The 114,478-nt window shown below is 62.2% G+C and carries 101 protein-coding genes, 1 tRNA gene, 6 rRNA genes and 1 pseudogene (2 of these 109 running past the window's edge); 38 read left to right on the top strand and 71 right to left on the bottom strand.

From position 1 onward, the window contains the following. Window positions 1-654: the 3' portion of a lactonase family protein gene (locus tag ACZ5J0_RS01120; RefSeq protein ID WP_464093972.1), read on the top strand. 390 nt of this gene lie to the left of the window's left edge; the window shows 654 of its 1,044 coding nt (coding positions 391-1,044); the start codon falls outside the window, past its left edge; it ends in the stop codon at window positions 652-654. 74 nt (window positions 655-728) lie between these two features. On the opposite strand, the gene ACZ5J0_RS01115 is transcribed toward ACZ5J0_RS01120, so the two are convergent. Both ACZ5J0_RS01115 and ACZ5J0_RS01110 read right to left on the bottom strand, forming a co-directional pair. Beyond that, window positions 729-959 carry a hypothetical protein gene (locus ACZ5J0_RS01115; protein ID WP_142937095.1) on the bottom strand — a complete coding sequence of 77 codons (231 nt, stop codon included), beginning with the start codon at window positions 957-959 and terminating at the stop codon, window positions 729-731. Further along, window positions 956-1,153 (bottom strand): hypothetical protein, encoded by a 198-nt coding sequence (locus ACZ5J0_RS01110; protein ID WP_142937096.1) that lies wholly within the window; start codon window positions 1,151-1,153, stop codon window positions 956-958. The genes ACZ5J0_RS01115 and ACZ5J0_RS01110 overlap by 4 nt, the downstream gene beginning before the upstream one ends. Before the next feature lie 319 nt (window positions 1,154-1,472). Between ACZ5J0_RS01110 and ACZ5J0_RS01105 the strand changes: the two genes are divergently transcribed. Next, entirely contained in the window at window positions 1,473-4,262 is a 2,790-nt protein-coding gene (locus ACZ5J0_RS01105) for an alpha-amylase family glycosyl hydrolase (RefSeq protein ID WP_464093971.1), read from the top strand. Between the two features lie 82 nt (window positions 4,263-4,344). Here the strand turns inward: ACZ5J0_RS01105 and ACZ5J0_RS01100 are convergent, their stop codons facing one another. Together ACZ5J0_RS01100 and ACZ5J0_RS01095 are read right to left on the bottom strand one after the other, a co-directional pair. Continuing rightward, window positions 4,345-5,385, bottom strand: a complete 1,041-nt coding sequence (locus tag ACZ5J0_RS01100; protein ID WP_464093970.1) for a hypothetical protein — start codon at window positions 5,383-5,385, stop codon at window positions 4,345-4,347. A 5-nt stretch (window positions 5,386-5,390) separates the two neighbouring features. Then, window positions 5,391-5,900, bottom strand: a complete 510-nt coding sequence (locus ACZ5J0_RS01095) for an RNA polymerase sigma factor (RefSeq protein WP_142937099.1) — start codon at window positions 5,898-5,900, stop codon at window positions 5,391-5,393. A gap of 155 nt (window positions 5,901-6,055) precedes the next feature. On the opposite strand from ACZ5J0_RS01095, the gene ACZ5J0_RS01090 reads away from it, so the two are divergent. After that, complete coding sequence (locus tag ACZ5J0_RS01090; RefSeq protein WP_464093969.1) at window positions 6,056-7,033, top strand: serine hydrolase domain-containing protein; 978 nt, start codon at window positions 6,056-6,058, stop codon at window positions 7,031-7,033. On the opposite strand, the gene ACZ5J0_RS01085 is transcribed toward ACZ5J0_RS01090, so the two are convergent. From ACZ5J0_RS01085 to ACZ5J0_RS01050, 8 genes are all read right to left on the bottom strand, one after another. Next, on the bottom strand, window positions 7,011-8,078 hold the full coding sequence (locus tag ACZ5J0_RS01085) for a HoxN/HupN/NixA family nickel/cobalt transporter (protein WP_464093968.1): 1,068 nt from the start codon (window positions 8,076-8,078) through the stop codon (window positions 7,011-7,013). The two genes, ACZ5J0_RS01090 and ACZ5J0_RS01085, sit on opposite strands and share 23 nt — an antisense overlap. Then, complete coding sequence (locus tag ACZ5J0_RS01080) at window positions 8,078-8,998, bottom strand: urease accessory protein UreD (protein WP_464093967.1); 921 nt, start codon at window positions 8,996-8,998, stop codon at window positions 8,078-8,080. The genes ACZ5J0_RS01085 and ACZ5J0_RS01080 overlap by 1 nt, the downstream gene beginning before the upstream one ends. Before the next feature lie 205 nt (window positions 8,999-9,203). After that, window positions 9,204-9,821, bottom strand: a complete 618-nt coding sequence (gene ureG / locus ACZ5J0_RS01075) for an urease accessory protein UreG (RefSeq protein ID WP_464093966.1) — start codon at window positions 9,819-9,821, stop codon at window positions 9,204-9,206. A gap of 21 nt (window positions 9,822-9,842) precedes the next feature. Further along, the gene (locus ACZ5J0_RS01070) at window positions 9,843-10,514 is read right to left on the bottom strand and encodes an urease accessory protein UreF (protein WP_464093965.1); all 672 of its coding nucleotides are present in this window, start codon (window positions 10,512-10,514) and stop codon (window positions 9,843-9,845) included. A gap of 198 nt (window positions 10,515-10,712) precedes the next feature. Further along, window positions 10,713-11,186, bottom strand: coding sequence for an urease accessory protein UreE (ureE, locus tag ACZ5J0_RS01065; protein WP_223941449.1), 474 nt, complete (start codon window positions 11,184-11,186; stop codon window positions 10,713-10,715). A gap of 8 nt (window positions 11,187-11,194) precedes the next feature. After that, window positions 11,195-12,925 (bottom strand): urease subunit alpha, encoded by a 1,731-nt coding sequence (gene ureC / locus ACZ5J0_RS01060; RefSeq protein ID WP_464093964.1) that lies wholly within the window; start codon window positions 12,923-12,925, stop codon window positions 11,195-11,197. Continuing rightward, window positions 12,922-13,290: an urease subunit beta gene (locus ACZ5J0_RS01055; protein WP_142937135.1), complete on the bottom strand. Its 369-nt coding sequence runs from the start codon at window positions 13,288-13,290 to the stop codon at window positions 12,922-12,924. The genes ureC and ACZ5J0_RS01055 overlap by 4 nt, the downstream gene beginning before the upstream one ends. Before the next feature lie 8 nt (window positions 13,291-13,298). Further along, window positions 13,299-13,601, bottom strand: a complete 303-nt coding sequence (locus tag ACZ5J0_RS01050) for an urease subunit gamma (protein ID WP_142937136.1) — start codon at window positions 13,599-13,601, stop codon at window positions 13,299-13,301. 194 nt (window positions 13,602-13,795) lie between these two features. Here ACZ5J0_RS01050 and ACZ5J0_RS01045 point away from each other — a divergent pair, with 194 nt between their 5' ends. Further along, a complete protein-coding gene (locus ACZ5J0_RS01045) occupies window positions 13,796-14,317 on the top strand; it encodes a flavin reductase family protein (protein WP_250820699.1) in 522 nt (173 codons plus the stop codon). 45 nt (window positions 14,318-14,362) lie between these two features. Here ACZ5J0_RS01045 and ACZ5J0_RS01040 read toward each other — a convergent pair whose 3' ends face one another. From ACZ5J0_RS01040 to ACZ5J0_RS01030, 3 genes are all read right to left on the bottom strand, one after another. After that, window positions 14,363-16,183: a glycoside hydrolase family 2 protein gene (locus ACZ5J0_RS01040; RefSeq protein WP_223942569.1), complete on the bottom strand. Its 1,821-nt coding sequence runs from the start codon at window positions 16,181-16,183 to the stop codon at window positions 14,363-14,365. A gap of 132 nt (window positions 16,184-16,315) precedes the next feature. Beyond that, entirely contained in the window at window positions 16,316-17,416 is a 1,101-nt protein-coding gene (locus tag ACZ5J0_RS01035) for a D-TA family PLP-dependent enzyme (protein ID WP_464093963.1), read from the bottom strand. A gap of 33 nt (window positions 17,417-17,449) precedes the next feature. After that, window positions 17,450-18,454 carry a LacI family DNA-binding transcriptional regulator gene (locus ACZ5J0_RS01030; protein ID WP_464093962.1) on the bottom strand — a complete coding sequence of 335 codons (1,005 nt, stop codon included), beginning with the start codon at window positions 18,452-18,454 and terminating at the stop codon, window positions 17,450-17,452. A 173-nt stretch (window positions 18,455-18,627) separates the two neighbouring features. Between ACZ5J0_RS01030 and ACZ5J0_RS01025 the strand changes: the two genes are divergently transcribed. Further along, on the top strand, window positions 18,628-19,005 hold the full coding sequence (locus ACZ5J0_RS01025; RefSeq protein ID WP_464093961.1) for a hypothetical protein: 378 nt from the start codon (window positions 18,628-18,630) through the stop codon (window positions 19,003-19,005). On the opposite strand, the gene arfA is transcribed toward ACZ5J0_RS01025, so the two are convergent. Next, window positions 19,002-20,528: an arabinosylfuranosidase ArfA gene (gene arfA / locus ACZ5J0_RS01020; protein WP_464093960.1), complete on the bottom strand. Its 1,527-nt coding sequence runs from the start codon at window positions 20,526-20,528 to the stop codon at window positions 19,002-19,004. The two genes, ACZ5J0_RS01025 and arfA, sit on opposite strands and share 4 nt — an antisense overlap. 233 nt (window positions 20,529-20,761) lie before the next feature. Beyond that, a tRNA-Lys gene (locus ACZ5J0_RS01015) sits at window positions 20,762-20,834 on the bottom strand. A gap of 230 nt (window positions 20,835-21,064) precedes the next feature. Here ACZ5J0_RS01015 and ACZ5J0_RS01010 point away from each other — a divergent pair. Next, window positions 21,065-21,724, top strand: coding sequence for a hypothetical protein (locus tag ACZ5J0_RS01010; RefSeq protein WP_142937142.1), 660 nt, complete (start codon window positions 21,065-21,067; stop codon window positions 21,722-21,724). A 234-nt stretch (window positions 21,725-21,958) separates the two neighbouring features. Here the strand turns inward: ACZ5J0_RS01010 and ACZ5J0_RS01005 are convergent, their stop codons facing one another. After that, window positions 21,959-22,687: a hypothetical protein gene (locus ACZ5J0_RS01005; RefSeq protein WP_142937143.1), complete on the bottom strand. Its 729-nt coding sequence runs from the start codon at window positions 22,685-22,687 to the stop codon at window positions 21,959-21,961. Window positions 22,688-22,881: 194 nt separating this feature from the next. Between ACZ5J0_RS01005 and ACZ5J0_RS01000 the strand changes: the two genes are divergently transcribed. Beyond that, window positions 22,882-23,499: a DUF47 domain-containing protein gene (locus tag ACZ5J0_RS01000; protein ID WP_043469600.1), complete on the top strand. Its 618-nt coding sequence runs from the start codon at window positions 22,882-22,884 to the stop codon at window positions 23,497-23,499. Between the two features lies 1 nt (window position 23,500). Further along, on the top strand, window positions 23,501-24,517 hold the full coding sequence (locus ACZ5J0_RS00995; protein WP_464093959.1) for an anion permease: 1,017 nt from the start codon (window positions 23,501-23,503) through the stop codon (window positions 24,515-24,517). A 112-nt stretch (window positions 24,518-24,629) separates the two neighbouring features. Here ACZ5J0_RS00995 and pstB read toward each other — a convergent pair whose 3' ends face one another. From pstB to pstS, 4 genes are all read right to left on the bottom strand, one after another. Beyond that, window positions 24,630-25,409 (bottom strand): phosphate ABC transporter ATP-binding protein PstB, encoded by a 780-nt coding sequence (gene pstB, locus ACZ5J0_RS00990; protein WP_017197024.1) that lies wholly within the window; start codon window positions 25,407-25,409, stop codon window positions 24,630-24,632. Window positions 25,410-25,476: 67 nt separating this feature from the next. Beyond that, on the bottom strand, window positions 25,477-26,580 hold the full coding sequence (gene pstA / locus ACZ5J0_RS00985) for a phosphate ABC transporter permease PstA (RefSeq protein WP_166840987.1): 1,104 nt from the start codon (window positions 26,578-26,580) through the stop codon (window positions 25,477-25,479). Next, window positions 26,581-27,513 carry a phosphate ABC transporter permease subunit PstC gene (pstC, locus tag ACZ5J0_RS00980; protein WP_024819033.1) on the bottom strand — a complete coding sequence of 311 codons (933 nt, stop codon included), beginning with the start codon at window positions 27,511-27,513 and terminating at the stop codon, window positions 26,581-26,583. Window positions 27,514-27,651: 138 nt separating this feature from the next. Next, on the bottom strand, window positions 27,652-28,773 hold the full coding sequence (gene pstS, locus ACZ5J0_RS00975) for a phosphate ABC transporter substrate-binding protein PstS (protein ID WP_250820706.1): 1,122 nt from the start codon (window positions 28,771-28,773) through the stop codon (window positions 27,652-27,654). Between the two features lie 249 nt (window positions 28,774-29,022). On the opposite strand from pstS, the gene ACZ5J0_RS00970 reads away from it, so the two are divergent. The 5 genes from ACZ5J0_RS00970 to ACZ5J0_RS00950 all read left to right on the top strand — a co-directional run bounded on the left by ACZ5J0_RS00970 (window position 29,023) and on the right by ACZ5J0_RS00950 (window position 33,748). Next, on the top strand, window positions 29,023-30,150 hold the full coding sequence (locus tag ACZ5J0_RS00970) for an FUSC family protein (protein WP_142937147.1): 1,128 nt from the start codon (window positions 29,023-29,025) through the stop codon (window positions 30,148-30,150). Between the two features lie 51 nt (window positions 30,151-30,201). Continuing rightward, window positions 30,202-31,575: a DNA repair protein RadA gene (gene radA, locus ACZ5J0_RS00965; RefSeq protein ID WP_166840984.1), complete on the top strand. Its 1,374-nt coding sequence runs from the start codon at window positions 30,202-30,204 to the stop codon at window positions 31,573-31,575. A gap of 56 nt (window positions 31,576-31,631) precedes the next feature. Beyond that, window positions 31,632-32,255: a Pr6Pr family membrane protein gene (locus ACZ5J0_RS00960; protein WP_142937149.1), complete on the top strand. Its 624-nt coding sequence runs from the start codon at window positions 31,632-31,634 to the stop codon at window positions 32,253-32,255. 133 nt (window positions 32,256-32,388) lie between these two features. After that, window positions 32,389-32,916, top strand: coding sequence for a hypothetical protein (locus ACZ5J0_RS00955; protein WP_142937150.1), 528 nt, complete (start codon window positions 32,389-32,391; stop codon window positions 32,914-32,916). After that, a complete protein-coding gene (locus ACZ5J0_RS00950; RefSeq protein ID WP_464093958.1) occupies window positions 32,840-33,748 on the top strand; it encodes a zeta toxin family protein in 909 nt (302 codons plus the stop codon). The genes ACZ5J0_RS00955 and ACZ5J0_RS00950 overlap by 77 nt, the downstream gene beginning before the upstream one ends. Here the strand turns inward: ACZ5J0_RS00950 and ACZ5J0_RS00945 are convergent. Beyond that, a complete protein-coding gene (locus tag ACZ5J0_RS00945; RefSeq protein ID WP_464093957.1) occupies window positions 33,745-34,446 on the bottom strand; it encodes a TetR/AcrR family transcriptional regulator in 702 nt (233 codons plus the stop codon). The two genes, ACZ5J0_RS00950 and ACZ5J0_RS00945, sit on opposite strands and share 4 nt — an antisense overlap. A gap of 227 nt (window positions 34,447-34,673) precedes the next feature. Between ACZ5J0_RS00945 and ACZ5J0_RS00940 the strand changes: the two genes are divergently transcribed. From ACZ5J0_RS00940 to disA, 6 genes are all read left to right on the top strand, one after another. Beyond that, complete coding sequence (locus ACZ5J0_RS00940) at window positions 34,674-36,215, top strand: amino acid permease (RefSeq protein ID WP_464093956.1); 1,542 nt, start codon at window positions 34,674-34,676, stop codon at window positions 36,213-36,215. Between the two features lie 54 nt (window positions 36,216-36,269). Continuing rightward, a complete protein-coding gene (locus ACZ5J0_RS00935) occupies window positions 36,270-37,163 on the top strand; it encodes an urea amidolyase associated protein UAAP1 (protein ID WP_464093955.1) in 894 nt (297 codons plus the stop codon). Continuing rightward, window positions 37,160-37,816 carry an urea amidolyase associated protein UAAP2 gene (locus ACZ5J0_RS00930; protein ID WP_464093954.1) on the top strand — a complete coding sequence of 219 codons (657 nt, stop codon included), beginning with the start codon at window positions 37,160-37,162 and terminating at the stop codon, window positions 37,814-37,816. The genes ACZ5J0_RS00935 and ACZ5J0_RS00930 overlap by 4 nt, the downstream gene beginning before the upstream one ends. After that, complete coding sequence (uca, locus tag ACZ5J0_RS00925) at window positions 37,813-41,487, top strand: urea carboxylase (RefSeq protein WP_464093953.1); 3,675 nt, start codon at window positions 37,813-37,815, stop codon at window positions 41,485-41,487. Before ACZ5J0_RS00930 ends, uca begins: the two co-directional genes overlap by 4 nt. Further along, a complete protein-coding gene (gene atzF / locus ACZ5J0_RS00920; RefSeq protein WP_464093952.1) occupies window positions 41,484-43,328 on the top strand; it encodes an allophanate hydrolase in 1,845 nt (614 codons plus the stop codon). Before uca ends, atzF begins: the two co-directional genes overlap by 4 nt. A gap of 234 nt (window positions 43,329-43,562) precedes the next feature. After that, a complete protein-coding gene (gene disA, locus ACZ5J0_RS00915; protein ID WP_011772955.1) occupies window positions 43,563-44,639 on the top strand; it encodes a DNA integrity scanning diadenylate cyclase DisA in 1,077 nt (358 codons plus the stop codon). 38 nt (window positions 44,640-44,677) lie between these two features. On the opposite strand, the gene ACZ5J0_RS00910 is transcribed toward disA, so the two are convergent. Continuing rightward, window positions 44,678-45,361 (bottom strand): hypothetical protein, encoded by a 684-nt coding sequence (locus tag ACZ5J0_RS00910; RefSeq protein ID WP_223941431.1) that lies wholly within the window; start codon window positions 45,359-45,361, stop codon window positions 44,678-44,680. 135 nt (window positions 45,362-45,496) lie between these two features. Here ACZ5J0_RS00910 and ACZ5J0_RS00905 point away from each other — a divergent pair, with 135 nt between their 5' ends. Both ACZ5J0_RS00905 and ACZ5J0_RS00900 read left to right on the top strand, forming a co-directional pair. Beyond that, window positions 45,497-46,447 (top strand): HhH-GPD family protein, encoded by a 951-nt coding sequence (locus tag ACZ5J0_RS00905; RefSeq protein ID WP_464093951.1) that lies wholly within the window; start codon window positions 45,497-45,499, stop codon window positions 46,445-46,447. Window positions 46,448-46,570: 123 nt separating this feature from the next. Further along, window positions 46,571-47,053, top strand: coding sequence for a hypothetical protein (locus tag ACZ5J0_RS00900; RefSeq protein WP_464093950.1), 483 nt, complete (start codon window positions 46,571-46,573; stop codon window positions 47,051-47,053). A 139-nt stretch (window positions 47,054-47,192) separates the two neighbouring features. On the opposite strand, the gene ACZ5J0_RS00895 is transcribed toward ACZ5J0_RS00900, so the two are convergent. Next, window positions 47,193-48,005 (bottom strand): AraC family transcriptional regulator, encoded by an 813-nt coding sequence (locus tag ACZ5J0_RS00895; protein WP_166840971.1) that lies wholly within the window; start codon window positions 48,003-48,005, stop codon window positions 47,193-47,195. Window positions 48,006-48,083: 78 nt separating this feature from the next. Between ACZ5J0_RS00895 and ACZ5J0_RS00890 the strand changes: the two genes are divergently transcribed. Beyond that, entirely contained in the window at window positions 48,084-48,596 is a 513-nt protein-coding gene (locus ACZ5J0_RS00890; protein WP_142937162.1) for a VOC family protein, read from the top strand. Between the two features lie 32 nt (window positions 48,597-48,628). Here ACZ5J0_RS00890 and ACZ5J0_RS00885 read toward each other — a convergent pair. The 8 genes and pseudogenes from ACZ5J0_RS00885 to ACZ5J0_RS00850 all read right to left on the bottom strand — a co-directional run. After that, window positions 48,629-48,985 (bottom strand): annotated as a pseudogene (locus ACZ5J0_RS00885) (VOC family protein); the annotation flags it as partial. Between the two features lie 3 nt (window positions 48,986-48,988). Then, window positions 48,989-49,249 carry a DUF4235 domain-containing protein gene (locus tag ACZ5J0_RS00880; RefSeq protein ID WP_142937164.1) on the bottom strand — a complete coding sequence of 87 codons (261 nt, stop codon included), beginning with the start codon at window positions 49,247-49,249 and terminating at the stop codon, window positions 48,989-48,991. 105 nt (window positions 49,250-49,354) lie between these two features. Then, complete coding sequence (locus ACZ5J0_RS00875; RefSeq protein ID WP_035760998.1) at window positions 49,355-49,531, bottom strand: CsbD family protein; 177 nt, start codon at window positions 49,529-49,531, stop codon at window positions 49,355-49,357. Between the two features lie 90 nt (window positions 49,532-49,621). Beyond that, window positions 49,622-50,314, bottom strand: a complete 693-nt coding sequence (dhaM, locus tag ACZ5J0_RS00870; protein WP_166840968.1) for a dihydroxyacetone kinase phosphoryl donor subunit DhaM — start codon at window positions 50,312-50,314, stop codon at window positions 49,622-49,624. Next, the gene (gene dhaL, locus ACZ5J0_RS00865; RefSeq protein ID WP_166840966.1) at window positions 50,311-50,973 is read right to left on the bottom strand and encodes a dihydroxyacetone kinase subunit DhaL; all 663 of its coding nucleotides are present in this window, start codon (window positions 50,971-50,973) and stop codon (window positions 50,311-50,313) included. The genes dhaM and dhaL overlap by 4 nt, the downstream gene beginning before the upstream one ends. A 2-nt stretch (window positions 50,974-50,975) precedes the next feature. Continuing rightward, window positions 50,976-51,977 (bottom strand): dihydroxyacetone kinase subunit DhaK, encoded by a 1,002-nt coding sequence (dhaK, locus tag ACZ5J0_RS00860; RefSeq protein WP_142937167.1) that lies wholly within the window; start codon window positions 51,975-51,977, stop codon window positions 50,976-50,978. A 376-nt stretch (window positions 51,978-52,353) separates the two neighbouring features. After that, window positions 52,354-53,802 carry an FAD-binding oxidoreductase gene (locus tag ACZ5J0_RS00855; protein WP_464093949.1) on the bottom strand — a complete coding sequence of 483 codons (1,449 nt, stop codon included), beginning with the start codon at window positions 53,800-53,802 and terminating at the stop codon, window positions 52,354-52,356. Between the two features lie 169 nt (window positions 53,803-53,971). After that, window positions 53,972-54,481: an amino-acid N-acetyltransferase gene (locus tag ACZ5J0_RS00850; RefSeq protein WP_223941426.1), complete on the bottom strand. Its 510-nt coding sequence runs from the start codon at window positions 54,479-54,481 to the stop codon at window positions 53,972-53,974. 147 nt (window positions 54,482-54,628) lie between these two features. On the opposite strand from ACZ5J0_RS00850, the gene ACZ5J0_RS00845 reads away from it, so the two are divergent. Then, complete coding sequence (locus ACZ5J0_RS00845; protein WP_464093948.1) at window positions 54,629-55,495, top strand: hypothetical protein; 867 nt, start codon at window positions 54,629-54,631, stop codon at window positions 55,493-55,495. Window positions 55,496-55,546: 51 nt separating this feature from the next. Here the strand turns inward: ACZ5J0_RS00845 and ACZ5J0_RS00840 are convergent, their stop codons facing one another. The 6 genes from ACZ5J0_RS00840 to lysS all read right to left on the bottom strand — a co-directional run bounded on the left by ACZ5J0_RS00840 (window position 55,547) and on the right by lysS (window position 64,168). Then, window positions 55,547-57,649 carry a S9 family peptidase gene (locus ACZ5J0_RS00840; RefSeq protein ID WP_464093947.1) on the bottom strand — a complete coding sequence of 701 codons (2,103 nt, stop codon included), beginning with the start codon at window positions 57,647-57,649 and terminating at the stop codon, window positions 55,547-55,549. Between the two features lie 129 nt (window positions 57,650-57,778). Further along, the gene (locus ACZ5J0_RS00835; RefSeq protein WP_464093946.1) at window positions 57,779-58,996 is read right to left on the bottom strand and encodes a glycosyltransferase; all 1,218 of its coding nucleotides are present in this window, start codon (window positions 58,994-58,996) and stop codon (window positions 57,779-57,781) included. A gap of 155 nt (window positions 58,997-59,151) precedes the next feature. After that, complete coding sequence (locus ACZ5J0_RS00830; RefSeq protein WP_026541632.1) at window positions 59,152-61,644, bottom strand: ATP-dependent Clp protease ATP-binding subunit; 2,493 nt, start codon at window positions 61,642-61,644, stop codon at window positions 59,152-59,154. Window positions 61,645-62,007: 363 nt separating this feature from the next. Beyond that, window positions 62,008-62,334, bottom strand: coding sequence for a histone-like nucleoid-structuring protein Lsr2 (locus tag ACZ5J0_RS00825; RefSeq protein ID WP_014920382.1), 327 nt, complete (start codon window positions 62,332-62,334; stop codon window positions 62,008-62,010). 128 nt (window positions 62,335-62,462) lie between these two features. Beyond that, window positions 62,463-62,636: a hypothetical protein gene (locus tag ACZ5J0_RS00820; RefSeq protein WP_011772935.1), complete on the bottom strand. Its 174-nt coding sequence runs from the start codon at window positions 62,634-62,636 to the stop codon at window positions 62,463-62,465. A gap of 2 nt (window positions 62,637-62,638) precedes the next feature. Further along, window positions 62,639-64,168, bottom strand: a complete 1,530-nt coding sequence (lysS, locus tag ACZ5J0_RS00815; RefSeq protein ID WP_464093945.1) for a lysine--tRNA ligase — start codon at window positions 64,166-64,168, stop codon at window positions 62,639-62,641. A gap of 75 nt (window positions 64,169-64,243) precedes the next feature. On the opposite strand from lysS, the gene ACZ5J0_RS00810 reads away from it, so the two are divergent. The 4 genes from ACZ5J0_RS00810 (at window position 64,244) to ACZ5J0_RS00795 (ending at window position 67,996) form a co-directional block, all read left to right on the top strand. After that, window positions 64,244-65,155, top strand: a complete 912-nt coding sequence (locus tag ACZ5J0_RS00810; protein ID WP_464093944.1) for an alpha/beta fold hydrolase — start codon at window positions 64,244-64,246, stop codon at window positions 65,153-65,155. 9 nt (window positions 65,156-65,164) lie between these two features. After that, window positions 65,165-66,019, top strand: a complete 855-nt coding sequence (locus ACZ5J0_RS00805; protein WP_142937176.1) for an alpha/beta fold hydrolase — start codon at window positions 65,165-65,167, stop codon at window positions 66,017-66,019. 71 nt (window positions 66,020-66,090) lie between these two features. After that, window positions 66,091-66,924, top strand: coding sequence for an alpha/beta fold hydrolase (locus ACZ5J0_RS00800; RefSeq protein ID WP_142937177.1), 834 nt, complete (start codon window positions 66,091-66,093; stop codon window positions 66,922-66,924). A 178-nt stretch (window positions 66,925-67,102) separates the two neighbouring features. Beyond that, window positions 67,103-67,996 (top strand): glucose 1-dehydrogenase, encoded by an 894-nt coding sequence (locus ACZ5J0_RS00795; RefSeq protein WP_142937178.1) that lies wholly within the window; start codon window positions 67,103-67,105, stop codon window positions 67,994-67,996. Between the two features lie 163 nt (window positions 67,997-68,159). On the opposite strand, the gene rrf (ACZ5J0_RS00790) is transcribed toward ACZ5J0_RS00795, so the two are convergent. The 3 genes from rrf (ACZ5J0_RS00790) to ACZ5J0_RS00780 form a co-directional block, all read right to left on the bottom strand. Beyond that, window positions 68,160-68,276, bottom strand: a 5S ribosomal RNA gene (gene rrf, locus ACZ5J0_RS00790). 160 nt (window positions 68,277-68,436) lie between these two features. Further along, window positions 68,437-71,577 (bottom strand): 23S ribosomal RNA (locus tag ACZ5J0_RS00785). Window positions 71,578-72,120: 543 nt separating this feature from the next. Beyond that, window positions 72,121-73,641: ribosomal RNA gene (locus ACZ5J0_RS00780) — 16S ribosomal RNA — on the bottom strand. A 510-nt stretch (window positions 73,642-74,151) separates the two neighbouring features. On the opposite strand from ACZ5J0_RS00780, the gene ACZ5J0_RS00775 reads away from it, so the two are divergent. Further along, window positions 74,152-74,745 (top strand): HhH-GPD-type base excision DNA repair protein, encoded by a 594-nt coding sequence (locus tag ACZ5J0_RS00775; RefSeq protein WP_464093943.1) that lies wholly within the window; start codon window positions 74,152-74,154, stop codon window positions 74,743-74,745. 201 nt (window positions 74,746-74,946) lie between these two features. Here ACZ5J0_RS00775 and rrf (ACZ5J0_RS00770) read toward each other — a convergent pair. The 16 genes from rrf (ACZ5J0_RS00770) to ACZ5J0_RS00695 all read right to left on the bottom strand — a co-directional run bounded on the left by rrf (ACZ5J0_RS00770) (window position 74,947) and on the right by ACZ5J0_RS00695 (window position 93,716). Beyond that, window positions 74,947-75,063, bottom strand: a 5S ribosomal RNA gene (gene rrf / locus ACZ5J0_RS00770). A 160-nt stretch (window positions 75,064-75,223) separates the two neighbouring features. Next, window positions 75,224-78,364: ribosomal RNA gene (locus ACZ5J0_RS00765) — 23S ribosomal RNA — on the bottom strand. Window positions 78,365-78,927: 563 nt separating this feature from the next. Then, window positions 78,928-80,448 (bottom strand): 16S ribosomal RNA (locus tag ACZ5J0_RS00760). The 16S, 23S and 5S rRNA genes sit together here, the layout of an rRNA operon. A gap of 928 nt (window positions 80,449-81,376) precedes the next feature. Continuing rightward, window positions 81,377-82,897, bottom strand: coding sequence for a DHA2 family efflux MFS transporter permease subunit (locus tag ACZ5J0_RS00755; protein ID WP_464093942.1), 1,521 nt, complete (start codon window positions 82,895-82,897; stop codon window positions 81,377-81,379). Between the two features lie 106 nt (window positions 82,898-83,003). Then, entirely contained in the window at window positions 83,004-83,906 is a 903-nt protein-coding gene (gene panC, locus ACZ5J0_RS00750) for a pantoate--beta-alanine ligase (RefSeq protein WP_166842700.1), read from the bottom strand. Between the two features lie 5 nt (window positions 83,907-83,911). Continuing rightward, the gene (locus tag ACZ5J0_RS00745; protein ID WP_223941415.1) at window positions 83,912-84,820 is read right to left on the bottom strand and encodes a Rossmann-like and DUF2520 domain-containing protein; all 909 of its coding nucleotides are present in this window, start codon (window positions 84,818-84,820) and stop codon (window positions 83,912-83,914) included. Continuing rightward, window positions 84,813-86,381: a PH domain-containing protein gene (locus ACZ5J0_RS00740; protein WP_464093941.1), complete on the bottom strand. Its 1,569-nt coding sequence runs from the start codon at window positions 86,379-86,381 to the stop codon at window positions 84,813-84,815. Before ACZ5J0_RS00740 ends, ACZ5J0_RS00745 begins: the two co-directional genes overlap by 8 nt. After that, window positions 86,378-86,890 carry a PH domain-containing protein gene (locus ACZ5J0_RS00735; RefSeq protein WP_464093940.1) on the bottom strand — a complete coding sequence of 171 codons (513 nt, stop codon included), beginning with the start codon at window positions 86,888-86,890 and terminating at the stop codon, window positions 86,378-86,380. The genes ACZ5J0_RS00740 and ACZ5J0_RS00735 overlap by 4 nt, the downstream gene beginning before the upstream one ends. Next, the gene (locus ACZ5J0_RS00730) at window positions 86,871-87,392 is read right to left on the bottom strand and encodes a DUF3180 domain-containing protein (protein WP_142937185.1); all 522 of its coding nucleotides are present in this window, start codon (window positions 87,390-87,392) and stop codon (window positions 86,871-86,873) included. Before ACZ5J0_RS00730 ends, ACZ5J0_RS00735 begins: the two co-directional genes overlap by 20 nt. Beyond that, entirely contained in the window at window positions 87,389-87,934 is a 546-nt protein-coding gene (gene folK, locus ACZ5J0_RS00725; protein ID WP_142937186.1) for a 2-amino-4-hydroxy-6-hydroxymethyldihydropteridine diphosphokinase, read from the bottom strand. The genes ACZ5J0_RS00730 and folK overlap by 4 nt, the downstream gene beginning before the upstream one ends. Next, on the bottom strand, window positions 87,931-88,290 hold the full coding sequence (folB, locus tag ACZ5J0_RS00720) for a dihydroneopterin aldolase (RefSeq protein ID WP_142937187.1): 360 nt from the start codon (window positions 88,288-88,290) through the stop codon (window positions 87,931-87,933). Before folB ends, folK begins: the two co-directional genes overlap by 4 nt. Before the next feature lie 12 nt (window positions 88,291-88,302). Continuing rightward, complete coding sequence (gene folP / locus ACZ5J0_RS00715) at window positions 88,303-89,208, bottom strand: dihydropteroate synthase (RefSeq protein ID WP_464093939.1); 906 nt, start codon at window positions 89,206-89,208, stop codon at window positions 88,303-88,305. 6 nt (window positions 89,209-89,214) lie between these two features. Further along, window positions 89,215-89,850 carry a GTP cyclohydrolase I FolE gene (gene folE, locus ACZ5J0_RS00710; protein ID WP_026005412.1) on the bottom strand — a complete coding sequence of 212 codons (636 nt, stop codon included), beginning with the start codon at window positions 89,848-89,850 and terminating at the stop codon, window positions 89,215-89,217. Window positions 89,851-89,859: 9 nt separating this feature from the next. Further along, entirely contained in the window at window positions 89,860-91,929 is a 2,070-nt protein-coding gene (gene ftsH / locus ACZ5J0_RS00705) for an ATP-dependent zinc metalloprotease FtsH (RefSeq protein ID WP_062072454.1), read from the bottom strand. Between the two features lie 321 nt (window positions 91,930-92,250). Further along, window positions 92,251-93,252, bottom strand: a complete 1,002-nt coding sequence (locus ACZ5J0_RS00700; protein ID WP_464093937.1) for an IS3 family transposase — start codon at window positions 93,250-93,252, stop codon at window positions 92,251-92,253. Next, window positions 93,252-93,716, bottom strand: coding sequence for a transposase (locus ACZ5J0_RS00695; RefSeq protein ID WP_464093936.1), 465 nt, complete (start codon window positions 93,714-93,716; stop codon window positions 93,252-93,254). Before ACZ5J0_RS00695 ends, ACZ5J0_RS00700 begins: the two co-directional genes overlap by 1 nt. Window positions 93,717-94,021: 305 nt before the next feature. Here ACZ5J0_RS00695 and ACZ5J0_RS00690 point away from each other — a divergent pair, with 305 nt between their 5' ends. Next, window positions 94,022-94,846, top strand: coding sequence for a hypothetical protein (locus ACZ5J0_RS00690; RefSeq protein WP_464093938.1), 825 nt, complete (start codon window positions 94,022-94,024; stop codon window positions 94,844-94,846). 13 nt (window positions 94,847-94,859) lie between these two features. Here the strand turns inward: ACZ5J0_RS00690 and ACZ5J0_RS00685 are convergent, their stop codons facing one another. The 7 genes from ACZ5J0_RS00685 to dacB all read right to left on the bottom strand — a co-directional run bounded on the left by ACZ5J0_RS00685 (window position 94,860) and on the right by dacB (window position 101,838). Further along, entirely contained in the window at window positions 94,860-95,687 is an 828-nt protein-coding gene (locus tag ACZ5J0_RS00685) for a hypothetical protein (RefSeq protein WP_250820434.1), read from the bottom strand. A 137-nt stretch (window positions 95,688-95,824) separates the two neighbouring features. Then, window positions 95,825-96,826: an IS3 family transposase gene (locus ACZ5J0_RS00680; RefSeq protein WP_464093937.1), complete on the bottom strand. Its 1,002-nt coding sequence runs from the start codon at window positions 96,824-96,826 to the stop codon at window positions 95,825-95,827. After that, window positions 96,826-97,290, bottom strand: a complete 465-nt coding sequence (locus ACZ5J0_RS00675; RefSeq protein ID WP_464093936.1) for a transposase — start codon at window positions 97,288-97,290, stop codon at window positions 96,826-96,828. Before ACZ5J0_RS00675 ends, ACZ5J0_RS00680 begins: the two co-directional genes overlap by 1 nt. A 153-nt stretch (window positions 97,291-97,443) precedes the next feature. Continuing rightward, window positions 97,444-97,995, bottom strand: a complete 552-nt coding sequence (gene hpt, locus ACZ5J0_RS00670; RefSeq protein ID WP_011772910.1) for a hypoxanthine phosphoribosyltransferase — start codon at window positions 97,993-97,995, stop codon at window positions 97,444-97,446. 31 nt (window positions 97,996-98,026) lie between these two features. Continuing rightward, a complete protein-coding gene (tilS, locus tag ACZ5J0_RS00665; RefSeq protein ID WP_308196360.1) occupies window positions 98,027-99,097 on the bottom strand; it encodes a tRNA lysidine(34) synthetase TilS in 1,071 nt (356 codons plus the stop codon). Between the two features lie 113 nt (window positions 99,098-99,210). Further along, window positions 99,211-100,332 carry a zinc-dependent metalloprotease gene (locus ACZ5J0_RS00660; RefSeq protein WP_142937192.1) on the bottom strand — a complete coding sequence of 374 codons (1,122 nt, stop codon included), beginning with the start codon at window positions 100,330-100,332 and terminating at the stop codon, window positions 99,211-99,213. Between the two features lie 60 nt (window positions 100,333-100,392). Next, a complete protein-coding gene (dacB, locus tag ACZ5J0_RS00655) occupies window positions 100,393-101,838 on the bottom strand; it encodes a D-alanyl-D-alanine carboxypeptidase/D-alanyl-D-alanine endopeptidase (RefSeq protein WP_464094758.1) in 1,446 nt (481 codons plus the stop codon). 147 nt (window positions 101,839-101,985) lie between these two features. Here dacB and ACZ5J0_RS00650 point away from each other — a divergent pair, with 147 nt between their 5' ends. From ACZ5J0_RS00650 to ACZ5J0_RS00620, 7 genes are all read left to right on the top strand, one after another. Further along, window positions 101,986-102,477, top strand: coding sequence for an inorganic diphosphatase (locus tag ACZ5J0_RS00650; RefSeq protein WP_039239147.1), 492 nt, complete (start codon window positions 101,986-101,988; stop codon window positions 102,475-102,477). 223 nt (window positions 102,478-102,700) lie between these two features. Continuing rightward, a complete protein-coding gene (locus tag ACZ5J0_RS00645; protein ID WP_166842693.1) occupies window positions 102,701-103,681 on the top strand; it encodes a hypothetical protein in 981 nt (326 codons plus the stop codon). Continuing rightward, window positions 103,678-104,484, top strand: a complete 807-nt coding sequence (locus ACZ5J0_RS00640; protein WP_223941409.1) for a hypothetical protein — start codon at window positions 103,678-103,680, stop codon at window positions 104,482-104,484. The genes ACZ5J0_RS00645 and ACZ5J0_RS00640 overlap by 4 nt, the downstream gene beginning before the upstream one ends. Before the next feature lie 74 nt (window positions 104,485-104,558). Then, window positions 104,559-105,194: an RDD family protein gene (locus ACZ5J0_RS00635; RefSeq protein ID WP_142937195.1), complete on the top strand. Its 636-nt coding sequence runs from the start codon at window positions 104,559-104,561 to the stop codon at window positions 105,192-105,194. After that, entirely contained in the window at window positions 105,181-105,816 is a 636-nt protein-coding gene (locus ACZ5J0_RS00630) for a hypothetical protein (protein WP_464093935.1), read from the top strand. The genes ACZ5J0_RS00635 and ACZ5J0_RS00630 overlap by 14 nt, the downstream gene beginning before the upstream one ends. Window positions 105,817-105,887: 71 nt before the next feature. Next, complete coding sequence (locus ACZ5J0_RS00625; RefSeq protein WP_142937197.1) at window positions 105,888-106,487, top strand: hypothetical protein; 600 nt, start codon at window positions 105,888-105,890, stop codon at window positions 106,485-106,487. Between the two features lie 16 nt (window positions 106,488-106,503). Continuing rightward, the gene (locus ACZ5J0_RS00620) at window positions 106,504-106,980 is read left to right on the top strand and encodes a phage tail protein (protein ID WP_250820431.1); all 477 of its coding nucleotides are present in this window, start codon (window positions 106,504-106,506) and stop codon (window positions 106,978-106,980) included. 79 nt (window positions 106,981-107,059) lie between these two features. Here the strand turns inward: ACZ5J0_RS00620 and ACZ5J0_RS00615 are convergent, their stop codons facing one another. Genes ACZ5J0_RS00615 through ACZ5J0_RS00605 form a run of 3 tightly spaced genes read right to left on the bottom strand, consistent with a single transcriptional unit; the run spans window position 107,060 to window position 109,022 of the window. Beyond that, window positions 107,060-107,656 (bottom strand): DUF3618 domain-containing protein, encoded by a 597-nt coding sequence (locus ACZ5J0_RS00615; protein ID WP_142937199.1) that lies wholly within the window; start codon window positions 107,654-107,656, stop codon window positions 107,060-107,062. Continuing rightward, a complete protein-coding gene (locus tag ACZ5J0_RS00610; RefSeq protein ID WP_142937200.1) occupies window positions 107,653-108,084 on the bottom strand; it encodes a phage holin family protein in 432 nt (143 codons plus the stop codon). Before ACZ5J0_RS00610 ends, ACZ5J0_RS00615 begins: the two co-directional genes overlap by 4 nt. Next, the gene (locus tag ACZ5J0_RS00605; RefSeq protein ID WP_464093934.1) at window positions 108,081-109,022 is read right to left on the bottom strand and encodes a hypothetical protein; all 942 of its coding nucleotides are present in this window, start codon (window positions 109,020-109,022) and stop codon (window positions 108,081-108,083) included. The genes ACZ5J0_RS00610 and ACZ5J0_RS00605 overlap by 4 nt, the downstream gene beginning before the upstream one ends. Before the next feature lie 183 nt (window positions 109,023-109,205). Here ACZ5J0_RS00605 and ACZ5J0_RS00600 point away from each other — a divergent pair, with 183 nt between their 5' ends. Then, window positions 109,206-110,288, top strand: coding sequence for an FUSC family protein (locus ACZ5J0_RS00600; protein WP_223941405.1), 1,083 nt, complete (start codon window positions 109,206-109,208; stop codon window positions 110,286-110,288). Between the two features lie 2 nt (window positions 110,289-110,290). Here ACZ5J0_RS00600 and ACZ5J0_RS00595 read toward each other — a convergent pair whose 3' ends face one another. Next, window positions 110,291-111,325, bottom strand: a complete 1,035-nt coding sequence (locus tag ACZ5J0_RS00595) for an NAD-dependent epimerase/dehydratase family protein (protein ID WP_464093933.1) — start codon at window positions 111,323-111,325, stop codon at window positions 110,291-110,293. 13 nt (window positions 111,326-111,338) lie between these two features. Continuing rightward, window positions 111,339-112,916, bottom strand: a complete 1,578-nt coding sequence (gene rfaE2, locus ACZ5J0_RS00590) for a D-glycero-beta-D-manno-heptose 1-phosphate adenylyltransferase (RefSeq protein WP_464093932.1) — start codon at window positions 112,914-112,916, stop codon at window positions 111,339-111,341. A 159-nt stretch (window positions 112,917-113,075) separates the two neighbouring features. Between rfaE2 and ACZ5J0_RS00585 the strand changes: the two genes are divergently transcribed. Further along, on the top strand, window positions 113,076-114,251 hold the full coding sequence (locus ACZ5J0_RS00585) for a glycosyltransferase family 9 protein (RefSeq protein ID WP_464093931.1): 1,176 nt from the start codon (window positions 113,076-113,078) through the stop codon (window positions 114,249-114,251). On the opposite strand, the gene ACZ5J0_RS00580 is transcribed toward ACZ5J0_RS00585, so the two are convergent. After that, on the bottom strand, window positions 114,217-114,478 hold the 3' end of the coding sequence (locus tag ACZ5J0_RS00580) for an SDR family oxidoreductase (protein WP_464093930.1). 434 nt of this gene lie beyond the right edge of the window; the window shows 262 of its 696 coding nt (coding positions 435-696); the start codon falls outside the window, past its right edge; its stop codon occupies window positions 114,217-114,219. The two genes, ACZ5J0_RS00585 and ACZ5J0_RS00580, sit on opposite strands and share 35 nt — an antisense overlap.

Below are 114,478 nucleotides of genomic sequence, written 5' to 3'. Positions count from 1 at the left end.
AACGCGGCAGCCGCCGTCGATCCCCACTCTGCAACGACTCCGGACGGGGAGCGACCCAGCCGCGCGCACTCAAGCCTGATGCTGCCGGATGGCCGTGTGATGACCACGGACCTGGGACATGACCTGGCGAGGGTGTGGCGGTACGCGCCGGGCGAAGGCCTGCAGTTGGATCATCAGGTGATCCTGCCCAAGGGTTCCGGGCCACGGCACATGGCCCGCCATCACAGCGGAACCGTTGTGGTGGACACCGAATATTCAGTGGAAGTGGCAGCACTTCAGATGGAACCGGACGGTACTTACAGGCTGGCAACCATAGTTACGGCGAGCGCCACGGGTGCCAAAGAAGGCGACGCCGGAGCGGAGATCGCGTTGTCTCCCGACGGCCGTTTCGCGTATGTGGGCGTTCGCGGGTCCAACTCCATTTGCGTGGTGAAGGTATCCAACGGCGGGGCTGAACTGGAGCCCGTCGGGGAGGTACCGTGCGGCGGTGAGTGGCCGCGCCACCACTTGGTCCGCGAAGGCTGGCTGTACGTCGCCAACGAAGGCTCGGACGACGTCGTGAGCTTCAGGCTGGACCCGGCAACCGGACTGCCGGACGGTCCCGTGAGCCGTGTGGAGACGGGCTCTCCCAGCGTTCTGGTCCCCGCCGGTTAACTGACGCCGAGATGGCACTTGATGACAATCATCCGCTCAGACATTGTCATGTTGTGCCATCTCGGCGGGTCTTTTCAGGCTGTCCAGACCTCGACGTCGTCCGTTCCACAGATGAGCCTGCGGCCGGTCGGTTCGAGGATGACCCAGAGCAGTTCCTGGTGCTTGGAAACATCGTCCACGCGGCCGGTCCCGGCGCCCCACGCGACGTCGTAGATCCATACGGGATCGCCCGCGGCGAGCTCAGTCCACTCGGCCGCCGGCACGTGGCGGTAGTCGGCGGGCCTGTTCAGGATGGTGCTGGTCATGCCGACGCTTCAGCGGCGGTGCGGCGCCGCCAGACGGTGGGTACACCCTGGTGGGCCGGGAGGATGTGGCCTTCCGCGAAAACCTGGACGGCATCCGGATCGGAGTCCGGGCTCCAGAGACCCGACGCCGGGCAGTGGGAACCGGTAGGCATGACGCGGGTGGCTCGTTCGCGCAGGAGGGCGATGCTCTTCATCGTTGAAACTCATCCTTGGGGATAGATCGGGGGTGTTTTGTGAAGCAGATCTCTTCAACCCTATGCAAGTCACACGGGCTTGGTTATGGACGGATGCATAGCGTTTTGGAATGTGGCCATGCAAAGGCACAGTGAAAATCCCGCACAATTTCGGGTAGAGCGTATGCAAACGCTTCCAGAAAGAGAGTTCTGGCGAGATCCTTCACAATTCGAAATACCCGAAACTCGTGGATTAAGCATACGGAAGCGCTTACAGTTGTGACTTGTCCCACAACACCTATATGCCACAGCACTGTCGCTTAGCGGAAGGTTTCATCACTTGCTATCTCGCAGCTATAGATCCAACGACTGCCCCCAGCGCCCACCACTGAACCGGATCGCCGCCGTCCTCATGACGACGGCGGTACTCACCGCCTCGGCCGTCCTCCCCGCAGGCGCCGCTCCCGTCCCCACGCCCGATCCCGCCGCCCAGCACTCCATCCGCGGCGGTATCAGCGATCAGAACTTCTACTTCGTCATGGCCGACCGCTTCAACAACGGTACAGCCGCCAACGACGACGGCGGGCTGGGTTCCGATCCGATGGTGTCCGGCTTCGATCCCAGCCGTAAGGGGTTCTTCAACGGCGGGGACTTGAAGGGTCTCCAAGACCAGTTGGACTACATCCAGGGGCTGGGCACCAACTCCCTCTGGCTCACACCAAGCTTCAAGAACAAGGCGGTCCAAGGCGACGGCACCCTGGCAAACAGTTCAGCCGGTTACCACGGGTACTGGGTCACGGACTTCACGCAGATCGACCCCCACCTTGGCACCAATGCCGAGCTGAAGACGCTCATTGACGCCGCCCACGCCCGTGGCATGAAGGTGTACTTCGACATCATCACCAACCACACCGCGGACGTCATCCAGTACCAGGAAACCGCCTCGGCGCCCTACATCTCCAAAGAAACCGAGCCCTACCGAACCGCTGCGGGCGAGGTCTTCGATGACCGCGACTACGCGGGAACGCAAGACTTCCCGGCCCTGGATGCCGCAACGTCCTTCCCGTACACACCTGTGGTCCCGGACGCGGAGAAAGAGGTCAAGGTTCCGGCCTGGCTGAACGACCCCACGCTCTATCACAACCGCGGCAACACCAACTTTGCCGGCGAGGACTCCCTTTATGGCGACTTCTTCGGCCTGGACGACCTCTTCACCGAGAACCCCAAAGTGGTCAACGGAATGATGGACGTCTACAAAACCTGGATCCGCGACTTCGGGATCGACGGATTCCGCATCGACACCATGAAGCACGTCAATGACGAGTTCTGGCAGCAGTTCGGACCCCAGGTTCTCAGCTACGCCAAGGAACAGGGCAAGGACGAGTTCTTCATGTTCGGCGAGGTCTTCGATACCTCCAAGAGCATCACATCCAAATTCACCACCAGGAACCAGATGCAGGCCGTGCTGGATTTCGGGTTCCAAGGCGCAGCCCGCAGCTTCGCGTCCCAGAGCAGCAAAGCCACCGGCTTGGCGGACTTCTTCAACGGGGATGACTGGTACACGGACGCCGACTCCAACGTCTACCAACTGCCCACCTTCCTGGGTAACCACGACATGGGCCGCATCGGCACCTTCATCGCCCAAGACAACCCGGGCGCGTCCGACGCCGAACTGGTGGAACGCGACGAGCTCGCCCATGAGCTGATGTACTTCTCGCGCGGCAACCCCGTGATCTACTACGGCGACGAGCAAGGCTTCACCGGGGCCGGCGGAGACCAGGACTCGCGGCAGACCATGTTCGCCAGCAAGGTCCAGGAGTATCTGGATGATGATCTCCTGGGGACCAGCTCCACGCACGCCACTGACAACTTCGACACCCAGCACCCGCTGTACAAGAAAATCAGTGAACTCGCGGCCCTCGCAGCTGAACACCCCACGCTCCGAAGCGGTGCCCAGCAAAACCGCTACGCAGCCGACGGCGCCGGCATCTACGCGTTCTCACGCATTGATGCCAAAGAGCAGCGCGAGTACATCGTGGCAGTGAACAACAGCGAGACAGCCCAGACCGCGGCGATCCCCACATATGAAGCGAAACAGCCGTTCAAACTGGTTTATGGTGACGCCGCCAAGAACGCCAAAACCGGACAGGACGCCACACTGACCGTCACCGTACCGCCGCTTTCCACTGTGGTGTATGAAGCAGCGGGGCGACTGGCCAAGTCCAAGGCGGCGCCCGGCGTCGTGCTTAAGAAGCCGGTCACCGCAGCTGGTGACGCCAGCCGCCTGAAGGTAACGGCCGACGTCGACGGTAACTCGTTCTATGAGGTCACGTTCCAAGCGCGCACGGCTGGTGGCGAGTGGACGGCGATCGGCACGGATGACAACGCCCCCTATCAGGTGTTCCATGACGTGTCGTCCCTGGAGCCGGGGGCCTCGGTGGAGTACCGCGCGGTGGTGTTGGACAACCGCGGGCAGACGTCGGCGAGTGAGCCGAAGAGCGGAGTGGTGGGTGAGCCCACCCAGCCCGAAACCGTCACCGTGGCCGGCAGCCTCAACACCGAGTTGGGCTGTACCGAGGACTGGCAGCCCAGTTGCGAACAGGGACTCATGAGCTACGAGCCGACGCATCGGCTGTGGCAGCTGAGCGTGCCCAACCTTCCCGCGGGAACGTACGAGTTCAAGGCTGCGCTCAACGGCACCTGGGACGAAAACTACGGCGCAGGCGGTGAGCTCGACGGCCCCAACGTGGCGTTCACGCACACAGGCGGCGCCGTCACGTTCCTGTACGACCACGCCACCAATCTCATCAGCGCAGTCACCGCGGGCCAGCAGCCTGCAGCCGTTTCCGTGCCGGGAAGCCTGAACTCCGAGCTCGGTTGCGCTGGCGATTGGATGCCCGATTGCGCCCAGGCCCAGTTGTCCTTGGACGCCGCTGACGGACTCTGGAAGCTCTCCGTGCCCAACCTGGCCGCCGGCAGCTACGAGTTCAAGGCCGCCATCAACGGCTCCTGGGCTGAGAACTACGGCCTGGCCGGAGCCCCCAACGGCAGCAACATCGCGTTGAAGCACGACGGCGGCCCGGTCACCCTCCGGTACGACCCCGCCAGCCACCTGGTGACTGTCCGCTAACCCACCTGTCCGCTAACCCACGTAAGTAGCAGTTGAGGCCGTTTTGAACGCTCAAAACGGCCTCAACTGCTATTCAGATGGGCTACTTGTAGCTCAGGCTCAGGAACATCGCCTTCAGCTGGGCATACTGCGCCGTATTCATCCAGGCCTTGGCCGCCTCCGGGGTTGCGAAGGCTGGCTGCTTGGCGGGATCGAACACCGCGTAAGCACTCATGATGCCGTTTGGTACGCGGACCTGGTTGGTCCCGGAGGAACTTACTCCGGCCTTGAGCTCGGAGGACACCCGTACATCCATGATGTACGTCGGAGGTCCATCGGCAGGTCCCGTTCGGGGTGAGGGCATTCCCTCGTAGGGGGGCCCTTCGTAGGGAATGTACTGTGACTGGTTAGAGGAGAAACCGAACTCCACCAGCTCACCCGAGTTGTCGCGAACGCCCGGCACTACAGCCCGGTCCAGAATGGTTCGGTCCACCAAACCAGCAGTCCCATCCGCGTAGTTTCCATTGAACACACGGGCTACCTCAGCCCCAGCGGCATCAAAGACAGTCACAATGCGCGAGGCTTCCGCAGTCCCAGGAGGATCGAATGGTCCTTGGTCCGCCCGGATACTCCAGCCGACCGGATAGGTGAAGGACAAATGCCCATCCGGGAAGGTATAGGTCTGGCTGGTGGGTGCCTGCACGGGTGGCACCACTGGCGCCGAGGCCACTGCTGGCGGTGTGGTGGGTGCGGGCGGGGTGGTCACCGGCGCGGCCACCGTGGGCGTCGCTGACGGCGTCGCTGAAGGTGTCGCAGTGGGCGTGGGCGTCGGGGTTACGGTAGGCGTGGGCGTGGAGCTTTGGAGTGTCACAGCGGGCAAGGGATTGGAACTGACTGTCTCGAAGCTTGAGGCAACCAGCACCCCCGCAGTCACGGCAGCAGCGCCGAGCAATAGCCCGCCCGCAATCTGGGCTTTGCGGCGCCTGCGCTGTTCCAGGGACGTCACTGCCGCGAGTGGGCTGTTGTCGCTGAACACGGTGGTGCCGGAAAGGATTTTGTGCAGCGCTTCTTCGCCGTTGGGTTCCGCCACGGGATCGATAGTGAGCGGGTCAATCGCTGATATCTGGTTCTTGATCGGATCCATTGTCTTCAGACCCCCATCTTCTGTGTAGTCGAGTTGGCCCCTGCAGGCAGATGTTTCCGGAACGCAGTGCGGGCCCGGTGAAGGCGGACTTTTGCCGCCGATTCGCTGCACTGCAGCACTTTCGCGATGTCGGCAATCCCCAGGTCGTCCCAGTAGGCCATCTGCAAAATGTCGCGGTCCTTTTCCCGCAGTGCTTCCATTGCGTCCTGGACAGCAACATTCTCGGAGTCGCCACCAAAGCGCTGGACCGCCGTCGTCCGCAGCTTTTCCTGCAACGCCAGGCGCCTGTCGCGGCTCCTGTACGCATTTCCCACAAGGTTCCTTGCAACCGTCAGGAGGTACGGAAGGTCCGGGTGTGAGTCATCGCTCCACTTCTGCCATACGACGCGGAAAACGTCGGCCGCGATTTCCTCAGCTACGTCCGCGGATTCAACACGTCGGCAGACGAACTTGAACACGGATGGGTAGCTGTCTTTGTGAATGGCGATGAACGCCAATTCGCGCTCTGAAAGCACGATTGTTCCCCCTGGTAATTAGAGCCCTGAACTGCAGGATACTTGTATAGTTTCCGGCCGGGCTGCCAAGGTTACATGGGTGGAAAGTTTCTTCCGGCGTCCACGATAGATTCGATGCAGCAACCCCGGACCCCGAACGAAGGCGTGAACAGGCAATGGTGGAAATAGGACCCGCAGCGGACTGGGCCCGCAAGCAGGTAGAGCTCAAACGCGTACCAGTGGGGGTGCTGGGCATTGCCTCAAGCCAAGGCATTGAGGACATTGTGGCGTTCGGTTCCGACGACGGCCGGCATGCTGCAGTCGATGATCACTTTGCGCTGTTCTCGGTCACCAAACCGATCACGGCCCTGACGGTCATGCGGCAAGTTGAGTTGGGGAAACTCTCGCTTGGCGCCTCGCTGGGTGACGCCCTGCCGGGCTTTGGCACCGGCCGCACGGATACCGTGACGCTTGAGCAGCTACTCAGCCACCGATCCGGAATTTCAGACCCGGCGCTCGACGGCGCCACTCCCCTCCGCGAAGCCCTCACCGCCGCGGATCAAGCCTTTTACGCCGGATCTCTGGTGCAATACTGCAACATCGCCTTTGAAGGTGCAGCGGCGATGGCCGAGTGGGCTGGCGGGTCACCGTTCGAGGATCAGCTTCTGGCCTTGGCAGCTGACACCGGAGCCCACGGCCTCACCTTCGACACAGAGTCCAACCCGCACACCGTCCACGGCACGGACGCAGCGGGCCTGGACGTCCAGGAGATGTACAAGCACAGGCATCCCGGGGCAGGGCTCTTCGGCACGGCCGCAGATTTGCTCAGTCTTGGTTCCGAGCTCTTACGGGGTTCCGGGAAAGCCGTCCGTCCCGCAACTCTTGCCGCCATGCGCCGCCCCCGGACCACTGAGGTTTCGCACATCACCACCCGCCCCAAGCCCATCCGCCACACCGGGCTGGGCTTCCAGATGCCCGCCAATGAGTCCGAGCTGTTCGCGCAGGGGATTTACGGGCATCCGGGCTGGTCAGGCACTGAGTGGTGGATGCTCCCCGAGCAGGACCGCTGCGTGGTGTTCCTGACCAACGTGCTGGACACCCCGGACCTTGGTGTGGACACCAACGAGCTTTTCAACGCAGTGGCGGTCTCCTAGCCCAACTAGGTCGCACGCTCCGGCCACGCCACGCTGATACGGCCCAGACGATCACGAACAGTCCCACCAGGATCAGGCCCGCGTCGCCAAGGTCAATGCTGCCGAGCCACGTGGTCAGCGGATCTTCGAGTTCAAAGGCGGCGTTGATGAAGCCACCCAGTGTGATCACGGAGATGAAGAGCGCAGAAACAGCAGAGATGCCGGTGATCAGGGCGTTGAAGCCGAGCTTGCGCCGCGGGTTGTGAATGGCTGATTTGTACATCTTCATCATGGCCACGCCGTTGGCGGAATCGCACAGGGTCATGGCGGCGGTGAACGCGAGCGGGAGGGCCATCAGGGCGAGGGGCGAGACACCGGCGAGTGACGCCGTCGTGGTCATGACCAGCAGTCCGATGGTGGTGGCGGTATCGAACCCCAGGCCGAACAGGAAACCGATCACGTAGATGTTCCGCGGCCGCTCCACTTTGGACAGCGGTTTGGCGAGCAGCCGGGCAACAAAGCCTTTCGCTTCAAGGTCTTCGGGCCGCACATCACCTCCCCGCTGTACCTGACGGTACACGCTGGTCGCCCGCACAAACGCGGAGCCGTTGAACAATCCCATCGCCAGCAGGAACAAACCCGAGACCCCACTGCCGATCAGGCCCAGCACCTTGTTACCGGTGGTGCCGTCCTCCATGAACTGCCCGATCAAGGTGGCACCCGCCACCACCAACAGCCCGGCGAGGATCACCACGGAGCTGTGACCCAGGCTGAATGCAAAACCCACACTCACGGGGTCTCTGTGCTGCGCCACGAATTTGCGCGTGGAGTTATCTATGGCGGCGATGTGGTCCCAGTCGTAACTGTGCTTGATACCGGCAACGTACGCGGTGATCACCAGCCCGAGCGCCAGCGGCTGCGCGCCACCTACGGTGCCAACAAGCAACAGCACGACGGCGGCAAGATGCAAAGCGGCTACGGCACCGAAAGTGAACAGCAGCCGGGTCCGCAGGGACAACGTCTCCCGCTCCCGGTACATGGTGGCGAACTCGGTCAGCGCAGTCATCAGTACTTCCTCAGGTTCAAGGGCGCCTGCCCATACCAACGTTCCCGCAGGACGCCGGTGCACGCACCCAGCAATTTGTTGAGTTCCTCAGTGCTGTTGGACAACGATCGCAGCACAAGCCCCGCACTTCCGGCAATAGCCGCCGTTAAGGACACCCCGGTATAAGCGTCAAAGTCACGGGCTATCCGGTCCAGTTCATCGGCAAGCCCTTGATCAACCCGCGGATCCACCACCACTAACGAGCCCAGATGGCTGAAGCCCTCCATGAACCCCATCCCGGTCACGTCGTTGAGAGGTGGCCTGATCAGGAGGTTGTCCAGCGCCAACAGCTTCGCACCGTTCTCCCCCTCTACCCAGATCTCGTTGCGCAGCCGCACCTCCTCATACTTGAAGGACGCGCCGTCCGGCGACCACCCCGGCGTGATGACCTCAGCCATGACGAGGCTCGACGTCGGGTGGAGACTGATGCGCGAATTCTGCCGATAGCTCGCCTCCCGGTACGCGATTAACTGATCCGGCATCAACTCCAGCCGCGAGCCCTCCCCCATTTTGATGGTCATCCGCTGCTCAGCGAACGACCCCGGAGTCCTGTACACCTTGGTTGCCGACTGCGTGGTCAGCAACAGCTCAGCCCCCGCCTCAACCTCCACATCAATAACAAACAGATCAGCCCCAAGATACGCACCCCCGGGGTTGACCATGACATAACAAACCTGCCCGGACCCATCCAAGTAATGCGGCCTGAGCACCCTCAAAGCCCCCTCATGAAACTGCCGCGAAGCAACGGACCTCCCCCCACGCACAGAAACCCCAAGCTCCAACCGCCCCCGAACCCCCCGCTCCCCAGAGGCCAACGTGGATTCGGGCCCCAGGTTCCCCACAACATCTGAGCCGAATTCGACCTGCGTCGTCGTGTTCATAGGCGCATCTCGCGTGGTGACGTAACCCCCGAGGCGGCGAAGCCGGATATGAGGGGCCGCGGCGTGGCGGGCCTCGTGGGGGGCCCACTGCCGCGAGGGGCCCGACTCGAGCTTGCGAGAGTTGCGAGCGGCTGGGGACGGGCACGGCCCCTCATATCCGGCGAAGCCGCCGGACTCGATGAGGTCACCGCCGCAGCCCCGCCGATCACGACGCCAAGTCGAGCATCAGGACGTCGCGGCGGATCCAGTTGAGGACCTCGTCCAGGCCTTCGTCCGTTTTGAGGTTGGTAAAGCAGAACGGCTTGTTGCCGCGGAACTCTTTGGAGTCCCTCTCCATGACGGCGAGGTCTGCCCCTACGTGGGGTGCCAGGTCTGTTTTGTTGATGATGAAGAGGTCGGATTTGATCATGCCTTGGCCGGCTTTGCGGGGGATTTTTTCGCCTTGGGCTACGTCGATGATGTAGATGGAGAAGTCGACGAGTTCTGGGCTGAAGGTGGCGGAGAGGTTGTCGCCTCCGGATTCGACGAAGATGACTTGCAGGTCAGCATGCCGGGTTTTGAGTTCTTCGATGGCCGCGGTGTTCATGGAGGTGTCTTCGCGGATGGCGGTGTGGGGGCAGCCGCCGGTTTCGACGCCGATGATCCGGTCTTCGGGGAGGATGCCGTTGGCGGCGAGGATTTTGGCGTCTTCGATGGTGTAGATGTCGTTGGTGATGGCGGCCATGGAGATGTCGCGGCTCATGTGCCGGGTGATGCGTTCAACGAGCTGGGTTTTGCCTGCTCCGACGGGTCCGCCGACGCCGATTTTGATGGGTTCTGTCATGTTGTCTGTCCTTTGCACTTGCTAGCTCATGAACATGCGGGCACGTTGCCGTTCGTGCCGCATTTGTGAAATTTCGAGGCCGGGGCTGACGGCCCCAAAGTCGTCCCAGCACAGCTGTGCTACATCGTGGATGGCGGCAGCAACGGCGTCGTGCGCGTCGCGAAGTACCCGCTGCCCGGCGTTCTGCCCGAGCGGTATGGCACGCACGGCGTTTTGCGTCAGCGAGGTAACGGTGGCAAACAGATAGGCAGACAACGCCGCCTCAAAGGGAACCCCCAAAGACCGCGCAATGACGCCAAAAACCAGAGGTTGATGCCCCGAGGCCAACCCCGCCCGAACGAGCCCCCGATACTCTTCCAACTCAGCCGACGGGAACACCTCCCCGCCAATTTCCAACAACCGCCCACCCATTTTGAGCGAAGCCTCCCGCACTTCCCGAGCCAACAACTGCGAAGACAACACCCCATCCAGCAAGCCGACATCCACCCCCTCATAAAGAAAGCGAACGGCCAACCCCTCGGAAAAGACCAACTGCTGCCCCACAAAAGCACCCAACCACTTCCCAAAAGTGATCTCATCACGAACCAACTCACGGTGGATGTAGCTCTCAAACCCCAAAGAATGAGCAAACGCCCCCGTAGGCAAAGCTGAGTCAGTCAACTGTTGAAGAGCAAGCTGATATGTCGGGCTCAAGCCGCACCGCCGCCGGTGCGGTCTGTGCGCTGGAGCGGAGCTGGGAAGGGGGCCGCGGTGTGGAGGGCCCCGCGGGGGGCCCACTGCCGCGAGGGCCCCGACCTGAGCTTGCGAAGGTTGGGAGCGGCTGGGGACGGGCACGGCCCCCTTCCCAGTGGAGCGCAAGCGCGCGCACCCAACCTGATGCGACGCATGACTCTAGTGCGAATGCTCTGCATGGCGGAATGGCACCGGCATGACCCGCTCTTGCCTGTCGTAGGGGACGCCGACGCTCTTCAAATAGTCTTCGACCGTGTGGTCGTACTGGCACACCATGACTTCGGCCCCGTATTCAGACGCAGCGTCGAAGAATTGTGCCTGCAAATGCCGGTTGCCGAGCGAATGTGCCACGACGCCCATTTCGTGGATGCTCCGTGGCCCGATCACCAGGACGTCGGTGGGCAGTACTGAGATGACGATGAGGTTGGTGTCAGTGACGGCAAGGATGTCGCCGTCTCGGAGGTCCCCGGTGCCGCTGGGGAGCCGGATGCCGAGTTCTTTGCCGTGATCGGTGGTGACGCGTTGGATGCGTTTGACGAGGAGGGCGCTGGGCAGCACTACTTTTTCTTTGTGGTGGCCTGCGTAGTCAGCGGGTTGTTCGTGGAGGTTGCCCAGGATTTTTTCGATGATCATGGTGGCTCCTAGAAGAGGAAGTAGCGCTGGGCCATGGGCAGCACGTCGGAGGGCTGGGAGGTGACTTCGACGCCGTCGACGGTTACCTTGTAGGTTTCGGGGTCGACGGCGATGTCCGGGGTTTCGCCGTTGTATTTGAGGTCCGCTTTGCTGAGGCTGCGGATGCCGGTGACTGGTTTGATGATGCGTTCCAGGCCGAGCTCGGCTGGCGCTCCGGCGTCGATGGCGGCTTGGGACAGGAACGTGATGGATGTTTGTTGGAGGGCTTTTCCGTACGTGGCGAACATGGGCCGCATGGTGCGCGGTTGCGGTGTGGGGATGGAGGCGTTGGAGTCTCCCATGAGTGCGTAGGCGATTTGGCCGCCTTTGATGACGAGTTCGGGTTTCACACCGAAGAACGCGGGGTCCCAGAGGACCAGGTCTGCGAACTTGCCTTCTTCCACGGATCCGATGACGTCTGCCATGCCTTGGGCGATGGCGGGGTTGATGGTGTATTTGGCCACGTAGCGCTTGAGCCGGAAGTTGTCGGATTCGGCGGATCCGTGGGTGGTTCCGGATGGATCCTTCAGTACGCCGCGCTGGCGCTTCATGGCATCGGCCACCTGCCAGGTACGCGTGACCACCTCGCCGACGCGGCCCATGGCCTGGGAGTCGGAGGATGTGATGGCGAAGATGCCGAGGTCGTGGAGGACGTCTTCGGCGGCGATGGTTTCGGCGCGGATGCGGGAGTCGGCGAAGGCCACGTCTTCGGGGATGTCCGGGTTGAGGTGGTGGCAGACCATGAGCATGTCCAGGTGCTCTTCGATGGTGTTTTTGGTGTAGGGCAGCGTGGGGTTGGTGGACGCGGGGAGCACGTTGGGCAGCCCGGCGATTTTGATGATGTCCGGGGCGTGGCCTCCGCCTGCGCCTTCGGTGTGGAACGTGTGGATGACCCGTCCATCGATCGCGCGAATGGTGTCTTCCACGAAGCCGCATTCGTTGAGGGTGTCCGTGTGGATGGCTACTTGGACGTCGTATTCGTCGGCAACGCGCAGGGACATGTCAATAGAGGACGTGGTGGAGCCCCAGTCCTCGTGGACTTTGAGCCCCACTGCACCGGCGCGGATCTGTTCTGCGAGGGGCTCGACGGCGGATGCGTGGCCCTTCCCGAACAGGCCGATGTTGACGGGGAGCCCTTCGGCGGCTTGCAGCATGCGCGAGATGTGCCAGGCGCCGGGGGTGATGGTGGTGGCTTTGGTTCCTTCGGCGGGGCCGGTGCCGCCGCCCACCATGGTGGTGATTCCGTTGCACAGGGCTGCGGGGACCTGCTCCGGGGAGATGAAGTGGATGTGGGTGTCGATGCCGCCGGCTGTGAGGATCTTCCGTTCGCCCGCGATGATTTCCGTGCTGGCACCGACCACGATGTCCACGCCGTCGGCGATCTGTGGGTTGCCGGCCTTGCCGATTCTGAAGATGTGGCCGTCTTTGAGGGCGACGTCGGCTTTGTAGATACCCGTGTAGTCCAGGACGATCACGTTGGTGATCACGGTGTCCGGGATGTCTTCAGCCCGCGTGAGTTGGCCGTTCTGACCCATTCCGTCGCGAATCACTTTGCCGCCGCCGAACACCACTTCTTCGCCGTAAGCCGTGTAGTCCTTCTCAATCTCCAGGAACAGCTCGGTGTCGGCAAGACGGATGGCGTCGCCGGTGGTGGGGCCATACAGTTCGGCGTACTGCTTGCGGGGAATCTCGAAGCTCACTGGTGGTCCCTCTCCGCTGCGACGCCCGGGCGGGGTTCCCCGGTTACTGAAGTTCCGCCGTCGAGCTTTCCGTTAACTGCGTTGCTGAGGCCGTGCACCTCGCGCGTCCCTGCGAGTTCGATCAGGTGGACCGTTTTCCTGTCCCCCGGCTCGAACCGTGCGGCAGTACCTGCGGGGATGTCCAGCCGACGGCCGTAGGCGGCTTCTCGGTCGAATTCCAGGGCCCTGTTGGCCTCGGCAAAGTGATAGTGCGAACCGACCTGCACGGGGCGGTCACCGCGGTTCACAACCTCGACGGCGATCGCCTGGCGGCCGCTGTTACACACGACGGGACCGGGCTGGAGCCTGTATTCACCGGGGATCATGGGGGCTCCTAACGGATGGGGTTGTGGACGGTGACCAGCTTGGTGCCGTCGGGAAAAGTGGCTTCGATCTGGACGTCGTGGATCATCTCAGGCACGCCTTCCATCACGTCTTCGCGGCGCAACAGGGTGCTTCCGTAGCTCATGAGTTGGGCGACTGACTTGCCGTCGCGGGCGCCTTCGATGAGCTCGTAGCTGATGATCGCCACAGCTTCGGGGTAGTTCAGTTTGAGCCCCCTCCCTTGGCGACGCCGTGCGAGGTCGGCGGCCACCACGATCATGAGTTTCTCCTGCTCACGGGGCAAAAGATGCATGGTTACTCCTGGGACGCCGGGCACTTGGACATTGTGTTCAGCGTAGGGAGCGGAAGTTTCGGCTACGTTTCCACGGCGTCACGGGCGGGGGTCGATTTCTCAGGAATTGACCTCAACCATTGTTGAGGTTCTAGCATCAATGAGGTGTGCGTCTGAGAGGCCGCCATCCCCACCAGCCCCATGAAAGTGCGTTAATGACCCATCCCAAGCCCGTGCCATCCGAACCAGTCGGCGAACTTTTCAGGGCCGCGTTCCGCGCCCATCCGGCAGGAGTCTCGATTGTCACAGCAACGGGTCCAGAGGGAGCAGTGGGGCTGACGGCATCATCGGTGGCATCTGTGGCCGTGGATCCGGCGATACTCGCTTTCTCTGTGACCGGCGGGCGATCAGCTTCCGTCATCGCAGCCGCGCAAACAATCGTGGTCCATCTGGTGGGCGCCGATCAGCTGGAGCTCGTCCGCGCCTTCGCGGACCCATCCGCCCCGCGATTCACGGACACCATGGAATGGGAGGTCCTGCCCACAGGAGAGCCCCTGCTCAAGGAGGCCGTCTGGGCATTACGGTGCGAAATTATCCATCGGGCGCCGCTGGGGGGCTCAGTGCTGCTGGCAGCGAAAGTTGTGGACATCCGGGCTAACCCGTCCGGTTCAGCTCCACTGGTTTATCACAACCGGGAGTTCCACACGCTGCTCGCGAGTGTTCCAGCCGGGGCTTAGCTGCGGCTTAACTGCGAGGTTAGGTCTTCATGAGTGCCACGTAGCCTACGCCCACCGGGTTTCGATCGCGGCAGGCCGCAGCTGGCTGGCGCGGATCCTCTCCAGATCGAACTTGTTGCTGCGGTCGAAGTTGAAGATGCCGTTCTTCTCCTGGAACACATCCGTCAGCTGCGTGTAGCAGTAACCGAACATATCCTCGTTCTCCAGCAATACGGCACAGAGTCCATCGAAGCGGGTGTAGAACTCTTCCTCACTGCTGACGCGCTGGCCGTAGCCCCATGAAGAGGCGACGTCGCTTCCGTCCACGGCCTGGCGGGCCTCAAGTTCGTTCCACCAGATCCCGCCGAATTCGGAGACGAAGTAGGGCTGGCCTGCATAAGGCACTGAATACTCCTGGCCGTCCGCCGTGCGGTTGATGTACGGCTTTCCGTCCGCAAGGCCCTGTTGTTCCATGCGGAACCGGTCCGGATCCTGTTCATACGAGTGCGAGTCGTAAATGTCGGTCTCCCGAATGCGATGTGAGTAACCGGAGGCATCGATGACCGGACGCGTAGGATCAGCGAGCTTGGTGGCAAGGAACATGGCTTCCGTGACGTCATCAAGTATCGTGGGGCGATCGTGCATCACTTGGTGGGTCTCGTTGAGAGGGCACCAACCAATGATGGAGGGGTGGTTGAAATCGCGCTTGAGCACCTCCAGCCATTGCGCCACGAAGCTCGCTGTGGGCTTTTGATTGTGACCCACCGTTCCGCCACCGGAGACACCCCAGTCGCCGAACTCACCCCACACCAGGTAACCCAGGCGATCGGCGTGATAGAGGAAGCGTTCCTCAAAGACCTTCTGGTGCAGCCGGGCACCATTGAAGCCTGCGGCCATGGACAATTCAATGTCCTTGACGAGGGCAGCATCGTCCGGCGACGTCATCAAGGACTCCGGCCAGTAGCCCTGATCCAGGATCAGCCGTTGGAAGACTGCTTTGCCGTTGATGCGGACCACTTTGCCGTCCAAGGCAACCGATCGAACCGCTGCGTAGCTGCTGACCTGATCAATCACATTGCCGGAGGAGTCGCGGACACTGACCTCCAGGTCATAGAGGAAAGGATCTTCGATGGACCAAGGGCGCAGTGATTCTGCAGGGATTTCCAGTCGAAGGGAGGGCGTGAGATCCAGGTCGGCTTTGGCCGTGGCTTCTACACGCAGCTCGCTGTCATCGCTGAGGACGGCGGTGACAGAATGTCCACTTCGGTTCTGGCTGACCGGCACCTCCAGGGTGATGCTGGAATCGGCAAGGTTGGGCGTCATGCGGAGGCGTTTGATGTGAATCTCAGGCACCGCTTCCATCCAGACGGTCTGCCAAATTCCGGTGGTCCGCGTGTATTGGCAGTGGGTGTTGTTGTACCAGGTGGCTTGCTTGCCCCGGGCCTGCATCTCGTGCCGTGAGTCTCTGGCTCGAACCACAACCACAGCGTCCGTACCGGGCTCTGCCGCTCCCCCGAGGTCTGCCGTGAAAGGCGTGAACCCGCCACGGTGACGGGCTACTTCCACGCCGTTTACCCACACCGTGGCGTCGTGATCCACCGCGCCAAAATGCAAAAGGACGTTCTGTCCGGCCCACTCCTGAGGGATGGACACGGTGCGCCGGTACCAGACGGCTTCCATGAAATCTACGTGCTCAATCCCCGAAAGGGCGGACTCCGGTGCGAACGGAACCAGGATCCGGCTGTTGAGTTCACGCGTGGTGAGTCCGCGCTCCAAACCGGAGTCACCGGCGTCGATCTCAAATTCCCAGGTGCCGTTGAGGTTCAGCCATTTGTCACGGACCAGCTGTGGACGGGGATGCTCGGGCTTGGGGAGGGAGGGAATCACATCAGAGTACGTCAAGGCCTGTCCTTCAAAAGCGGGATGGAGGAGTCATTCCAGTGAAGCGCATGCCATGGAAATTTGCACTGGCACCGGGAATCGTGCCATTCCTCCACCTCGTCCTGGTCAAGAATCGGCCTAGTTGTTTCGGCCCCGAGCCGCAACGGTCCACTGCTCCACCACAGCCCCGCCGCGCACCACAGTGACCTCGTCCACCAGGTTCATAGTGAGGCACACATGGTTGGGGATGACTCGAAGCCGCGCGCCCAAGGGCGGCAGTTCCGAGGAGTCCGGCCACACAACCGTGGCGTGGTGCTCGGACAACGCCGTGACGCGAGCCTCAGGGAATTCGGGGAGCCGCCCGTACCCGGTAGCCCAGTCCGGGCGGTCACTGCCCAGGATCTTGCTGCCGGCGTCCACCACAACCCGGCGCACGTTCCCGCCACGGGCTTCGTGCCTGCTGACCACTGTGGCCGCGACCGTCAGAGCGATGTCATCCCAGCCGCAGCGCTCCAGTTCCAGTTGCTGGGCGTCGCCGAACACGTAAACTCCGGGACGCAGTTCCGTGGCTGCGGATTCGCCGGTGATCAGGGCCGTGGGCGTGGACCCACCGCTGATGGTCCTCACGTGGAAACCAGCGGAAGTCAGCGCCGTTGCCGCAAGACCCAGCGCTTCATTCTCGTTACCCGCAGCACCTGTGGGCATTCCGGGCTTGTAGCTATGCCCCGGGAAGGTGAAAACACCGGCCACGGCCAAACCCGCCGCCGTGGCTGCCCGGGCAACATCCACCACCTCGTCCGGCAGGACTCCGCTTCGGTGGTGCCCGCTGTCCACTTCGATCAGCACCTCAATACTGCCGGCATCCGCGCCAAGTTGGCCGCCCATCGCCGTCGCGCTTTCCGCCGAATCCACGCCGACGGCGAGGCGGCACGTGGCCGTCAACGCGCGAAGACGTTCCGCATGCGGCGCTTCAACCCAGAGGGGGTAAGCGATGAAGATGTCCTTCACGCCGTCCGCAGCGAAGACCTCGGCCTCCCCGATCGTGGCCACAGTGATGCCAACGGCTCCCGCGGCGAGCTGCTTTCGCGCAATCTCCAGCGTTTTGTGCGTCTTCACGTGCGGACGGAGTCCCAGCCCGCGCCCGCGCATGCTCGCCGCCATCCGTTCGATGTTCCGGTCCAGGACATCGGGGTCGATCATGACGGCAGGGGTGATGAGGGCGGCAGGAATAGCGTTCATTCATAAAACCCTAGCGGCCGAGACAATGACGCCCTACGGAGCGGACTGCCTGACCCGCATTTCGAACGCCGCCGCCGGCTGCTGGACGGCACGCAGCGCATCTTTGCTTTCGATCCGCTGGATGAGGAGTTCGACGGCGCGCTCCGCAATTTCCGTCCGCCCCGGCGCCACAGTAGTCAACGACGGCGACGCGAACCGCGACTCGTCAATGTCATCGAAGCCAGCCACGGCAATCTCCTCCGGGACTTTCCGGCCACGGAGCAGGAGTTCGTGCATCGCCCCTAAAGCGAGGGCATCGTTGAGCCCGAAAACGGCGTCGAATTCCACGCCGCTGTCCAGCAACCGCGCGGTGGCGTCAGCACCGCCGTCGCGCCTCCAATCGCAGGGGACCACCAGCGCCGGGTCATGCTCCACCCCGGCGTCAGCGAGCGCAGCCCGGTAACCGCGAAGGCGGAGGCCGTTGCTGCCGGCTTCGTCGCCGTCGTGCGCGCCCAGGACGGCTATACGACGGCGGCCGCCCGCCAGCAGGTGCGTGGTGACGGCGGCGGCAGCCTCCTGGTTTTGGATGAGGACCATGTCCAGCCGGGGGTCCTGCACGAATTCGCCCAGGAGGACCAACGGTTTCTTGCCGGCGGAGGCGATGATCTGCTCGGCTTGCAAGGCCAGTGGGATGAAAAGGAGGCCGTCGGTGAGGCTGCGGAACTGGCCCTGAAGCGCAGCTTTCTCGTGCTCTGCCTCGTTGCCGGATTGCTCCACCAAAACCCGGTAGCCGCGGGCCCAAGCGGCCTTCATGATGTCCGAGGCCAGCTCGGCATAGTACGGGATGGAGAGGTCGGCCAGCACCAGCCCGAGCATGTTGGTCTTTCCGGAGCGGAGGCTTCGGGCCGTCAGGTTTGTTTGGTACCCGAGCTCATCAATAGCATCAAGGACCCGCTGCTTGGTGGCGGGCCGGATGAACTCGTAGTTATTGATGACATTGGAGACCGTCTTCAAGGACACTCCTGCCGCGCGTGCGACGTCGTTCATGGTCACGGCCATGCAGGGCTCCTTCTGGTTCATTTCCGGCTCGGTATACATCGTTGCAGATGTAGTGAGGTGTCCGCGCCTGCGCCCCGCCACCTGTCACATTCCGCTCATCCCCGTGCAACGCGCCTGCAACATAGATGCGCAATGCTGGGGGCAACGGACGGATACAGCTGAGGGGAGCAGACATGAGCATTGCAAACAGGGATCTATTTCAGGCACTGAAAACGCAGGCCAGCCTGGCGCAGGCATTCGGCACCATGCCGGGTAGCCAGGACGAGCCACACGCACTGAAGCCGGGTGAATACGTTGAGGCTTGGCACAACGGCCGCCTCTATCACCGGGGCACGGTAGTCAAGACTGTGGCGGGTACCGACCTCTTTTGGCTTCAGGACGAAACCGGCAGCCGGCGCCTGTTGGATTTGGAATCAATGGAAATTGTCAGCGGAGAGGTGGAGCCAGCTCCGGCACCCGCAACACAGGCACCGGAGCCAACCTTGTCAGCCTCTGTCACACCAATTTCTGCGTACCCCATGTTCCACGACGGTTCGCAGGCAATCGCCTAGGAATTCAGTTCAAGGCGGATCATGCTCCAGCTCACGGCCGGAAGTCCGGCGGTGAGCCGACCGCCGTCGAGCTTTGCACTGACGTTTTCGGACGGCAGGACTGACGTCGAGTCGTCAGCCGTTGCCTGCCAGTACGGGTCCTTGTTCGTGTAGGTCACGGCCTCGATGACTTTGCTTGCGTTGAGGCTTCCGACGGCGGCATCCAGTGTCAGCACGTCCGTCGCCGAGCGGTTCACAGCGAACACCACGGCCTCTTTGGCTTCGGAGTCATAGGTCGCGACAGCTGACAGTGACGTGAACCCGGACGTCTTTTTACTGTCCAGCAGCGGGGACTCGACGGCCAGGTTCAGCACCGTACCCGAGGCGTGCTGGGATGTGAGCGCGAACGGGTGGAACGTGGTCTGCTTCCAGGCTCGGCCACCCGGCTCGGTCATGATCGGCGCGATCACGTTGACCAACTGGGCCAGGCTGGCAGAATGCACCCGGTCCGTGTTCCGCAGCAGCGTAATGAGGAGATCGCCCACCACCACGGCGTCCGCCACGGTGTAGCGGTCCTCGAGCAGCACCGGTGCCACAGGCCAGTCATTCCCTGTGGGTGCCTTGGATTCGTCGCGCGACATGTGCCAGACGTTCCACTCGTCAAAGGAAATATTGACCTGCTTTTCGGACTTGGTGGACGACTTCACATGATCGATGTGTGAAACCAGGTCCTTGATGAAGGCCTCCATCCGGTGCCCGGCAGACAGGTGTTCCTGCAGGTCCCCGAAGTCCTCGAAGTACTGGTGCGCGGAAATCAGATCCACCAGCTCGTACGTCTCATTGAGGACCACACGCTCCCATTCGCCGAACGTGGGCATGGTGGGCGCCGAGCTCCCGCAGGCAACCAGCTCCAGGTCCGGGTTGACCATTCGCATGGCCCGGGCAGTCTCCGCCGCGACCCGCGCGTACTCGCCGGCCTTTTTGTGGCCGATCTGCCAGAAGCCGTCCATCTCATTCCCGAGGCACCACATGGTGATGTTGTGAGGCTCGACGGCGCCATTCGCTTTGCGCTGTTCGGACAGGGCCGTCCCACCCTTGATGTTGGAGTATTCCAACAGATCCAATGCTTCCTGCGTGCCCCTGGTGCCCAGATTCACGGCCATCATGGGTTCGACTCCGGCCTTCGCTGACCATTTGGCGAACTCGTCCACACCCACCAAATTGGGGTCGCTGGAGTGCCATGCGAGGTCGAGGCGCGTGGGGCGGTCCTCCTTGGGCCCTACCCCGTCTTCCCAGCGGTAGCCCGAGACGAAGTTGCCGCCCGGATAGCGGACCGTGGAGACGCCGAGTTCCTTGGTGAGTTCCAGGACGTCGGTGCGGAAACCGTCGTCGTCGGCTTTGGGGTGCCCGGGTTCGAAGATGCCCGTGTACACACACCGGCCCAGGTGCTCCACGAAAGCGCCAAACGTCTTCCTCCTGACAGGGCCCACGACGAACGCGGGGTCGATGGTGATTTTGGCCGTGGGGTTTTCTGGGTTTCCCAAAGGGTGGGTCCTTGTCTGCTGGTTATTTCGGGTTTCTACAACGTTATAGAAACCATGCTGGCGTTACGCAGGGGTGGGAGTCAAGAGATTTTTTCGGGAAACCCCGCCCAACGGACAATTCACCCTGGCACGCGGCGGTGATTTGTCCGTTGACGGGGGTCAGAGCGCCCGCGCGTCCGGGCGGAGACAAAGCACAGGCCGGAGACTCAAGGTCCCCGGCCTGTCTAGGAGGGTGGGCCCTGTGGGGATCGAACCCACGACCCACGGATTAAAAGTCCGATGCTCTACCAACTGAGCTAAAGGCCCCTCCAGCTGTTGAAACAGCCATGAATACTGTACCCCAAGGTCAAGGCCAGCGAGGAACTGAAGGTGATGTGCGCCGTAGAGACCCACTCTGAACCGCGGACGACGACGGCGGGAGCCTGGGGCGGCGTGTCGAACCCTATGCGGCGCCAAAGTAGGTGGTGGCGGCACCGGGCGCCGACTGGCCAGGGTCCTCACTCGACCCCACCAGAGCACAGGAGTACGGTGAACTCATGAGCGAACAGCCAGGATCACGTGCGTACGGCGGAGCGAACAGGCACCACAAGCCCAAGCCCTTCGCGCCCATCGATTTCGAACCGTTCGCAGGTGGTGCCGACCCCGCGCGGGTCTCGGAAGCAGCCCACCTCGCCGCCCAAGCCCTAGTCAGACGCGGCCGCGACAGCGACGATCCCACGGTCACAAGCCGGCTGGTGAAGCTGGCTGACGAGCAGGGCCTCGAAGCCATCGCCGAGATGTGGGCCGAAAGTCCCGCGCGCTCGTTGCCCGGCGCGCTCTGGAGGCTCTATGCCCTCCGCGCCGCCACCATTCAGAATCCTGAGAGGATCTCCGTTTACTTCAGGGCCGGTCGCGACACCGCGCAGGTGTCCAATGTGGTGGCAGGTGCCGCTGAGCCGCCGGGAGCCGAGGAAATGAAGACCATGGCTGACGCCATCTTGTCCGGCGCTTTCGACGGCGAGTTCGACGTCGCGCTGGAACGTTCCGCCGCTTTCTGCCGCGTAGTGGCGCTGGGCCAGGCGACTCTTGCCGACGGCGCGGAGCACAGCAACGAGGGCCATGCCAGCAAGCTAACCCGCAATTCACACCAGCTGGTGAAGACCGCCGAAGACCTTGAGCACGCGGCCAATGCGTGGCGCCTGGGTGAGCTGGACTAGCCGGAAAAAGGGGCCAAACCTACCCACGTCGGGCCCGGCCTGTCAATGTTGACTTAGCCCGCCTGACGGTGAAAACTAAAGCTGGTGTCGAACCGCGAAACCCCCGGGCTTCAACATATAGCCGCTTCGAGCGGCCTACCGCCGAGAGGCGTATCCGGTTCGGCACCTTTTTTATGCCCAAACGCCGAAGGCCCGGACTGGCAGTGATGCCGGCCCGGGCCTTCGCGGTATTAACTACTTCAGCGTGACCGTGGTCTCAGCTGTTTCCTTCTTGTCATGATCAAGGTCGCCGGCAGCATCCTGCGGCGTCATGGTCACCTTGATTTCGGTTTCCTTACCGGCCGTGTAGGCAAAGTTCTCCGCGATGTTGAAGGACTCACCCGGCTTCAGCACGAACGGGTCCTTCTCCTTCAGCTTCACGCCGGAGCTGGAAAGTCCGTGCTTCTTGTACCCATCACTGCTGGAGTCCGAAGGCATTCCGCCGAGGTACTTCCAGTCCGTGTACTTTGCGTTGGGAGTGATCAGCGAGTGGCTCAGGGGGATATCAGCTGAAGAGGTGTTGGTCACCACGTAGTTCAGGTACACCACGGGGTCGCCCTTCTTGAGCAGGTTTTCCTTGGTTTCCTTGTCCACGAACATGCTGTCCTTGGATGCAACGTCAGTGGCAACCTGGTAGACGTCCACACTGAAGCTGTCGCCCTTGATGGTGCCCAGTTTGTCCCCGGCCTCGGAGATGGGCAGCGCCCAGGCGGCTACCTTGTACGAGCCGGAGGAAGTGCCGGCGCCCTCGGACGAGGTGGAGGCCAGCGGGGACGCAGACGCGGACGGTGAAGCCGCGGCGGAGGAGGACGACGACGGTTCGGAACCCGTCGTGGAGCCTGCTGTGGTGCCACCACAAGCCGTCAGGGCCAACAGGCCGGCCGCGGCGATACCGGAAATCTTCATGACATAGTTCAAGCGCATGCTTCCCCCATTGAGTGGATTAATTGGTACTTGACCAAGTGTCGCATGGTTGCGGAGGCGCAGCGATGGGGAGAAGTACCCGCAACGCTGCGTGAACTTCGCAGACCCCGCGGCAGTGCCGGTAAAGTTGGGACCGAAACGGGCGGCGTCAAGTCAAACTGCCCGTGCCCACCCGTCCCCAGCCCGGAAGCGACATGAAGCTGCGCCTTTTTCCCCAGGAACCTGCCGGGCTCGTACTGCTCGCGCAGATGGCCGGCGTCATTGTTGCCGCGACTGGAACGCTCTCGGAAATACTCGGCGCGCCGGCCAGTGAGCACCAGCGCCTCGCCGAAGAGCTGCACGAGCACGAATCCAAATCCTTGGACCTCCATTTCGCGCTGCTGACGCACATGCGGACCAGCTTCGTGAACCCGCTCCCCCGCGAGGACATGTACACCCTCTCCCGCCACCTCAACGAGGCCATGGAGAAGCTCGACGCAGCCGGGGACCTCGTAGCGCTCTACAAACTGGACCGACTGCCCAAACGTGCTGCGGACCAGCTGGAGATCATCAGCCGGCAGGCCGAGCTCACCGTGGATGCGATGCGAAAGCTCGAGGACCTGGACGAGCTTGAGGACTACTGGATCGAAATCCTGAGGCTCGCCAAGCGTGCAGAACGCTCCCACCGGATCTGGGTGGCCGAGATGCTCAAGGACATGAAGTCCACGCAGTACGCCCGGCATCGCGACATCGCCAACCAATTGGTGGAAGTTACCAAGGACATGCGGAAGGTCGCCACCCAGGTGGGCAGCATCATCGTCAAGGAATCATGACGTGACCATCGCCTTCCTGGTCCTCGTCGTTGCTTTGGCCTCCGGGTTCGCGTTCCTCAACGGTTTCCGCGACGTCTCCAACGCCGTCGCGCTTTCCACCCGGACCCGCGCCCTCACGCCGTCGATTGCCGTGTTGCTCGCCGCCATCTTCAATTTTGTGGGTGCCATGCTCAGCGGCACCTTCATTCTCGCCTTCACGCAGTCGTGGATCACCCTGCCCAGTGGGACCAGCGGCCTCACCATGCTGGCCTCCGCGCTCACCGCCGCTATCTTGTGGGGCGTTTACGCGTGGTGGCGCGGCATTCCCTTGTCTTCGACGAACTCGCTGGTTGGCGGCCTGATTGGTGCCGGCGCCGCGAGCATTCTTGTGGGCGGGAACGCGGTGGGCGGCATGGACAACGTGCTGCTGGCCCAAGTTGCCCTGCCCCTGCTGCTCTCGCCCGTGATCGCGTTCGTGGCTGCGTACCTGCTGGTTTGGCCAGTGACGTGGGCTGCACGCTACACGCAACCGAACGTGGTGAACCGGCGGTTCCGCCGGGCGCAGGCCGTCTCCACCGCAGCTGTGGCCTTCGGCCATGGCCTCCAGGACGGTCAGCGAACGGCTGCCGTCATGGTGTTGGCCGTGGTGGCGGCCGGATTGTCCGGCGGCGGCGACGTGCCGCTCTGGATCCTGCTGCTCACAGCCATCATGCTCACCGCCGGCACCATGTTCGGCGGCTGGCGGATCTCCCACACCCTTGGACACAAACTGATTCGGGTTGATCCACTGCGAGGTTTCGTGGCACAAACCTTGACGTCCGTGATGCTGTTCGTGGGCGCCATCGGTCTTCACCTGCCACTCTCCACGACGCACACGCTGACCGCGTCCGTGCTGGGCGCCGGCGTGAACCAGCGGTTCCACGCTGTGAATAGGCGCCTGGTCCGGAGAATCCTGTTGTTCTGGGTGGCAACGCCGTTGATCACGGCCGCAGCGGCCTTCATCCTGGAGCTGGCGTTCTCGCCCCTGGCGGACCTCTGACCTTCACGGGCGAACCCATCTAGAAAAAACGACGGCGGCCGTACCCCCAAGGCGACGGCCGCCGTCGTTCTGTGCCGACTCCCCCCATAGAAGCCGGAATCTGCAGGACCCCTTATCCGAAGCGGCCGGAGACGTAGTCTTCCGTGGCCTTCTGTGCGGGGTTGTTGAAGATGCTGGTGGTGTCAGCGAACTCGATGAGCTTGCCGGGCTTGCCGGTGCCGGCGATGTTGAAGAACGCGGTCTTGTCGGACACGCGCGCGGCCTGCTGCATGTTGTGGGTAACGATCACCACGGTGTACTGGTCCTTGAGCTCGTTGATGAGGTCCTCAACAGCCAGCGTGGAGATGGGGTCCAGGGCGGAGCAGGGCTCGTCCATGAGGATCACCTGGGGCTCAACGGCGATGGCGCGGGCGATGCACAGGCGCTGCTGCTGACCACCGGAAAGGCCCGAGCCAGGCTTGTCCAGACGGTCCTTGACCTCGTTCCACAGGTTGGCGCCCACCAGGGACTTCTCCACCAGGGCATCGGCTGCACCCTTGGAGATCTTCTTGTTGTTCAGCTTCACGCCGGCCAACACGTTGTCGCGGATCGACATGGTGGGGAACGGGTTGGGCCGCTGGAAGACCATACCCACCTGGGTGCGGACCGTTACGGGGTCCACGCCGGGGCCGTAGAGGTTGTCGCCATCCAGGAGGACCTCGCCCTCGACGCGTGCGCCGGGGAGGACCTCGTGCATGCGGTTCAGCGTGCGGAGGAAGGTGGACTTGCCGCAGCCGGACGGGCCGATGAAGGCCGTAACGGACTTGGCCTGAATGTTGATGTTGACGTCCTCGACGGCCAGGAAGTTGCCGTAGTAGACATTGAGGTCTTTGACGTCGATGCGCTTGGACATGGTGTTCCTTTGTTCCTTGGGGGTTTGGAAGTGTGAAGGGGCCGCCGTCAAACGGCGGCCGGCCCGGCTAGCGGCCCGTTTTGGGCGCGAACAGACGGGCGATGAGGCGGGCTCCGAGGTTCAGGAGCATCACCAGGATGATCAGCACCAGCGCCGCGCCCCAGGCCCGCTGATCCGACGGCTCAGGGTTGGACGGCGACGTCGGGTTGAGGATCTGCGTATAAATGAACGTGGGCAGCGAGGCCATCCAGCCGCTGAAGACGTTGTTGTTGATGGTGGTGGCGAAGCCGGCGGTCACCAGGATGGGCGCGGTTTCACCGATCACGCGGGCGATCGCCAGGGTGACGCCGGACGCGATGCCGGAGATCGCCGTCGGGATAACCACTTTGGTGATGGTGCGCCATTTCCGGACGCCCAGGGCGTAGGAGGCTTCGCGGAGCTCGTTGGGGACGATCTTGAGCATTTCCTCGCTGGAGCGGACAACAACAGGGATCATCAGGACTGAAAGCGCGACGGCGGCTACCGCACCGGTCTTGGTGCCTGGGCCCACGATGGCAAAGAAGAACGCTGCCGCGAAGAGGCCGGCCACGATCGAGGGAATGCCGGTCATGACATCCACGAAGAACGTAATGGCGCGGGCCAACGGACGGCCGTTGCCGTATTCCACCAGGTAGATGGAGGTGAGAAGACCCACGGGTACGGAGATGACCGTGGCAAGGAGCGTGATCTGGATGGTGCCCAGCAGTGCGTGGTAGATACCGCCCAGGACCGGGGCGCCTTCCTCCACTGCCTTGTTGTCATACGCGCCGGTGACACCGTTCATGGACGTGCCCAGGAAGCCGGGAGTGATGAGGCCGGGAATGCCGTTGACCAGCACGGTGAAGATCACCGAGATCAGGGGCAGGAGTGCAATCAGGAACGAGCCCACCACAAGGCATGTGGCGAGCTTGTCCTTGGCCTTCCTGGAACCTTCAACGGCCCCGCTCCAGGAAACCAGGACCACGGCAAACAGGATGGCGGAGACGATGCCCCAGCCGAAGGCGTTGAAGCCGATGAGCGCCATGATGGCCGCGCCCACAATGAGTGCGACGGCCAGGACAATGTAGGGCGCGAACTTGGGCAACTGGCCCTTGGTGAGCGCTGAGCGCTTGCGGACTACTGTGGCGGACATTTAGTTGGCTCCCGAGAATTCTTTGTGCCGGGTGATGATCCAGCGGGCGATCATGTTCACGCCCAGGGTGATGACGAACAGCACCAGGCCGGCGGCGATCAACGTGTTGACCTTGATACCGCTGGCTTCCGGGAAGTTCAGTGCGATTTCCGCGGCGATGGTCTGGTTGCCGGACTGGATGAGACTGGCAGTGAGGACACCGGAGGAGAGCACCAGGGCAACGGCCATGGTCTCGCCAAGTGCCCGGCCCAAGCCCAGCATGATGGCGCTGATGATGCCCGGACGGCCGAAGGGCAGCACGGCCATCTTGATCATTTCCCAGCGGGTGGCTCCGAGTGCCAGCGCGGCTTCCTCGTGCAGCTTGGGGGTCTGCAGGAAGATTTCGCGGGACAGGGAGGTGATGATGGGCAGGACCATAACGGAAAGGACGATGCCGGCGGTCAGGATGGTCTTGCCGGTGGCGGACGCCGGTCCTTCGAAGATGGGGATCCAGCCGAGGTAAGTGGCCAGCCAGTCATAGGCCGGGGAGATCTCCTTGGCCAGGAAAGCCGCACCCCAGGCGCCGTAGACAACGGAAGGGATGGCTGCGAGCAGGTCCACCACGTAGCCCAGACCGGCAGCGAGCCGGCGCGGAGCGTAGTGGGAGATGAACAGTGCCACGCCGATTGCCACGGGGGTGGCGATGACGAGGGCGATCACGGCGGCAATCAGTGTGCCCACCACGATCGGGGCGATGTAGGCGAAGAAGCCGTTGCCGCCCTGGATGTCCTCAGCCGGAGCGGTCAGGGCAGGGATTGCCTGCACCACAAGGAACAAGGCGACTCCGAAGAGGACCGCGAGAATCAGGCACCCTGCGGCCATGGCGGCCCCGGAGAAAACCTTGTCCCCGGCGCGTCCTGCGCCTTGGGAGGTTGTCAGGGAGTTGGTGGTCACTTCACGTTCCTTCAGTCTGGAGTGAACTGGTCTTACATGGCTAAGTTCCCTGCCCCGCGCCGGTGCCGCGGTGGCCACCGGAGAGCGGGACAGGGAACTTCAGTGTTCAGCCGGGTTCAGCAAACCCGCCGGGAAACCTTAGGCCTTGGCCTTGATGGTTTCGATAGCGGCCTTTGCCTTGTCCTGCAGCGCCTTGGAGAGCGGTGCGGACTTCGCGGCGTCAGCTGCGGTCTTCTGTCCTTCGTCAGAAACGACGTAGCTTTCGAAGCCCTTGACCAGGTCAGCAACTTCCTTGGTCTCGTAGGTGGTGCAGACAACGTGGTACGAGACCAGGACTACGGGGTAGGCGCCCGATGCGGTGGTCTTGCGGTCCAGCTTGATGGCAACATCGTTGGCGGCGCGGCCGTCAACGGGCTTGCCGGCTTCAACGGCCTTGGCAGCGGCTTCAGCGGAGATCTTGACGAATTCGTCGCCCACCTTGATGGAGGCGGTGCCCAGCTTGCCGGAAACGGCGGAGTCATCAGCGTAGGTTACGGCGCCCGGGGTGTCGGTGACGGTCTTGACCACACCGGAGGTGCCCTTGGCGTTCTCGCCTGCCAGGGTTGCGGGCCAGATGCCGGCAGCCTTGTCCGTCCAAACCTCGGGAGCAGCAGCTGCGAGGTAGTCGGTGAAGTTGGTGGTGGTGCCGGAGTCGTCAGAGCGGTTCACGGGGGTGACCTTGAGGTCCGGCAGGGTGACGCCTTCGTTGAGGGCGGCGATTGCGGGATCGTTCCACTTGGCGATTTCGCCGCGGAAGATCTTGGCGACGGTCGCGGCGTCGAGCTTGAGGTCCGTGACGCCGGGGACGTTGAAGGCAACAGCGATCGGGGAGATGTACACCGGGATGTTGATGGCGCCGTCGGGGCCGCACTTGGCCTTGGAGCTCTCAAGCTCTTCGTCCTTCAGGTAGGCATCGGAGCCGGCGAACTGTGCCGAGCCGTCGATGATGGCCTTGCGGCCTGCGCCGGAACCGTCCGGGGAGTACTGAACAGTCGCGCCGGAGTTTGCGGCGGAGAAGCCGGCCTTCCAAGCATCCATTGCTGCGCCGGTGGAGGACGCGCCGATGCCGGTCAGGGTGCCGGTGACCTTGGGGCCGGTAGCTGCCGACTGGGTGCCCCCAGTGGTGCCGGTTGCGTTGTCTGAACCGCAAGCAGTGAGCGCGAGAGCGCCGGCTGCGATGACCGCGATTGCCGCGTTGCGGCCGAAGTGAGTTGCCTTCACTTGGATGTGCCCCTTCCAGGGATTCTTCGATGCGGGCCGAACGGAGATTTCGGCGTGCGCGAGCTGTGGACCAATGTGTTCCTTTACTGAAGGTAAGGAGCGCAGGTAACGGGATCTGCGGTGCAAGGTGAACGGAAGATGAACGACGGCGGACCATTGGGTTATGTGGCGCGTGCCACCTTGAGGGGTGCCTGGCTTGAGGTAGTTGCTCTTCGTGGGAACGCCGGCCGGGCAAATAGACTGGAACGCATGGCTGCCGCAAAGGGATTTACTGCAAGCAAGAGGTTCCTGCGCGCAAGAGTCAGGACCGGATTGGTTCGCAGCCGGAATTCGTTGACGCCGGCCATTCAGATGACGGTGTGCGCCGTGGGTGCCTACGCTTTCGCTGAGTACGTGCTGGGCCACCAGGGTCCTTTGTTTGCCGCTACTTCATCCTTGATTGCCCTCGGATTCTCCCGGGATCCCCGGTTGCGCCGGGTGATCGAGGTGGGTCTTGGCTGCACGCTGGGCATTGTGGTTGGCGACCTGCTGCTTCACTGGCTGGGCGCTGGGATCTGGCAGGCCGCCGTCGTGCTTCTTTTTTCCATCCTGCTGGCCAGGTTCCTGGACAGCGGCACCATCTTCACTACCCAGCTGGGCTTGCAGTCGTTGCTGGTGGTGCTGCTGCCGGCGCCGGCAGGTGGGCCGTTTACCCGAAGCCTGGATGCCGTGGTGGGTGGCGTTTTTGCGCTGCTGGTGACATTCCTGGTGCCGAAGGACCCGCGCCGGGAGCCCCGTAAGGATGTCCAGAAGATCCTGCATGAGCTTTCGGAGGTGCTGCGTGAGTGTGCCAAGGCCATGATCGACAGCGATTCCACCCAGGCCTGGCATGCCCTGATCCGTGGCCGGAACTGCCAGCCTTTGGTGGATCGGATGCGGCAGACTCTGCGGGCTTCCGGCGAGGTCGCCACACTGGCACCGGCACATCGGAGGCACCGCGATGAGCTTGCCGACTTGGAGCACTCCCTGGAGTACATTGACCTGGCGTTGCGTAACAGCCGGGTGTTTGCCCGGCGTCTCACCAGTGCAATCAACCATGCCGCGTTGTCCGACGAAGCGATCGAGAGCATCTCCGAAGTCCTTCAGGAAACCGCCGCGGCGATTGACGAGATGACCATTGGGTTGTCGGAGCAGAGTGAGGGCACACGGCGGGTGCATCTGCGCCGGGCCCGGAACGAACTTTCAGACATTGCGGCGCGCCTGCATCCCAAGATGCTGGACGTGCAAAGGCTCGAGGGAGAAACCGTGGTCATGCTGTTCCGGCCACTCATGGTTGATCTGCTGGAGGCGAGCGGCATGGAACCGGACGAGGCCCGGGCGGTGCTCCCGGCGCTGTAGCGTCCACCCGGGTGGCTAATACTGTCAGTCCCCGCCACTACGCTGGAACGCATGGCTTCGAAGACCTCCCGCGCATCCAAGACACCCGCTTACAAATGCGCCGAATGCGGCTGGACCGCCATCAAGTGGGTGGGCCGCTGCGGTGAGTGCCAGGCCTGGGGAACCGTAGAGGAGTACGGCGCCACGGTAGCGCGTACGACGGCGGCCGCAACAGTTTTGGAGCCGGCCCGCCGGATCGCTGAGGTGGATGGGACCACCGCGGCGTTCCTGCCCACGGGAGTGGACGAGTTGGACCGCGTCCTGGGAGGAGGGTTGGTCCCCGGTGCCGTCATCCTGCTGGCTGGGGAACCCGGCGTCGGGAAGTCCACGCTGCTGCTGGATGTAGCTGCGAAGTTCGCGCGCACGGGACAGGATGTCCTCTACATCACGGGCGAGGAGTCGGCGGCGCAGGTGAAGTTGCGCGCCGAGCGGATCGACGCCGTGGCCCACACCCTTTATCTTTCGGCTGAAACAGATCTTGGCCAGGCACTGGGCCAAGTGGAGAAGCTTGAACCCAAGTTGCTGATTGTGGACTCCGTGCAGACGCTAAGCAGCGCGGACGTGGAGGGCAGCGCGGGCGGTGTGTCCCAGGTTCGTGAGGTGGCGGCGTCCATCATCTCAGCGGCCAAGCGACGCAACATGACCACGCTGCTGGTGGGCCACGTGACCAAGGAAGGCACCATCGCCGGCCCGCGTTTGTTGGAACACCTGGTAGACGTGGTGTGCCAGTTCGAAGGCGAGCGCCACTCCCGACTGCGCCTACTGAGGGCCGTCAAGAACCGCTACGGTGCCACGGACGACGTCGGATGCTTCGACCTCAACGAAACGGGCATCGAGGGGTTGGCTGATCCCAGCGGTTTGTTCGTTTCACGGACCCGTGAGCCCGTTTCGGGCACCTGCATCACTGTGACCATGGAGGGTCGCAGGCCGCTGCTTGCAGAGGTGCAGTCGCTCCTTGCCGAGAGTCCCAACTCGCAACCCCGCCGCGCTACCAGCGGGCTGGAAAGCTCCCGGGTGGCCATGCTGCTGGCAGTTCTTCAGCAGCGTGCCGGCTGCATGCTGCATAAGGACGACTCCTATGTGGCGACCGTGGGCGGCGTGAAGCTGACCGAACCGGCCACGGACCTGGCTGTTGCTTTGGCCGTAGCTTCGGCGAAGTCCCGCAAGGCACTTCCCCAACGACTCATTGCTTTCGGCGAGGTTGGCTTGGCGGGCGAGGTGCGCCCCGTGCCGGGGATCAACCAGCGCATCCAGGAAGCCCACCGGCTCGGCTTCACGCACGCCATTGTCCCGGCGAGCCCTGCGGGTGCAGGTGTAATCCCGGAAGGCTTCTCGGTGCGCGAAGTGGGCCACTTGGCCGAGGCCCTGGAACTGCTGATCACCTGATCCTGCCCCGGGGTGTCGGGGCGGTTCAGGGTGTGCAGTCAGCGAGGATGAGAGGCATGACCAAACGGAATGTGCTTATCGGGGGACGCTTTTTCTTTGGCCTTCTGACGTTGGTGGCGGTGGGAACACAGCTGACGGTTCATCTGGGCCTGGGCTATGACCTGTGGAACTTCTTCAGCTACTTCACCAACCTGTCCAATATCTTCGCTGCGTTGGTGCTCCTGATCAGCGGGTACCGGGTGTTGGTCCGGAAACGGCCTACCGAGGCGGACGATGTTACGCGCGGCACGGCCACCATCGCCATGGCCGTGGTGGGGCTCGTCTTTGGTGCGCTATTGGCGGGTGAGGACCTCGGCTCGCTGCTTCCGTGGGTCAACTTTGTGGTGCACTACCTGATGCCAGTGGTGATGGTTGCGGACTGGCTGTTTCAACCGCCGCGCGCCACCCTGCGCCCCAAGCACATTTGGTATTGGCTGCTCTACCCTGTTGGCTACCTGGTTTACAGCCTCATTCGCGGGGCTTTGGTCAACTGGTACCCGTACTGGTTCATTGACCCTGCCCGGGCCGGCGGTTGGGGCGGCGTGGTGGTGTTTGCCCTCGCTATTTCCGTCGGCTTCCTGGTGGTGAGCCTGGCGATGCTATGGCTGGGGAACAAGATGAAGCGTCAGGTGGATTACTAAACAACCGAGGCAAGACTCCGCTCCCGGGACGAGCAAAGTGACGTAGCTCGTGTTGACAGTGCGCAGCCGCAGGACAAGACTGAGGTACAGCTATACATTTGGTATAGCCTTCGGCGGAAGGAGAAACCCAATCATGCCGACGACCCTGAGGCCTCTTCAGATCGCCTACGCGCAGAAGGAACTGGCGCGCTTGGATCACATTCGCGCGGTGATGGCAGCGCACAAGGACGGCGCCTCCCAGACGGCAATAGCCAACGATGCCGGTATTTCGCAGGCAGAAGTTTCCAGAATACTGCGGCGTGTTGAGGCAGTGCCTGCCGCGATCGCCAGGTCTCCTCGTGAGGTGATCCTGCGGCACGCTGCTGGCCAGTTGGATCACGCGTCCATGCTGACCGAGCTTGTAAGCTGGAACTACAGTTTCGCGCAGGATGCTCAGCCGGAAAATCCGCTGAGCGTTCGAACCTCAGGCTCTTGGGAGCAAGTCACAGATGCGCTTCACAGAGGCCTGCTGAGTGACGACGACTTCGACTACCTCTTGGAGCATGTTCGCAGGTCCTCCGCGGACACTACCAAGGGGGACCTGGATGACGGCAATGGACGCGCGGTTGCGCACCGAGCGCGAGTTGATTCGTCTGTCACAGCCTGGGTCCTTTCTTCATAAGGACTCCCACCGATCAACAGCGGTCTTTTATGACGCACGGGATAAGTTGCGCCGCAAATTCCATTCTGAGCTGATCGAGAGCTACACATCAGACGCCGCAGACCTTGGTAAGGATGGGTCTGCGGCTCTCATCACTGCTGGTCCACCCGGCGCCGGGAAGTCAACCGAGGTGAAAAAGCTTGGGCTTACGGGATATCGGGTCATCGACCCGGATGTCATCAAGGAGCATCTTCTTGAAACTGCTTGCACCGACGGCATATTTGACGATCTCCTCGATCTTCAGCTGCCGGACGGGCGCGCGCTATTGCCCAATGAGTTGGCCTCGCTTGTCCACACGGAATCTGCCGATCTAGCGAACGCGGTTTTGCGGCGATCGATTGAAGACGGCGTGAACGTTGCCATTGAGGGCACTTTTTCGTGGCCAAACCTCAAAGACCGCTACCTCAAATGGCTCCTGACCGGCGACTATAGCCATCTCACTGTCGTCGACGTAGAAGTGAGCCGCGAGACTGCTAAAGCGCAGGCCCGCGAACGCTGGTGGGGTGGTCGCGAGCAAGCGTTTGCGGGCACGGGCTCCCATCTTGGCGGACGGTTTACACCTCCGGAGGCGATCGACGGCCTCTATGTAGCTGGCGCGACGACAGCCAGCACGTGCAATGCCAATGCCGTGGCCCTATTCAACGACCCCCTTGCCGACCTCTTCGACGAAGTAACGCTGTACGTCTATGACAGGACGGGCATCAGTGATGAACGCAGTACTTACGTCGCAAGAAACGGAGTCAAGGAGGGAGACGCTCCCGTTCCTCTGGATGTGGCACCAAGAACGACTTAGCCGGCGAGAGATTCGGCTGGCGCCCGCAAGGCAACCCCTCCAAAGCGGAGGATGAGCTCCTTGCCTGCAGCCCTCACTGCCGGGAGATCGCGCCTCAGCCCGGCCAGCGTCAACACGGTATCGGCGGTGGTGGATGCCGAATCTTTTGCGATCAGCCCGTCCGCGCGGAGGTTGATCAAGGACTCCACCAGCCGGAACGCGGTGTCTCCCAGGCCCGGGTCGGCGTCACAGATGGCCGCCAGTTCCCGCCCCAACTCGCCGTAGATAGTCCTGAGTTCCTTGCGGGCTGCCATGAAGGGTCGGAAGATCTCTGCCCTGGCTTCCGGGAGGTGGTAGAGCACCCCCAGGTTCCAGCGCGAACTGCACAGCTGTGAACCGTCAAATAGCACCACCGCGTGCAACCGTGCCGCAGCCAGGCCGGCGTCGTCGGAATGATCCCGCACAGCCCGGGCAAAAGCCAGGCTGGTGGACACCGTCCCGCCGAGCAGCTCACCCAGGATTTCGTCCTTGGTGGAGAAGTGGTGATAGAGCGACGATTGCCGTATTCCCACGGCATCGGCGATTGCCCGGGTGGAGGTGTTCGCGAACCCCTGGCCCGTGAAAAGCTCGGCTGCCGCATCCAGTATCTCTTCGCGGGCGGTGGCCCCAGGGCGCACCGCCTGCTGCTTACGGGGGCGTCCCGGTCCGGCTGTAGTCACCCTTCATTCTTGCACCGCGCCAACCCCAAAGTTCCCGTTCACGGCCGCCTCCCGTAATGGTGAGTTTTCATTTACACCCCGGAAATACGCGGTAACCAAGGCTTTACACAGGCGAAACGCTGCGGGGACACCGCGCTGGAAAACTATCAAGTGACCGATATTCCGGACGGGCGATCATAAGCCTCTCCGGGCTGGTTCCACATCCCGTTCCAGACACGGAGAAACCGATGACTTCCACCCTTTCGACGGCGGCCGGCCGCACTGATGATGCAGACCTGACAGCACTCGGCTACCAGCCCACCCTGCACCGCAAGCTGGGCCGCTACGCATCGTTCGCCGCAGGTTTTTCGTTCGTCTCCATCCTCACCACCATCTTCCAGCTCTTCGCCTTTGGCTACTCCTTCGCCGGTCCTGCTTTCTTCTGGACGTGGCCGGTGGTGCTGGTGGGCCAGCTCCTTGTGGCATTGAACTTCGCAGAGCTCGCCGCCCGGTACCCGTTGTCCGGCGCCGTCTATCAGTGGTCGCGCCGCATGGGCGGTGAAGTGGTGGGCTGGTTCGCCGGCTGGTTCATGTCCATCGCCCAGGTCATCACTGCTGCCGCAGCAGCCATCGCCCTCCAGGTGGTCCTTCCCCAGTTGTGGGATGGCTTCCAGTTGGTGGGCGGCGACCCCTCTCTGACCTCCACCACGGGTGCGGCGAACGCCGTCATCCTTGGCGCCATACTCCTGGTGGTTACTACCGTGATTAATTGCCTGGGCGTGAAGCTCATGTCTCACGTCAACTCCATCGGCGTCACCTGCGAGATCGTGGGCGTCGCTGCGGTAATTCTTGCCCTGTTCTCGGCCGCCCAGCGTGGCCCGGGGGTAGTGGCGGACGTCAGTGTTGTTACAACCTCGGACCTGGGCGCCGTCGGCGCCTTCCTGGTGTCCGGGTTGATGGCCGCGTACGTCATGGTGGGCTTCAACTCCGCCGGGGAGCTCTCGGAGGAAACCAAGAACCCCCGCAAGACGGCCCCGCGCACCATCCTTTCAGCACTGATCATCTCCGGTATTGGCGGCGGACTCATGATCATCGCCGCGCTGATGGCAGCGCCAAGTCTGGACGACGGCCGGCTCGCCACCGAGGGACTGCCCTATGTGCTCACTGCCGTGCTGGGTACGTTCTGGGGCAAAGTGCTGCTGGTTGACGTGGCCATCGCCATCTTCGTGTGCACTTTGGCCATCCAAACGGCGGGTTCGCGGCTGGTCTTCTCCATGGCCCGCGATGGCAAACTGCCCGCCTCGGCCCTGCTCTCCACGGTCCACCCGCAGCGTGGAACCCCCATGTGGCCCTCCATCGCGATTGGCGCCCTGGCGGTGGGCATCCTTGCCATCAACATCGGCAACTCCGCCCTCTTCACCACCCTTTGCAGTGTGTGCATCGTGATGGTGTACCTGGCGTACCTGATGGTCACGGTTCCGCAGCTGCTCAGCCGTTTCCGCGGCGATTGGAACCGGGTGGGTCAGACCATGCCGGCCGGGCTCTTCTCCCTGGGCCGTTGGGGCTTACCGGTCAACATCCTCGCCGTCATGTATGGCGCACTGATGGTCATCAACCTGTCCTGGCCCCGCCCCGAAGTGTACGACCCCTCCGGTGAACACAGGATCCTGCTCTACTCCGCCCCCATCATGGTGGGCGCCGTCCTGCTCCTGGGTATCTGGGTCCGGCGGAACATCCGGGTTCGGGAGAACAAGGCGGCGCTGGCCGCGGAATCCGCCAACGCGGGCTGACCCGCCCAACATCAGACCACTTCACGTTCAAGCACAGACAGTTCAAGCACAGAAATGATTGCCATGACACAGACTCTTGAAACACGGACCCCTGAAGGCACCGCCACAACAGCCGGCGCCAAGCTGCACGCACGAGCCCAGCACGGGCGTACGGCCGAAACCATGATCCACGTCCCGCCAGCTTCTGCCCCGGCCCGCCTGATCGAAAACCTCCCTGCCGAGGCGAAGGACTCCCTGACCTGGGCGGAGACCCTCGCCTTCGGCCGCTACACCCATATGGAACTGGCCCGCGGGACGCGCCTGAGGCTCACGGACCTCGACGGCGATGCTTGCGTTCACGCTGTCATCCTCCGAAGCGGTGCCCAGCATGAGCGGCTCAACGTTGCGGACACGGTCAAAGTCCCCTGGCAGGCCTACATGACCACGGGCCACCCGCTTCTTTCCGACGCCGGCCGTTTGATGGCAACCGTGGTGGCCGACTCCTCCGGCCAGCACGATGCCCTCACCGGTACCACCAGCCTGGCCGGTAACACCGCCAAGTACGGTGCCGGGTCAGCCCACAGTCCGTCACCGGCAGGCCGGGAACTCCTCACCCTCGGTGGCATGAAGCATGGAGTCAGCCAAAGGCAACTACCGCCGTCGTTGTCGTTCTTCAAGGGCGTCACCGTGGACCGGAATGGCCGCACGCAGTTTGCCGGCAGCGCCGGCGCCGGAGCCGCCGTCGAGCTTCTCCTCCACATGGACTCTGTGCTGGTACTGGCCAATACCGCGCACCCGCTGGACCCGCGTCCGGAGTTCACAGGCAGCGCTGTGGACATCGTCGCGTGGCGTGCGCCGCAGGACCTCGCAGCCTTGGTGGACGGAACCTTCACTGTTGACCTTGGCCCGGAAGGGCGTCTTGCCCTCCACAACACTGAACTCGACTACAACGTAAGGACTTCCGCATGAACGCCATCGCAGAAATCAGCCCCGCGCTCATAGCGGGGAAAGTGGTGCTGGACGAACTGGTGGAAGCCCGCGGCCCATGGTCGGCCGTAGTGGCTGCCGGCGACGTGCTCACCATCGTGGACCTGGACGGTAACCAGGCCGTGGATTGCATCCTCTACGCAGCACATGACACCGGCACGCGATACTCCGCCGCCATGACCATCGCCAGCCAGGGCTCGATCTTCCTCACCACCGGCTCGGTCCTGCGCTCGGACAGCGGCCAGGAACTCATGACCGTGGTGGCCGATGAAGTGGGCATTCACGACACCATCGGGGGCGCCTGCTCGCAGGAATCCAACACCCTCCGTTACGGGCAGCACACCCATGAACAGCACGCCTGCGTGGAGAACTTCCTCATTGAAGGCGCCAAGTGGGACCTGGGCAAGAAGGACCTGGTGTCCAACATCAACTGGTTCATGAACGTGCCGGTGGACCCGGAAGGTGCCCTGGGCATCGTGGACGGGTTGTCCGCACCGGGTAAGCGGGTGGCACTCCGCGCCGAGGTGGACACCCTGGTGCTGGTGTCCAACTGCCCTCAAATCAACAACCCTTGCAACGGTTTCAACCCCACGCCGGTGCGCATGATCGTTACACGTCCGGAGGCCCGCGCATGACCCGTTTCGACACCCTCCTCATTGCCAACCGCGGCGAGATCGCCTGCCGGATCATCGAATCGGCACGCAAGGCGGGGCTGCGCACTGTCGCCGTTTTCTCCGAGGCTGACCGTGGCGCCAAGCATGTGAAGCTCGCAGATGAGGCCGTCCTGCTGGGACCAGCACCGGCCAAGGAGTCCTACCTGAAGGTTGAGGCCATCCTCAGTGCGGCGGCTGCCACCGGTGCCGGCGCCATTCACCCCGGCTACGGATTCTTGTCCGAGGACGCCGCGTTCGCGGAAGCCGTGGAGGCAGCAGGGTTGGTCTTTGTGGGGCCTACCCCCCACCAGCTCCGAATCTTCGGGACCAAGCACACGGCGAGGGATGCTGCTCAACGCGCCGGGGTTCCCATGATTGCGGGATCCGGCCTGCTTGACGACGTGGACCAAGCCGTGGCCGCGGCGGAAACCATCGGCTACCCGCTCATGCTCAAAGCAACCGGCGGTGGCGGCGGCATCGGCATGGCAGTGTGCCGCGACGAAGCGGACCTCCGCAGCAATTACTCCCGGGTGGCCCGCCTGGCCAGCTCCAGCTTCGGGACCGCCGGGGTCTTCGCTGAGAGGTACATCGAGCACGCCCGCCACGTGGAAGTCCAGGTGTTCGGCGACGGTGAGGGCCGCGTCGTAAGCCTCGGTGACCGTGACTGCTCGCTGCAACGCCGGCACCAAAAAGTACTCGAAGAGGCACCCGCGCCGGATCTCCCGGACGCTTTGCGGGAGGAGCTGCACCGCAGCTCCCGCGCACTCTGCGCCTCCGTGGGCTACCGCTCTGCAGGCACAGTGGAGTTCGTCTACGACCCCGTCCGCCAGGAAGCATCCTTCCTGGAAGTCAACGCCCGGCTGCAAGTTGAGCACCCCGTCACCGAAGCCATCACCGGCGTGGACCTGGTGGAGTGGATGCTGAATCTGGCCCAGCAGGAGCCCGTGCTTGATGGCGTGCCGGACAGCGTGCCCGTCTCAGGACATGCCGTGGAAGCCCGCATCTACGCAGAAGACCCCGCCCGGAATTTCCAGCCCAGCGCCGGAACCGTCACCAACGCGCAGTACCCGGCCTCCGACGTCGTACGCATTGACGCCTGGGTGGAAACCGGCAGCGAAGTCTCCACCAGCTACGATCCCCTGCTGGGCAAGGTCATCACGTCCGGTACCACCCGCGACGCCGCCTTCGACGCCCTGGCCACTGCGCTGGCAGAGACCCGCATTGATGGCATTGAGACGAACCTGGGCATGCTGCGTGCCGTGGCCGGAATGGACGTGGTCCGCTCGGCAGGGCATTCCACCGGAACCCTGGACACCGTAGGCGATCCGGAACCGCGGATCACCGTTGAGCGGCCGGGCCTCCAGACCAGCGTGCAGGACTGGCCGGGCAGGACCGGACTGTGGCAGATCGGCGTGCCGCCCAGTGGTCCCATGGATGACTTGTCGTTCCGGCTGGGCAACACCGCCCTGGGTAACCCCGAGGGCGCGCCCGGGTTGGAGTTCACCATGGCCGGGCCTGCGCTCCGGTTCACCCACGCCACCACGGTGTGCGTCACCGGCGCTGACGTCGCCGTCACCGTCAACGGCGTCGCGGCTAACACGTGGGAGCCCATCACCGTCCCCGGGAACGGCCTGCTGGATGTCGGCTCGGCTGACGGTTCCGGGCTGCGGGGTTACATCCTGTTTGAAGGCGGGCTGGATGTTCCCCAGTACCTTGGCAGCGCGTCCACCTTCACCTTGGGCCAGTTCGGCGGCCACGGCGGCCGTGTGCTGCGGGCCAGCGATGTGCTCCGAACGGTCACCGGTCACCTGCCTGAAACGGTCCCCGGCGCGGTCCCGGCCGAGAGCCGCCCGGCACTCACCTCGGAATGGGAGCTGAAAGTGGTGGAAGGGCCGCATGGCGCACCCGAATTCTTCCAACGCGAAGACATAGAGGAGCTCTTTTCCGCCGAATATGAGGTTCACTTCAACTCCGCCCGCACCGGCGTCCGCCTGATCGGGCCCAAACCGCGCTGGGCGCGCAATGATGGCGGCGAGGCCGGACTGCACCCCTCCAATATTCACGACACCGCCTACTCGGTAGGCGCCCTGGACTTCACCGGCGACACCCCCATCCTGCTGGGCCCGGATGGTCCCAGCCTTGGCGGTTTTGTCTGCCCCGTCACCGTGGTGACCGGCGAGCGCTGGAAGTTGGGGCAGATGCGGCCCGGCGACAAGGTCCGTTTCGCGCCGATCCGATCGGTTGATGCACCGTCCGTCAAGGAACTCGGCGCTGCACGGCGGCTGATACTCCCGGGCGGAACGGACTTCAGCAGCAGCGCAGCCGGGGTGCTGCGCGGAGACGGCGACGACGGCGTGCTGGGCCGGGTGCCCGAAGGCGAGGGCCGGCCTGCGGTCACCTTCCGCCGTTCGGGTGATGACAACCTTCTGGTGGAGTACGGGGATATGGTGCTGGACCTGGGCCTCCGCGCCCGCGTCCACGCCCTGCACCAGGAAATCGAACGCCTTGGTGTTCCTGGCATCGTGGATCTGACTCCGGGCATCCGTTCCTTGCAGATCAAGGCCGATCCGTCCCTCCTGCCCACGTCCAAACTGCTGGGCCTGGTGCGCGAGGTGGACGCTTCGCTCCCTGCCAGTTCGGAGTTGGTGGTACCTAGCCGCAGCGTCCGCCTCCCGTTGTCGTGGGACGATCCCGCTACCCGTGAAGCAATCGAGCGTTACATGGCAGGTGTCCGCGATGACGCCCCGTGGTGCCCGTGGAACATCGAGTTCATCCGCCGCATCAACGGCTTGGACTCCGTGAATGACGTCTTCGATACAGTCTTCAACGCCGAGTACCTCGTGTTGGGACTGGGCGACGTATACCTCGGAGCTCCGGTGGCAACGCCCTTGGATCCGCGGCACCGGCTGGTCACCACCAAGTACAACCCCGCCCGCACGTGGACCCCGGAGAACGCCGTGGGCATTGGCGGTGCCTACATGTGCATTTACGGCATGGAAGGTCCTGGCGGTTACCAGTTTGTTGGACGGACCACGCAAGTCTGGTCACGCTACGCGGACGCCGCACCCTTTGAGCCGGGCTCCCCGTGGCTGCTCCGGTTCTTCGACCGTATTTCCTGGTACCCCGTCAGCCCTGAGGAACTCCTGGATCTGCGGGCGGACATGGCGGCTGGCAGGGGCCGGGGAGTGGAGATTGAGGACGGCACCTTCTCGCTGGCCGAGCACGAGGAATTCCTGGAACGCAACAGCGTCTCCATAGCGGAGTTCCGTGAAACACAGTCGGCCGCGTTTGCCGTTGAACGTCAGGCGTGGGAGGAAGCCGGCGAGTTCGATCGCGCAGAGCAGGCTGTTTCTTTGGCCCCGCCGGCGGACGACGTGGTGGTTCCCGACGGCGGCACCTTGGTCACGTCCCCGTTCGCCGCGAGCGTGTGGAAAGTGGACGTGGAACCTGGCGACGTGGTGGTAGCCGGCCAGTCGTTGGTCTCCCTGGAGGCCATGAAGATGGAGACGGTCATCCAGGCTCCGGTGGATGGTGTGGTTCAACGAGTCCTGCCCACGGCCGGCGCGCAGGTGGTAGCAGGCGAGGCTTTGGTGGTGCTTGAGCCTGTGGATGTCCGGGAACCGGCACTTGTGCTGGAAGGAAGCGCACTATGATCAGCCCCAAAGTCACCACTGCGGAACGCGTCCTTGCCGCGCTTGAGGCGATTGACGCCGTCGACCGCCCTGAAATCTGGATCCACCTCCGCGGGCGGGATGAACTGCTCGCAGAGGCGGCACGGATCGACGCCGCGACTGCCGCCGGGGAGGACCTGCCGCTTGCGGGTCTCCTGCTCGCCGTGAAGAACAACGTGGACGTTGCCGGTGTGATGACGACGGCGGCGTGCCCCGGTTTTGGCGAGGTGCCCGCCCGGGATGCGGTGCCGGTTGCGAGGCTCCGCGCTGCGGGGGCGTTGGTGCTGGGAGCTACCAACCTGGACCAGTTCGCCACGGGACTGGTGGGTACCCGCAGCCCGTATGGAGCTGTGCGCGATTCGCGGCGTCCTGACCGAATTTCCGGCGGTTCGAGTTCGGGTTCTGCCGTGGCAGTGGCCTTGGGCCTGGTGGACATCGCCATCGGGACGGACACGGCGGGTTCGGGCCGGATTCCCGCGGCGCTGCAAGGAATTGTGGGGATCAAACCAACCCTAGGCGTGGTGTCCACCGACGGCGTAGTTCCGGCGTGCCGTTCCTGGGACACCGCCACGATTTTCGCGCGCGACCTCGCCACGGCCGAGCTCGCCATGGGCATCATGGCCGGTGAGGGGCGCAGCTGGCCCGCGGACGTCAAGCTCGCTGCGCCAGCCACACCGCGGGTGGCCTACCCCGCTGCCCTGCCGGCCCTCCCGGACGCGTGGGCGCTCGAGTTCAAGGCACAGATCGAACGGCTGCGCTCCACGGGCGTGGTGGCCGAAGCCATCGAGCTGGACGTCTTCCTTGAGGCTGCACGGCTGCTGTACGACGGCGGATTGGTGGCCGAACGCTATGCCGCCGTCGGCAGCTTTGTTGACACGGTGCAGGACGGAGGGGTTTCCGCCACGCTCGACCCCACTGTGGCCGGGATCATCACAGCCGCGGGCACGGTCCCTGCGCACAAGTACGTGACTGACACCGGGGCCCTGGAGCGGCTCCGCCGTGAGGCCATGCTGCGACTGGAGGGCTTCGATGCCCTGATCGTGCCAACCGCACCTTTCCATCCGACGCTGGCAGAGGTCGCGGCCGATCCCGTGGGGGTCAATTCCCGGATGGGTACGTATACCAATTTCTGCAACCTCTTCGACCTCAGCGCTGTGGCAGTGCCGGCCGGGACTGTTCGTGACATAGACGGCATCTCCCAGTTCGGCCTCACTGTGGTGGCCCGAACTTTCGAGGACGGCGTGGCGGCGGATATTGCACGGCGGATCGAGCTGACCCCCGAGCACCCCGAACTGTTCGCCGCCGGAGCTGCCGCTGCCAGCGACGCCGCGCCAAAGGTTCCCTGGCCGGTTGCCGCGGGCGCCGTCGTCGTACCTCTTGTGGTGGTGGGCGCCCACCGGAAGGGCCAGCCGTTGGCAGCGGAACTTGAGCGGCGTGGAGCCTTTTGGGATGGCCTGGTAGCCACTGCGGCGAGGTACCGCATGGTGGCGCTGGAAACCACGCCCCCTAAGCCGGGCGTAGTTCGATCTGAACAGGGAACCGGGCTGGTGGCAGAACGGTGGGTGCTTTCCGAGTCCGCCCTGGGGTCTTTCCTCGCTGACTTGCCCGAACCCATGCTGCTGGGGTCCATCACCTTGGACGATAGGAGCACGGCAGTGGGATTCGCATGCGATGCCGTAGCTGCGGCAAGCGCGCGGGACATCAGCGAATACGGCGATTGGATTAAATATCTGGAAGAAAGTACCTCCTTGCCGGGCAACCAAGGACTGTGGCGGGAGGCGGGCAGCGCCTTGCTGACAGGCCTTGGCCGCGGCCAGCGCTAGCGCGGTGGGCGGCCGGTTGACGGAAATAGGGTTTCATCAATCGGCCGCCAAACCGCTTTCGAGGCAACACCGAACATCACGAAATGACCCACTTTGGGGCTTGCTGGTGCGGTTAACGGTGTCCGGAAGCCCTATCATTGTGCTTGTCGTCATGTGGGCATTTTTGGTAGTGCTCGCTGACGCCGGATTCAGCTTGTCTGTGAGCCATGGCTTGCACCTTCGAAGGGAAACCCTATGGCCCGGAGCCCGGAAGAGTCGCTCAAGGCGACCCTTGCCAGAGTCGCACCCGGAACTCCGCTGCGTGACGGCCTTGAACGCATTCTTCGTGGACGCACTGGTGCGTTGATCGTGCTGGGCTACGACCGCACCATCGACTCCATCTGTTCCGGCGGATTCGACATCGGCATCGATTTCTCCCCAACACGTCTGCGCGAACTGGCCAAGATGGACGGCGCCATCATCTGTGACAAGGATGCCAGCAACATTGTCCGGGCCGCCGTGCAGTTGGTTCCCGATTCCAGCATCGAAACCCAGGAATCAGGCACCAGGCACCGCACCGCGGAACGTGTAGCCATCCAGACCGGCGTTCCCGTTATTTCCGTCAGCCAATCCATGCAAATCATCGCCCTCTACGTGAACGGTTTGCGCCACGTCCTGGAAGGCTCCGAAAAGGTCCTCGCCCGCGCAAACCAGGCCCTGGCAACCTTAGAGCGGTACAGCGCCAGACTGGACCAGGTCACCAGCTCACTTTCGGCCCTGGAGATCGAAGCACTGGTCACGGTCAGGGACGTTGCGGTCACCCTGCAGCGCCAGGAAATGGTCCGCCGTATCTCCGAGGAAATCGCCCAGTACGTGCTGGAACTCGGTGAAGACGGCCGACTGCTCTCCCTCCAGGTGGAAGAACTCACCGTAGGCCGCGGCCCGGGGAGCGAAGTCATCATCCGCGACTACTCCGATCCCGACGCCACTCCTGAGCAGATCGAGGAAGCCGTCCAGGCACTCCTCAACCTTGGCCCCACAGAATTGATCGACCTCAGCCGCATTGCCCACATCATTGGCTTCGCCGGCGGAGTAGAGCAGCTGGACGCCGTGGTTCAGCCGCGCGGGTACCGCCTCCTGTCCGGCCTCAAGTCCGTTCCCAAGGCAGTGGCCGACCGTTTGGTGGACTACTTCGGCGGACTCCAGAACCTCATGGCTGCCACTATTGACGACCTCATGACCGTGGACGGAATCGGCGATCAGCGAGCCCGCACAGTCCGCGAAGGATTGAGCCGCATGGCCGAAGCGAGCCTGCTGGACCGGTTCCTCTAAAGGCGACGGCCGCCGTCGGGCCCTGTTTCGGACGAGAACTAGTTCAGCTGGAAGGCGACCTTGGGGCTCGCCTTGTTCCCCAGGCGGGCTTCGAACGTGTAGTAGGCGCCGCCCGCGCCCGGCGTGGCCGCGATGCTGGCACAGCCTTCCAGCGTCCGGTTCCGCTGCCACGGGAAGTTCGCCGTCTCGCTCTTGCCGGGCTGGATGGTCTTGATGAGATCCTCGCCGCCCGTCTGGCAGTCCTTGGAGGAGAAGATCCGGTCCGAGCCGCTCATCAGCAGGTACTCCATTTGGGAGGTGCCCACGTTGACCTCGCACGGGGCCGTGCCGCCATTGGTGATGGTCATGGTCAGCAGCGGCTTTTCCTCCGGACCGTAAGCGGGCTTATCGGTCTTGGCGGCGACAGTCATCAAGTTCAAGTCGCATACGGGTGTGGGCGACGGCGATGCCGCCGCTGTGCCCGTCGGTGTACTTCCCGGCGTCGGCGCCGTTGATGCCTGGGACGTGCTGACGGCCTGCGGCTCCGGATTCCCGGAAAGCGCGCCGGTGAGGGCCACGACGCCGCCGATCACCACTACGATAACCAGCAGCAGGGCGCCGAAAAACACTTGCCGACGACGCCGGTACACGGCAGGGCTCGGCCGTCGCTTTGCGCTGGGGGAAGCGCCCTTCGCCGCCGCTGATGTGCGCGCGGTCGGCGTCTGCTTACCCTTGTTGGCCATGGTTCTAGGCTAGGCTCGCAGCCGCATTGGGACCTAACCTCCACGCCGAAAGAGCCTCATGCCGGCCTGTGTGACGTCGGCCATGGGCACTCCCGGACGGCCATGCCTCCGGATTCCACTACAGTGGATGGCAGCATGACACTTCCCGATTCAGGCCAGCTGGCAGGCCTCCACCAAGCCCTTGATCAGTGGTTCGCTGAGACGGCCCGCGACCTCCCATGGCGCGAGCCGGATTGCAGCGCGTGGGGCATTCTGGTTAGCGAAGTGATGCTTCAGCAAACACCCGTTGTCCGCGTGCTGCCGGTATGGCTCGACTGGATGGAACGCTGGCCCACACCCGCCCACCTTGCCGACGAACCCTCGGGCGCAGCCGTCCGCCATTGGGGACGGCTCGGCTATCCACGCCGGGCACTGCGGCTGCACGCGGCCGCCGTCGCAATCCGTGATCAGCACGGCGGCAAGGTTCCTGACGCTTTTGACGAGCTCCTGGAATTGCCGGGGGTCGGCAACTACACGGCGGCCGCCGTCGCGGCTTTTGCGTTCGGCCGGCGCGAAACAGTGGTGGACACCAACATCCGGCGCGTCCACGCGCGGCTCATCTCCGGCAGCGCGCTCCCGGCGCCGGCCTTGACCGCCGCGGAGATGCGGCTGGCCGAGGCCCTCATGCCCGAGGACCAGGAGTTGTCCGTGCGCTGGAACGCTTCGGTCATGGAACTCGGCGCCATGGTGTGCACCGCCCGCAGTCCCAAATGCGGTGAATGCCCGGTCCGTTCCAGTTGCGCCTGGCTCGCCGCCGGTGAGCCGCCGCCGTCGTACATCCCCAAGGGTCAGTCCTGGCACGGCACGGACCGCCAGGTGCGCGGTGCCGTGATGGCCGTCCTCCGCGAGGCGGCCACCCCGGTGCCCCGCGAAATGTTCCAGCAAGCACCGGCGGATCTCGGGTTCGCGCCGTCCGGTGTCGGAATCCCGCTCGCCGCACTGCACCGGCTGAACTCCGCGCCCGAACAACTCGAGCGCGCCCTTGAGGGCCTGTTATTGGACGGTCTGGCTGAAATGCACGACGGCGGTTTGCGGCTTCCGGCGTAGCTTTGGCCGGGTGCGGTATCGGTTGGGCAACAGGCTTCCAGGATCCATAACAATGCAGGCGCCTTTTGCGCTGCTGCGGCGGCATTCCCGCGACACCCACTGAGTGCAGTCCTACCCTGAAGCATGGGCAGAATTGGATTGGCGTTGACCCTTGCCGGGACCGCAGCATTGCTTCCCGGTTGCTTGGCCGAACCGGTGGGCTGCCCGGCGATCGGACACGTGGCCGGCGTATCCCTGACCGTGGCGGCGGACTATGCCCCGGACGTCGCTTCGCTTCGATTGAAGGCATGCCAGGATGGCATCTGCACTGAAAAGGAACTGATGCTGAACCCCGGGGCCACCTCCGTAGATCAAGGCTGCACCCCGGATGGCGTGTGCTCCGCGACATCCTCGCCTGACGGGACGCTTCAGGCGTTCATAGAGCTCCCAGCGCTGTCCGAAAGTCCTCTTGAGGCAACCGTGACTGGCTCTTCCCCGGCAGGTGTCGCGTTGCCGACGCGTACCCTAACCTTCGCTCCCCGAGGTGAGTACCCTTACGGTGAACAGTGTGGGCGGGTCATTTCGGCTGGCCTGGCGCTGGACGGAGCAGGTTTGCGGCAGCGGTAGTGCTGGCTATGCACCTGCGTCGATGATGAGCCTCGAACCGCCGGAGTCGTCTTCGTCCTTACCGCAACGTGTGCAGCGCCTGTAGCTGCCACGTGAACCGGCTCCTAGTCACCATGAGCGAGCCGGGATCGGGCGAAGACTAGCCCGGTGGTCCCCCAACAGCCTTCCGGTAACCACTTGGCGTGAACCCCAGGTACTTACGGAAGTCGTTCGTTAGGTGCGCATGATCTGCGTAGCCAAGTTCGACGGCGATCGCCGCAAGGTCCGCTGTTGGGTTGGACCGGGCACGCTCTGCGGCATCCTGCAATCTGCGGCGCCGTATGAGGGCGGAAGGGCTCAACCCGACGTACTTTGCAGCGATTCTTTGCAGGGTTCTGGGTGATACGGCAAGACGGGACGCCACATCCTCAATCAAGAACACATCGGGCTCGGATGCGATCACATCCATCATCCGGTTCGCGAGCAGGGCTTCTTCGTCAGCAACGCACTCCCGCGAAACCAGCCACGCAACAAAGGCTTCCACTGCCCGCTCTCGGCGAGCGCCGCCGTCGTGCGTGTTGCCACCTGAAGTGGCCGTCATGGCTGCCGACACTGCCTTCTGAAGGTGGGCGAAGTCCAGCACCACTTCCTGATCGCGGAGAGCGGCGGGGTTGTCGGTGAAAAGCGGCACTGCTGCGGGCCGGAGTAGTGCGCCCACGGCCCAGCCCTGGCCTGTCAGGTCGCGGTAGGCGGCGCGGGTGGTTGGCCCGGAGAACTCCACCGCATCGCCTTGCACCACCAGGTTGGATGTGGGGTAGGCGATCACATGTTGCCGTGATGACCGGCCGGGTTCGATGTCCCACTCCGGAATCCAGAACCACTGCACCAAATGGGACACAGAAGCCGGAGCCGGGATGCGATGGAAGGTGGGCAGTCGCGCCGGATACAGGATGCCCTTGAACGAACCCTCCATTGGAGCCTCTCCACTGAGGATCAAAGCTGTCGCAAATCTCCAAGCGCAACAGGGCAAGGTGCCCGTAGCGTCATAACCATGACAGATACTACAAGCACAGAGTCCATCACAGCAGCCCACGGCGAGCACACCACACATGGCATCCCGATCGGCCTGACAAGCCTGACGCCGTTCCTCTCGGTGCCCAACGCCAAGGAAGCCATTGCGTTCTACCGTGATGTGTTCGGGGCCAGGGTTGTGGGCGAGACCGAGATGGGAGGGGTGGTTGTCCACGCCGAACTCGACTTCGGCAACGGCCACCTTCAACTCGGCGAGCCCAACCCGGAATACCATCTGGTGCCGGCGCCAAGCGGCGAGGACGATTGCTACTCCCTCGGCCTGTATTGCCAGGACGCGGACGGACTGGTCAAGAAGGCCGAACATGCTGGGGCAACTATCCGCGAGCCGCTGTCCACGTTCGTCTCAGGTGACCGTTACGCGAGCATCCGCGATCCGTTCGGCGTGCGCTGGTCCATCATGACGCGGGTTGAGGACATCTCCGAGGAGGAGAGCAACCGCCGCGTTGATGAATGGGCCGCGCAGCAGGGCTGAGCCTTGGAGGCCCGGCTTTCGTGAATGCCATATGTGAGGCAGAGGCAGAAAGGGTGCCCGGCCGGATCAAGGAGTACCCTGAACGTTTCGCCTGGCTGGTGGTCGGATTTGCTGGCGCCTAGGGAAAGGGCAACTTCCTCGCCCTTGTCCAAGTCCTCCACGATCATGTCCAGGTGCATTTGCTGCGGGATGGTCTGGCCGGGCCATTTGGGCGCCTGGTACACCTCCACTTGTTGGAAGGAGATGCAGTTGCTGCCATCGCTGGGTCGGATATCAAACCAGTCACCTTTGTCCTCCACTTCCCAGCCGAAGAGCTCGCCATAAAAGGCGGCCAAGGCGCCGGCATCAGGACAATCGATAACCACACTCGGGTATTTAGCTATAGCCATGTGTTAAACCTCGTCAGCAGTTTTCTTCATGCGGGCAATGGCGCTCTTGGTGCCGCGCTGGGTGAGAACGTGAACTATTGCGCCCACGCCTGCGGAAACAACGGCGAACACAAGCACGCCCGGTAGTGAATCGTTGAGGTCCGTGCTGTCTTTGGGGGCAGGTTTGCCGGTCTTCTTCTCCCAGAGGCCTTCCAGCGTTTTGTTTGCGAGCGTGCCAGCTCCAAGGCCAATTGCCAGGCCAAACACTTTTACCAGTATGTTCACCAAGATCCTCCATAAGATAGGGCGCCGCGGGAATGGCGTCTCACACAACAACCGCCTCAGAAACAAGGCAGGGCCGCTGCAATTGCAGCGGCCCTGCCTGGATTCTTAATCCTTCTTGAAGGCATCTTTCAGCTTCTCGCCGGCACCTTTGAGGTCGGCTTTCGTCTGGTCGCCCTTGCCTTCGGCTTCCAGACGCTCGTTGTCCGTCAGCTTTCCGGCAGCTTCCTTAGCCTTGCCGCCCAGCTTCTCGCCAGCGTTCTCCATCTTGTCGTCAGCACCCATGTTTCGTACCTCTTCCTTGTAGTGAACCTGTACCTCTACAACATCACTAATCAGTGTACTTAGCAATATTTCGGAGAAAATTGTCAGAACCTAGAGTTCTCCAAACCCTTCCTCCACAAGTCGCCCCACGTACTCCACGGCCTTCGAAGCGTCCTTGCCGCTCGCTTCAACGCGCAGGGTGGAACCCTTGCCGGCGGCCAATGCCATGAGCGCCATGATGGACATGCCATCAACGCCGTTGACCGTCACCTCCACATCCAGCCCGGACAGCCCGCCGGCGATTTTAGCCGCCGGCCTGGCATGCATTCCCAAGGGATTGATGAGCTCGAATTCACCGCTTGCATCCGGCTCATCCTTGACATCAGGGGCCTCCGGGCCCGCATCACCTGCGGGCGTGTTGCCGAACGCCACAGCTTCGGCTGCTTTGCGGACATCCTCGACGCCGGCACCTCCCTGAGCGGCGACGGCCGCAGCAACGAGCCCCTCAATCAGCGGCGCATCGGCGAGGAGGACAGCATCGGGATCGCTGGCGAACTCCACCGCTGACTCGGCTGTCATCACAGCAGAACCAAGATCGGTCAGCACCACCACGCCGTCACCCCCGGAATCAACCAGGGACTGCTCGACGGCGGCCAGCACCTTCTCCAGGCTGGTTCCGATTCGATCGTCGTCAGTTCCCCCGGCGGCGGCGAGTTCGACGTCGGGTGCCATCTGCGCGGCGAGTTCCACCGCACCCTCAGCAATCTTGCTGCTGTGCGACACCACCACAATCCCCACGGTCATACGGCGTCGATTCCTGTATCGCCAGTGGAACCGGCGGCAGCTGCTGCGGCCGCGCGGAGGAGCAGCGCGGTGGAAGCGGCGCCGGGGTCGCGATGGCCTGCACTGCGCTCCCCCAGGTAGCTGGCCCGCCCCTTGCGTGCCACCAAAGGATCGGTGGCCACGGCCCCGGTTTCGGCAGCGTCCGCAGCCGCTTCCAGAACCGCCAGCACGCCTGCACCGCTCGCGGCCGCCTTTTGGGCAGCTTCAACCGCCGGCGTCCAGGCGTCGATCATTGTCTTGTCGCCGAGCTCGGCTTTGCCCCGGGCCACCACGCCATCACGGGCGGCCACGAGGGCAGCGGCTAACGCCTCCGCTTCAATGTCGTTCGCGTCCCCCAGGGAGGTTGCTGCCCGCAGATACGCCGTGCCGTAAAGCGGTCCGGCAGCTCCGCCCACCTTGGACATGAGCGCCATCGCTGCAGCCTTCAACGCCGCTCCAGGAGTATCGGGCGGGGTCTCGTCGAGCTTCTGTAGCACAGCTTGGAATCCCCGGTCCATGTTCTCGCCGTGATCAGAGTCGCCGATCGCCCGGTCCAGCTCAATGAGCTCAACCCGATGTTCGTCCATGGCTTTAGCGGAGAGTTTCAACCATTCCAGCGCCCACTGAACGTCCAAACCCATGCTCAGGCTCCCCACCGCAGGGCTGCAGTGTGGACGGGCGCGTCCCACAGCCTGGTCAGCTCGTCATCGAGGCGCAGCACGGACACTGAGCACCCTTGCATCTCCAGGGAGGTCACGTAGTTCCCCACCAGCGAGCGCTCCACGGTGGCGCCGCGCTCGGCCAGAACTTGGGCAGCGCGTCGGTACACGATGTACAACTCGCTCTGCGGGGTGCCGCCCATACCATTGACGAAGAGCAGTACCTTCTCGCCTGACGCGAGGGCCAGGTCCTCCAGCACAGGCTCCAGGAGGCGGTCCGTGATGGCGTCAGCACTTTCCATCGCAATCTTGTGCCGTCCAGGTTCGCCATGAATGCCGATGCCGATCTCAATCTCATTCTCCGCGAGTTCAAAACTCGGCGTACCGGCGTGCGGAACCGTGCAGCCGGACAGGGCAACACCCATGGTCCGCACATTGGCCACTACGCGCTCAGCGATGGCGGTGACAGCGTCAAGGTCGTCGCCTCGCTGGGCGGATGCGCCGGCGATTTTCTCCACCAGGACCGTTCCACCAACCCCGCGCCTGCCAGCCGTGTACAGCGAGTCTTCCACCGCGACGTCGTCGTTGACCAACACTGAACGGACACGCACGCCTTCAGCCTGCGCCATTTCGGCGGCCGTTTCGAAATTCAGGACATCGCCGGTGTAGTTCTTCACAATATGGACGACGCCGGCGCCTGAGTCTACGGCGACGGTTGCCGGGATGATTTGGTCCGGTGTGGGCGAGGTGAAAACTGCGCCGGGGACCGCGGCGTCCAACATGCCGAGGCCTACGAAGCCCGCGTGCAGGGGCTCGTGACCACTGCCGCCACCGGAGACCAGGGCTACTTTGCCCGCTACGGGAGCGCCTTTCCGGACGACGTATTTGGGGTCGGGATGGACGTCCACGATGTCGGCATGGGCCATGCCGAAACCTTCAACGGACTCGTCCACCACGGCGCGTGGATCATTAATGAGCTTTTTCATGTGATGCTCCTGGGCGTGCTGTGGCTGGTGCTCTGACCCTACTACCGGGGGCTGTTGGCACGGTAGGCCTGAAGCGCCGGTTGTGCATAAATAGCGCTAGGATCACCCTCTTAATGACCGGAAGGGACAGCCCCCAATGACTGTCCCTTCCGGTGATGCTGCTTTTCGGTCCGCTAATCCTCGGCCGCTTGGGTTGTCACCGCCTCGGGTTTACTTCCGGCCTGATACTCGGGCCAGAAGGCGGAGTACAGATCAGGGTTCGAGTGGCCCGCGTCCTGCCAAGAGGTTTCGTGGGGCCATGATCCGTAAGGCATATCGATCTGGAATGCGGAGAAATCGGGGAACGTGACCCTGGGGTCCATTGTTCGCATCCCCCTTAGCTATTCAGGACGGCGTCGCCGCCGGTAGAGACAACGTCCTGCAGCAGCACCGTCTGATCGATGATCGGAAGCCCTACAACGTGACCGAAGCTGAACATATTCTTCGGATCCAGCTCCGCTTTCGCCTTCCTGAGCCGTTCGCGTGCACCGGGCAGCCACGGCCTTTCCCTGTCCTCAGCATCCACAAAGTGGCCGTGCAGATTCACGAACGTCCCCGCATTGGCAGCCGGACGAAGGTCTTCATGAACCGAGCTAAAGACTGTTGGCAGGATGTCCAGGACCGGCGGGACAGCAATGGCTCCCATAAAGAAGCTGAACGCTGCGTCACGGCCACCCACAATGTCTTCTCCGTCCGCACTCTTTGCCAGGGCGCCGCCCAGAAGCCGCAGTTCCGCCAACAACACAGGACTGTCCACCCCGGGACCAAAGTGCCGCAACAGGGCATCTTCGGTTTGTTCGTCCAGACGATCCAGCAGGAAGCCATGCTCCCGCACAGGCACCGGCTGGTCCGGGTCCTGGTGAATGGTGTCGAATTGGGTGGGGCTCAAAGGCCCGGTGGCGTCCATCATAAAGGGTGCGCAAGTGCGCATTGGCTCCAGGACTTCCGAGGCGGTTGCCGGATCACCTTGATAGGCGTAGCGGAGATGGATGACGAACTTTCCACGCAGTGGCTCCGGAATCATTTCCATCTCCGGGAGGCGCAGGAACGCCATGGACGCTGATGCCTCCACCGGCAGCGAAGGCACCCACTCCCGGAATGCCCGCAGGACCTCAGGCGCATATCCGCCGTCGAAGTACAACCCGCCGGCGTAAAGATCGTCCGCCGGGAAGAGATGGAATTCCATGGCCGTGACGATGCCAAGGTTTCCTTTGCCGCCACGGAGAAGGTAGAACAACTCCGGGTTCTCGTCTTTGGTCACCCGGCGCTGCGTGCCGTCGGCGGTCACGAGTTCAAAGGCAATGACGTGATCTGAGGCGAAACCATATTTGCGGCCCAGGATGGGCAGGCCGCCGCCCAGGGTGTAGCCCACCACCCCAACGTCGGTAGTGGAACCGCAGAGGCCCATCAAACCGAAGGTCGCGGCAAGATCCACCACGGCCTTCCAACGGACGCCCGCACCAACGCGGGCAGTTTTCTCGATGGGGTCAATGCTCAGCTCCAGCATCCGGCGGGTGCTGATGAGCAGGCCGCCCTCAATGGCATTGGTGGCGCCGTGACCGGTGGACTGGACGGAGACGGGCATACCGCGCTCAGCCGCCCAGCGAACAGCCGCGGAAACGTCCTCAGCATCGAGGGCGCCGAAGGCAAGATCAGGTTGGTGCTGTGTAGAGAGGTTGAAAGCCGCTACTTCGGGAGCGAACCCCGGATCGGCAGGCGTGAACACGGGGCCGTGCACGCTGAGTTGGAGTTCTGAAACATCTGAAAAGGACGCGTGGGACTGCATGATCTTCTCTCAATTGACCGATGTGGTGGAAGCTTCCCCAGCAAGCCACCATCAGTTTATCCATCAAGTGGATATAAGAGAAGGGAAAATAAATCACGCATAATCGGGCAGGCCTGAGCCACTTGGCCTTGGTGGCGGAAATTAAACCGCAAGAGTGCTGCGGCGGGTGTTAGAGCTGCTTGATCATGCGCGTGTTGCCCAGGGTGTTGGGCTTTACGCGGGCAAGGTCAAGGAACTCGGCAACGCCTTCGTCATGCGAGCGCAGCAGCTCCGAGTACACCTGCGGATCAACCACGGACTGGTCAGCCATGACTTCGAATCCGTGACGCTTGAAGAAGTCCACCTCGAACGTCAGGCAGAACACGCGGCTCACGCCCAGGGCTCGCGCCTCTTCCAGAAGGTTCTCCACAAGGACGTGACCCACTCCGCGCCCGCGCCAGGAGTCGGCTGCGGCAAGGGTGCGGATTTCCGCCAAGTCTTCCCACATGACGTGCAGGGCCCCGCAGCCGATCACTTCGCCATCGTCGGATTCAGCAATCCGAAATTCCTGGAGGCTCTCGTAGTACGCCACAGTCTCCTTGGCCATGAGGATCCGCTCCTCGGCCAAGGGGGCCACAAGCCTCTTGATCGCCGCCACGTCGCTGGTGCGGGCAGGGCGGAGGCTGAAGGTCGAATTCACTCCCCCATCCTAACGAGGCAAACAGGTCCCGGCCGCGCACACAGCACCACATGGTTCGCGAACGGATGATCCGGAGTCCGGTCGTCGGACAGGACGCCAGGGAGGAACTAGTCTCAAGTGGTGCCACCCAACTGGAAAGGTATTGAGATGAAGAAGGCCGTTCTCACTCTGGAGGGCACCCTCAGCGATGTTGTCGCCGTCTCGGAAGCGGCAGCGAAGGCCATTGCCGTAAATGACAGGGTTCGGCAGCGGCTGTACCGCGAGTTGCATAGGCTGCACGAGCGTCGTGGTGCATTAGCAAAAGCCCCCGACATTACGAGGGGACGAAAGCGAATCCTGTGGCAGGCATTGTGGGGCTTCCTCCTCAGCGCCGGCTTGTCGGCCGCACTGACAGCAGCCGTGATGTTCGGTCCTTCAGATCGCAAGAGCACCTATATCGCCGCGGAGCAGGCAGCTTCGGTAGCCTCCCCTGCCGCGGTGATCGGAATCGTTCTCCTGGCAGTTGCACTCTTCCTCCCGGTGCCCGCAAGGCCGGCAGCACGATACGGAACCGTGTGCACACTGATTGTGGGACTTTTCGTCGTCGGCCTCGTGACCTTCAGGGCTGCCACGGGCGTCGCCGATGATCGAGGATTTGATACCGGGCAGGTCGCACCGTGGCTCATCAAGATGACGCTGACACTTGCACTCCTGGCCCTCCTCGCTTGGCGCCTGAACCGCAAACGATTGCTGGAACTCCAGCGGGACCTCAGTCCCGCAGCTCGCAAAGAGGCGATGCGAAACTTACGGTCGGCGGCTGAACACCTTGCGGCAACGTCGGTTGAACATTGGGACCGAGGAGCCAGCGGCTCGGTATCAGCGGCATGGAAGGCACAACTGAAGCAGCTGGAGCAACAAGGGACACCCTCGCATGTCATCGCTCAGGCACAAGCGATCGGGCCGATCGCATGGCTTGCCCGGTTTGTCTACGGCGGCGATTTCAACGGGGACCTGCGCAGAATCCTGTCCCGATAACACCAAGACAAACGGTAGCGGCGGCCAATGAGGGTTCCCGCGTCACCGGATCTACACTCCCAGCTCCTCCGGCAAAGGAACGTCCTCGCCCAGCACCTGCTTGGCCAGGAAGCTCTCAACCACTCCGTACCAAACCTTCGCGTGCTGCGGCTGCAGGATCCAGTGGTTCTCGTCGGGGAAGTACAGGAAACGGTGCGGGCTTTGGCCGTTCTCATCGGCCGGCAGCTGGGATGAGGACAGTAGCTCGTACCAGAGGCGGAGGCCTTCGCCGATGGGAACGCGATAATCCTTGTCACCGTGGATGACCAGCATGGGAGTGTTGATATTGCCCACGTTCCGGTGCGGCGAGTTTTCCATCGCCATTTCCACGGTCATTTCCTTCAGCCAATACTGGGCGGCGTCGGTGGTGGGACCGAATTGGTCCAGCGCCCACAGGCTGGCGTGGGTGACGATTGCCTTGAAGCGGTCGGTTTGCCCGGCAACCCAGTTGGCCATGTATCCGCCGAAGGACCCGCCCATTGCCGCGGTCCGCGATTCGTCAACGTCCGGGCGGGCAGCCACGGCGTCCGTAATGGCCATGAGGTCCGTGAAGGGCTTCTTTCCCCATTCGCCCCACCCGCGCTGGATGAACTCCTGGCCGTAGCCGGTGGACAGGGCGGGGTCGGGAAGGAGGACGGCATAGCCCTTGGCTACAAGCAGCCACGGGTTCCAGCGCCACGTCCAGGCATTCCACGAACCCAATGGCCCGCCGTGGATCCACAGCAGGAGCGGTGCCGGGTTGTCCCTGGACGCGCCCTCAGGGACCGCCAGGTATGCAGGAATACGGGAGCCATCTTCGGCAGTCGTTTCCACACGTTCCAACTTGCCCTTGAAAACAGGCCGCTCCGCCGGCGCCTGCAACCGGACCACCTCACCGGTGGAGAGATTAATCCGTACAGCCTCGGCGGGGAACTCGTACGAGCTTCGGAGCGCATACGCCGTGGTTCCGTCCGGAGAAACCACGACGTCGGAATAGGCGGAGGCGTCTTCCGTCACCCGAGTGACTGCTCCATCCGCGACGCTGATCCGGAAAACCGGCGACGCGCCGTCGTCGTCCGCTGTTACCAGCACGGCGCTGCCGTCGGGGAGCCAGGCGACGGGGTTGGCCCAGCGGTCCCATTGGTGCGCGAGCGGCTCCAAGTCGGTGGTCTCGCCGCCGGCGACGTTGAGCATGTGGAGTTTCACTTGGGGAGCCTGCGCGGGTGTTGTGTCGCTCTCGCTCTGCACCACCAATGTCCGGTTGTCCGGGCTCACCGGACCGGGGAAGTAGCTCATTCCCGGGTGGTCCAGCAGGACCTTGACGGTCCCGGTCGCGACGTCGACGGCGGCAAGCACCTCGCGGCTGTCAGCCTTCGCGAGCGCTTTGGTCATGCTGGTGTAGATGGTCTTGCCGTCCGGGCTCACCACTGTCTTGGCTTCGCGCAGCGATCCGCCGACGCCGGGTGTCAGGTTCCGGAGGCGCAGCGGCGTTGACGCATCCACGGTGGACGGCTTGCCGGGGGCTTCTTCTTCACCCTGCTCCACAGCGAAGATCCGCGGCTCGGCCGGACCGAGGTCGGCATCCCAGTAGCGGACCGGGTAGCCGCTGTGCAGAATGGCCGAGACCTTGTTGTCCTTGCGGGCTTTGCGTCGTTCCTCGTCGTTCTCCTCGTCCGCGGATCCAGCCAGGACCTCAGCGTTGACGAAGGTGGCATGGGCGTCCCGGGCGGCCATGACCGAGCCAATGCCACCCGAACGTGAGTGGACCACGCGGGCCTCTCCCCCGTCCGCGGGCAGCAGCCACAGTGCATTCACGGGGTCCGCGTCGGGGCTTTCCGGATCGGGACGGGCCGAGGTGAAGTACAGGTCGCCGTTGGCAGCGAAGACGGCACCGGATTCGCCTTTTGAGCTGCGGGTGATGCGGCGCGCGTGTTTCCGGCCGCTGGGGTCCAGCTCCCAGAGCGCAGTGGCGAACTCGGTTCCTTTGCCGTTCAGCGTGGTCACGGTGGTGACCAGTCGCTTGCCGTCCGGACTGAGGGTGAGGCCACCGACCCGGGGGATGGCGAGGTAGTGGTCAATGTCGTGGAACGGGGTTTCGGGCTGCTCGGCCCGTGCATGAGTGTCAGCAGAGTCCATGGTCCGATTCAACACGGATTGTGCACCAGATCACAGAGTGGTTCACTCACAGTGAAACAATACTTTCACATATTCACCCAACTGAGTCGCAGCGGAGCGCGTTTTGAACGCTCAAAACGCGCTCTGCTGCTACTTACTTGGGAGGTCTTCCAGGGCTTGGAGCACGGGCGCGGTTCCGTCCTCCGCTGCGATGGCCGCCGCCACTTCCGCGGCGCGGTGCGCGTACGACGGCGTGCTGACAGCTTGTGCGATCGCGTCACCAAGGCGCTCCGGAGTCAGCTTCTTATAGGGCATCGGCTGGGGACCCACTCCGAGTGATGCAACGCGGGCCGCCCACAGCGGCTGGTCCGTGTAGACCGGGACGCCAATGGCAGGCACTCCCGCACGAAAGCCGGCCGCAGTGGTTCCCGCCCCGGCGTGATGAACCACTGCCGCCATCCGCGGGAACAGCCACTCATGCGGAACGCCCCCAATGCCAATCGCATCGTCACCCAGGGCTCCGTCCGCTCCCTGTACAACAGCCCGCACTCCGGCACGGCGGGTTGCCTCGAGGATGAAAGTGGGGTCGATGTGGGCACTACTTCCAAAACCAACAAAAACGGGCGGTGGGCCGTCGGCAAGGAAGGCCACCAGGTCCGTCGGAGGCTGCCAATCCGCTCTCACGGCCGGCCACCAATATCCCGCCATCACCAGGCCCGCGTGCCAATCTGCAGGCCTCGGCAGCACTGAGGGACTGATGCCGTGAAGAATAGTGGCGTGCGCTTTGCGACGACGGCGCTCACCGGCTGCGCGGCTCTGCCTGCCCAGTCCGAGCTCCTTGCGAAGGCGCGCACTGGGGCGATCGTAGGGAGCCGGGCCCGCAGCTGCGCGCTCACCAATAATCTTGTTTCCCCAAGCGCCAAGGCTTCGGGCAGAATTCATGAGCACCGGCGGGTATGCTGCACTGGGCTCCGTGGGCTGCAAATGTGCTCCTATGGCCGGAATGCCCAGGGCTTCTGCGATGTCGTACGCATAGGGCGCCACCGAATTGGCCAAGATCACGTCAGCCCCGGCCTCAGCCGCAGCCAGGGTTCCGGTGGCGGCGTCATCCATGTATTCAGTGAGCTTCCGCCAGAAGCTGAGCACACTTCCGGATGACGCGTTGGCGCCGGGCGCTGGTTGCCTGATCAGTGCCTCAAGATCTCCGGGGAGCGGCCTGAACTCGCAGCCGGACTCGACAACAAGAGGGGCGTAGGCAGGGTTGGACGCGATGGCCACCTCATAGCCCAGGTTTTGTAGACGGTTTCCCAGCCCCGCCATGGGCGCGACATCTCCCCGAGTCCCCGGAGCCACCATGAGAACGCGCATGCGGTCCCACCTCCCTTCTTCGGAGTTTTTGTACAGATAACGCCCTTATGAAGCCACCTTATGGGCATTATCTGTACAAAAACTCGGCACGCTCCAACGCAAAAGCCCCGCCCGCTCCCTTGTGTGGAGCAGGCGGGGCTTAGTTGCTATTGCGCTTACGCGGTCGGAGCGATCTCCGGGATTCGCGGCTTGGCGTTGCCTTCGAATGTGAACTTGGCGTCGTCACCTTCGCCGTCAACGTCCACCACAACAATGTCGCCGGAGTGGAGTTCGCCGAACAGGATCTTCTCGGACAGCTGGTCCTCGATCTCGCGCTGGATGGTCCGGCGCAGAGGCCGGGCGCCCATGGCGGGATCGTAACCACGCGTGGCCAGCAGAACCTTGGCGGCGGGCGTGAGCTCGATGCCCATGTCCTTGTCCTTGAGGCGACGCTCCAAGCGGGTCACGAACAGGTCCACGATCTCGATGATCTCGTCCTGCGTCAGCTGCGGGAACACCACGACGTCGTCAACACGGTTGAGGAACTCGGGGCGGAAGTGCTGCTTGAGCTCCTCCGTCACGCGGGCCCGCATCCGGTTGTAGCCGGTCTGGGTGTCCGTACCGGACTGGAAGCCAGTGGCCACGCTCTTGGAGATATCGCGGGTACCAAGGTTGGTGGTCATGATGATCACCGTGTTCTTGAAGTCCACCACGCGGCCCTGGGAGTCGGTCAGTCGGCCGTCTTCCAGAATCTGCAAGAGAGAGTTGAAGAGGTCCGCGTGGGCCTTTTCCACTTCGTCGAACAGGACCACGGAGAACGGACGCCGGCGGACCTTCTCGGTCAGCTGGCCGCCTTCTTCGTAGCCGACATAGCCCGGAGGTGCACCGAAGAGACGCGAAACCGTGTGCTTCTCGGAGTACTCGGACATGTCCAGCGTGATGAGGGCGTCCTCTTCACCGAACAGGAACTCGGCAAGTGCCTTGGCAAGTTCGGTCTTGCCGACGCCGGTGGGGCCGGCGAAGATGAACGAGCCGCCAGGACGCTTGGGGTCCTTCAGGCCTGCACGGGTGCGGCGGATGGCCTGGGACAGAGCCTTGATGGCCTCGTCCTGGCCCACAACGCGCTTGTGCAGTTCGTCTTCCATCTTGAGCAGGCGCGAGGACTCTTCCTCGGTGAGCTTGAAGACCGGAATGCCCGTGGAGTTCGCAAGAACTTCCGCGATCAAGTCCTCGTCAACCTCGGAGATGTCGTCCATGCCGCCGGACTTCCACGTGCGTTCCTTCTCTGCGCGTTCGGCAATGAGCTTCTGCTCCTTGTCGCGCAGCGAGGCAGCACCCTCGAAGTCCTGGGCGTCGATTGCCGATTCCTTCTCCATCTTGACGTCAGCAATGCGCTCGTCCATGGCCTTGAGCTCCGGCGGAGCGGTCATGCGGCGGATGCGCAGGCGTGCGCCGGCTTCATCGATGAGGTCGATCGCCTTGTCCGGAAGGAAGCGGTCCGAGATGTAACGTTCGGCCAGCTGTGCCGCCGAGGCGAGGGCGCCGTCGGTGATCGTTACGCGGTGGTGTGCCTCGTAACGGTCCCGGAGGCCCTTGAGGATCTCGATCGCGTGCGCAACAGAGGGTTCCTTGACCTGGATGGGCTGGAAACGACGCTCAAGCGCAGCGTCCTTCTCAATGTGCTTGCGGTACTCGTCAAGGGTGGTGGCACCGATGGTCTGGAGTTCTCCACGGGCAAGCATCGGCTTGAGGATGGATGCAGCATCGATGGCGCCCTCGGCAGCACCTGCACCAACGAGGGTGTGGATCTCGTCGATGAAGAGGATGATGTCGCCGCGGGTGCGGATCTCCTTGAGGACCTTCTTCAGGCGCTCTTCGAAGTCACCACGGTAGCGGGAACCGGCAACCAGGGAACCGAGGTCAAGCGTGTACAGCTGCTTGTCCTTGATGGTCTCCGGGACATCGCCGCGGACGATCGCCTGTGCGAGGCCTTCGACGACGGCAGTCTTACCGACGCCGGGCTCACCAATCAGGACCGGGTTGTTCTTGGTACGGCGGGAGAGGACCTGCATGACGCGTTCCATCTCCTGCTCGCGGCCGATCACGGGATCGAGCTTGTTCTCGCGGGCAGCCTGGGTCAGGTTGCGTCCGAACTGGTCAAGCACCACCGAGCCGGCAGGAGTACCTTCCGGCTGGCCCTGGCCGGAGCCGCTGCCTGCGGTCTCCTTACCCTGGTAGCCGGAGAGCAGCTGGATAACCTGCTGACGGACCCTGTTCAGGTCTGCCCCAAGCTTCACCAGCACCTGGGCGGCCACACCTTCGCCTTCGCGAATGAGGCCGAGCAGGATGTGCTCAGTACCGATGTAATTGTGGCCGAGCTGCAGTGCTTCGCGGAGGGAAAGCTCGAGCACCTTCTTGGCGCGCGGCGTGAAGGGGATGTGACCGGACGGGGCTTGCTGGCCCTGACCGATGATCTCCTGCACCTGCTCACGAACGCCATCGAGCGAAATGCTCAGGGACTCGAGCGCCTTGGCAGCAACGCCTTCACCCTCGTGGATAAGACCCAAGAGGATGTGCTCGGTACCGATGTAATTGTGGTTGAGCATCCGTGCCTCTTCTTGGGCAAGGACGACCACGCGACGGGCACGGTCCGTAAATCTCTCAAACATTTCGCCACACTCCTAGCTACGACGTACTTTGATGCTACGTGTCTGAGAAGCACTTTTGGGGCGTGTTCGCCACAGGGGAAACATGACGTGATTGCGGAATAAATCCGGCTCCAGCCCTTGACCTCGGCTAGCCGCCGGTGTCACCCTGTCGCCTTGCCGGGCATCACACAGTGGCGCCGGGCCGGAAGCATTTCCGGCCGCCCTTGGCCGCGAGTTAGTTGAAACCCCATTCATGCCGGTATTCGAACCTTGCTACTCCTGGGGATTCACAGGATATTCCAAGGCTTGGGAGGGACTCCCGCAAACTTCCGCCTTAAACGCCAATGCCCCGGCAAGAGACTGCCGGGGCATTGCAGCGGTTAATCAGGAATTGGCCTTTTGGTAGGCTTCCTGAATTTCAGCCTGAATACGACCGCGGCTGTTGACGGTGTAGCCGTTGTCACGGGCCCACTGGCGGATTTGCGCGGAATCCTGGTTACGTGCGGCTGTTGCACGGCCCCTGGTTGCGCGGCCGGAAGAAGTCTTCCTAGCCTTTGCGACGTAGGGCTCCAATGCCTTGCGCAGCGAGGCTGCGTTGGCAGTGGACAGGTCCATCTCGTAGCTCACGCCATCGAGGCCAAAACGGACAGTTTCGTCCGCGGCGCCTTCATCCAGGTCATCGACGAGGATGATTTTTACTTTCTGTGCCATGAGGTGCCTCTCATTTGGAGGGTTGGATATTCAGAAATTCCCCGGATTCCTTTGATGATTATCGTTCACGGCAAGCATGCACGTCAAAGCGTAATTGGATTCTCTTCAGTTAGCTGAACCCAATTGAGCTATTTAGCTGCCGGCCCCTCGGAGGCAGGTCCCGAGTTTTTCAAATTCGCTTCGGCCTGCGCCTTGGCTTCCGCCTGACGTTCTGATTTGTCCGCATTGAAGATCGACTTCATGGCAAACCAGAAGATCAATCCCACCACAATGGATGGCGCCAGGACTGCGATGTACTCCATAATCAGTGACCTTCAGGCTTCAACAACGGGAACAGGATGGTTTCGCGGATACCAGCACCGGTAAACAGCATCACCAAGCGGTCAATACCCAACCCGATGCCACCCATGGGTGGTGCACCGTATTCAAGGGCCCTCAGGAAGTCCTCGTCCAGCTGCATGGCTTCCTCGTCGCCTGCAGCGGAGCGACGGGACTGCTCTGTGAGGCGCTCACGCTGGATCACGGGATCAATGAGCTCAGAGAACGCCGTTCCCCGCTCCATGCCGCCAATAATCAGGTCCCAGGCCTCAATGAGCCGGCCGTCTTCACGGTGCGGGCGAGCCAGCGGCTGGGCCGACGGCGGGTAGTCGTAAACAAATGTGGGGTTCAGCAGGGTTGGTTCCACGATCTCGCCGAACAGTTCCACAACGATCTTCTCGGCGTCCCATTTGGGGTCCACCTTGACCTCGTGCTTGGCAGCAATTGCCAGCAGTTCATCCACCGTGGTGTCCGGAGTAATTTCAATCCCCACAGCTTCGGAAATACCCGGGTACACCGAAATCCACGCCCATTCGCCGTCGAGGTTAATTTCCCCGGCGTCCGTCTGGATGGTGCGCGTCCCCACGACGTCGGCCACGTTCAGGATGATTTCCTTCATGCGCTCGGCCATGACGAACTGGTCCGCCCACGCTTCGTAGCATTCGAGGGTGGTGAATTCGGGGCTGTGCGTGGAGTCCACGCCTTCGTTGCGGAAGACCCGGCCCATGTCATAGACGCGGTCAATGCCGCCAACAACGGCGCGCTTGAGGAAGAGCTCAGTGGCGATGCGCAAGGTCATCTTCTGGTCGAAAGCGTTCATGTGCGTCTCGAACGGACGTGCGGTAGCTCCGCCGTGGACCAGCTGCAGGATGGGAGTCTCCACCTCCACGTAACCGTGGCGGTCAAGGGTGTCGCGGACCGAGCGGGTGATGGCTGCACGCTTGTAGACCATTTCGCGGGCTTCGTCGCGGACCATGAGGTCAACGTAGCGCTGGCGAACACGGGTTTCCTCATTCAGTTCCGCGTGCAGGACCGGGAGCGGACGCAAGGCCTTGGATGCCATGGACCAGGAGTCGGCCATGACAGACAGCTCGCCGCGGCGGGAAGAGATGACCTCGCCCTTGATAAAGACGTGGTCTCCAAGGTCAACAAGGGCCTTCCAGTCAGCGAGCGCTTCCTCACCAACATTGGCCAGGCTCAGCATTGCCTGGAGGCGCACCCCCTTGCCGTCCACCCCGCCCTCCTGGAGCGTGGCGAAGCACAGCTTGCCGGTATTGCGGACGAAGACGACGCGGCCGGTGACGCCCACGGTGTCTCCCGTGGTTTCATCGGCTTCCAGGTGTGCGTACTTCTCGCGGATCTCGCTGAGGGAATGGGTCCGTTCTACACCCACCGGATAGGCCTCGGTGCCGCGCTCCATCAGCTTGGCGCGCTTCTCCATACGGATGCGCATTTGCTCGCTGGCATCGATGGGCTCTGCGGAGGTGTTCTGGGCGGGGGTGTTTGCGGAAGTCACAATCCTTAAGTTTACCGGTGATTACGGGCCTTTACTTCCGGGGGCCCAGATCGGGGAAACGCATAGACTCAGGCTGTGGAAACGTGGACGGTTGAAACGAACGACGGCGGCGGGCAGCTTGAGGTGCACACCTTTCGGCCTGCCGATTCTGCAGGTGCTTCCCTTCCGGGTTCGAAGGCACCTGCTGAACCAGCCGGCGTCGTACTTGTTCATGGCACCTTGGTGACCGACGCCCTGTACTGGCCGTTCGCGCGGACGCTGAGCGTCATGCTGGAACGTCCGGTGCACAGTTATAACCGGCGCGGAAGGGGACATTCCACACCGCAGCCGCCCGACTATTCTGTGGGCACTGAGATCGCGGACCTTCAAACCGTCATGGAACGCACCGGCTCCACGGATGTGGTGGCACACAGCTATGGCGGATTCGTAGCACTGCAGGCCGCGCGCCAAGCCAGAATCAACAAGCTGGTGACGTACGACGCCGCCGTGTCGCTCTCAGGCAACCTCAACAGCCGGTGGCGGCCCGAGCTCGAGGAAGCTGTAACCTCCGGCCAGCTAGATCACGCTTGGGCCCATCTGGTGCAAGGACTGGGAACGGCGGGGCCGATTTCCTATCTGCCCATGGGTGCGCTGCGTGCGCTCAGTGTCCTCTCCGCCCGGACCCTGCTGGGTTTGGAGATGCGCTCCCTCCTACCCACCGCCGTCACGGAAATGCGCGCGGTACTGGACGCAGACGCCCACCTTCACGATTTCATGCAGCTCTCCACCCCTACTCTCATGCTCAGCGGTGGGTGGAGTCCGTCGTATTTCGCAGAAACCGGCCGGATTCTGGCCGGTGCCGTGCCGGCAATCACTTTCGCGGTGGTGCCGCTTCAGTTCCATGAGGGTCCGCTCCGGCCCGGGAAACGGCTCGCGTCGCGGATCGCCCGGTTCCTGTCGGGTAGTCCCGGTAGTCCCGTGGAGGACGAAACCGACAGCGCCCCCTAGGATGTTCCGGTGAGGGAACGGGACATCAAAACGCACGACGGCGGCAATCTCGCCTTGTACAGCTACGGCACGGAAGAAGCGCCCGGGGAGCGCCGTGTGGTGCTCATTGGAGGCGCATTCCTCACTGCTCTGATCTACCGTCCTTTTTCCATAGCCCTATCCAAGGGACTGGGCGAAGGCTGGGCCGTGGATGTGTACGATCGCCGCGGCCGGGGCCAGTCAAGCGAGCAACCCCACAATTACTCCATGGCGACGGAAATCGCCGATGTCCGCACCATCATGGACGCCACGGGCGCCCGTAACATCATGGGCCATAGTTTGGGCGGCGCCGTGGCGCTCAACGCGGCCCAGGCCTTCGCAGGCACGCCCCACCAGCCGGACAAACTTGCCGTGTACGACGCCGCCGTAAACATTGACGGCAGCATGGACACCGGGTGGATCAAAGGGTTCGAGGACTCCGTCAATGCCGGTGACATCAACCAGGCCATGGCAAAGATGAAGCGGGGCATGGAGGCTGGTACAGCACTTGCCCGCGTACCGGAACCCATTCTGGTCGGGCTCATGGCCGTGGTGTCACGAACCAAAGTCAACAAGCTCTTCCGCGACTTGCTGCCCACTGGCGTGGGGGAACTCAAAGCAGCCTTCGATGAGTCCGACACTCCGCGGGATTTCTCCGTCCTTCCTCCCAACACGCACTTCATGGTGGGCAAGAAGAGCCCGCAGTTCTACAAAGTGGCAGCCGCACGCCTGAACCGGGCCGTTCCAGGCAGCACCTTGGAAGTCTCGCCCAAAGGCTTTCACGGCTCTGTTCCGGCCGCGGTCAATGAATTGGTCTCCGACATCTCGGACTACTTCAAGGGTTGATCCGTTCCCTGGTTATACACATAAGGGGCGGCATGCTGCCTGCATTCAGGTCGCTCGGTTAGGCTCGAGTTATGACGCGCGACATCATCATGACCCACGACGGCGGACACCTCGAAGTACTCACCACCGGCGGTGAACTGGCAGCAGCAGGCTCCGGCGTCGTCGTCGTTCCTGCCTCAATGGTGACTGCCACTGACTACCAGCGTTTCGCTCAGAAACTCAGCGAGGCCCTAGGCCGCCCGGTTCACACGTTCAATCGCCGTGGGCGCGGGGATTCGTCCCCGCAGTCGGAGGACTACACGCTTGAAGCGGATATCCGGGACCTCCACGACGTCATGAAGCACACGTCCAGCACTGATGTGTTTGGTCACAGCTTCGGCGGCGCCGTGGCGCTGCACGCGGCCCGGACCCTTCCGGTGGAACGCCTGGCGGTGTACGACCCCGCCGTATCCGTTAACCACAGTGTCAAAGCTGATTGGACACCGGATTATGAACGCGCGACGGCGGCCGGCGACTATGATCGCGCCCTCGCCATCCTCATCAAGGGAGTTGAGACCGGCGGCGCCTTCGCCCGCATGCCCCTGTCCATGCTGACCTTGGCAAACAAACTTGCCGCCGGAACTCCATTGGGCAAGCAGATGCGTGAGCTGATGACTTGCGGTGTCCGCGAGATCAAGGCGGTCATCGCTGCGGACATGCCGGCCGAGCCGTTCGTTGAACTGCCTTTGGAGACTTTGATTGTGGTGGGCGAAAAGAGCCCCGCATACTTCGGCGTTGCGTGCGGCCAGATCCATGACATCCTTTCCGGATCCAGCTACACCATCCTGCCCGGCTCGGGGCATGACGGGCCCATCAAGGCTCCGGAAAAGCTGATCTCGGAGTTGTCAGAGTTCTTCTCGGGCTAGGACCTTCGCCGGCATTCGGGCGGGCTCTACGTCCTTGGACCGTGGTTTGGCAGAAACTTGTCCCCCGCTTAGGCTGTTAATACTAAGCCCCCTTACCTTTTAGGGGGCGTGCGTTGACCGGTTCAGATTCCCGGCAGCTGCATGACGTGTTCCAGACCTCGGCAACAGGAGGACCACCATGACTGACCAGTACACATTCCGAAACCCCGTCACGGCCTACGAAAAAATCTCACCACCCAAACAGCACCAGCCCGAGCCCGGCCTCGATGCTGAACTGACGCCCAAAGCCGACCTGGGTGAAGAAAGCTACCGCGGAACGGGACGGCTGGAAGGCCGCAAGGCGATCGTCACCGGCGCGGACTCGGGAATTGGTGCCGCCACGGCCATCGCCTTTGCCCGGGAAGGGGCAGACGTCGTTCTTTCGTACCTGCCCGAAGAGGAAGAAGACGCAGCCCGAATTGCCGGCATCATCGAGGCCGCAGGCCGCAAGGCCGTGAAGGTGCCCGGAGACCTCAAAGACTCTGCCATGTGCCAGGAAGTGGTGGACACCGCTATTGCTGTCCTCGGCGGTGTGGACATCCTGGTCAACAACGCAGGCAAGCAAGTGGCGCAGGAAGATCTCACCGAGATCACCGACGAACAGTTCGACCACACGCAGAAGACCAACGTGTACGCCATGTTCTGGCTGACCAAGGCAGCGCTCCCCCACCTGCCTGCCGGATCCACCATCATCAACACCACATCCATCCAGGCCTACAACCCGTCACCAACACTGGTGGACTACGCCACCACCAAGGCGAGCATCAACAACTTCACCAAGGGACTTGCGCAGCAGCTGGCGCCCAAAGGCATCCGGGTCAATGCCGTAGCACCCGGCCCTATCTGGACCCCCCTACAGGTCAGCAGTGGTCAGCCGAAGGAAGAACTTCCGGAATTCGGGCAATCCACACCCCTGGGCCGCGCAGGCCAACCCGCCGAACTGGCTCCGGCCTACGTGTTCCTTGCCTCAGCGGAATCCAGCTACGTTGTCGGTGAAACGCTCAACGTCAACGGCGGCAGCCCCACGCCATAATTAGGGCCCGCTCACCTATTCGGCGTGCGGCTTCTTAGGGGGCGAGCTTGTTACCGCCTATTCAGGGCAGGCTCGCTCCCGGGGCGGGCTGCTCAGCCTTGTTGTGGGTGGGTTAAATGCGGGGAGCCCCGACCGTGTGGTCGGGGCTCCTCCGTGAATGGTTGTCCGGCGGTGTCCTACTCTCCCACACCCTCCCGGGTGCAGTACCATCGGCGCTGTGGGTCTTAGCTTCCGGGTTCGGAATGGGACCGGGCGTTTCCCCCACGCTATGACCGCCGTAACTCTGTTACCCGTCCCGGGTGTGCGGGCCCTTGTGGGGGCTGCTTTCCCGGGTGGGAAGACTGTGGTTACAACTGTGGTGTTGTTATTTAGTTGTTGGTTCCTGGTTCGAACGGTTGTTGTTCGGGAACCACATAGTGGACGCGTGCAGTGTGTGTTGTGTGGTGTAAGTTGTTGGCCTATTAGTACCGGTCAGCTTCACGAGTCTTTAGTCCTCGCTTCCACATCCGGCCTATCAACCCAGTGGTCTGGCTGGGGGCCTCTCACACATAATGTGTATGGAAATCTCATCTTGAAGCGAGCTTCCCGCTTAGATGCTTTCAGCGGTTATCCCATCCGAACGTAGCTAATCAGCGATGCACTTGGCAGTACAACTGACACACCAGAGGTTCGTCCGTCCCGGTCCTCTCGTACTAAGGACAGCCCTTCTCAAATTTCCTGCGCGCGCAGCGGATAGGGACCGAACTGTCTCACGACGTTCTAAACCCAGCTCGCGTACCGCTTTAATGGGCGAACAGCCCAACCCTTGGGACCTACTCCAGCCCCAGGATGCGACGAGCCGACATCGAGGTGCCAAACCATGCCGTCGATATGGACTCTTGGGCAAGATCAGCCTGTTATCCCCGAGGTACCTTTTATCCGTTGAGCGACGGCCATTCCACAATGTACCGCCGGATCACTAGTCCCGACTTTCGTCCCTGCTTGAGATGTCTCTCTCACAGTCAAGCTCCCTTGTGCACTTACACTCGACACCTGATTGCCAACCAGGCTGAGGGAACCTTTGGGCGCCTCCGTTACTTTTTAGGAGGCAACCGCCCCAGTTAAACTACCCATCAGGCACTGTCCCTGACCCGGATCACGGGCCGAAGTTAGATGTCCAAAGTGACCAGAGTGGTATTTCAACGATGACTCCACCCGAACTGGCGTCCGGGTTTCAACGTCTCCCACCTATCCTACACAAGCCACTCCGAACACCAATACCAAACTATAGTAAAGGTCTCGGGGTCTTTCCGTCCTGCTGCGCGTAACGAGCATCTTTACTCGTACTGCAATTTCGCCGAGTTTATGGTTGAGACAGCGGGGAAGTCGTTACTCCATTCGTGCAGGTCGGAACTTACCCGACAAGGAATTTCGCTACCTTAGGATGGTTATAGTTACCACCGCCGTTTACTGGGGCTTAAATTCTCAGCTTCGCCCGTAAGGGCTAACCGGTCCTCTTAACCTTCCAGCACCGGGCAGGAGTCAGTCCGTATACATCGTCTTGCGACTTCGCACGGACCTGTGTTTTTAGTAAACAGTCGCTTCCCCCTGGTCTCTGCGGCCCACACCCGCTCACGGAGAGCAAGTCTCCATCACGGGGCAGGCCCCCCTTCTCCCGAAGTTACGGGGGCATTTTGCCGAGTTCCTTAACCATAATTCTCTCGATCGCCTTGGTATTCTCTACCTGATCACCTGTGTCGGTTTGGGGTACGGGCGGCTAAAACCTCGCGTCGATGCTTTTCTTGGCAGCATAGGATCACCGGATCCCCCCGAACGGGGGTCCCATCAGATCTCAGGATCGTGCTCGAAACACACAGGAACGGATTTGCCTATCCCTGACCCTACATCCTTAGACCGGGGCAACCATCGCCCGGCCCGGCTACCTTCCTGCGTCACACCTGTTAATACGCTTACCTCCCGGGATCAGATCCCGCGCTCGGCCAAAACCCACACACCACAAGGGTGATAGGGCAGGCTCCGGGCGGTTAGTATCCCCCGCTTGGCATGGACGGTTTTTCGCCGGTACGGGAATATCAACCCGTTGTCCATCGACTACGCCTGTCGGCCTCGCCTTAGGTCCCGACTTACCCAGGGCAGATTAGCTTGACCCTGGAACCCTTGATCATTCGGCGGACGGGTTTCTCACCCGTCTTTCGCTACTCATGCCTGCATTCTCACTCGTGTAGGCTCCACCGCTGGTTTCCACCGCGACTTCACTGCCCACACGACGCTCCCCTACCACTCCACACCCCTGAACCACGAAGGCTAGGGCAATATGTGAAATCCACAACTTCGGCGGTGTACTTGAGCCCCGCTACATTGTCGGCGCGGAATCACTTGACCAGTGAGCTATTACGCACTCTTTCAAGGATGGCTGCTTCTAAGCCAACCTCCTGGTTGTCTTCGCAACTCCACATCCTTTCCCACTTAGCACACGCTTAGGGGCCTTAGTTGGTGGTCTGGGCTGTTTCCCTCTCGACTATGAAGCTTATCCCCCACAGTCTCACTGCTGCGCTCTGACTTACCGGCATTCGGAGTTTGGCTGACGTCAGTAACCTTGTAGGGCCCATCGGCCATCCAGTAGCTCTACCTCCGGCAAGAAACACGCAACGCTGCACCTAAATGCATTTCGGGGAGAACCAGCTATCACGGAGTTTGATTGGCCTTTCACCCCTACCCACAGCTCATCCCCTCCATTTTCAACTGAAGTGGGTTCGGTCCTCCACGACGTCTTACCGTCGCTTCAACCTGGCCATGGGTAGATCACTCCGCTTCGGGTCTAGATCACGCCACTACACTCGCCCTATTCAGACTCGCTTTCGCTACGGCTACCCCACACGGGTTAACCTCGCGACGTAACACTAACTCGCAGGCTCATTCTTCAAAAGGCACGCCGTCACAGTAACAAGACTGCTCCGACGGATTGTAAGCACACGGTTTCAGGTACTGTTTCACTCCCCTCCCGGGGTACTTTTCACCTTTCCCTCACGGTACTGGTCCGCTATCGGTCATTAGGAAGTATTTAGGCTTATCAGGTGGTCCTGACAGATTCGCACGGGATTTCTCGGGCCCCGTGCTACTTGGGATACTCCCCAGGCCGTGCACAACATTACGGTTACGGGGCTCACACCCTCTCTGGCCGGCCTTTCAAGACCGTTCACCTATGCCTGCACCTCACCTCACTGGTCCGGCAGAACCAGAACGGAAAGTCCCACAACCCCGCCCATGCAACGCCCGCCGGCTATCACACATGAAACGGTTTAGCCTGATCCGCGTTCGCTCGCCACTACTAACGGAATCACTATTGTTTTCTCTTCCTGCGGGTACTGAGATGTTTCACTTCCCCGCGTTCCCCCCACGCACCCTATGTGTTCAGATGCGGGTCACACAATCACCATGACAGCGTTGTGCGGGGTTTCCCCATTCGGACATCCTGGGATCAACGCTCGGTTATCAACTCCCCCAGGCTTATCGCAGATTCCTACGTCCTTCTTCGGCTCCTAATGCCAAGGCATCCACCGTGTGCCCTTAAAAACTTGACCACACAAGATCAAAAACTTACTCGAGAGAACCACGACCACAAAGGGCCAGGTTCATTCATAAGAAATTGCTGTAAGAACACACACACCAAAGCGTGTGTGTTCCAGATGCTCGCGTCCACTATGTAGTTCTCAAACAACAACCCCGTCAACCAGACCACCACCCACCACAACCCCCACCAAAAAAGGGGAGCCATGCACACGAGCGGCCGTACCGGAAGCAGGAACAAAAGAAACACCAGAAGTGCCCCCTATGCATTGCTGCAAAAAGGTCCTGTTGCCTCAGGACCCAACAGTGCGCCAAACACAACCCCACACCAACCACGCCCCAGCCACGTTCCACACAACCCACACCCCCAAAAAGGGACACAGACCGCCGTACTAGCACCAGGACACAACCAGTCAAGGCCATGCCAAAAAAATTTGATTCGTTGATATTCCACCCATGAGCACCCACCGCAGAACAGACGCCTGCGCAATGGGCAACACTGACAACCACCACCACACCCATGCAGGCACAGCAAGCAGTTGTTAGCAGCTCCTTAGAAAGGAGGTGATCCAGCCGCACCTTCCGGTACGGCTACCTTGTTACGACTTAGTCCCAATCGCCGGTCCCACCTTCGACGGCTCCCCCCACAAGGGTTAGGCCACCGGCTTCGGGTGTTACCAACTTTCGTGACTTGACGGGCGGTGTGTACAAGGCCCGGGAACGTATTCACCGCAGCGTTGCTGATCTGCGATTACTAGCGACTCCGACTTCATGGGGTCGAGTTGCAGACCCCAATCCGAACTGAGACCGGCTTTTTGGGATTAGCTCCACCTCACAGTATCGCAACCCTTTGTACCGGCCATTGTAGCATGCGTGAAGCCCAAGACATAAGGGGCATGATGATTTGACGTCGTCCCCACCTTCCTCCGAGTTGACCCCGGCAGTCTCCTATGAGTCCCCGCCATCACGCGCTGGCAACATAGAACGAGGGTTGCGCTCGTTGCGGGACTTAACCCAACATCTCACGACACGAGCTGACGACAACCATGCACCACCTGTAAACCGACCGCAAGCGGGGCACCTGTTTCCAGGTCTTTCCGGTTCATGTCAAGCCTTGGTAAGGTTCTTCGCGTTGCATCGAATTAATCCGCATGCTCCGCCGCTTGTGCGGGCCCCCGTCAATTCCTTTGAGTTTTAGCCTTGCGGCCGTACTCCCCAGGCGGGGCACTTAATGCGTTAGCTACGGCGCGGAAAACGTGGAATGTCCCCCACACCTAGTGCCCAACGTTTACGGCATGGACTACCAGGGTATCTAATCCTGTTCGCTCCCCATGCTTTCGCTCCTCAGCGTCAGTTACAGCCCAGAGACCTGCCTTCGCCATCGGTGTTCCTCCTGATATCTGCGCATTTCACCGCTACACCAGGAATTCCAGTCTCCCCTACTGCACTCTAGTCTGCCCGTACCCACTGCAGAACCGGAGTTGAGCCCCGGTCTTTCACAGCAGACGCGACAAACCGCCTACGAGCTCTTTACGCCCAATAATTCCGGATAACGCTTGCGCCCTACGTATTACCGCGGCTGCTGGCACGTAGTTAGCCGGCGCTTCTTCTGCAGGTACCGTCACTTACGCTTCTTCCCTACTGAAAGAGGTTTACAACCCGAAGGCCGTCATCCCTCACGCGGCGTCGCTGCATCAGGCTTGCGCCCATTGTGCAATATTCCCCACTGCTGCCTCCCGTAGGAGTCTGGGCCGTGTCTCAGTCCCAGTGTGGCCGGTCACCCTCTCAGGCCGGCTACCCGTCGTCGCCTTGGTAGGCCATTACCCCACCAACAAGCTGATAGGCCGCGAGTCCATCCAAAACCACAAAAGCTTTCCACCACCACCACATGCGTGGAATGGTCGTATCCGGTATTAGACCCAGTTTCCCAGGCTTATCCCAGAGTCAAGGGCAGGTTACTCACGTGTTACTCACCCGTTCGCCACTAATCCCCCAGCAAGCTGGGATCATCGTTCGACTTGCATGTGTTAAGCACGCCGCCAGCGTTCATCCTGAGCCAGGATCAAACTCTCCGTTGAAGTAAAACAAATCAAACAGACACAACCACACCCACCGGAAATAACGGTAAACGCGGCTGCACAAAATTCGAAACCAGCTGAAAACCAGACCACCACACACGGGGGTGCGCAATGATCCAGCCATAATTTCAACCAATCAAAAAAACAATCGGTATCAACAAACTTGGCACACTATTGAGTTCTCAAACAACAGACCCTCCAAAACATCACCCACAGCACACCACAAAAGCAGCACACCCAACAGGGCCATTGGAAAAGAAGAGTTATTTTTGGCCGCCTACCGAACCGTACACACCTTCCGGCTTTCCGTTTCGCACCCGGCGACTCAGAAAACAATACACGCCCCACACCCCCAACGCAAATCCACCCCTAGCCACGCCCCCAACCACCCACAAAACGCGTGCAACACCGCCGTCGAACTCCCCGAACCGCCGGTGAACCGCGGGCCGGGTCGCGGGCGGCACAGCGCCCAACGGACCCCCGATGACGACGCCCCACTGTGATGGGAGGATGGTGAGCATGGAACTGCACATCACAGGCGATGCAACCGCGGACCAGCTGCTCAGCAACGACGCCTTTGCGTTGTTGACCGGTATGTTGCTGGATCAACAAGTCACGATGGAGTCCGCGTTTGCTGGCCCGGAGAAGATCCGCACCAGGCTGGGCTCCCTCAGCCCTGGGACAATCGCAGAGTACGACCCAGCCGGCTTCGTTGAAGTCTTCAAGGAACGGCCGGCCGTCCATAGGTTCCCAGGCTCCATGGCCGCAAGAGTCCAGGCTCTCGCAGAGACAGTGCATCGTGAATGGGATGGGGACGCAGCTGCTATTTGGACCAGCGGGAACCCTAACGGCCCCGAAGTATTCCGCCGGCTCAAGGCCCTGCCAGGCTTTGGCGAACAAAAAGCAAAGATCTTCCTGGCATTGCTGGGCAAACAATGCGGGCTGCAGGCAGACGGATGGCGGGAAGCCGCCGGCCACTATGGCGAAGAAGGTTCCTACCTCTCCGTCGCTGACATTGTTGACCCGGACTCCCTAAGTAAAGTGCGCGCAAATAAGCAGGCAGCCAAGGCGGCAGCAAAAACTGCGAAACCATCTGGCGCCTAACGCTGAACTCATACCATGCACTTCTTCGTGCTCGCGGCGTAGTTCGGGTCGAACCCATGGCTCGTCCCGCCAAGGGCTGACAGCTCGCAACAGGCACGTGCTTTCGACGGCAAGTGATCCCGGGGCGGGCTGCTCAGCCTTGTTGTTGGTGGGTTAAAGTCGAAGAGCCCCAGCCGGTGGCTGGGGCTCTTCTCAATGTGTGTCCGGCGGTGTCCTACTCTCCCACACCCTCCCGGGTGCAGTACCATCGGCGCTGTGGGTCTTAGCTTCCGGGTTCGGAATGGGACCGGGCGTTTCCCCCACGCTATGACCGCCGTAACTCTGTTACCCGTCCCCCGTGTGCCAGGTGTTGTTCTGGTGTGGGGGTGGGAAATCTTTGGGTTACAACTGTGGTGTTGTGTATTTAGTTGTTGTTGGTTCCTGGTTCGAACGGTTGTTGTTCGGGAACCACATAGTGGACGCGTGCAGTGTGTGTTGTGTGGTGTAAGTTGTTGGCCTATTAGTACCGGTCAGCTTCACGAGTCTTTAGTCCTCGCTTCCACATCCGGCCTATCAACCCAGTGGTCTGGCTGGGGGCCTCTCACACATAATGTGTATGGAAATCTCATCTTGAAGCGAGCTTCCCGCTTAGATGCTTTCAGCGGTTATCCCATCCGAACGTAGCTAATCAGCGATGCACTTGGCAGTACAACTGACACACCAGAGGTTCGTCCGTCCCGGTCCTCTCGTACTAAGGACAGCCCTTCTCAAATTTCCTGCGCGCGCAGCGGATAGGGACCGAACTGTCTCACGACGTTCTAAACCCAGCTCGCGTACCGCTTTAATGGGCGAACAGCCCAACCCTTGGGACCTACTCCAGCCCCAGGATGCGACGAGCCGACATCGAGGTGCCAAACCATGCCGTCGATATGGACTCTTGGGCAAGATCAGCCTGTTATCCCCGAGGTACCTTTTATCCGTTGAGCGACGGCCATTCCACAATGTACCGCCGGATCACTAGTCCCGACTTTCGTCCCTGCTTGAGATGTCTCTCTCACAGTCAAGCTCCCTTGTGCACTTACACTCGACACCTGATTGCCAACCAGGCTGAGGGAACCTTTGGGCGCCTCCGTTACTTTTTAGGAGGCAACCGCCCCAGTTAAACTACCCATCAGGCACTGTCCCTGACCCGGATCACGGGCCGAAGTTAGATGTCCAAAGTGACCAGAGTGGTATTTCAACGATGACTCCACCCGAACTGGCGTCCGGGTTTCAACGTCTCCCACCTATCCTACACAAGCCACTCCGAACACCAATACCAAACTATAGTAAAGGTCTCGGGGTCTTTCCGTCCTGCTGCGCGTAACGAGCATCTTTACTCGTACTGCAATTTCGCCGAGTTTATGGTTGAGACAGCGGGGAAGTCGTTACTCCATTCGTGCAGGTCGGAACTTACCCGACAAGGAATTTCGCTACCTTAGGATGGTTATAGTTACCACCGCCGTTTACTGGGGCTTAAATTCTCAGCTTCGCCCGTAAGGGCTAACCGGTCCTCTTAACCTTCCAGCACCGGGCAGGAGTCAGTCCGTATACATCGTCTTGCGACTTCGCACGGACCTGTGTTTTTAGTAAACAGTCGCTTCCCCCTGGTCTCTGCGGCCCACACCCGCTCACGGAGAGCAAGTCTCCATCACGGGGCAGGCCCCCCTTCTCCCGAAGTTACGGGGGCATTTTGCCGAGTTCCTTAACCATAATTCTCTCGATCGCCTTGGTATTCTCTACCTGATCACCTGTGTCGGTTTGGGGTACGGGCGGCTAAAACCTCGCGTCGATGCTTTTCTTGGCAGCATAGGATCACCGGATCCCCCCGAACGGGGGTCCCATCAGATCTCAGGATCGTGCTCGAAACACACAGGAACGGATTTGCCTATCCCTGACCCTACATCCTTAGACCGGGGCAACCATCGCCCGGCCCGGCTACCTTCCTGCGTCACACCTGTTAATACGCTTACCTCCCGGGATCAGATCCCGCGCTCGGCCAAAACCCACACACCACAAGGGTGATAGGGCAGGCTCCGGGCGGTTAGTATCCCCCGCTTGGCATGGACGGTTTTTCGCCGGTACGGGAATATCAACCCGTTGTCCATCGACTACGCCTGTCGGCCTCGCCTTAGGTCCCGACTTACCCAGGGCAGATTAGCTTGACCCTGGAACCCTTGATCATTCGGCGGACGGGTTTCTCACCCGTCTTTCGCTACTCATGCCTGCATTCTCACTCGTGTAGGCTCCACCGCTGGTTTCCACCGCGACTTCACTGCCCACACGACGCTCCCCTACCACTCCACACCCCTGAACCACGAAGGCTAGGGCAATATGTGAAATCCACAACTTCGGCGGTGTACTTGAGCCCCGCTACATTGTCGGCGCGGAATCACTTGACCAGTGAGCTATTACGCACTCTTTCAAGGATGGCTGCTTCTAAGCCAACCTCCTGGTTGTCTTCGCAACTCCACATCCTTTCCCACTTAGCACACGCTTAGGGGCCTTAGTTGGTGGTCTGGGCTGTTTCCCTCTCGACTATGAAGCTTATCCCCCACAGTCTCACTGCTGCGCTCTGACTTACCGGCATTCGGAGTTTGGCTGACGTCAGTAACCTTGTAGGGCCCATCGGCCATCCAGTAGCTCTACCTCCGGCAAGAAACACGCAACGCTGCACCTAAATGCATTTCGGGGAGAACCAGCTATCACGGAGTTTGATTGGCCTTTCACCCCTACCCACAGCTCATCCCCTCCATTTTCAACTGAAGTGGGTTCGGTCCTCCACGACGTCTTACCGTCGCTTCAACCTGGCCATGGGTAGATCACTCCGCTTCGGGTCTAGATCACGCCACTACACTCGCCCTATTCAGACTCGCTTTCGCTACGGCTACCCCACACGGGTTAACCTCGCGACGTAACACTAACTCGCAGGCTCATTCTTCAAAAGGCACGCCGTCACAGTAACAAGACTGCTCCGACGGATTGTAAGCACACGGTTTCAGGTACTGTTTCACTCCCCTCCCGGGGTACTTTTCACCTTTCCCTCACGGTACTGGTCCGCTATCGGTCATTAGGAAGTATTTAGGCTTATCAGGTGGTCCTGACAGATTCGCACGGGATTTCTCGGGCCCCGTGCTACTTGGGATACTCCCCAGGCCGTGCACAACATTACGGTTACGGGGCTCACACCCTCTCTGGCCGGCCTTTCAAGACCGTTCACCTATGCCTGCACCTCACCTCACTGGTCCGGCAGAACCAGAACGGAAAGTCCCACAACCCCGCCCATGCAACGCCCGCCGGCTATCACACATGAAACGGTTTAGCCTGATCCGCGTTCGCTCGCCACTACTAACGGAATCACTATTGTTTTCTCTTCCTGCGGGTACTGAGATGTTTCACTTCCCCGCGTTCCCCCCACGCACCCTATGTGTTCAGATGCGGGTCACACAATCACCATGACAGCGTTGTGCGGGGTTTCCCCATTCGGACATCCTGGGATCAACGCTCGGTTATCAACTCCCCCAGGCTTATCGCAGATTCCTACGTCCTTCTTCGGCTCCTAATGCCAAGGCATCCACCGTGTGCCCTTAAAAACTTGACCACACAAAGACCGGACTCTCATCCGGTCATGCATCATCTACTCGAGAGAACCACGACCACAAGGGCCAGGTTCATTCATAAGAAATTGCTGTAAGAACACACACACCAAAGCGTGTGTGTTCCAGATGCTCGCGTCCACTATGTAGTTCTCAAACAACAACCCCGTCAACCAGACCACCACCCACCACAACCCCCACCAAAAAAGGGGAGCCATGCACACGAGCGGCCGTACCGGAAGCAGGAACAAAAGAAACACCAGAAGTGCCCCCTATGCATTGCTGCAAAAAGGTCCTGTTGCCTCAGGACCCAACAGTGCGCCAAACACAACCCCACACCAACCACGCCCCAGCCACGTTCCACACAACCCACACCCCCACAAAAGGGACACAGACCGCCGTACTAGCACCAGGACACAACCAGGAAAGGCCATGCCAAAAAAATTTGATTCGTTGATATTCCACCCATGAGCACCCACCGCAGAACAGACGCCTGCGCAATGGGCAACACTGACAACCACCACCACACCCATGCAGGCACAGCAACCAGTTGTTAGCAGCTCCTTAGAAAGGAGGTGATCCAGCCGCACCTTCCGGTACGGCTACCTTGTTACGACTTAGTCCCAATCGCCGGTCCCACCTTCGACGGCTCCCCCCACAAGGGTTAGGCCACCGGCTTCGGGTGTTACCAACTTTCGTGACTTGACGGGCGGTGTGTACAAGGCCCGGGAACGTATTCACCGCAGCGTTGCTGATCTGCGATTACTAGCGACTCCGACTTCATGGGGTCGAGTTGCAGACCCCAATCCGAACTGAGACCGGCTTTTTGGGATTAGCTCCACCTCACAGTATCGCAACCCTTTGTACCGGCCATTGTAGCATGCGTGAAGCCCAAGACATAAGGGGCATGATGATTTGACGTCGTCCCCACCTTCCTCCGAGTTGACCCCGGCAGTCTCCTATGAGTCCCCGCCATCACGCGCTGGCAACATAGAACGAGGGTTGCGCTCGTTGCGGGACTTAACCCAACATCTCACGACACGAGCTGACGACAACCATGCACCACCTGTAAACCGACCGCAAGCGGGGCACCTGTTTCCAGGTCTTTCCGGTTCATGTCAAGCCTTGGTAAGGTTCTTCGCGTTGCATCGAATTAATCCGCATGCTCCGCCGCTTGTGCGGGCCCCCGTCAATTCCTTTGAGTTTTAGCCTTGCGGCCGTACTCCCCAGGCGGGGCACTTAATGCGTTAGCTACGGCGCGGAAAACGTGGAATGTCCCCCACACCTAGTGCCCAACGTTTACGGCATGGACTACCAGGGTATCTAATCCTGTTCGCTCCCCATGCTTTCGCTCCTCAGCGTCAGTTACAGCCCAGAGACCTGCCTTCGCCATCGGTGTTCCTCCTGATATCTGCGCATTTCACCGCTACACCAGGAATTCCAGTCTCCCCTACTGCACTCTAGTCTGCCCGTACCCACTGCAGAACCGGAGTTGAGCCCCGGTCTTTCACAGCAGACGCGACAAACCGCCTACGAGCTCTTTACGCCCAATAATTCCGGATAACGCTTGCGCCCTACGTATTACCGCGGCTGCTGGCACGTAGTTAGCCGGCGCTTCTTCTGCAGGTACCGTCACTTACGCTTCTTCCCTACTGAAAGAGGTTTACAACCCGAAGGCCGTCATCCCTCACGCGGCGTCGCTGCATCAGGCTTGCGCCCATTGTGCAATATTCCCCACTGCTGCCTCCCGTAGGAGTCTGGGCCGTGTCTCAGTCCCAGTGTGGCCGGTCACCCTCTCAGGCCGGCTACCCGTCGTCGCCTTGGTAGGCCATTACCCCACCAACAAGCTGATAGGCCGCGAGTCCATCCAAAACCACAAAAGCTTTCCACCACCACCACATGCGTGGAATGGTCGTATCCGGTATTAGACCCAGTTTCCCAGGCTTATCCCAGAGTCAAGGGCAGGTTACTCACGTGTTACTCACCCGTTCGCCACTAATCCCCCAGCAAGCTGGGATCATCGTTCGACTTGCATGTGTTAAGCACGCCGCCAGCGTTCATCCTGAGCCAGGATCAAACTCTCCGTTGAAGTAAAACAAATCAAACAGACACAACCACACCCACCGGAAATAACGGTAAACGCGGCTGCACAAAATTCGAAACCAGCTGAAAACCAGACCACCACACACGGGGGTGCGCAATGATCCAGCCATAATTTCAACCAATCAAAAAACAATCGGTATCAACAAACTTGGCACACTATTGAGTTCTCAAACAACAGACACTAACCGGCACCACCCAAACCCCACAGGGGCCCGGGATCGCTCCGGAGCAACTTTTCAAACTTACCCGAACCAGCCGCACGAAGCAAACCAGAATCCGGGCCTCCCACACCAACCAGAAGCACACAAAAGCACAACCGGAACCGGTAATTTGAAAGGGAGTCGGTCGCTATCTTTCCGCATCAGCGGCGGCGACTCGAATAACTTTACACGCGCCCAACCCCCACACCAAATCCACCCCAACACCACCCAAAAACCCCGCCAACACAAAGAAAACAACCCCAAACCACCCCCAAAACACCCCCCAACCCCAACAAAAACCTCCCGTGAAGCCCATCACACCCCCACGCCAACCAAACACCAAAACCCAAGCACCGCCGTCGAACACCCACCCAACCCGCAAAACCTGAGAGAGCGACGCCCCCAAACCCGCCGGACGTGAGAGAGCGACGCCCAAAAACAGCAAATAAGTGAGAGAGCGACCGAAGGAGGCCGCGGTCATCCGGCAGCGCGCCTCCAAGGGAGGAACGACCGAGCGCACAGAGGATGACCGCCGCCAACCCCACCCGCCGCTCCAACCCCACCCGCCGCTCCAACCACACTCACCGCTCCAACCACACCCACCGCCACGCACCACCGCCATCGAACCCCACAACCAGCCGCCCGACACCCAACCCTTAAACAACAACGCTCCCCCACCAAAGTGAGAGAGCGTCTGAGGGGCCAAACGGAGGCTTAGTGGCCGCCGTGGCCTCCTGCGCCGCCTTCAGTCTTGCGCATCATGGCGCCAAGGACCACAGCCGCCACCGCGATAACGGTCGCGGCCAGGAATGCCGCCTGCATGCCTGCCACCAAACCGGATGATGCAGAAACCACAGCATAGATGGACACGAGCAGCGCAGTGCCGGCAGCACCCGCAACCTGCTGGGCCGTGCTGATAATCGCTGAACCATGGGAGTAAAGGTGCGGCGGCAGTGGGTTCAGGCCTGTGGTGAAGGCCGGCGTAAAGAGCAGGGCGAGGCCAAGGCTCAGTGTGACGTGCAGGGCAATAACCCAGCCAAGGGAACTTGCCTCATCCAGACGCGAGAACTGCCAGAGAGTCAGGACCATCAGCACCGAGCCTGTGACGGTCAGCGGCAGGGGACCAACTTTGTCGAAGATCCGCCCGATGACCGGACCCAACAAGCCCATGGCCAAACCACCCGGCAGCAGAGCCAGTCCGGTCTCCAAAGGCTGAAGGTGAAGCGTGTTCTGGAGGTACAGCGGCAACAGGATGACGCCGCCGAACAGGGCCATCATGGCGACGACCATCAGCAGCGTGGACACCGTGAACATCCGGAACTTGAAAGCGCGAAGGTCCAGGAGCGGGGCGTCGGACTTCTGGAGCTTGAGCTGCCGGAAGACAAACAGTGCAAGGCAGAGGACGCCTACTACCAGCGCGATGACGGGAACAACGCCAGCCTCGGCTCCACCGATCTGGCTCAAACCGTAAACCAGCCCACCAAAGGCGGGGACGGTAAGGATGACAGAAGGCACGTCCAGTGTGGTCTTCTCCCGTTCGCCCACATTGGTGAGGTACTTGGCGCCGATCGCAAACGCAGCCAGGGCAACCGGCAGCACGAACACGAACATGAAGCGCCAGGAGAAGTGGTCCAGGATGATGCCTGAAACGGTTGGTCCCATGGCGGGTGCCACCGAGATGGCAATGCTGACGTTGCCCATCACGGCACCGCGTTTGGACATCGGCACCAGCGTGAGGATGGTGGTCATCAGCAGCGGCAGCATGACGGCAGTACCACCTGCTTGTACTATGCGAGCCAGCAGCAACACCAGGAATCCCGGTGCCAGTGCGGCCAGCAACGTTCCACCGCTGAACAGTCCCATGGCCAGCATGAAAGCCCCGCGCGTACTCATCCGTTGCAGGATGAAACCCGTGGTGGGGATGACGACTGCCATGGTCAGCATGAAGCCCGTAGCCAGCCACTGCACAGTGGACGCGCTCACCTGGAGGTCCGTCATGAGGCGCTGCAGGGCGACGTTCATGATGGTCTCGTTGAGGATCACCACGAAGGTTGCCACCAACAGCGTGACAATGACCGTTACGGATTCGCGTGACATCTTCCCGGACACTGGGGCCTGGGACCCGGGAGCCTGGGCCGTCGGCACTACCGGGGGCGCCGCCTCGGTGGAGGTGACGGAGCCGGAAGCGCCCGAACTAGGCTTGCCGTTGGCGTCGGACGTGACGTCGGTAGACATGAGGATTCCCCAAGGGTTTGGATTTGGTGTCCGGCGATCTATGCCGGTGAAGACTAGAACAGTCTAAACTCCCATCCAATTCCCGTCAGTAGAAAAATTCCTAACGCTAGGAGAACAAAGGGGCGTTGTCGATGAGCCGCACCGGCCCCACTTTGGCGGCAATGATCGCCAATCCCTCACCGCGGAAGGGAGTCTCCTTGCAGTTCTCTGCGAGCGGCTCCAGTGTAGTGGGATCCACGACGTCGAAATAGTCCAGTTCCACCAGCGGCTGCGATTCAACAAGCGCGACGGCGGAATCGAGGTCAAGCGGTTCGTGCGCGTTCGCGCGGGACTCAATGAGGCGCAAAGCCCGCGACAACACCAGCGCTGCTTCGCGTTCTTCGTCGGACAGGAACCTGTTGCGGCTGGAGAGCGCCAAACCGTCCTCACTGCGAACGATGGGCACGGGCACAATCTCTACCGGGAAGTTCAGGTCCGAGACCATGCGCTTCACCAAAGCCAACTGTTGTGCGTCCTTCTGGCCAAAATAGGCACGGTAGGCCGCCGTCGTGCCGTCAGCCGCAGCACCTCCGGGGAGTCCGTAGTGCAACAGCTTGGCCACAACAGTAAGGGCGCCGTCGAAATGTCCCGGGCGGGAGGCCCCTTCCCACTTTTCACCCAGCGGACCGGATGTCACCCGTACTAAGGGCTGGCCGCCGGGATACACCTCGTCCACGGACGGCGCGAACACCAAGTCCACGCCTTCGGCATCAAGCAAGGCCATGTCAGCGTCGAGGGTGCGCGGGTAGCGGTCAAGGTCCACGGCATCGCCGAACTGCAAAGGGTTCACGAAGATGGTGGCCACCACCACGTCGTTCTCCGCTGCAGCGGTCCGGGCCAGCGCGGCATGGCCCGAATGCAAAGCACCCATGGTGGGTACCAGTCCTTGCGAATTTCCACCTTTGAGAGTCAGGAGCCGGGCACTCTCGGCCCGTAATTCCGCCGCCGTGGTCACGAGTTTGATGGCCATGCTGTTCAGTTTCCTTCCGGTGCCTTGGGTTCGGCGCCCAAGGCCTCGTCAATCTCAATCAGTTGTTCGGGACGCAGCAGCCCGCGGTTTCCCGCCCTGCGCGCAGTCGCCCGGGCCATGGCCCGGTAGGCCTCAAGGACGTCGCCGCCTGCACCGCCGTCGTACTCTTTCAATGCCTGGGCGTGCGCGGAAACGGTACCCACATCCCCTCGCGCAACAGGACCGGTCAGCGCAGATTCGCCGGACGCGAGGGCGTTCTCGAGAGTCGCACGCAGCAGCGGACCAAGCATGGCCTCCGGGGTTTCGACGCCGATCTCCCGCAGCATTTGCGATGCCTGCGCCACCAGCGTGACCATATGGTTCGAGCTATGCGCGAGTGACGCGTGATAGAGCGTGCGATCGGCCTCAGCAATGGCCACGGGTTCCGCGCCCATCTCCACTACCAGTGCCTGGGCGATCGGCAGCATGGCAGCATCCGCCGTGACACCAAACGTGCAATCCATGAGACGGGTTAGGTCCAGGCTCATGCCGGTGAAGGTCATGGCCGGGTGAAGCGCCAGCGGAATCGCACCCGCTGCCCGGACCGGGTTGAGGATTCCGACGCCGAACCGGCCCGACGTATGCGCCACCAGTTGCCCGGGCTGCCACGCTCCGAGCTTGGCCAGTCCTGCGACCAATTCACCCAAGGCGTCGTCAGGGACGGCCAGCAGAACGAGCTCCGAGCGTTCCACGATGTCCTGGATCTCCAGGACCGGAACGCCGGGAAGCAGGTTCTCCGCACGCTCGCGGCTCGCCTCGGATACGGCAGAAACCCCGACGACGGCGTGCTCGGCCGCGCGCAAAGCGGCACCCAACACGGCACCCACCTTGCCGGCGCCGATGATCCCAACGCCGAGTCGTCCTGGCCTAGCCATCGTGGCGGTCCTCCTGTTGCGGTGAAGTCTGGGGTGGTGCGGGCTGGGCGGGTTGGTCCGTAAGTGTGGCCGCGAGCTCCGGGGCTTGCGGTGCCACCTGCGCCAGCCATTGTTCGCTGGTTTGCCGCTTCCGTGCCTCCCGGGCCCGGGCAGCCTGCTGATCGAAAAGCTCCACTGCCTGCTCCACGTCGGCTTGGAGCACCCGCGGGGAAACCGGCCCTGCCGTGGTGTGGAGGACAAGATCGGCCACGCCGAATCGCCTCGCCCACGGGCCCTGGTGCAGTGCCATGGATTGTGTCCGTTGATGCGGAACCACCACAAGCGTGTGCCACCAGCGGCCGGAACGGATCAGCAACGCAGTCTTGGTGGCAAGGAAACCGTTGCGCCGCCAGCCAAGCGGGGCCAACAACCTTGCGCGGCGGGGAGTGGTGGTGAAGCCGTCACTCGTGGCGGTGTTGGGTTGAACCGGCCCAAGCCCATCAAGGCCCGCGGTGAAAACCCGTTCCGGATCCTCAACTCCAGGATCAGGCAACACCAAAGACATCATCCGCAACACCTCCGGCTTCAGTCCGACGGGAAGCAACATTGTTCGGGCGCCATCAGTACTGGCCGCCAGGCCGTAACCCGCCACGTTGACGTGAATCCGGTACCAGCCAAAGATTCTCCACAGGGGCGGCTGCGCCACCATGAGCGCCTGGATCCGCCTAGGCGGAAGAGTCTGCGCCTGCGTATCAAGAAGCCCGTACCGGAGGCGGATGCCGTCCGGGGAAATCGCGGCGGTGAAGTTGTAGCCCTTGTTGAAGGAGCTCCAGTAAGAAGCAGCGATACCCAGGATGCCGGGGATGAGCGCCAGGAAAATAGCGTTGTTGTCAAACAACACAGACGTTGTGACAACAACTGCGGCCCCAAGCAAAATGCCGACAGTCTGCTCGCTGAGCAGCAGGGAACCAATAAGCCGGGACGGCGGCACCGACAACACAACATGCTCCGGAGCTTCCGGGACTTCCGCTGAGGTTTCCGGTCCGCTGACTACACCCGCCGCCCGCGCAAGAATGGTGGCACGCAGCTGCTTAGCTTGGTCCAGCGGGAGGTAAGCGAGCCGCACGGCCGACTCGCCGGCGTCGGCCACTTCAAACTTCAGTTCAGCGAGCCCGAAGATCCGCGCCAAAAGCGGCTGCACAATGTCGATCGCCTGAACGCGATCCAAACGGGCCTGCCGTTGCTGCTTAAACAGGAAGCCGGTGTTGACACGGACATACCCCTCCGCCACTTGGTAGCGCGTGAAGTACCAGCTGAGAATGAACCCGCCAACCGTCAACAGCAACACGACGGCGCCCCCGGCCAGCAGCCACGGCGCCCGGCCGCTGAGGTTCGGATCCACGAAATCCCGGCCCTGCAGCATTCGCTCGAAAGCGTCACGACCAAAGAAGAACCCGACGGCGGCAAGCGCCACCCAGCCGCGAACGAACGGTGACGCAGGGTGGACGCGGTTCCAGTCGCCGTCGACCGTTGTTTCCGGCTTGCCCGGCAGGCTCTCAGTGGCGTTGTTTTCCAGGCTCACAGCCCGGCCAACCTGGCTTCTCCGCGGGCCGAAAGCTGCTCGCGCAAGCGTGCCCCTTCTACTGCCGGAAGCCCAGGCAACTGCGCATTGGTTCCCGCAGAGGCCGTGTGAAGTTTGAGCGTGCACAACCCCAGGCTGCGTTCAACGGGCCCAACCGCAACGTCCACATATTGCATCCGGCCGTAAGGGACCACCATGGTTCGCTGGAAGAAAATACCGCGGCGGATAAGGAGGTCATCGTCGCGCTCGGCGTACCCGATTGCGCGAACTTGGCGCGGAATCAGCACCAGCCTCCACAAGGCCAACACCAGCACCACTGCGGGAACCGTGATCGCCAGCCACAGAGGCGGCCACCGCCACCAGCCGAGCAACACGAAAACGAGAGGCAGGCTGAGGATTGCCAGCATCACAACGTTGCCGATAGCCCACTCCACTAAGCGAACGGTGACGTACTTTGGGGATACCCGCAGCCACTGGACGCCGGGAGGATCAATCGCCTCGGTATGCATACTCGCCTTCACCTTTAGTTTCGCCTCGACGGGTTTCCGGTCCGGCGGTCCCACCTTCCAGGTCCTCCGGCGGGATGCGGCAGAACCGCTCCACCACCAGACCAACCACAACCATCACTACGCCGCCGCCGCCCATCAAAAGGGCATTCCACAGAATTCCCTCGCCGCCACGCAAGCCACCAATACGGAGAAGGTCCGTGGCGATTCCCGCATGCCAACCCAGGAGCAGAGTCCCCGCGTAGGCGCAGGCTTGAGCCAGAATCAGCGTCCTGGCCGCGAGGATCGGATCAAGCAGGTTTTTCTTCTTGCCGTTGCGCCAACGCAATACTCTGATACCCATGACCAGCGTCAGCCCGGCGATGACCGCCATGGTGATGAGCGCGGAAACGGGCAGCACAGGGGTAGGCATGCTGAAACGGTTGGTAGCCACCGTAGCCAACCAACCAATCACGGCAGCGATCACAGCGATGAGCATCAGAACCACGGGGCGCATTGCTTTCATGGCTGCTCCACTGCTCCGGCGGCCGGCACACCGGCTACGTCACCAAAACCGTCGAAGCGCCGAATGTCCGGCATGTCGGCGGCGACGGCGGCCAGTTCAGCCACGCTCCTGCCATTCAGTGTGGCGTGCGGATCCAGCAGGGACCACGGGTACAGCACGAAAGCGCGCTCCGCTGCCCGCGGATGCGGAATCGTCAGAACGGGGTCCTCGCTGGCGACGTCACCGAATACGATCACGTCCACATCCAGGGTCCTGGGACCCCATCGCACCTCGCGGGTACGGTGATGCTTCTGTTCCACTGCATGGCAGTGCTTCAAGAGTTCCAGGGGTGTCAGCGTGGTCTCCACCGCCATGACCATGTTCAGGAAATCAGGCTGGCCCTCCGGACCACCGACGGCCTTGGTCTGCACCACCGGCGAGACACCCAACAGGCGCACCTCCGGCGGATCCACCAGATCCGCGACGGCAGTGGACAAGGTGTCGTTACGCTCCCCCAGATTGCTGCCAAGGGCCAGGATGGCCTTGGTATAGCCGGACGTCATGATCGCTCCCGGTGGACGCTAACAGTAACGTCGCCGAACGGTACCTCGATGGGCGCCTTGGGCTTGTGAACCGTGACATCAACGGCGGCAACACTGTAGTTCTCGAGGATGCCCTCGGCAATCCTCACAGCCAGGCCCTCTATGAGGTTCAAAGGCTCTCCCTCAATGTGCTTGGTAATCAGCTCAGCCACTTCGCCGTAGTGGGCTGTGTACTGCAGATCATCCGTCTCAGCTGCCTTGGTGAAGTCCGTGTACAGCACGGCGTCCACCACAAAAGGCTGGCCGTCACGGCGTTCGAAATCGAACACCCCGTGATAACCGACGGCGGTGACGCCGGTCAGCGTGATCCTGTCCACAGCGGTATCCAATCAGCGGGAAATGCGGGCGGCGACCTTGACGGCGTCAAGGCTCGGGCCGACGTCGTGAACCCGGACAGCCCAAGCACCCTTCGTGGCGCTCAAAGCGGTGATGGCAGCGGTAGCCGCATCGCGTTCCAAGGGTGCAGCCGACTTTCCAGCCACTGTGAGAAGCGAACCGAGGAAGCGCTTACGGGAAGCAGCAACCATCACCTTGTGGCCCAGCGAGAAAAGCTGATCCAGGTTCCGGAGGATTTCCCAGTTCTGCTCTTCATTCTTGGAGAAACCGACGCCGGGATCGATGATGATCTGCTCCGGCGCAACACCCGCGGCGTACAGCTTGTCGCGGACGCCGCTGAGCTCAGCCACCACGTCCTCCGTCACGTTCTTGTAGTCCGTGAGGCTGTCCATGGTCAGGGCGTCGCCCCGGCGGTGCGTCAGGATGTACGGAACCTTGGTCCGGGCCACGAGCTCGGGCATGTCCGGTTCAATGGTCAAGCCGGAGACATCATTGATGATGGCCGCACCCGCCTCAATGGCAGCAGCCGCGGTGGACGTGTGCATGGTGTCAATGCTGACCAGCGCACCGGCCTTGACCAGCGCCTGGATCACGGGAATGACGCGGCGCTGTTCTTCTTCAGGGGAAACCGGTTCAGCACCCGAGCGGGTGGATTCGCCACCGACGTCGATGATGTCCGCACCTGCATAAAACATGCGCAGGCCGAGCGCGATGGCAGTGTCCGGCGTCCGGTGAGTACCGCCGTCGCTGAAGGAATCCGGGGTGACGTTGAGGATTCCCATAACGAGCGTGCGGTCCGTTGGCAGGTCCTCGAACCTGGCCGCGGGGCGCGGTTTACGGAGAATCGGCAACGGGCTTGTGGCCGGGCCGGTTCCGGGTGCTGCAGCGAGGGAGTCCATAGTGCTTTACCTTCCGAGTATGAGGCTCATGGCCTCGGCGCGGGTGGCCGGGTCATGGAGTTGACCGCGCACCGCACTGGTGACGGTCTTTGCGCCGGGCTTGCGAATGCCGCGCATGGACATGCACATGTGTTCACATTCGACGACGACAATCGCGCCGCGCGGGTTGAGGTGCTTCACCAGCGCCTCGACGATCTGCGTAGTGAGGCGTTCCTGCACCTGAGGCCGCCGCGCATAAATATCCACCAGTCGTGCCAACTTGCTCAGGCCGGTCACTTTGCCGTCATGCGACGGAATATAACCAACATGCGCCACTCCGTGGAACGGCACCAAGTGATGCTCGCACGTGGAGTAGAAGGGAATGTCCTTCACCAGGACAAGCTCTTCATGGTCCAGGTCAAACGTGGTGGAAAGGACATCCGCAGGGTGCTGGTGCAGGCCTGCGAAGACCTCGGCGTAAGCCTTGGCTACGCGCTTAGGCGTGTCCAAGAGTCCTCCGCGGTCAGGGTCTTCACCAATAGCCAGCAGGATCTCACGGACAGCCGCTTCAATGCGCGGACGGTCCACTTTGTGTCCGTGCTTGGAGCCCGCGGCGGAACCGTGGGCGGCGGCGAGGTCGTCGTCGTCGTCGAAATGAGTCACAGCAGAAGCTTAGCCGTGATGCGGGTGGTCGTTGCCGCCGTCGGGCTGCGGGGCCTGGAACGACTCCTGGCTGCTGACTCCCTGGGCATGCGGTGCCACGACGTCCAAAGGCTCATCCAATCGGGCCTGCTTGGCCTCTTCCTGGGCTTCGCGTTCAGCCTTCTCGGCGCGGCTCTCCACCGGAGGAATCGACTGCACCGGACGGGACTCCTTGGACAGCCAGATCTCGCGGAAATCGCGCTTCCGGATGTCGTGGAAGATGTCAGCGATTTCCTGCTGGTTCAGGGTTTCGCGCTCCAGCAACTCCAAGGCCAACCGGTCCAGGACGTCGCGGTTCTCCGTGAGGATGGCGTAAGCCTCGTCGTGTGCCTGGTCGATCAAGCGACGCACTTCCTCGTCCACAACATAGGCGATCTGGTCGGAGAAGTTACGCTCTTGTGCCGCGTCGCGGCCCAGGAACGGCTCACCGCCGCCCTGGCCCAGCTTCACGGCACCCACGCGTTCGCTCATACCGTACTGGGTGACCATCTTCCGGGCCGTGGCGGTGGCCTTTTCGATGTCGTTGGATGCACCTGTTGAGGGGTCGTGGAACACGATTTCCTCAGCGACACGGCCGCCCATGGCGTAGGCCATCTGGTCCAGCAACTCGTTGCGGGTGACCGAGTACTTGTCATCCTCAGGTATCACCATGGTGTACCCGAGAGCACGGCCACGGGGAAGGATGGTGATCTTGGTGACCGGAGCGGAATTACGCAGTGCGGCAGCAACAAGAGCGTGGCCGCCTTCGTGGTACGCAGTGATCTTGCGCTCTAGTTCCTTCATGACCCGGCTGCGCTTCTGCGGGCCCGCCATGACGCGGTCGATTGCCTCGTCCAGCGCGCGGTCGTCAATCAGGTTGGCGTTTGAACGCGCCGTCAGCAGGGCAGCCTCGTTCAGCACGTTGGCAAGATCGGCGCCGGTGTAGCCCGGGGTCTTCTTGGCCACGGCCTTGAGGTCGATGCCCTGTGCCATGGGCTTGCCCTTGGCGTGGACGTTAAGGATCTGTTCGCGGCCGATCATGTCCGGGGCTTCCACGGTGATCTGCCGATCGAAACGGCCCGGGCGCAGGAGCGCAGGGTCCAGGACGTCGGGGCGGTTGGTGGCAGCGATAAGGATGACGTTGGTCTTGACGTCGAAGCCGTCCATCTCAACGAGGAGCTGGTTCAAGGTCTGCTCGCGCTCATCGTTGCCGCCGCCAATGCCGGCACCGCGGTGACGTCCAACGGCGTCGATTTCGTCAACGAAGATGATGGCCGGGGAGCTCGCTTTTGCCTGTTCGAAAAGGTCGCGAACACGCGAAGCACCAACGCCGACGAACATTTCAACGAAGTCCGAGCCGGAGATGGAGAAGAAGGGAACGCCGGCCTCGCCAGCTACAGCGCGGGCCAGCAGCGTCTTACCAGTACCCGGAGGGCCGTAGAGCAGCACACCCTTGGGGATCTTTGCACCCACGGCCTGGAACTTGGCCGGTTCCTGGAGGAACTCCTTGATTTCCTGGAGCTCTTCCACGGCTTCGTCCGCACCCGCGACGTCAGAGAAGGTCACCTGCGGCATGTCCTTATTGACCAACTTGGCCTTGGACTTGCCGAACTGCATCACCTTGGAGCCGCCGCCCTGCATGCGGGAAAGCAGGAACCAGAACAGGACGCCCAGCAGCAGCACAGGGATGAGCAGGGAGAACAGGCCGGAGAACCAATTGTTCTCCACAGGCTGGTCCGTGAAGCCCTTGTCCGGGTTGGCGTTGGTGACAGCCTTAACCACATCCGGACCGCGATCTGTGACGTAGAAGAACTGAACGTTCTTGCCCTTGTCTTGGCCGTCCAGGTTCAGGTTGTCCTTGAGCACCAGGTCAACGCGGTTCTCGGCGTCGAAAATCTTGGCCTGCTCAACCTTCCCGCTTTGGGAAAGGAGTTCGAGGCCTTCCTTGGTGTCAATGCGCGTGGAACCGCCCGGAGCCAGCGTTGCGAATGCCACCAGGAGCAAGCCAACGACGACAACAATCCAGATGCCCGGGCCCTTGAAGAAACTCTTAGCTTTCATCTGATCGGGGTTTTGCCCCGTCCCTCCTGGTAGTGCTGCGAGGCGCAACTTCTGCGCGCGAGTGGTGCTGCTTCAGTTTCTAGCTATACACCGTTCCCAGTAACTCACGCATCGGAAAGTCCAAAAGTTCCCTCTGGGCGTACACAGGATACTCGCGTTGGGTGCGCTGGAACAGGGGTTATGCACTCTCGCTGGGTGCGGGTGCGGCGTCGCCTTGCTGCGTACTCGCTCACGCCATCCGCACCCCTTCCGCATCCGGCTCCCACCACCACGCCGCCCGCGCACCCGTTCACGCCATCCGCACCCGTAACCCGGTATTTATCAAGCTGTGTGTGACAGCTGTTGGTTGGGTTTGTTGATCCAGACGTTGCTGGGGGTGGGTTTGACGCGCGGCCTGCGGGCGTAGCGTTTGGGGTTCTGGTTGTGGTGGGTATCGAGTATTTCTTGTCGGAGTGTTTGGACTGTGGTCCAGTACCCTCGGTGCACGGAGTCCGGGGTGTATCCATTCAGTCCGGAATGGCGGTGGTTTTCGTTGTAGTCGTCGAAAAACTCGCTTACGTAGTTTCGGGCATGGTCGAGTGAATCGAACCGTGCAGGGAAGGCCAGGGAGTACTTGACGGTCTTGAATAGCGATTCGATGAATGGGTTGTCATTTGAAGTCCGGGGCCGTGAGTGCGAAGGACTGATCCCGAGCATTCGCAGAACGTCATAGGTTGGCCGTGCCCGCATGGCGGCGCCGTTATCAGAATGCATGATCTCCGGTGCACGCCAGTTATCGACCACGCAGTGCTCCATGAGTTCCGCGGCCTGGACCGAGGACTCCTGTTGTTCGACCCGATGGCCAACGACTCGGCGGGAGAAGACATCCATGACCGTGTAAAGCTTCAGACGTTGTTTCCCGGGGCCGTGGAGGTCGGTGATGTCCCAGCACCAGAGTTGGTTAGGCCCGGTTGCTTCCAGGACCGGCTTGGACCTCTTGGTTCCGGTGCCAGCGGGGTGCTGCGGGCGTCTGTCACCATTCTGGCCGGCCCGCTTCACGATCCTGTGTGTGGACGACATTGAGGCATAGTATTCACCGTTATCCAGCAGTCGATACCAGGCTTGGGTGATGGAGAGGTCTTCGTAGTCCTTGGAGTTCAGCCTGTCTAAGAGTTGCTCGCAGACTTCGGGTTCGATCCGGTTTGGGTATGCCCTTTCCGTGTGCGGGATCCGGTTTCCGCGGCACGCTTCCGGTTTCAGGGACCGGTACCAGAACATGTGGGACACTCCGGCCACACTGCAGGCAGCCCGGACAGACCACTTCGCGGCGATCAGCAAGGACACTATTCCGAGGACGATTCCTCGTCGTGTTTGTCCTCCAGCCAATCCGGTCGTCCCGGATTCTTCTCTTCCAAGTGGGGATCCGTCGCTGCCGCGCTCCTGGCCAAGGCCTCCAGAAGCGCGGACGCTTTTCCCAGGATGTCAACGGCTGCCTCTGACTTCTCCAGTTTGGCTTTGAGCTTTTCGTTCTCTTTGCGCAGCCGGTTCAACTCGTCACGGTCTCGGGCATTCATCCACCGCTTCCCTTCTGTTTCCACGGGACCGGCTCCCTCCGGAGGAGGCACCATACGACCCTGTTCGCGGGCGGCAGCCCAGTCCCGCATGGTTCTGGGCTGAACACCGACCGCCCTGCAGAACGCCGCCTTGGCACCTCTATCAAGGCACCTGTCGTACTCAACGAGCAACTGCCATTTCTGGGCTCGCGAGAAGCGGTGGTTCCGCGATGGGCGTTGAGGAACTTCAAACATGGCCTATCCATTCCCCGCTCCACGCATCACACACAACTGCAAACACTATGTAACAGCCGAGCCTGACACATGGGGAACCTCTGGAGCGAACGGCGGAAAAGGGTGCGCACTTGTTGAAGAACAGGCGCGCCCGGCGGAAGAGGGTGCCGGCTTGGGAGGAGCTTGCGAACAACTGGGCCCCGTTGGTGTGCGCCATTTTGGGTCTCGTCCGAGTGGTCTCGATGCCGTTTTCCACATAGCTCGGCTTTCCACATACCTCGGACGGGTGCTTTCGCCTTCGCAGAAGAACAGGAAGCGTGGAACCTATGGTCATTCCGGAACTCATACTTGCTTCAGATGCGACACGCATTGGACAGGACGCGCGCCAGCTCGCGAAGCAGGCCCTCCTCTGGGGCCTCGGCGTAGTGGGAGTGCCGCGGAGCTTATGCACCGTCACAGGCGACCCCCGGGGTGGCAGGTCAAAGCACGGAATTAGGAGAAGCCTGGGACCTCTCGACACTGGGGTAACCCAACTGGGCGGCTTCAAAGTCACAGACAAGGTCCGCACCACAGTGGAGCTGGCAGCTGCCCTGAACTTTGCCGAAGCCTTGGCCCTCGTGGACTCCAGCCGCCGAAACCAAAGGTGGGGCGACGCCTTTACGGCCGACGATTGGAACAAGGACAAGGCATGGGGTCCGCCGGCGCCAGTGGACGAACTGGTTGAAGCTGTCTCCGCTCTCACCAGCGTCTCAAGGCAGCGACGTGCCCAATCGATTCTGGATCTCTCCTCGGAAAAGCCCGAATCGGTGGGGGAATCCATGAGTCGAGCCCAAATGATCTTGCTCAACTTCCCCATGCCTAGCCTTCAGGGCTCTTTTACGCTGGGGAACGGGCGAACCGCCAGAACCGATTTCTGGTGGCCCGAACTCGGTCTTGTGGGGGAATTCGATGGGCACGGAAAATATTTGAGACACAAGTTACGGGGAAACCAGACCATCCAGCAGGCAATCATGGCAGAGAAGGCCCGCGAAAATGGGCTGCGGGCATTAGGCCTCACTGTGGTTCGCTGGGACTGGTCCGAGATGATGAACCCGCGAGCATTCGCACGCATTCTGAACGACGGCGGCCTGCGCTCCCTGCGGGCGGCCTGAGAGTCCGGTTGAATCAGGCCGCGACCGGGAGCACCAGCAAGTATCCAGTGGGCAGGTCTGAGCTCCAGCGCCGGGGCTCACGGACCACGAACTGTGTGGCAAGCTGCTCCGGAGTAAGCAGACTATTGGGCTCCGGAGAAGGGCCCCACTGCCCACTGCCATGGGGATAGAGCGGATCCAAGACACGAATCCCCGTCACTTGGAACTCCGCGAATTGCGTGGGATCACCCATGGACTCAAAGCCACTCATTACCCAGGCATGCCGACCGCTCCACATGACGAGCCCTACAGGCCGCCCGGTTTCGGCTATTGCACGCGCCGCCGTCTGCAGCGTGTCCTCGTAGGTGGCAATGCTGACCACCGCATATGGGCCCATTCCAACCTCGGTCAAGACCTGAGCCCAGCCCCGCGGGTTGGCCCCGTTGAATGAATTCGATGACCGTGCACGGGCCATCTCCCACAGCTCGCTTTGCTGTGCGGAGGTTGCCCACGTTCCGCCGCCGGTGTCATCGACGAGGTTGTGTGCCATTTGGATGCTCGCCGCAACACACCAGTCAAAGGTGTACTGCGGGACAAAGTCCCCCTCTTGGTAGAGGTTCAAAGCGAAAGCCTGAGGAACAGCGGGCGGCGGTGGCGGCGGTGCGGGTTGCGGTGCCACAGGGGTCTGTGTGGCGCCCGCTGACGGGACCGCCTGGAGGTCACCCGTAGTCGGCATGGCGGAAGAGGACGCGATGGGCTGTCCGGCATCGGTCTCAGTGAGATCGACCGCAGGAGTGCAGGCCGTGAGAAGAGTCGCCATGACGGCGAGCCACGTCAAGAGACGGGCGGGAGCACCGGTCATGGTCCAGTTTAGCGCGAGGAGCCGTTGCGGCGTCAGGCTTCGGGTCCCCTATGACCGCACCCGCGCCCGCCGGGCGCACCCCTTAAGCGCCAACGCCGCACCCACACCCGCCAAACGCACCAGAAGTTCGGTATTTATCAAGCTGTGTGTGACAGCTGTTGGTTGGGTTTGTTGATCCAGACGTTGCTGGGGGTGGGTTTGACGCGCGGCCTGCGGGCGTAGCGTTTGGGGTTCTGGTTGTGGTGGGTATCGAGTATTTCTTGTCGGAGTGTTTGGACTGTGGTCCAGTACCCTCGGTGCACGGAGTCCGGGGTGTATCCATTCAGTCCGGAATGGCGGTGGTTTTCGTTGTAGTCGTCGAAAAACTCGCTTACGTAGTTTCGGGCATGGTCGAGTGAATCGAACCGTGCAGGGAAGGCCAGGGAGTACTTGACGGTCTTGAATAGCGATTCGATGAATGGGTTGTCATTTGAAGTCCGGGGCCGTGAGTGCGAAGGACTGATCCCGAGCATTCGCAGAACGTCATAGGTTGGCCGTGCCCGCATGGCGGCGCCGTTATCAGAATGCATGATCTCCGGTGCACGCCAGTTATCGACCACGCAGTGCTCCATGAGTTCCGCGGCCTGGACCGAGGACTCCTGTTGTTCGACCCGATGGCCAACGACTCGGCGGGAGAAGACATCCATGACCGTGTAAAGCTTCAGACGTTGTTTCCCGGGGCCGTGGAGGTCGGTGATGTCCCAGCACCAGAGTTGGTTAGGCCCGGTTGCTTCCAGGACCGGCTTGGACCTCTTGGTTCCGGTGCCAGCGGGGTGCTGCGGGCGTCTGTCACCATTCTGGCCGGCCCGCTTCACGATCCTGTGTGTGGACGACATTGAGGCATAGTATTCACCGTTATCCAGCAGTCGATACCAGGCTTGGGTGATGGAGAGGTCTTCGTAGTCCTTGGAGTTCAGCCTGTCTAAGAGTTGCTCGCAGACTTCGGGTTCGATCCGGTTTGGGTATGCCCTTTCCGTGTGCGGGATCCGGTTTCCGCGGCACGCTTCCGGTTTCAGGGACCGGTACCAGAACATGTGGGACACTCCGGCCACACTGCAGGCAGCCCGGACAGACCACTTCGCGGCGATCAGCAAGGACACTATTCCGAGGACGATTCCTCGTCGTGTTTGTCCTCCAGCCAATCCGGTCGTCCCGGATTCTTCTCTTCCAAGTGGGGATCCGTCGCTGCCGCGCTCCTGGCCAAGGCCTCCAGAAGCGCGGACGCTTTTCCCAGGATGTCAACGGCTGCCTCTGACTTCTCCAGTTTGGCTTTGAGCTTTTCGTTCTCTTTGCGCAGCCGGTTCAACTCGTCACGGTCTCGGGCATTCATCCACCGCTTCCCTTCTGTTTCCACGGGACCGGCTCCCTCCGGAGGAGGCACCATACGACCCTGTTCGCGGGCGGCAGCCCAGTCCCGCATGGTTCTGGGCTGAACACCGACCGCCCTGCAGAACGCCGCCTTGGCACCTCTATCAAGGCACCTGTCGTACTCAACGAGCAACTGCCATTTCTGGGCTCGCGAGAAGCGGTGGTTCCGCGATGGGCGTTGAGGAACTTCAAACATGGCCTATCCATTCCCCGCTCCACGCATCACACACAACTGCAAACACTATGTAACAGCCGAGCCTGACACATGGGGAGTTACGGGTGCAGACGGCGGGAAAGGGTGCGGCGGGACAAACAGGACAAACAGAGCCAACGGGCTAAGCGGAAGGGCTTACTCGTAAACGTGCGGGGCCAGGGTGCCCACGAAGTCCAGGTTGCGGTACTTCTCGGCGTAGTCGAGGCCGTAACCTACGACGAATTCGTTGGGGATGTCGTAGCCAACGTACTTGACGTCGATTTCCACCTTGGCGGCGGTCGGCTTGCGGAAAGCTGTGCAGATCTCGACGCTGGCCGTGCCACGGGATTCAAGGTTGGACTTGAGCCAGGACAAGGTCAGGCCGGAGTCAATGATGTCCTCAACAATGAGCACGTCCTTGCCCATCAGGTCGGTGTCAAGGTCCTTGAGAATCCGGACTACACCGGAGGACTGGGTGCCCGAGCCGTAGGACGAGACAGCCATCCAGTCCATGCTGACGTGGCTGTGCAGCGCACGTGCGAGGTCAGCCATGACCATGACAGCACCCTTGAGGACACCGACAATAAGGATGTCGCGGCCTTCGTAGTCTTTGTCGATCTGCGCCGCGAGCTCCGCGATACGCGTTTGGATCTGCTCTTTGGTGTAAAGAACGTGCTTGAGATCTGCCTGGACGTCGTTTGAATCCACCAATGGCTCCTGTTTTGATGCTCGGGTGCGGCTACTGTTGGGACGATTTCTGATGCCGGAATACTAGCTTCCCACAGCGGGGGGCTAGTCGGGGAACGCCATCAGCCGCAGCGCCCGCCGAGAACGCGGACAAAGCACCCGCGGAAACAGGTCCTTCCTGCTCCAGATCGCTGAGGGACAGGCGGTACACACTGACGTGGCCGGGCAGCTCCACGGGCCCTGCCGAGCCTTGCCTGCGAAGCAGCGCTTCCGCAGCTTGGAGGCGCCCGTAGCCGGGTTGTTGACCGCCGACGTCGGCCGCCGCCTTCGCGATCACACGGAACCTGAGCGCTGCGGGCAGCTCACGTACGGCGTCTTCAGGCAACCACGCGCCGTCGTCCACGCGCTGCACAAGTGAGAGATAGGTCTCGTTGGCCAGCTCTTCAAGAAAGTCCGCGTCCTGCTGCAGGATTGCCGCGGTCCGGGCCAGCGATTCTGCAACACCCGGGCCGAGTTTCTCTTCCAGAACCGGCATCACTTCAACACGCGTCCTGGAGCGGGCAAAGGCGGGATCGGAATTACTGGGGTCGTGCCAGGGGGAGAGCTCCTCCACCCGGCAAATTTCCAGCGTCTCCTCACGGCGGAGACCCAAGAAGGGCCGGAGCAGGCGTCCCCGTGCGGGCCTCATGCCAGCGAGGGATCGTGTTCCGGACCCACGGGCCAAGCCCAGAAGTACCTGTTCGGCCTGATCGTCCAAGGTGTGACCCAGCAGGATCGCATCACAGTCCAGCCGGGATGCGGCAGACTCCAACGCAGCATGCCGGGCGTCCCGGGCTGCGGCTTCCGGTCCAAAACCAGTGGCGGCGACTTCCACGGTCCGCACTTCGACCGGAGAAAGCCCCAGCTCGCGCAGCACAGTAGCGGTACGGGCAGCCACCTCCGCGGAGCCGGCCTGCAGTTGATGATCCACCACTACGCCCGCCACGGACACTGGATGCCCGTCTACATGGCCCCGCCTGGCAAAGTAGGCGGCAACTGCTGCCAAAGCCAATGAATCCGGGCCTCCACTGCAGGCTACAAGCACACGTGAGGGATAGCCGGCGGAGGACAGGGCGTTCTGCAATTGCTTCCGCGCCTTGCCGACGACAGGCGCCAAACGCCCGGGCCGACGTCGACCCTTGGCTACAGCGCCCACAGCGGACCCGCTGGCGGTACCACCAGAACCAACAGGAACGCTCAAAGTCCCATCCGCTCAAGCCACAGCTTGGAGTTGTGGATCTCTTCTTCGGTGGGGAGGTACTCGGCGGACTCCCACACCCGGTTGAAGCCCTCCATGCCGGCCACGGCAACTACTTCGCGGACGAACTTGGCGCCATCGGTGTACTGGCGCATCTTGGCGTCCAGGCCGAGGAGGTTGCGGATGAACTTCTCCACCACGCCGCGGTCCTTGCCCCGTTCGTTGAAGCGCTGGCGGATGGTCCTCACGGAGGGGACGATGCTCGAATCCACGGCATCCATCACCACGTTGGCGTGACCTTCGAGCAAGCTCATGACAGCCGTGATGTGGGAGAGGGACGCCTTTTCCTCCGGGTTCTGGAGGAGATCCAGGATGGCGCCACGGCCTGGCGTCTTCTCGGAAGGGTTACGGTCGCGCAGTGACTTGGCCACAGCGCCGGCGCGTTCAACCAACGTATCCATGTTGCCCAGAAGATTGCCGCTGAGCTTCTCGATCTCATCCAGCATGTGGTGCCGGAGCCAAGGCGCAGCCGCGAACTGGACCCGGTGGGTCTGTTCATGCAGGCATACCCAGAGACGGAAGTCGTCCGGGTGGACGTTGAGTTCGCGCTCCACGGAGATGATGTTGGGCGCCACCAGCAAGAGTCGGCCGCCCGGGGGAACATTCGAATCCGGGGCCAGCGCAGCAAAAGGGTCGTACTGGCCGAGGACTTTACTGGAGAGGAACGCCAGCACGGCACCGAGTTGAGTGCCAGTGATGGCGCCGCTGGCAGCAGTCGCAGCCGGGGTCATTGCCACCCCGCTGCGGCTCTCCAGCATCTTCTCCAGGGCGGGCTGGAGCATCACTGAGAAACTTTGCGTGTTGGCCTTGGACCATGAGGCCCTGTCCACCACCAGGACGTGCGAATCGCGCAGGTCCTTCGCGGCATCCAAGCCGGTGATGTCGTGCACGTGCGGGACGGAGATATCCGCGTTGAAGCGCAGATTATCCACGGCCTTGCCGATTTCCCCGGCGCTAAGCTCCGGACCTGGAGGGGCAAGCCGGGCAGCCGTAGAGGCGGCCAGGTCCCAATTGATCAGGGCCGGGGCCCCTGCTGACGAATCGCGGGCAGATGACACCATACGGTCCATCACACCACACGTCTCTGACAGTGAGCCTTAAGTTCGCTCCGCGCTGAGGATTCAGCCTTGGCAGCCGCACGCGGCAAGCACCGACGCAGAGCGGTCCAAGGCCACCTTGTTGCCCGCGGCTCCGGGATCCAGCCCATTGCCGATGAACGAAAACACCAGCAGCCGGCCATCAGCGTCCACAACGTAACCGCTCAATGCGAGCACGGTATTCAACGTCCCGGTCTTAGCGCGTACCAGCCCGGCGCCCTCGGACGTGCCGGCGTCCACATACCTGTTATCCAGGGTTCCGGTAAGTCCGGCTACCGGAAACCCATCGAGCGCTGTCCGTAGGGCAGGGTCAGGTCCGCTGGTGATGGCACGGACAACCTCGGCAAACTGGTGGGCGGTGACCTGATTCTCCAAGGCCAGGCCGGAAACGTCAGCCAACTGCATCGAATCCGTGGCGATCCCCAGCTCCCCCAGCCTTTGCCGCACGGCTGCAGTGGCGCCGTCGTACGTCCCTGCCTGGCCGGACGCCAAAGCGGTCATGCGCCCCAACGCTTCGGCGAGGAAGTTGTCCGAAGACTCGAGCATGAGGTCCACTTGCTCGCTGACGGTGGCCGACTCAGCAGCAGCCAACACCTTGGCGGGGAGGCCTTTGCCGCGTTCTACGCCGGGACTCACCGGGACGCCCGCGGCCGCCAACTGATCGGCGAACGCCTGGGCGGTGGTGATGGCGGAATCCTGGGGTCGGGGACCGGTCAAAACCTCAGGGTTATAGCGGCCGGAGTTCAACGCCAAGGAAAACAGGGGCGCGGTTTCGCCGGCAGCGACGTCGTCCAGGCTCCAGGCGGGATTAAGGGGCGCGCCGCTGAAGAGTGAGTCGTCAACTTGTACGGTAATCGGTCCGTTCACACCGGCCGAAGCCAGAGCGGCGGCCGTGTCCGCAGCCAACGATGCCAGGTCGGCACGGCCAAGAACGGCTGAGGGTTCGGAGGCGCCGGAACCCAGCAGCACATCCCCTCCCCCGGTCAGCACCACTGTTGAGGGATTGTCGGATGCGAGCACGCGGGTGGTGAACCGGGACTCTGGGCCCAGCGCCGTTAGCGCGGCGACGGCGGTCAGCAGCTTCATGTTCGAGGCCGGGATGCGGTTGGCGTTGGCGTCGCGATCAAAAAGGACTTGGCCCGTGGAGGCGTCCATCACCACGCCGCTGATGCTGCCGGCACCATCCGGTGTGAGCGTGGCGTTGAGGAGTTTTGCCACCTGGGCAGGCACAGGAATAGGAGCCTTCGCATCCAAGGGAAGCACACTGTTGACGTCGGATAGACGGTCCGGCACCTTATGCCAGGCGGGAACTGCAGGCATGGGCTTCGGGACAGTGATCAGGCCCGGAAACATCCCCACCACCACTACGGCGCCAAGGCATAACAAAACTGTGGTCAGTAGCAGCGGCCATGCAAAGCGCCCCCACACCGGCGTATCCCGCTTGCGGGCACCCCCGTTTTTCACGCCCATCATGGAAGTTGCTTGGTCCTGTCAGTCCTGAAATGTCCCCGCCGGTTCAAGAAACCCGGGCCTCTCGCTATATCCTCAATAGTAGTCGGCGGCGCCGGCCGTGCTTTTGCCTGCCGCGCCCCACCCACACCCGTCAAGGAGCATTCCATGAAGCACGACGTGACCATCGAGATCCCCAAGGGATCGCGCGTCAAGTACGAAGTTGACCACGAAACCGGCCGTGTCCGCCTGGACCGCGTCTTGTTCACCTCCATGCAGTACCCCACGCACTACGGTTTCTTCGAGAACACCCTGGGCGAAGACGGCGACCCGTTGGACGCATTGGTGCTCCTGCAGGACTTCGATCTCCACCCGGGCGTCATTGTTGAGTCCCGCCCCATCGGCGTGTTCAACATGACCGACGACGGCGGCGGAGATGCCAAGGTCCTCTGCGTTCCCGTGGACGCACGTTTCGACCACATCCAGGAAGTCAGCGACGTCAGCGAATTCCTGATCAAGGAAATCGAGCACTTCTTCACCCGCTACAAGGACCTTGAGCCGGGCAAGTGGGTCAAGGCTGAAGGCTGGGGCGACCGTGCCGCTGCCGAAGCCGAGCTGGAAGCTTCCATCAAGCGCTACGTCCCGGCTGCCGGACACTGATTCTTCCCCAACCGAGTCGCAGTTAAGCGCGTTTTGAGCGGTCAAAACGCGCATTAATGCGACTCAGTTGGGTCCCGACGGCGGTTGGTGCGGTTCCCTGCGAACCGCACCGGCCGCCGTCGTTCTTTTTTATGCACATGGGCATGTCTCCCCATCGCGGCAGCTCGCAGGTCCCTTTAGGCTGGGACGAGACTTTTCGATGCTTGTTTACAGGGGGTTCCACATGGCTGGGTTCTATGGCGCGGACATAGCGCAGCTTCGCAGTCTGGCAGGCGTGATGGGCAAAGCTGCCGACGCCATCAGCCTGCAAAGCACACAGTTGTCCAACGCGATCAACTCCACCACGGCATGGCAAGGCCGCGATGCCACCGTGTTCAAGGGTGATTGGAACTCCCAGCACCGGCAGAGCCTGGTCAAGGCCGCCAACATGCTCCGTGAGAACGCGAGCCAGCTGAAGAAGCACGCCAACCAGCAGGAATTCGCCAGCCACAATGACGGCTCCGGCACTTCGGTGGGCGTTCTCAAGGACGTCTATGACACAGCAATGGGCGTCAAAGGACTGGCCGCACCGCTGTGGACGGCGTACAAATACCTCAAGCTTGGCAACGCCGAATGGGTGAAGACCCGCGAAGTCCTGACCAACTGGCGGGCAGGCGGGACCGTCATCCGGGACGCCATGACCGCGCTGCGCAACGGTGAGAAAGTCACCGACGTCCTCAACGACGCCAGGGCCAGCATCCCCTACAGCCAGGCATTCCAGGACGCCAGCAAGTTCTCCAAAGGCCTCCGGATAGCCGGAGCGCTGGCGGCACCGCTGAACATCGTTGGCGGCATCAGCGACATGATCAACCCCCAGCACGACGGTTGGCGCGGGACCGGCGATCGCGTGGCCGGCGGACTGTCCGTCGTGGGTGGCGTTGGCAGCATCATGCTCATGACGGCCGGTGGCGCAGCCCTGCTGGGCCCGATCGGTGCTCCGATCGTGATCGGCGCCGGCATTGTTGCCGGAGCCTGGGCTTTGGGCAACCTCGTGGCCGACAACTGGGACTCCATCAGCAACTTCGCCCGCAACCCGGGCAGCTACATTGCCGACGGCGCCAAGGAGGTGGCGGGCTTCGCGAAGGACGTAGGCAGTAAGGTGGCAGACGGGGTCAGTGACGCCGCCAAGTCAGTCGGAAACTTTGTCGGAGGGATATTCGGATGACCACCAGCACCATGAAATGGACCCAGCGGGACATTGAGGCCGCAGCGAAGGTCCTGGCTTCGGCCAGTGCAATCGGAGCGCCATTGCCCACACTGACCGATGAAGAGATTGTGGCACTGGACGGCGTTCAGCACGAACAGCTGGTGGCCCTGCCGTGGCTTTCGGCCCAGGACGCCAGCAAGGAGCTCATGTGCGCTATTGCCCTGCGCGGCCTGCTGGCCAAGGAACTCGTGTACCCGGTGGTCTTCGAGGGCGAAACTGAACCCTCGCGGCTGCACGCCACCGAGGAAATCACGGGCGCACTCACCCTCCGCCGTAGCGGAAGCAGCATCGTATCCGTGGAGCGCACCGTCTCCACCGGCAAGCGTTGGCTCTACAGCTACCTCCACGACGACGGCGTACTGCTGGAGGAAGTGGACGAGAGCGGACTGCACGGCTTCACGGTGATCACCCGCGAACAACTGGTACCGCGCCTGGCTGAATTCGTGGACCCGGAAAAGGCTGCCGCGCGCGACTCGGACCCTGCCCTCTACACGGAGGCCCAGTTCGAGGCCCACGCAGCCACAGCCTTGGCTGACACCCAAGCCGCAAGCAACGTGGTGGCATTCAACTCCGACACCAACGATTTCCCCACCGTCACTGTGTATACCGGCCCGTCCGGCGTCCACGTGCTGACTCCTCGTGTGGAGGGCGCGCCGGAATCCGATCTGCCGGAGCAGGGCGGAGCCGTGACCTTCGAGTTGCAGGAAACTTCCGCCCCTTCCTTGGCCCGCGTCCTGGGCGGACTGGCCGGGCTGGCCTGACGTTCCGGTCCTGACGTTCCGCTCCAAAACGTGCCGTCCAAAGCCGCATCCCGCCGTCGAGCTGAAAGCCCCTCATGAGCACTCCTAAACCCTCAACTTCCACCGGCTTGGTGGATCCGCTGACCGGACGCCCTGTCCGCCGCCACACGGACACCGGCGCGTACTTCGTCAAGGCCAGCGGCACTGCGCACTTCTGGGGCCGTGTGTTGGATGCCGTGGTGTTCCTGGTGGGCTACGCGGTCCTGGCCGTGATCGCCGTCGTGATCCGGGAGGCCATGATGAACAGCGGCTCGGCCTTGGGATACAACGACGGTTTGTGGCTGACGCTCTACGTGGTCCTGTGGTTTGTTGGGCTTTTCATATACGGCATGATCTGGGGATCCGTGGGCAGCGTAGGCGACGCCGCAGCCGGTATGCGCTCTGTGCGTATCAAGAACGGCACGACGGCGGGAGCCTGGTTGGGCGGTTGGCGCGCCGTCTGCTGGTCTTTCTTCCCGTTCTTCGTGGTGATGCTCATTGCCTCCGCCATCAGCGGCGGCGGAGATGACACCTGGGACCCGAAGTTTGCAGCCATGGACCGGCGCTCGGGAATCGCGCAAGGCCAGCAGCCCATCCCGGACCCCAAGGTAGCGGCGGCAGAGCAGGCGGCTGCTGCAGAGCGGCAGAACCTGCCCAACCTTTACGGCCAGCGCCCGGATGCACGGCCGTAACTGGCTGGTTCGCCGGGTTGAGCGCAAGCTCGGTCCTGAGTTGGGGCAGCTCCGCTACGTAGCCTCCTCACGCAAGATCTTCTGGAAGGTCCTGCTCCCCTGCCTAGTTGTGGGTTTCGTCTTTGGGACCATCGCCGAGTTCGTCAGCCCCATCCGCTCCACGCGGGAAGCCGGACATTTCGATGACCCCGCCTTCTTTGCGTTGACGAGCATCCTGACCGGCCTGCTGCTGTGGACCATGACCTTCCTGGGGAGTTTCCGCAAACTCTTGGTGTTTGATGCCGGGGTGGTGGCCAAGTACTCGCAGAAACACACCACTTTGGTGCTCCGCTGGAATGACGTGGTGCCCGGCAGCATCAAAGCTGTCACCACCATCGATGGCACCGACCCCGATCACAGACTCGTGGCACGCAGCAAGGTTTCTCTGGGCGCCGGAGGCCAGTTTGCGGTGGTTTTCCAGGCCCGCGGCACCTTCTGGGTCTTTGCCTCCAACAACCACCCCGCCCCTTTGGTCCTAGTCATCCAAGGGGCCATGCAGGACGCCGGAATACCCGACGCCGCGCGGGCGGCGGCAGGTGCGCTGCCCGCCGTCGTACTGACGGGACAAACGGCGCTTGACTGACCGGTTTGACTCACCAGTGGGCAAATTTGGCCCTTGCAGACCGACTACCAGCCGGTAGCATGTGATCCAATATGTTCACTCTCACCATCAACCAACGCGACAGTCGCCACGACGGCGATCTTGTGCCGCAATTGCTCAAGGACCTGCGGCACATTCCTGCGCGGCTCGACTTTGACCGCTCGGTTGAAGACGAGGTCCAAGGCATCGTGGAGTGCAGCCATCAAGCCGTGGAGACGGCCCTGATCGCGCTCCGTACGGGCCAGTGGTACGTGGGTATCGGGGTGGGGCCCATTAACGAGCCCTTGCCCAACCTGGTCAAAGACGCCTCCGGACATGGCCTCGTTTACGCCCGCAGGGCGGTGGACCGTCTTCGCAACGGCAAAGAACGTGTTCCCGTGGCAGTGGACGGCCCCCTTGCCGCCCTCGCTTCAGAGGCTGAAGCCGTGCTGCGACTCCTGGGGCACATAGTGCAGCACCGGAGTGCAGCGGAGTGGCGGGTGTTGGATCTGCTCACCCCGGGTGTCCGGGGTCAACAGCGAGCCGTTGCCCAGGAGCTCGGCATCACCACTCAGGCAGTCAGCAAAGCGCTGGCGCGGGCACAGTGGGCAGAGGAACACGCCGCCCGTCCCGCAGCAGCCCGTTTGCTGCAGATGATTCTCGAAGTTCGCTGACTGACCAGGAGGGCCCATGCCGTACACCGTTGATTTCAAGACTGTATCCACAGTCGGCTTGGAATCGTCGCCGGTAGCCGAGGCTGCAGCTGGGTTGCGCGCCAATGAGGCCCGCTACTTCCACAATAAGTACAACCACGTATTTCAGGTGAGCCCGGCAAATGAGGTTCCGGACGTGGTGGACCGCGTCAGCCGGATCCTTCGCGAAGAACGCGACCTGGTCATTGAGTCCCGCCCCCTGGAAGCCACTGCGTTCCAGGTTGAAGACCTTCATATGGCCTACGTCTTTTACGAATCAGGCCTGGCCATCAACGTGATGTACAGCCTTGAAGACGGGAAAAGGGCGGTTGGTTTCAAGCTGGCCGACGGGATGGAGGTCCCTGCCGAGTTGGAAGCGAAGTTCAAGTTTGCCCGGCAGAAGTCAAAGCTTGCCGGGACTATCCGGGGTTCCTACTTTGTCATCAAGGGCGAGTACCCACCCACCCCTGCATAACCCAACTGAGTCGCAGTTAAGCGCGTTTTGAGGGCTCAAAACGCGCTCTGCTGCGACTCACTTGGGTCAGCGCGGGAGGTTACTGGTTGCTGATGTTGTCCTTGGCGGTGCCGGCGCGGTCCTGCACGTCAGCGGCAGCTGCCTGGCCTTCGTCCTTGACGTTGGCCGCGGCTTCCGTGGCGCTGTCCTTGACGTTCTGCATGGCATCCTGTGCTGGCTCGCGCAGGTGCTCGGCAACTTCCTGGGCCGCGTGACTCAGCTCATCGGTGAGGGGCTGAGCTGCGTCCTTGACCGCTTGGGCAGCTTCGCGTTCCTTTTCCGAAGCCGGGAACAGGGAGGACACCAGCAAGCCCGCGCCGAAAGCGATCAGGCCGGCCGCGATCGGGCTGCCCTGTGCCTTGCGGGTGATGACCTGCGGGGCGTCCCCGATGTCCGAGACTGCACCGGAAACATTGCTGGCCACACCGGAAACAGCGTCCCCGGCCCGGTGTGCAGCGTTCCCGGCAGCATCACTGACGTCATCGCGGGCGCCGAACACAGCGGTTTTGATCTTGTCCACCCGGCGGTTGACGATGTGCGACGGCGTGACCTTGTCAGCCACGGCGTCAACGTTGGTACTGAGCCGCCGGCGAGTTTCTTCGATATCGGCGCGCAGGGCGTCGGGGTTCTGCGTCATCGTGTCTCCTCAGTGTTCGGTTTCAAAGCGGGGGGTATTTCTTTGACCGTCTCAGCGGTCTGGGGCATGCCTTTGATGGCGTTGAGTTCCTTGCGGCCCTTGGCAGCCAAAACGGCTGCGACGATTCCCCAGATGACCGCGACGATTACGGCGGACCACCCGAGACCAACAAGCTGGCCCAAAGCCCACCAGAGGGCAATGGACAGGAACAGCACGGTGATGTGGCCAGCGTATGCAGCCCCACCCAGCATCCCTGCGCCCTTGCCTGCCTTGGTGGCGGACTCCTTGAGTTCCGCCTTGGCCAGCTCCACTTCCTGCCGCATCAACGTTGAAACATCACGCGTCAGGTCGCTCAGGAGCTCACCCAGGGGAAGGGTCTCCGCCTTCATGTGCGCTTCTGTGGGAGGTAGATCGGCGGGACTGCTCATCGGTGACCTCCATACTGGGGGTCATCGGGGTCGAGCGGTCCTGCCAGCGGGTCGCCTTGGGCCTTAACGCCGCCAGCCTCGGTCTCCGGGTAAGGGAGCGTGGACCCGTCGTAGCCACCGGTGGTTCCCGCGTCGTAGCCGGTGGTGGTGGCCGAGCCGTATCCGGCGGTGGTGGCCGTCGGTCCGGGGAGGTCCACTGCCGGCGGAGTCACCGCACCCCCCTGGGTGGGGTAGCCCTGGGTGGGGTAGTACGCGGCGCGAGGCGTCTCCGTGGTGGCTGGCACGCCGCTTGTGGAGGCCGCATCGGAGGCGTTGCCTGCCATGCCCCGGCCCAGGCGGCCGGCAAGGATGCCCGCACCCGCAGCGATCATGAGGAAGGCTCCCGGCTTGCGACGTGCGAAGCCCTTGACTTCATCCAGCAGCGAGCCGGGATCCCGGCCTTCCAGCCACTGGGCAATCGAGGAGGATCGCTGCGCCGCCTGCTGGACCAGATCGGTTGCTACGCCACCGTTTTCAGTCGAGTTGGCCATGGTGGAAAGTTCGTCGGAGATGGACCGCAAACCTTCTGCAACACGCTGCTGCTGGGCCTGAGCCTGATCGGCCAGCTCACCTTTGGTCTGCGTCAGCAGTTGGCGGGCGTTGACCTTGACTTCGTGAGCCACGTGACCGGCCTCGGTCTTGGCGGTGTCCACGACTCCGCCGGCAGCCTCGCCTACGGCGCCTGCGACTCCCGCAGCTTCTTCCTTGGCAGTATCCACCTTGCCTGAGCTGGCGGAACCTGAACCCGTGGGGGTTCCGCTGATTCCCGTGGTTCCTGCAGTTTGGGTCTCACCATCGGCCGAGTCCAAGTAATTTCCCGTGAACGGTTCGGTGCCTACATGGGCACCGGTGGTTGGCGCCGCGAAGCTTCCGTCCTGCGGCGATTTGCTCTCAGTCATTATCGCTCTCTTTCCACAGTTGGCAGGCTGCGGACAGCAGCCGGGATAGTAAGTATCGTTACTATCAATGGGTGTGTACCCGCCTGACCCGGTTCTAATCGCCTGAATCTGCAAAAGATGCCGTGGCCCACATTCGCCGCTTTTCGCTCGACACGGGAGGGCAGACCTGTCAACGTTGGTTTGATGAGCCAATTGCCCAACAGGCGACGGCTGATTCCCGCGCTACGAAAAACCGTGACCCGCCACCGCCTCTTGTTTGCCGCCAAAACGGCTGTTGCAGCCGGACTGGCCTGGTACCTCGCACCGTTTATGCCCGGACCGGCCGCCGAATATCCGTACTACGCACCACTGGGCGCCCTGGTGAGCATGCACCCCACAGTGGCCGACTCCGCCAAACATGGCCTACAGAGCCTGGCAGGGTTGGTGCTGGGCATCGGCATGGCCTTCGCCATCACCACCGTGGCCGCCCCTACTGCCCTTGCCGTCGCGGTGGTGGTGGGACTCGGCGTTCTCATTGGCGGCCTTCCCCGGCTTGGCACGGCTTCCGAGTGGATTCCCATGGCCGCACTGTTCGTCCTTGTACTGGGTGATTCAAATGCGGAGGGATTCTCCTTCGCCTATGTCCTCCAGATGGCCCTGGGCGTCAGCGTTGGATTCGCGGTGAACTGGCTCATATTTCCGCCCCTTCACCTGGATGACATCGATCCCGCCATCGCGGGGCACCAAGGCGCGTTGTCCCGCCAGCTCAAGGACATGGCCCGGGCCATGGAAGAGTCCTGGCCACCAAACCATGAGGCCTGGGCAAGCCGCAGCGACGAACTTTCACTCACGGCAGCCGGCGTCCGGACGGCGGTGCATCAAGCTGAACTGAGCGCCAAAGCGAACCCCAGGTCCCGCCGTCGTGCAACCCGCCTGCCCAGCGACCTCGCCGGTCTGCGCACCCTGGAACGCCTTACCTTCCACGTCCAGGACATCACCGACGTCCTGGCCAGCGCCATCTGGGAGGAGGGGGCGGGGACGGTCATCCCGGATGCCGTCGTGGGCCCCCTTTCGGAAGCTTTGGAGTCCGTGGCGGCGGTGGTCGATCACTGGCGCGACGCCGAAAACGGTGAGTTGGCCAACCGTCTGGCGCAAGCGAAGGACAGCATCGGCGTACTCAGCGACGCCGTGGCCGAGGCCGCCGCTGACCAATCCCCCGTCAACGCGCCGGCGTCCGTGGCCATGAGCCTGCGCCGGATCCTGACCGTGGTGCTGTCTGCCGAATAGGGCTACCGCGGCCTCAGCGGAGGAGACGCCTCCCGCCCCTTTCCTGCGCCGAGTCCATCCAGCATTTCTGCCAGTGACTCCAGCGAAGAATGCGTGGGCGACCAACCCAGAAGAGCGTGCGCCCGGGCGGTGTCCATGATTGGTGCGCTGGCCGCCATGTCCACCCAGCCGCTGTCGGTCACCTGCAGGCGGAGTCGCCAACTGACCTCGACGACGGCGCGCAGCACCGTCAGCGGGAACGGCATCACCCGCCGGGCGTTCAGAATCCACGCCAAGGCGTTGGGGTCGATGACTGGCTGGGCGGCAATGTTGAATGCGCCTTGCGCTTTGCGCTCCACCACTCGCCAGTAGGCATCGGCGACGTCTGCCGTGTGGACTGCCTGGAACACCATCTCTTTGGGGACGGCGAGGAACGGCAACCAAGGCTTACGCGGAACCAGCCGGGGCAGAAACCGTCCCAGGAAGTAGCGGCCAACCTCGCTCCCCGCACCGGCACTAAACATCAGCGCCGGGCGGAGCCGCGCCACCACAATGCCGGGGTTTTCCTTGGCAAAACTGTCCAGGAGCCTCTCCTGCGCTGCCTTATCCACGCTGTAGTGCGAGCTGCGGATCCCGCCGGCAGGCCAGTCTTCCGTGGTTCGTTGGTCCTTGGGGGCCGGGGAGTACGCTCCCACCGATGATGCGCACACCACGTGTCCCACTCCGGCCTTGCGGGCGGCGGCCAACACGTGGGCTGTCCCGGCTACATTGGTCCGGCGGAGCATCTCCCGGTTGTGGTTCGGCTGGATCAGCCACGCCAGATGAACCAGTGCATCGGCCCCTGCCAACGCTGCTTCCAGGGCGGGTTGATCCTCAGCGGCACTGATGTCCAGGGTGTGCCACTCGACTCCGCGATACGGGGCGGCGTCCTGATCAGGTTGCCGCCGGACCACACCCACCAGCTCCAAGTCCGCGCCCTCTTCAGAACGTGCCCTCTGGAGCCGTTTCAGCAGTTCAGTACCGCCGTGTCCTGTTGCACCGATGATCACAATACGCATGTCTGCTTCTTCCTCAGGTCTGCGGGGCTTCGCCCGTGGAACGGATGCGTTCCAGGACCGCTGTGGTGGAGTGTTCGGGCACGTAGTCCAGGATGGTCACAGTGCCGCCGTAGCGTTCCACCGCCTCGGTTTCCTGGAGCATCTCCGGTGTGTAGTCGCCGCCTTTGGCATAGACATCCGGCCGCAGGAGATCTATGAGCGGTATGGGAGTGGGGGTATCGAAAACCGTGACATGGTCCACGCAGCTGAGTGCCGCAATGACTGCCGCCCGGTCCGCTTCATAGTTGACCGGCCTGTCCGGGCCCTTGAGTTTCCGCACGGAGGAATCGCTGTTCAGCGCCACCACCAGCACATCACCCAGTTGCTTGGCCTGGTTGAGGTAACGGGTGTGGCCGCGGTGGAGTACATCGAAGCAGCCGTTGGTCAGCACAATCCGTTTGCCCTGCCGACGGTGCTCATCCACCTGCCGGGCCAACTCGGCATCCGTCAGTGCTGTATCGGCGAATCCCCGCAGGTGCTTTGCCAGTTCGACGGTGGTACAAACGGAGGTACCTGGCCGGTGGACCACCACATCGGCGGCCGCTTGAGCCAGGTTCACGCTGCTGGTCAGCGGCATTCCCGCGGCCCGGGCGATAGTCAACGCCGCCACGAACGTATCGCCGGCACCCGAAGCTTGTTTCTCCGCCTGCGGCCGCGCCCAGGTCCGGTGGGTTGCCGGCTTTTGCAAGGTGTCGTTACGCCGGATCGTCAAGGTTCCCTCGCGGTCCAAAGTCACGACGACGGCGGCCGCACCTGAGGCGCGCAGGAGCTGGTCAGCGTGGGCTTCCACAAAGGGACACCTGGCAGCGCCTCCGGGAAACTCGGTCCCCAGCAGCCCGGCGGCCTCCTGTGCATTCGGGGTGGCGAGGTCCGGCTTGAGCCCGGCCCAACGTCCTGGATGGTGGGCGTCCACTACCAGCAGGGTGTCCTGCCGGGCATTGGCAGAGCCTGCTTCGTTGGTATTCGGGCCGTCGTTTCGGGGACCCAGGTGATCGAAAATTGCATCCCGCACCGCACCGTCCAAAGCCCCGGCTCCGTAGTCGCAGAGAACCACGGCTGATGAGCCGCGGAGGGCTTCCGGGACAGCAGCGGCCATCTGGCGGAGGCCATCAGCGGGGAGCTCCTTGGAGGCATCGTCCAGGCGCAGCATCACCTGCCCGCCGCTGCTCACCCGGAATTTGGTGGTGGTTGTCATGCCTGCATGGGCGACGACGTGCGATACGTCCACTCCCGCCGAGCTGAGCTGATCCAGTAGCGTGTGGCCTCCGGAGTCCTCTCCCACCAGGGAAACAAAGCGAACGTCCGCCCCCATCGCGGCGAGGTTCATTGCCGTATTGGCGGCACCTCCCGGGGCGAAGTCGCGGCGCTGGACCTGGACCACAGGGGCCGGGGCTTCGCGGCAGAATCGGTCTATGGTTCCATCCCACCAGCCATCCAGAATGGAATCTCCGATGACCGTCACAACAGGACGTTCCTCGGCCAAGCGACCCGGCAACCAGTCAGCCAAGCCTTCTTGATTGGCCAGGCCTTCTTGATTGGATAGGCGTGCCATGGGGTACCTTCCGATTGGGCTCACAGTTTCCTGTTCCCCTCAGGTACCCCGCGGCGGGGGCTTCACACGCTGAGCCCGGGAGTTTCCGCCCGGAATCACTACGGCCCCGGAGCTACGGAAGAACCAGCCCGAAGCACAGCCAGCGAAAGGAATCACTCCATGGAGAAACCGCTGACGACTCCGAGCCCCGGCGTGGGTCCAATCCTGGAAAAGTTCAATGACGTCAAGCGAATTGCGATCCTCAGGGGCGGCGGTTTGGGTGACCTGATCTACACCTATCCCGCCCTCTCTGCGTTGAAGAACGCCTACCCCGCCGCCGCCATCACGCTCTTGGGCACACCCATCCACGCGGCAGTGGTGGCCGCAACGGAAGGTCCCGTTGACGACGTCCAGATGTTGCCCGTGGCGCGCGGCGTCCACGACGGTCCACGGAACGGCGAGCGCTTTGAGGGCGATGCGGAGGATATTGCGGCGCAGGAGGCCTTTGTAGAGGCGATGCGGGCCAAGGAGTTTGATGTTGCGTTCCAGATGCATGGCGGCGGACGCTTCTCCAACCCTTTCCTGCTCCGCCTTGGTGCGCGCCACACAGTGGGCACGCGGACCAAGGACGCGGATCGGTTGGAGCGGAATCTGGACTACGTCTACTACCAGAACGAACCGGACCGCTGGCTGGAGCTCGCAGGTTTGGCCGGAGCTCCGCCGATCATCGCTCCTCCCCTTCGCCCGCTACCGGAACATCAAAGGAACATCGCGGGATTCAGGGACCCTCAACGGAGGTCTTTGGTGGTGGTCCACCCGGGTGCCACCGATCCGCGAAGGCGATGGCCGGCGTCGTACTTCGCTGAAGCGGTGGCCGCAGCAGCAGCCGAAGGGGCGCAGGTGTTGATCGTGGGTGACCGTTCAGAGAAGGCCTTGGCGCAGGAAGTGGCGGAATCGGCGGTCCGGCATCTCACTGAGGTGGACAGCAAAGCCGTGCGCTCCGTGGCTGGCGAATTGGACATTGGAGACTTGGCTGCGCTCTTGGCGGACGCCACGGTGATGCTCGCCAGTGACAGCGGTCCGCGGCACCTGGCGCAGGCGATGGGGACGCCTACGGTAGGAATCTTCTGGGTGGGCAACGCCCTGAACGCCGGTCCGCGCGGTCGGAGCCTGCACCGCGTCCACATGTCCTGGGTGACGCGCTGCCCGCGCTGTGGCTCGGACGTCACCCAAGTTGGTTGGACGGCACCGCATTGCGGCCACGACGACACCCTCATCAGGGGCATCGCCGTGGCCGACGTTGTTCAGGACGTCCTGGACCTTACGGCCACGAGCCTTCTTCTGCGGGGCAAATAAGGAGTTCGCGGACCTCGCTGCCGAACGGCTGGGAGAGGGCGAACACCACGGCCTGCGCCACGTTGGCGGGATCGTTGAGCTTGGAATCGTCCTGCGGTTTGTATTGTTCGTCGCGGTCATCGAAGAAGTGCGTTTTCATGCCGCCAGGGATGATGGTGGTGACGCCGATCACTCCCCCTGTTTCTGCGGCCAAGGCCCGGCTGAAGCCGATCACTCCGAACTTGGAG

The sequence above is a fragment of the Arthrobacter sp. DualSoilB13 genome (assembly GCF_055389195.1).
Note: the sequence above shows the minus strand (reverse complement) of the source record. Positions and strands in the feature narration are given on the sequence as shown.

Excerpts from the sequence above, each read along its gene's own strand:
- ACZ5J0_RS01115 (WP_142937095.1), bottom strand. The coding sequence starts at position 959 with ATGACCAGCACCATCCTGAACAGGCCCGCCGACTACCGCCACGTGCCG.
- ACZ5J0_RS01110 (WP_142937096.1), bottom strand. The coding sequence starts at position 1,153 with ATGAAGAGCATCGCCCTCCTGCGCGAACGAGCCACCCGCGTCATGCCT.
- ACZ5J0_RS01100 (WP_464093970.1), bottom strand. The coding sequence starts at position 5,385 with ATGGATCCGATCAAGAACCAGATATCAGCGATTGACCCGCTCACTATC.
- ACZ5J0_RS01090 (WP_464093969.1), top strand. The coding sequence starts at position 6,056 with ATGGTGGAAATAGGACCCGCAGCGGACTGGGCCCGCAAGCAGGTAGAG.
- ACZ5J0_RS01085 (WP_464093968.1), bottom strand. The coding sequence starts at position 8,078 with ATGACTGCGCTGACCGAGTTCGCCACCATGTACCGGGAGCGGGAGACG.
- ACZ5J0_RS01080 (WP_464093967.1), bottom strand. The coding sequence starts at position 8,998 with ATGAACACGACGACGCAGGTCGAATTCGGCTCAGATGTTGTGGGGAAC.
- ureG (WP_464093966.1), bottom strand. The coding sequence starts at position 9,821 with ATGACAGAACCCATCAAAATCGGCGTCGGCGGACCCGTCGGAGCAGGC.
- ureE (WP_223941449.1), bottom strand. The coding sequence starts at position 11,186 with ATGATCATCGAAAAAATCCTGGGCAACCTCCACGAACAACCCGCTGAC.
- ACZ5J0_RS01055 (WP_142937135.1), bottom strand. The coding sequence starts at position 13,290 with ATGATCCCCGGTGAATACAGGCTCCAGCCCGGTCCCGTCGTGTGTAAC.
- ACZ5J0_RS01050 (WP_142937136.1), bottom strand. The coding sequence starts at position 13,601 with ATGCATCTTTTGCCCCGTGAGCAGGAGAAACTCATGATCGTGGTGGCC.
- ACZ5J0_RS01045 (WP_250820699.1), top strand. The coding sequence starts at position 13,796 with ATGACCCATCCCAAGCCCGTGCCATCCGAACCAGTCGGCGAACTTTTC.
- ACZ5J0_RS01035 (WP_464093963.1), bottom strand. The coding sequence starts at position 17,416 with ATGAACGCTATTCCTGCCGCCCTCATCACCCCTGCCGTCATGATCGAC.
- ACZ5J0_RS01030 (WP_464093962.1), bottom strand. The coding sequence starts at position 18,454 with ATGGCCGTGACCATGAACGACGTCGCACGCGCGGCAGGAGTGTCCTTG.
- ACZ5J0_RS01025 (WP_464093961.1), top strand. The coding sequence starts at position 18,628 with ATGAGCATTGCAAACAGGGATCTATTTCAGGCACTGAAAACGCAGGCC.
- ACZ5J0_RS01010 (WP_142937142.1), top strand. The coding sequence starts at position 21,065 with ATGAGCGAACAGCCAGGATCACGTGCGTACGGCGGAGCGAACAGGCAC.
- ACZ5J0_RS01005 (WP_142937143.1), bottom strand. The coding sequence starts at position 22,687 with ATGCGCTTGAACTATGTCATGAAGATTTCCGGTATCGCCGCGGCCGGC.
- ACZ5J0_RS01000 (WP_043469600.1), top strand. The coding sequence starts at position 22,882 with ATGAAGCTGCGCCTTTTTCCCCAGGAACCTGCCGGGCTCGTACTGCTC.
- pstB (WP_017197024.1), bottom strand. The coding sequence starts at position 25,409 with ATGTCCAAGCGCATCGACGTCAAAGACCTCAATGTCTACTACGGCAAC.
- pstA (WP_166840987.1), bottom strand. The coding sequence starts at position 26,580 with ATGTCCGCCACAGTAGTCCGCAAGCGCTCAGCGCTCACCAAGGGCCAG.
- ACZ5J0_RS00970 (WP_142937147.1), top strand. The coding sequence starts at position 29,023 with ATGGCTGCCGCAAAGGGATTTACTGCAAGCAAGAGGTTCCTGCGCGCA.
- radA (WP_166840984.1), top strand. The coding sequence starts at position 30,202 with ATGGCTTCGAAGACCTCCCGCGCATCCAAGACACCCGCTTACAAATGC.
- ACZ5J0_RS00960 (WP_142937149.1), top strand. The coding sequence starts at position 31,632 with ATGACCAAACGGAATGTGCTTATCGGGGGACGCTTTTTCTTTGGCCTT.
- ACZ5J0_RS00955 (WP_142937150.1), top strand. The coding sequence starts at position 32,389 with ATGCCGACGACCCTGAGGCCTCTTCAGATCGCCTACGCGCAGAAGGAA.
- ACZ5J0_RS00950 (WP_464093958.1), top strand. The coding sequence starts at position 32,840 with ATGACGGCAATGGACGCGCGGTTGCGCACCGAGCGCGAGTTGATTCGT.
- ACZ5J0_RS00940 (WP_464093956.1), top strand. The coding sequence starts at position 34,674 with ATGACTTCCACCCTTTCGACGGCGGCCGGCCGCACTGATGATGCAGAC.
- ACZ5J0_RS00935 (WP_464093955.1), top strand. The coding sequence starts at position 36,270 with ATGATTGCCATGACACAGACTCTTGAAACACGGACCCCTGAAGGCACC.
- ACZ5J0_RS00930 (WP_464093954.1), top strand. The coding sequence starts at position 37,160 with ATGAACGCCATCGCAGAAATCAGCCCCGCGCTCATAGCGGGGAAAGTG.
- uca (WP_464093953.1), top strand. The coding sequence starts at position 37,813 with ATGACCCGTTTCGACACCCTCCTCATTGCCAACCGCGGCGAGATCGCC.
- atzF (WP_464093952.1), top strand. The coding sequence starts at position 41,484 with ATGATCAGCCCCAAAGTCACCACTGCGGAACGCGTCCTTGCCGCGCTT.
- disA (WP_011772955.1), top strand. The coding sequence starts at position 43,563 with ATGGCCCGGAGCCCGGAAGAGTCGCTCAAGGCGACCCTTGCCAGAGTC.
- ACZ5J0_RS00910 (WP_223941431.1), bottom strand. The coding sequence starts at position 45,361 with ATGGCCAACAAGGGTAAGCAGACGCCGACCGCGCGCACATCAGCGGCG.
- ACZ5J0_RS00905 (WP_464093951.1), top strand. The coding sequence starts at position 45,497 with ATGACACTTCCCGATTCAGGCCAGCTGGCAGGCCTCCACCAAGCCCTT.
- ACZ5J0_RS00900 (WP_464093950.1), top strand. The coding sequence starts at position 46,571 with ATGGGCAGAATTGGATTGGCGTTGACCCTTGCCGGGACCGCAGCATTG.
- ACZ5J0_RS00895 (WP_166840971.1), bottom strand. The coding sequence starts at position 48,005 with ATGGAGGGTTCGTTCAAGGGCATCCTGTATCCGGCGCGACTGCCCACC.
- ACZ5J0_RS00890 (WP_142937162.1), top strand. The coding sequence starts at position 48,084 with ATGACAGATACTACAAGCACAGAGTCCATCACAGCAGCCCACGGCGAG.
- ACZ5J0_RS00875 (WP_035760998.1), bottom strand. The coding sequence starts at position 49,531 with ATGGGTGCTGACGACAAGATGGAGAACGCTGGCGAGAAGCTGGGCGGC.
- dhaM (WP_166840968.1), bottom strand. The coding sequence starts at position 50,314 with ATGACCGTGGGGATTGTGGTGGTGTCGCACAGCAGCAAGATTGCTGAG.
- dhaL (WP_166840966.1), bottom strand. The coding sequence starts at position 50,973 with ATGGGTTTGGACGTTCAGTGGGCGCTGGAATGGTTGAAACTCTCCGCT.
- dhaK (WP_142937167.1), bottom strand. The coding sequence starts at position 51,977 with ATGAAAAAGCTCATTAATGATCCACGCGCCGTGGTGGACGAGTCCGTT.
- ACZ5J0_RS00855 (WP_464093949.1), bottom strand. The coding sequence starts at position 53,802 with ATGCAGTCCCACGCGTCCTTTTCAGATGTTTCAGAACTCCAACTCAGC.
- ACZ5J0_RS00845 (WP_464093948.1), top strand. The coding sequence starts at position 54,629 with ATGAAGAAGGCCGTTCTCACTCTGGAGGGCACCCTCAGCGATGTTGTC.
- ACZ5J0_RS00840 (WP_464093947.1), bottom strand. The coding sequence starts at position 57,649 with ATGGACTCTGCTGACACTCATGCACGGGCCGAGCAGCCCGAAACCCCG.
- ACZ5J0_RS00835 (WP_464093946.1), bottom strand. The coding sequence starts at position 58,996 with ATGCGCGTTCTCATGGTGGCTCCGGGGACTCGGGGAGATGTCGCGCCC.
- ACZ5J0_RS00830 (WP_026541632.1), bottom strand. The coding sequence starts at position 61,644 with ATGTTTGAGAGATTTACGGACCGTGCCCGTCGCGTGGTCGTCCTTGCC.
- ACZ5J0_RS00825 (WP_014920382.1), bottom strand. The coding sequence starts at position 62,334 with ATGGCACAGAAAGTAAAAATCATCCTCGTCGATGACCTGGATGAAGGC.
- ACZ5J0_RS00820 (WP_011772935.1), bottom strand. The coding sequence starts at position 62,636 with ATGGAGTACATCGCAGTCCTGGCGCCATCCATTGTGGTGGGATTGATC.
- ACZ5J0_RS00800 (WP_142937177.1), top strand. The coding sequence starts at position 66,091 with ATGACGCGCGACATCATCATGACCCACGACGGCGGACACCTCGAAGTA.
- ACZ5J0_RS00795 (WP_142937178.1), top strand. The coding sequence starts at position 67,103 with ATGACTGACCAGTACACATTCCGAAACCCCGTCACGGCCTACGAAAAA.
- ACZ5J0_RS00775 (WP_464093943.1), top strand. The coding sequence starts at position 74,152 with ATGGTGAGCATGGAACTGCACATCACAGGCGATGCAACCGCGGACCAG.
- ACZ5J0_RS00755 (WP_464093942.1), bottom strand. The coding sequence starts at position 82,897 with ATGTCTACCGACGTCACGTCCGACGCCAACGGCAAGCCTAGTTCGGGC.
- panC (WP_166842700.1), bottom strand. The coding sequence starts at position 83,906 with ATGGCCATCAAACTCGTGACCACGGCGGCGGAATTACGGGCCGAGAGT.
- ACZ5J0_RS00745 (WP_223941415.1), bottom strand. The coding sequence starts at position 84,820 with ATGGCTAGGCCAGGACGACTCGGCGTTGGGATCATCGGCGCCGGCAAG.
- ACZ5J0_RS00735 (WP_464093940.1), bottom strand. The coding sequence starts at position 86,890 with ATGCATACCGAGGCGATTGATCCTCCCGGCGTCCAGTGGCTGCGGGTA.
- ACZ5J0_RS00730 (WP_142937185.1), bottom strand. The coding sequence starts at position 87,392 with ATGAAAGCAATGCGCCCCGTGGTTCTGATGCTCATCGCTGTGATCGCT.
- folK (WP_142937186.1), bottom strand. The coding sequence starts at position 87,934 with ATGACGTCCGGCTATACCAAGGCCATCCTGGCCCTTGGCAGCAATCTG.
- folP (WP_464093939.1), bottom strand. The coding sequence starts at position 89,208 with ATGGACTCCCTCGCTGCAGCACCCGGAACCGGCCCGGCCACAAGCCCG.
- ftsH (WP_062072454.1), bottom strand. The coding sequence starts at position 91,929 with ATGAAAGCTAAGAGTTTCTTCAAGGGCCCGGGCATCTGGATTGTTGTC.
- ACZ5J0_RS00695 (WP_464093936.1), bottom strand. The coding sequence starts at position 93,716 with ATGTTTGAAGTTCCTCAACGCCCATCGCGGAACCACCGCTTCTCGCGA.
- ACZ5J0_RS00690 (WP_464093938.1), top strand. The coding sequence starts at position 94,022 with ATGGTCATTCCGGAACTCATACTTGCTTCAGATGCGACACGCATTGGA.
- ACZ5J0_RS00685 (WP_250820434.1), bottom strand. The coding sequence starts at position 95,687 with ATGACCGGTGCTCCCGCCCGTCTCTTGACGTGGCTCGCCGTCATGGCG.
- ACZ5J0_RS00675 (WP_464093936.1), bottom strand. The coding sequence starts at position 97,290 with ATGTTTGAAGTTCCTCAACGCCCATCGCGGAACCACCGCTTCTCGCGA.
- ACZ5J0_RS00660 (WP_142937192.1), bottom strand. The coding sequence starts at position 100,332 with ATGGTGTCATCTGCCCGCGATTCGTCAGCAGGGGCCCCGGCCCTGATC.
- dacB (WP_464094758.1), bottom strand. The coding sequence starts at position 101,838 with ATGGGCGTGAAAAACGGGGGTGCCCGCAAGCGGGATACGCCGGTGTGG.
- ACZ5J0_RS00650 (WP_039239147.1), top strand. The coding sequence starts at position 101,986 with ATGAAGCACGACGTGACCATCGAGATCCCCAAGGGATCGCGCGTCAAG.
- ACZ5J0_RS00645 (WP_166842693.1), top strand. The coding sequence starts at position 102,701 with ATGGCTGGGTTCTATGGCGCGGACATAGCGCAGCTTCGCAGTCTGGCA.
- ACZ5J0_RS00640 (WP_223941409.1), top strand. The coding sequence starts at position 103,678 with ATGACCACCAGCACCATGAAATGGACCCAGCGGGACATTGAGGCCGCA.
- ACZ5J0_RS00635 (WP_142937195.1), top strand. The coding sequence starts at position 104,559 with ATGAGCACTCCTAAACCCTCAACTTCCACCGGCTTGGTGGATCCGCTG.
- ACZ5J0_RS00630 (WP_464093935.1), top strand. The coding sequence starts at position 105,181 with ATGCACGGCCGTAACTGGCTGGTTCGCCGGGTTGAGCGCAAGCTCGGT.
- ACZ5J0_RS00625 (WP_142937197.1), top strand. The coding sequence starts at position 105,888 with ATGTTCACTCTCACCATCAACCAACGCGACAGTCGCCACGACGGCGAT.
- ACZ5J0_RS00620 (WP_250820431.1), top strand. The coding sequence starts at position 106,504 with ATGCCGTACACCGTTGATTTCAAGACTGTATCCACAGTCGGCTTGGAA.
- ACZ5J0_RS00615 (WP_142937199.1), bottom strand. The coding sequence starts at position 107,656 with ATGACGCAGAACCCCGACGCCCTGCGCGCCGATATCGAAGAAACTCGC.
- ACZ5J0_RS00610 (WP_142937200.1), bottom strand. The coding sequence starts at position 108,084 with ATGAGCAGTCCCGCCGATCTACCTCCCACAGAAGCGCACATGAAGGCG.
- ACZ5J0_RS00605 (WP_464093934.1), bottom strand. The coding sequence starts at position 109,022 with ATGACTGAGAGCAAATCGCCGCAGGACGGAAGCTTCGCGGCGCCAACC.
- ACZ5J0_RS00600 (WP_223941405.1), top strand. The coding sequence starts at position 109,206 with ATGAGCCAATTGCCCAACAGGCGACGGCTGATTCCCGCGCTACGAAAA.
- ACZ5J0_RS00595 (WP_464093933.1), bottom strand. The coding sequence starts at position 111,325 with ATGCGTATTGTGATCATCGGTGCAACAGGACACGGCGGTACTGAACTG.
- rfaE2 (WP_464093932.1), bottom strand. The coding sequence starts at position 112,916 with ATGGCACGCCTATCCAATCAAGAAGGCCTGGCCAATCAAGAAGGCTTG.
- ACZ5J0_RS00585 (WP_464093931.1), top strand. The coding sequence starts at position 113,076 with ATGGAGAAACCGCTGACGACTCCGAGCCCCGGCGTGGGTCCAATCCTG.